This window comes from Streptomyces sp. NPDC003034 (genome assembly GCF_053591375.1).
The window spans coordinates 1-109,342 of the sequence record NZ_JBSFTS010000022.1 but is presented as its reverse complement, the minus strand read 5'-3'; the positions used below and the strand labels follow the sequence as shown (position 1 = coordinate 109,342).

Genomic DNA, 109,342 nt, shown 5'->3' with positions numbered 1-109,342 from the left:
TTGGACGAGGAAGTGGCTGTTGCACGCCGTTTCGAGGCAGTTGCTGTGGTTGCCCGGGGAGGCCTGGGTTCCCCAGGAGCCGCGCCCCCTTGTACTGCCGTGCCAGAGGCCGACGCCGGAAGCCCGGCCGCCGCCGGACCGGGACGGGATCAGCCGAAGACGGGACCCGTGTACTTCTCGCCCGGCCCCTGGCCCGGCTCGTCCGGAACGAGGGAGGCCTCGCGGAAGGCCAGCTGGAGCGACTTCAGGCCGTCCCGCAACGGGGCGGCGTGGAAGGAGCTGATCTCGGTGGCGCTCGCGGTGACCAGGCCGGCGAGGGCCGTGATCAGCTTGCGGGCCTCGTCCAGGTCCTTGTGCTCGGAGTCCGGCTTGTCCAGGCCCAGGTTGACCGCCGCGGCGCTCAGCAGGTGCACGGCCACCGTGGTGATCACCTCGACGGCGGGGACGTCCGCGATGTCGCGGGTCATGGCGTCGTAGTCGGGGGCAGTGTCGTTGGCGGGGGGTGTCGCGTCAGTCATGCCTCACACGATATGCCGTGCGGCGTGCTTGCAACGCGGGTGCTAGTATGTACATCGACCGGCCGGACACCTGTGTGCCCGGCCCACAAGTGGAGGCTCCGATCTCCCACCCGACCACCCTACGGGGCGGCGGGTCACCGGTCAGGCGGTATCCATCGTTCCGTACGGACGATGGAAAGCCGCCCGATGTTGCGCCCCGCGTTCGCATGCGGCGGTGCTCCGGTTGTTTTGGGAGCCCCTGCCTGTGCCCGGCGGGGCTTTTTTGATGTTCCGCCGCGGTCGGTCTGACGGAAATACACGTCAGCGGCTGTCTGCCAGGCAGCCGTGTGGTGCTACCGAGGAGGATCCATCAGCACCGAGCCCCGCATCAACGACCGGATTCGCGTTCCCGAGGTACGGCTTGTCGGTCCCAGCGGCGAGCAGGTCGGCATCGTGCCGCTTGCCAAGGCGCTTGAGCTCGCGCAGGAGTACGACCTCGACCTGGTCGAGGTCGCGGCGTCCGCACGCCCGCCGGTCTGCAAGCTCATGGACTACGGCAAGTTCAAGTACGAGTCGGCCATGAAGGCCCGTGAGGCGCGCAAGAACCAGGCGCACACGGTCATCAAGGAAATGAAGCTCCGGCCGAAGATCGACCCGCACGACTATGACACCAAGAAGGGTCACGTCGTTCGGTTCCTCAAGCAGGGCGACAAGGTCAAGATCACGATCATGTTCCGTGGTCGCGAGCAGTCCCGGCCGGAACTCGGCTACCGACTGCTGCAGCGTCTCGCTTCGGACGTCGAGGACCTCGGGTTCATCGAGTCGAACCCGAAGCAGGACGGCCGAAACATGATCATGGTTCTCGGTCCGCACAAGAAGAAGACCGAGGCGATGGCCGAAGCCCGCGAGGCGCAGGCCGCCCGCAAGGCCGAGCGCCAGGGTGTGTCCGCCACGGACGAGGAGGCTCCTTCCGAGGACGTCGACTCCGAGGTGGAGGACACCGAGCTCGCCGAGGCCGCCTCCGACGAGGCTCCCGCCGCCGAGGCGGACACCGAGGCCTGATTCCAGGCAGCCCGTCCTGGATCACCGATACAACATGACGCTCCCGTGAGCCGGTCCCCGACAGGACCGGCGGGAGCGCCACCGACGAGGAGATACGGCGCTATGCCGAAGAACAAGACGCACAGCGGTTCCAAGAAGCGCTTCAAGATCACCGGCTCTGGCAAGGTGCTCCGCGAGCGTGCCGGCAAGCGCCACCTGCTCGAACACAAGCCGTCGACGCTGACGCGCCGTCTCACCGGCACCGCCGAGATGGCCCCGGGCGACGCCAAGAAGATCAAGAAGCTTCTCGGCAAGTGACGTCCTCCGCTCCCTTCCGGGAGCGGGACGTCGAGACCGGGACCCCGTCGAATTCGGGCCGTGTGAAGACGACCACGGCCCCGCTACAAGGAGTTAAAAAGTGGCACGCGTCAAGCGGGCAGTAAACGCCCACAAGAAGCGCCGGGCGATCCTCGAGGCGGCCTCCGGCTACCGCGGTCAGCGTTCGCGCCTGTACCGCAAGGCCAAGGAGCAGGTCACCCACTCGCTGGTCTACAACTTCAACGACCGCAAGAAGCGCAAGGGCGACTTCCGTCAGCTGTGGATCCAGCGCATCAACGCCGCTGCCCGCCAGAACGGCATGACGTACAACCGCCTCATCCAGGGTCTGAAGGCCGCCAACATCGAGGTGGACCGCAAGATCCTCGCGGAGCTGGCCGTCAACGACGCCAACGCTTTCGCCGCGCTCGTCGAGGTCGCGCAGAAGGCCCTCCCGGCCGACGTCAACGCCCCGAAGGCCGCCGCGTAAGGCTTAGCCGGCCCCGCGCGAGCAGGACCGGCCCCCACGGACCCGCAGGCACTGCGCCTGCGGGTCCGTGTGCTTTCGCCCCGCAACCCGAGAGAGAACCGCTGAGACCATGGGTACCCCCGCCGAGCTGATCTCCCCCCGATCCCCGCGGGTGGCCGCCGCCAGGCGACTGGCGCGGCGCAACTTCCGCACCAAGGAGCGCCGCTTCATCGCCGAGGGGCCGCAGGCGGTCCGTGAGGCGGCCTCGCACCGCGGCGCCGCCGGAGCGACCCTGATCGAGCTGTTCGCGACCGTCGAGGCGGCCGAGCGCCACACCGAGATCGTCGACGCCGCGCTGGCCTCCGGAGCCCGGGTCCACTACGCCTCGGACGAGGTGCTCGCCGAGGTCTCGCAGACGGTCACCCCCCAGGGCCTCGTCGGCGTCTGCCACTTCCTGGACTCCCCCTTCGAGGAGATCCTCAAGGCCGGACCGAAGCTGGTCGCGGTGCTCGCGCACGTCCGCGACCCCGGCAACGCCGGTACCGTGCTGCGCTGCGCGGACGCCGCCGGCGCCGACGCCGTGGTCCTCACGGACGCCTCCGTGGACCTCTACAACCCCAAGTCGGTACGGGCCTCAGTGGGCTCCCTCTTCCACCTCCCGGTCGCCGTCGGCGTCCCGGTCGAGCGGGCCGTCGAGGGACTGCGGGCGGCCGGCGTACGGATCCTCGCCGCGGACGGGGCGGGCGAGGACGACCTGGACGCCGAGCTCGACGCGGGCACCATGGGCGGCCCCTCCGCCTGGGTCTTCGGCAATGAGGCATGGGGCCTGCCGCAGGAGACGCGGGCCCTGGCGGACGCGGTCGTGCGGGTCCCGATCCACGGCAAGGCGGAGAGCCTGAACCTCGCCACGGCCGCCGCGGTGTGCCTGTACGCCTCCGCGCGTGCACAGCGGGCGCCCGGAGGGTGCCGCTCCGTGACCCCCAGCTAGTAATGTGGCGGCCCGGGGGGCCCACTGCGCTACTCGGAGATGTGGGGTACGGGGACATGACCGTCGGTACGAACAGCTCACCGGGGACCGCGGGCGCCGCTGACGCGGCCCAGGAGCGGTGCCGGGACGCCCCCGAAGCCCTCGCGCCCGCCCCCCGCGGCGCCACCGGGCCCGCGCGGTACGCCGTACCGCCGCAGACCGCGCCGCCCGCGCGCGAATCCGGGAGCTCCTCGCCCGAACCCGGGAGCTCCCCGGCCGACCCCGCCCCCGGCGGGGGAGCCGACTGCGGGGTGGATCCCGACGACCTCCCCGACGGGCTCGTCGTCGCCGACGCCACCGGGCACGTCATCTGCTTCAACCGCGCCGCGGCCCGGATGACCGCCACCGATCCCGCGCAGGCCCTCGGTGCCCGCATCGACCGGGCCCTGCCGCTGGAGGACCTCGAAGGCCGCCGCTGGTGGGCGCTGACCGATCCGTACGGGGGCCTGGCCACCCGGCGCGGCCAGCCGGAGCGCAATCTGCTGCTCCCCGGCGGCCGTGAAGTGCTGGTCTCCGCCCGGTACGTGCGCACCCATCCGACCGGCCCGCTGCGCCGCCTCGTCGTCACCCTGCGGGGCACCGAGGCGCGCCGCCGTACCGAGCGCAGCCACGCCGAGCTGATCGCCACCGTCGCCCACGAGCTGCGTTCCCCGCTGACCTCCGTGAAGGGCTTCACCGCGACGCTGCTCGCCAAGTGGGAGCGGTTCACGGACGACCAGAAGCGGCTGATGCTGGAGACCGTCGACGCCGACGCCAACCGCGTCACCCGTCTGATCGCCGAACTCCTGGACATCTCCCGCATCGACTCCGGTCGCCTCGAGGTGCGCCGCCAGCCGATCGACGTCGCGACCGCCGTGGGCCGCCACGTGCAGGCGCTCATCGCCAACGGCCAGGCCCCCGAGCGGTTCCTCGTACGGGTCAGCCGCCCCCTCCCCGACCTGTGGGCCGATCCGGACAAGATCGACCAGATCCTCGGCAACCTCCTCGAAAATGCGGTGCGCCACGGTGACGGAACGGTCACCATCGACGTATCGCCGGATGAGAAGGGAACCGCCGTCACCGTGACCGACGAAGGCCCCGGAATCCCCGAGGAGTCGATGGGCCGCGTCTTCACCCGCTTCTGGCGGGGGAGCAAGCGCGGCGGCACCGGCCTGGGCCTGTACATCGTCAAGGGCATCGTCGAAGCCCACGGCGGCACCATCACGGTCGGCCGGGGCCCCGGCGGGGGCGCCCAGTTCCGATTTATCCTGCCCGTCGCCGCCCCGGCCTATCTCACGCAGTAGCCCTGCGGAGCGTCCCCCAGGCGGCCCACCGGGCCCCTCCACCCCCAGCGACCTTTAGACTCGTCCTTTGGCACCTTTGTGTCCTTGTCCGATCGGGTCGATCGAGTCGTCGGGGACCACCAGCCAGCCATCGGAAGTACGGGAAGAGATGTCGGCACCGAACAAGTCGTACGACCCTGTCGAGGTCGAGGCACTGAAACCGGATGAGATCGAGCGCATGCGGGACGAGGCGCTCGCCGCCTTCGCGTCCGCCGGCGACCTCGACACGCTGCGCGAGGCGAAGACAGCGCACATGGGCGACCGCTCGCCCCTGGCGCTCGCCAACCGCGAGATCGGAGCCCTGCCGCCCCAGGCGAAGGCCGAGGCGGGCAAGCGCGTGGGACAGGCCCGCGGCGCGGTCAACAAGGCCTTCGGGGCCCGCACGGCCGAGCTCGAAGCGGAGCGCGACGAGCGGGTGCTGGTCGAGGAGGCGGTGGACGTCACGCTGCCCTACGACCGCGTCCCCGCCGGCGCCCGCCACCCCCTGACCACGCTGATGGACCGCATCGCGGACATCTTCGTGGCCATGGGGTACGAGGTCGCCGAGGGGCCCGAGGCGGAGGCGGAGTGGTTCAACTTCGACGCCCTCAACTTCACGCCCGACCACCCCGCGCGCCAGATGCAGGACACCTTCTTCGTCCAGGGGCCGGAAGGCACGGACGGCGACGAGTCCGGCGTCGTGTTGCGCACCCACACCTCCCCGGTGCAGGCGCGCTCGATGCTGGAGCGCAAGCCCCCCGTCTACATCGTCTGCCCGGGCCGGGTGTACCGCACCGACGAGCTCGACGCCACGCACACGCCGGTCTTCCACCAGGTCGAGCTGCTCGCCGTGGACGAGGGCCTGACCATGGCGGACCTCAAGGGCACCATGGACCACATGGTCCAGGAGCTCTTCGGCGAGGGCACCACCACGCGGCTGCGCCCGCACTTCTTCCCCTTCACCGAGCCGTCCGCCGAGATGGACATGCAGTGCTACGTCTGCCGCGGCACGTCGGTGGGCAACCCCGACCGCCCGTGCCGTACCTGCTCCAGCGAGGGCTGGATCGAGCTGGGCGGCTGCGGCATGGTCAACCCCAAGGTGCTCACCGCCTGCGGTGTGGACCCCGAGAAGTACAGCGGATTCGCCTTCGGGTTCGGCATCGAACGGATGCTGATGTTCCGCCACAACGTCGAAGACATGCGAGACATGGTCGAGGGTGACGTTCGTTTCACCCGGCCGTTCGGGATGGAGATCTGATGCGGGTCCCGCTTTCCTGGCTGCGGGAGTACGTCGACCTGCCCGCGGGTGAGACCGGTCGTGACGTGGCGGCCAAGCTCGTCGACGCCGGCCTTGAGGTCGAGACCGTCGAACAGCTCGGCGGTGGGCTCAAGGGCCCCCTGGTCGTCGGCAAGGTGCTGACGATCGAGGAGCTTGAGGGCTTCCGCAAGCCGATCCGTTTCTGCACCGTCGACGTCGGCCGGGCCAACGGCACCGGCGAGCCGCAGGAGATCGTCTGCGGCGCCCGGAACTTCGCCGTCGGCGACAAGGTCGTCGTGGTCCTCCCCGGCGCGGTGCTGCCCGGCGACTTCGCGATCGCCTCGCGCAAGACGTACGGCCGGACCTCGCACGGCATGATCTGCTCCGGCGACGAGCTGGGCATGGGCGACGACGGCACGCACGGCATCATCGTGCTGCCGCACGAGTACGAGGTCGGCACCGACGCCATCGAGCTGCTCCAGCTCGTCGACGAGGTCCTCCACATCGACATCACCCCGGACCGCGGCTACTGCATGTCCCTGCGGGGTGTCGCCCGCGAGGCGGCGACCGCCTACGGCCTGCCGCTGCGCGACCCGGCCCTGCTCGACGTGCCCGCGCCGAACTCGTACGGCTACCCGGTCAAGGTCGAGGACCCGGCCGGCTGCGACCGCTTCACCGCCCGCACGGTGACCGGCCTCGACCCCGACGCGCGCTCCCCGATCTGGCTCACGCGCCGCCTGCAGAAGGCGGGCATGCGCCCGGTCTCGCTCGCCGTCGACATCACGAACTACGTGATGCTGGAGCTCGGCCAGCCGCTGCACGCCTACGACCGCTCGCGCATCGACGGCGCCATCGGCGTCCGCCGCGCAGAGCAGGGCGAGAAGTTCACCACCCTGGACGGAGTCAAGCGCACCCTCGACTCCGAGGACCTGGTGATCACCGACAACAGCGGGCCGATCGGCCTCGCCGGTGTCATGGGCGGCGCCAACACCGAGATCGCCGACCCCGTCACCGACCCGGAGACGGGCGCCGTCACCGGCACCCGGGACGTCGTCATCGAGGCCGCGCACTTCGACTCCGTGTCGGTCTCGCGCACCGCCCGCCGCCTCAAGCTCTCCTCCGAGGCCTCCAAGCGCTTCGAGCGGGGCGTCGACCCGCAGGCCGCCGCCGCGGCCGCGCAGCGGACCGTCGACCTGCTCGTGCTGCTCGCGGGCGGCACCGCCGAGGCCGGCGTCACCGAGTTCGCCGCCCCGGGCGCCCCGCGCACCGTCGCGATGAGCGCGGACCACCCGGACCGGGTCGCGGGCATGGAGTACGGCCGCGAGACCGTCGTACGCCGCCTCCAGGAGATCGGCTGCGACGTCTACGGCCAGGACGAGCTCGTCGTCACCGTCCCCTCGTGGCGCCCCGACCTCGCCGAGCCCAACGACCTCGCCGAAGAGGTCATCCGGCTGGAGGGCTACGGCAACCTGCCGTCGACCCTTCCGCAGGTGCCCTCCGGCCGCGGCCTCACCCCCCGCCAGCAGCTGCACCGGCGGGTCGGCCGGGCGCTGGCGGGCGCCGGCTACGTCGAGGCGCTGAGCTACCCCTTCCTCGGCGAGCAGGTCTTCGACCAGCTCCAGCTTCCCGCCGAGGACGAGGCCCGCCGCGTCGTCAAGCTCGTCAACCCGATCTCCGAGGAGGAGCCGGCGCTGCGCACCACGCTGCTGCCCGGCCTGCTCGGCGCGCTGCGCCGCAACGACAGCCGGGGCAGCCACGACCTCGCCCTCTTCGAGACCGGTTCGGTCTTCCGGGCCGCCGAGCAGCCGGGTGTCGCCGTACGGCTGCCCGTCGACCGGCGTCCCACGGACGAGGAGATCGCCACCCTGAACGCGGCCCTGCCCGCGCAGCCGCGGTACGCCGCGGTCGTGCTGGCCGGCGCCCGCGAGCAGGGCGGCTGGTGGGGCAGGGGCCGCCCGGCCGACTGGGCGGACGCGGTCCAGGCCGCCCGCTCACTGGCCGCCGAGGCGGGCGCCGAGCTCGTCGTCCGCCAGGGCCGGTACGGCCCCTGGCACCCGGGCCGCTGCGCCGAGCTCGTCGTCACCGTCGACGGGGTGGAGCAGGTCATCGGCCACGCCGGTGAGCTGCACCCGCGCGTCGTCAAGGCCATGAGCCTGCCCGCCCGCACCAGCGCGATGGAACTCGACCTGGACCGCCTCGCGGCGGCCGGTGGCGAGGCCGTCCAGGCGCCCAGGATCTCCACCTTCCCGGTGGCGACCCAGGACGTCGCGCTGATCGTGGACGCGTCGGTCCCGGCCTCTTCGGTGGAAGCCGCCCTGCGCGAGGGTGCGGGCGAACTCCTCGAAGCGCTGCGGCTGTTCGACGTGTTCACCGGTGAGCAGATCGGCGCGGGCAAGAAGTCCCTGGCGTACGCGCTGCGCTTCCGCGCGGCCGACCGCACGCTGACCGCCGAGGAGTCCACGGCCGCGCGCGACGCGGCGGTGGCGCTGGCGGGCGAGCGGACCGGGGCGGTGCTGCGCGGAGCCTAGCCGCCCTGATGTGAGGCCTGTTGAGGGGCGTATCCGGAACACCGGGTGCGCCCCTCACTCGTTCGGGTGAGAAGGCAGGTGAGCCGGGGTGGGGGGGGGCGCGGTGTGCTCGGCACCGCCCGAACCGCGCGCCGGGGCCGGTGGAGGGGCCCGGCGCGCGTCCGGCTCGGTTCCTGCCGGCCCGGCGACCAACCGGGTGCCGGCGGGAACCGGAGCGCGCCGCCCGCCTGCCATGGAGTGTCGGGCAGACAGCAGAACGGGCGACGCGGTTACGGGTCGTCGCACTGTACGAGGGGGAGCCGACGACCCGGGCTACCTCTTGGCGAGGCCCTTAAGTGAAGCGCCCCCAGGGGGCCGAGCGGCAGAGTGCGCGGCGCATTTATGCGCGTACTGGGTTCACACCCCGTGTGAACCGCGCAGCCGTTAGCCTGAGTCCGAAGACCCCTTGGAGGGGCCCATGCAGCCCAATGTCCTGCTCGACGCCCTCCTGGCCGAGGCGGGCATGTCCCACGCCGGACTCGCCGCGCACGTGAACCAGGCGGGCCGGACCCGCGGACTCGCCCTGCGCTACGAACACACCGCCGTCGCCCGGTGGTTGAAGGGCCAGCGGCCCCGCGGCCAGGTCCCCGACCTGATCTGCGAGGTGATCGGCGGCCGGCTGCGGCGGCCCGTCGGGCTGGACGACATCGGGCTCGGCGTGCCGGACGGGCCCCCGTCCCCGCACGCCTCCCCCCTCAGCGGGTTCGTCGACCGCGCCGCCGCCCTGTGGCGCTCCGACGAGCAGGGCCGGGCCCAGCTGCTCACGGCCGAGGCCGTCGCCGGTACGCCTGCGGTCATCCCGGTCTGGGAGTGGGAGAACCCGCCGGAGGACGCCGACGTCTCGCGGGAGGGGCCGAACCGGATCGGGCCCGAGCACATCGAGCTGCTGCGGGCCGCCCGCGCCCACTACGAGCTGATGTACCGCCGGACCGGCGGGATGGCCACCCGCGCCCGGATCGTGCGGTTCCTGGGCCGCGAGACCGCGCCGATGCTGCGCGGCGGCTACCCGGACGGGCTCGGCCGCCAGTTGCACCGGGCCACCGGGTCCCTGGTGGCGGTGGCGGGGATCTGCGCGTACGACTCCGACGCGCACGGGCTGGCCCAGCGCTACTTCCACCAGGCGCTGCGCCTCGCCAAGGCCAGTGGGGACCGCGGGCTGGGCGCGTATGTGATCGCCCTGATCGTGAACCAGTCGCTGCACCTGCGGGAGTACCGCCAGGCCGTCGCCTTCGCGGAGGCGGCGCTGCGCGCGGCGGGCCGCCACACCACCCCGGCGCTGGCCGCCGACCTGTACGCCATGCAGGCGAAGGCCTATGCCCAACTCGGCGACACCCGCGCCGCCCTGGCCTGCATCCGCCGGGCCGAGGCGGCCGCCGAGCGGATCCGCCCGGGCACCGAACCGGACGAGACGGGGTACGTGCAGCCGGGGCTGGTCAACGTCCAGGTGGCCGAGGCGCTGCTCAGCCTGGGGGACCTCGACGCCGCCCACGAGCAGGCGGCCGCCGCCGTCGGCACCCCCGCGCACGACCGCGGCCGCGTGCACCGGCTGGCGATGCTGTGCGAGATCCAGCTGCGGCAGGGGGAGGCCGACCGGGCCGTCGCGGCGGCGGCGGAAATGGCGGAGCGGGCCAAGGGGATGGAGTCGCTTCGGTTGCGCGACCGGCTCCGGGCGGTCCGCGAACAGCTGCTGACCAGTGGCTGTTCGGGTGCGGAGGACACCGCCCAACTCATCGACGGGGCGCTGCGCGTTCCCCTGTGACGACTTGAACTGCTGCCATGTTGCCACCAATCCGATCGGAAGGTGGCAGAGACGTGCAGTGGATGAATCTGAGTGAGCAGACCGTGTACAAGAACCGTTGGTTCGATGTGAATCTCGCCGATGTGGAACTCCCCGACGGCCGGCGCCTGGACCACTTCGTGATCCGGCTGCGCCCGGTCGCCGTCGCCACCGCCGTCAACGAGGCGAACGAGGTGCTCCTGCTGTGGCGCCACCGCTTCATCACCGACAGCTGGGGGTGGGAGCTGCCCGCCGGGGTGGTCGAGGACGGCGAATGCGTCGAGGCGGCGGCCGCGAGGGAAATGGAGGAGGAGTCGGGCTGGCGGCCCGGCCCGCTGCGCCACCTGATGACCGTCGAGCCGTCCAACGGGCTGACCGACGCGCGCCACCACCTGTACTGGGCGGACGGAGCCACCTACACCGGCCATCCCGAGGACGACTTCGAGTCCTCGCACCGCGCGTGGGTCCCGCTCGCGCGGGTGCCCGACATGATCGCCCGCGGGGAGATCCCGGCCGCCAACATGGCGGCCGGGCTCCTGCTGCTGCACCACCTGCGGCTCGGCTGACCGTCCGGCCGGGCCGCAGGCTCACGCGTGGACCGGCGCACCCTCACGGGCGGACAGGCGGCACGCCGTGGCCGTGAGGCCGGTCCCGGGGTCAGCCGTACGGGTAGAAGCCCGCGCCGGTCTTGCGGCCGAGGCGGCCCGCGTCGACCATCCGCTGGAGCAGCGGGGGAGCCGCGTACAGGGGCTCCTTGTACTCCGCGTACATCGAGTCGGCCACCGAGGCCACCGTGTCCAGGCCGATGAGGTCCGCCAGCTTCAGCGGGCCCATCGGGTGGGCGCAGCCCAGCTCCATGCCGTTGTCGATGTCCTGGCGGCTCGCGATGCCCGACTCGAACATCCGGATCGCGGACAGCAGGTACGGGATGAGGAGCGCGTTCACCACGAAACCGGAACGGTCCTGGGCGCGGATGGCGTGCTTGCCCAGCACGTCGCGCACCAGGGCCTCGGCGCGCTTGACCGTCTCGTCACCCGTGGTCAGCGCCGGGATCAGCTCGACGAGCTGCTGCACCGGGGCCGGGTTGAAGAAGTGGATGCCGATGACCTGGTCGGGCCGCGAGGTCGCGACGGCCAGCTTGACCAGCGGAATCGAGGAGGTGTTGGAGGCCAGGATCGCGTCCTGGCGGGTGACCACCTGGTCGAGGACCTGGAAGATCTCCGTCTTGACCTGCTCGTTCTCGACCACAGCCTCGATGACGAGGTCGCGGTCGGCGAACTCGCCGAGGTCGGTGGTGAAGGTGAGGCGGGCCAGGGTGGCGTCCCGCTCCTCCTCGCTGATCTTGCCGCGTTCGGCGGCCTTCATCAGGGAGTTGTGCAGCCGGGTACGCCCGATCTCCAGGGCCTCGCCGGTGGTCTCGGCGACCTTCACCTCAAGACCGCTGCGGGCGCACACCTCCGCGATGCCCGCGCCCATCTGGCCGCAGCCGACTACGCCGACGCGTGCGATGTCGGTCGGGAGGGTAGAGAGGTCCGTCACATCGTGCCTTTCGCTGCTCATTCATCGCGGGTCCCCCGTGCTTGTCAGTGGTCACTGCATTCCGGCGCCCGCCACGCACCCCGACGTTACCCCCGACCTCGACCCCGGTGAGGGGCCGGGGCGGGCATGCTGGTCCACACAAAGTCATGTCACGCAACGGAACGGAGTCGTCACATGGGGTACATCGGGCGCCGGGGGCTGCTGGCGGGGGCCGCGGCGGCGCTGACCGCGGCGGCGGCGGGCCGGGCCGGCGAGGCGAGCGCGGCCGGCGCGGCCGACGGTCGGGCCGCCCCTCGGGCCGTCCCCGCTGCCGTCCCACCGGCCGGAGGCGGAGCCGCGGGTGCGGGCGGGCCCGGGCCGCAGCCCGGCGCCGGTCCCCTGACCGGCCCTCAGAACCTCCCGGGGCGCCACGCGTTGGCGGCGGACTTCCGCGGGATGTGGATCGCCTCGGTCGCGAATGTGGACTGGCCCTCCCGGACGGGGCTGCCCGCCGGGGAGCAGCGCGCCCAGCTGATCGCCCTCCTCGACACGGCGGTCGCACGCCGCCTGAACGCGGTGATCCTCCAGGTCCGGCCGACCGCCGACGCGATGTGGCCCTCCCGGCTGGAGCCTTGGTCGCAATGGCTGACCGGGGTGCAGGGCCGCGATCCCGGCTGGGACCCGCTGGGCACGGCCGTCGCCGAAGCCCATGCCCGGGGCCTGGAACTGCACGCCTGGTTCAACCCGTACCGGGTGGCCAACCACACCGATCTCCGGCGGCTCGCGGCGGGCCATCCGGCCCGGCGCAATCCCGGCTGGGTGGTCCCGTACGGCGGCAAGCTCTACTACAACCCCGGCCTGCCCGAGGTGCGCCGCTTCGTCCAGGAGGCGATGCTCGACGCCGTCGCCCGCTACCCGGTGGACGCGGTGCACTGGGACGACTACTTCTACCCCTACCCCTCCGAGGGGCAGGAGTTCGACGACGACGCCGCTTACGAGCGCCACGGCGCGGCCTTCGCCTCCCGGGCGGACTGGCGGCGCCACAACACCGACACCCTGGTCCGTGAGATGTCCGCGCGACTGCGGGCGGTCCGCCCGGCCGCGCGGTTCGGAGTCAGTCCGTTCGCGGTCTGGCGCAACGACGACCGCGACCCCCTCGGCTCACCGACGCGGGCGGGCGTCGCCACGTACGACGACCTGTACGCGGACACCCGCAAGTGGGTCAAGGAGGGCTGGATCGACTACATCGCGCCGCAGGCGTACTGGCACATCGGCCACCCGGCCGCCGACTACGCCGCCGTCGTCCCCTGGTGGGCGCGGACCGTCGCGGGCACGGGCGTCGACCTGTACGTCGGGGAGGCGCTGTACCGCTGCGACGCGGACAGCCCCGTCGCGGCCTGGCGCGATCCGGCCGAACTGTCGCGGCACGTGCGCTTCGCCCGGCAGTACCCGGAGGTCCGCGGCCACGCCTACTTCTCCGCGAAGCAGGTGGCCGCGGACCCCAACGGGGCGATGGCGAGGGTCGTCGCCGACCACTACGGCACGCCCGCGCCCCCGCGCTCGGTCATTCCCCGGGACTACGGCACGCCCGCGCCCCCGCGCTGAGTCACTCCTCGGGAGGCTCGGGGTGACGGATCACGCAGTCGGGTCCGGGTGCCATGAGAGCTTCGTGCCCGTCCTGGAAGCGGACCCGGTACGGGGGGTTTCCGTTCTCGCCCAGCACCTGGGTGATCTCGCCCACCTTGTCGTTCTGTCCGACGATCCTGCCGTGCTGCACCAGCTGGTCGCCCTCGGTCGCGCGCATAACTGACCTCCTCGGTGGCGGTCCGATCCGGTCTTTGCAGTTTAGGACGCTTGAGTCCTATTTGACCCGCTGGGTCACGGCGATGCAGACCAGGACCGCGCAGGCGGCCACCGGGGCGGCGGGGGAGAGGTGCTCGCCGAGCAGCGCCACGGACCAGACCAGGGTCAGCAGCGGCTGGGCGAGCTGGAGCTGGCTGGCCCGCGGGGCGCCGATCTCGGCCATCCCGCGGTACCAGACGTACAGGCCCAGGAAGGTCGAGCCGGCGGCCGCCCACACCAGACCGGCCAGCCCCTGGCCGGTGAGGTGCACCGGCTCGTGCGCGAGCCCCACCGCGGAGCCCGCCAGGCTCAGCGGCAGGCACAGCACGAGCGCCCAGCCGATCACCTGCCAGCCCGGCAGGGTGCGCGCGAGCCGCCCGCCCTCGGTGTACCCGGCGGCGCACACCAGCAGGGCGGCGAAGAGGTAGCCGTCACCGGCGGAGAGGCTGCCGCCGCTCTGGGCCGCGGTGAAGCCGAGCACGACCGCGGCCCCGGCGAGGGCCGCGGCCCAGAAGCGCCGCGAAGGGCGGGCCCCGGTGCGCAGCGCCGAGAACGCGGCCGTGGTCAGGGGAAGGAGGCCGACCACGACGGCGGCGTGCGAGGTGGTGGAGGTCCGCAGCGCGAGGGTGGTCAGGAGCGGGTAGCCGACGACCACCCCGGCGGCGACGACCGCGAGGCCCGCCCAGTGCTCGCGGGCCGGCGGCGCGACTCGCAGGGCCAGCAGGAAGGCCCCGGCGATGACAGCCGCGAGGACGCTGCGCAAGCCCACCAGCGACCAGGGGCCGAAACTCTCCAGGCCCCAGACGGTGGAGGGAAAGGTCAGCGAGAAGGCGATGACGCCGAGCGAGGCCAGGACCGTGCCTCGGTTCGTGGCGGGCTCGACCGCTATCGGACCGGCGAGAGTAGCGCTATTGTGTGCTGTCATGTATGAGCGTAGCAGTGTGGCAGAGCTCGCAGCATCCATGAGGTCGGAACTGGACCGCTACTCGATAGGTGGAAAGCTGCCGTCGAGCCGGGCCCTGGTCGAGCGCTACCGGGTCAGCCCCGTCACCGTCTCCCGGGCCCTCGCGCTGCTCGCCGCCGAAGGCCTCGTGGTCACCCGCCCCGGCGCGGGCGCCTTCCGCGCCCGGCCGCGTACGCAGGCCCCCGCGCCCGGTGACACCTCCTGGCAGGAGGTCGCCCTCAGCGCCGAGGGAGCCGGGGAGGTCGTGCCGCGTTCCGTCGACGCCTCCGGAGTGCTGACCTCGCTCACCACGCCCCCGCCCGGTGTGATCGAGCTCAACGGCGGCTACCTCCACCCCTCCGTGCAGCCGGAGCGGGCCATGGCGGCCGCCCTGGCCCGGGCCGGGCGGCGGCCGGGGGCCTGGGGGAGGCCGCCCGTGGAGGGACTGCCCGAGCTGCGGGACTGGTTCGCACGGGAGATCGGCGGCGCGATCGGCGCCGCCGACGTACTGGTGACCGCGGGCGGGCAGAGCGCCCTGGCCACGGCACTGCGGGCGCTCGCCCCGCCCGGGGCGCCGATCCTCGTGGAGTCCCCCACCTACCCTGGCCTGCTGGCCATCGCCCGCGCCTCCGGATGCCGGCCCGTGCCCGTCCCCGTGGACGCCGAGGGGGTCCGGCCGGAACTGCTGGCCGCCGCCTTCGAAGCGACCGGTGCACGGGTCTTCGTATGCCAGCCGCTGTTCCAGAACCCGACCGGCGCCGTGCTGGCACCCGCGCGGCGGGCCGAGGTGCTGCGGATCGCGCGGGCCGCCGGGGCGTTCGTGGTCGAGGACGACTACGCCCGCGCCCTGGCACACGAGGACGCCGGGCCGCTGCCTGCGACGCTGGCCGCCGAGGACGCCGACGGGGTGGTCGTACACGTCCGCTCCCTGACCAAGGTCACCTCGCCCAGCCTACGCGTTGGGGCACTGGCCGCCCGCGGTCCGGTGGTGGACCGGCTGCGGGCCATCCAGGTCGTGGACAGCTTCTTCGTGCCGCGCCCGCTCCAGGAAGCGGCCCTGGAGCTGGTCGGCGCCCCTGCCTGGCCGCGTCACCTGCGGACCGTGGCCGCCGAGCTGCGCCACCGCCGTGAGGTGCTGGCCGGGGCGCTGCGGCGGGAGCTGCCCGTGCTGACCGTGCCGCATGTGCCCTCCGGCGGCTACCAGTTGTGGGCGCGGCCCGCTGACGGGGGCGACGACCTCGCCTTCGCGGCGGCCGCCCTGCGCGCCGGGGTGGCGGTCGCGCCCGGACGTCCGTACTTCTGCGCCGAGCCCCCGGGCCCGTACATCCGCCTCAGCTTCGCCGGGGTGCCGGGCCCGGCCGAGCTGGTGGAGGCGGTCCGGCGGCTGCGGGGCGGCCTGCCCGGCGCCGGGCGCGTGCCCGGCGACGGCCCGTCGAGCGGCCTCGGCGCAGGCGCTTGACCCCGTACGGTGCGTGGTTCACCGTACGGAGCGCTGCTCACCGTACGGAGCGCTGCTCACCAACGCCGCATGCCCGTCCGGCTGCGTCTCGGCCGCACCGGCCTGGGGGTCATCCGGCGGCGGCACCGAAGGGGTTGTCGATGACGTACCGCCACAGTCCGTCCGCGCCGCGCCGGGCCACGTCGGTGGCGGTCCCCTCCAGGTGCACGGGCTCGCCGTCGGGACCCGGGCCGTCGATGGTCCAGTCGACGATCAGCAGCGCGATATCGCCGGCCGTGTAGGTGTGCCGGGGGCGCACCTCGATCGGCAGCCCGAGCGCGAGGAAGTCCAGCGTGGCCGCGGCCAGGGACGCGCCTCTCACCGGGGCGCCGGGCCGCGGCACGAAGACGGCCTCCGGCTCGTACATCCGCTGCACGGCGGCCGGATCTCCGGTGTTGAAGGCGGCGGCGAAGGCGGCCGGGTGTTGCTCCGGGTCGGTGGTCAGGGAAACAGTGGACACATGATCGCGTTCGATGTTCATGGCGGCAGCGAAACCGACGGCGCAGTGACTCACCAAACGGAAAGCCACGGGGGAGGGCCGCCGAGCCCCTCGAGCGCCGTGAGCCCCGCGAGCGACGCGGTGGCCGATGGCGGCTGGGACGCCGAGCTGGTCCCCAGCCGCCGCGGGCGGACGCGGCGGCCCGAGCCCGACTGCCCCGTCGAGCTGGCGCTCGCGGCGGTGGCCGGCCGCTGGACCACGCTGCTGCTGCGGGAGCTGATGCAGGGGCCGCTCTCCTTCGGAGAGTTGGAGGCGCGGCTGCCGGAGATAAGCCCCAAGGTACTGACCGAACGGCTGCGGGCCCTGGAGCGCCGCGGCCTGGCCGTCCGGGAGCGGCTCGCCGGCTTCCCCGTCCGCACCCGGTACCGGCTCACCCCGGCCGGGGCGGGGCTGCGACGGCTGCTGATGGAGCTCTACCGGACCGGGGTGGAGCTGGCGCGGACGGAGGCGCAGGGTGGTGGGCTGCCGTGAACGGCCCTGCCGCTCCCTGCGGGGCCCCACCGTGACGGCAGGGCCCCGGATCTCCGGCGCGGCCCCCGTACGGGGGTGCGGTTCAGCGTTCCGAGAGCTCGGACGGGGCCTCCTGCACCACCCAGCCGTTGCCGTCCGGATCCTCGAACGACATGAACGAGTTCCAGGTCTCGCCCTTCCCGTCCTCCCAGCCCTTCTCGCCGACGTGACGGACGGGCGAGGCGTCCACCCCCCGCTCGACGAGCTCCCGGCGCGCCGCGTCGATGTCGGTGACGCAGACCTGGAGGCCGTGCAGCGTTCCGGGGGCCATCTGCTTCGTGCCGGGCGCCGCGGGCATCCCCTCCAGCAACGCGATGGAACACCGGGAGCCGGGCGGGGTCAGCTGGATGATGCGCATGCCCGGGGCGACCTCGTCGTCCAGGTCCACCTTGAAGCCGACCTTGTCAGCGTAGAACTCCTTGGCACGGTCCAGGTCGGTGACGGGGACCGGGATGACTTCGAGCGTCCAGTTCACGGAGGATCTCCTAGGAAACGGCGGCGGGCGGCGACCCGGCGGAACGGTCGCCGCCGTGCGAAGCAGGGCCCGCACGGGTACGACCGCCCGCACCGGGGCAGGACGGGATCCACCGTCGCCCACGAACGGGTCGGCGCGCACGTCGAAACGCCCTCCTGTGACGGGGCGTTTGACTTGATGGGCGACTCAAGACCGCCCTTCCGGACGCCCCCGGTCTCACGGGCGGGGCGGGCTCACTGAGCGCCCAGCGTCATCCACTGCTCCGGCCTCTCCAACGGGGCGAAGCCGACCTTGGCGTAGACCGCCTGCGCGTCCGCCGTGGCCAGCAGGATGCGACGCAGGCCGTAAGGGGCAAGATGATCGCGCACCGCGGTCACGAGCGCGGTTCCCAGCCCCTTGCCGCGCGCGTCCGGGGCGATGTACACGTCACACAGCCAAGCGAAATCGGCCAGGTCGGTCACGACCCGGGCATAGCCGAGCTGCAGACCGGAGGCCCGCTCGTAGACGCCGAAGTTGAGGGAAGCGGTGATGGCCCGGTCCTGCTTCTCACGGGACCGGCCGCGAGCCCAGTACGCGTCTTCCGACAGCCATCGGTGGACCAGAGCGGGATCCAGCCGTGCGGGATCGGTGGATATCTCATAACCGGCGGGAAGTTCACTCGTCATGGCCGAATCCAAGCAGTTCCGACTCCGCCCTACCGCTTATTTTCAGGACGGGGCGAGGACGCAGAACTCGTGGCCCTCCGGGTCGGCCAGACACGTCCACGGGACGTCGCCCTGGCCCACGTCGAGGTCGGTGGCGCCGAGGGCCCGCAGCCGGGTCACCTCCGCTGCCTTGTCGTCACCGGGGCCCGGCAACAGATCAAGATGGACGCGGTCCGGCACCGTCTTCACGCAGGGCGTGCGCAGGAACTCAAGGTACGGGCCGACCCCCTCGGCGGAGCGCATCACGGCGTGATCGTCGGTCACCTCGTACAGGGTCCAGTCCATCGCCCCGCCCCAGAACCGGCCCATGGCCCGGGGATCGGCGCAGTCGACCACCACCCGGGCGATCGGCCCGGTGTCCCGGTAGACCTCCCGGGGCTCCAGCACGCAGAACTCATTGCCCTCCGGATCCGCGAGGACCGTCCACGGCACGTCGCCCTGGTCCAGCGGAACCACTCCTCCTCGTCCTGGCTCTCACCGCCCAGGGTGACGACAGCCGTGTCCTCAGTCAGGTAGCCGCCGCTCCACTCCACGAAGGAATCCTCCGGGTCGTACCCGAAGGCCTCGACCGGGAGAGAGAAGAGCACATCCCCGTTGGGGTGGTGGTGAAAAGCGACGTCCGCCTGCTCGTGGTCGACGGTCATGAACTGCTGCCCGGAAGGCGCCAGGTCGATCAGGTACCGGTCCGACCACGGGTACGTTGCAAACTCCGGCTCGCTGTCCGCCCCGGCCGCACCCCGGAGAACGACGGCACCGTCCTGGCCCTCACCGACGTTGAGGTAGATGCTGCCGTCCACTGGGTGCATGTGGTGACCGGCGCCGTGCCCGACCGTCTCCAGCTCCCGGCGCGCGAGAACCGCCCCGCTCTCGGCGTCGTGCACGACCCACTGGTCTCGGCCCCCACGACCCGGCGTTGCGTCCGGCCGGTAGACCCACACAGTCCGGCCGTCCAGAGACACCACATCGAAGCGTCGAGGACTACCGGGCGATATGACGCGCTCACTCGGCCCAGGAGGGCGCTCACCCGCCGACTGAAGCGCTCCGTCCAACACATCGACTGAGACAGGTCGGCGAGATCTTTGCATAAAACTGCGCTGGTGCGTATAGTCATGCCATCGATGAGGAGGGTCCCATGGTGGTACGTGTAGCGGTAGCCGGAGCGAGTGGGTATGCGGGCGGGGAAGTGCTGCGTCTGCTGCTCGCGCACCCCGGGGTGGAGATCGGCGCGCTCACCGGGCACTCCAACGCCGGGCAGCCCTTCGGTCCCCTGCAGCCGCACCTCGTGCCGCTCGCCGGGCGGACCCTGGAGGCGACCACGCCCGAGGTCCTGGCCGGCCATGACGTCGTCTTCCTCGCGCTGCCGCACGGCCAGTCCGCCGCCGTCGCCGCGCAGCTCGGCGAGGACGTCCTCGTCGTGGACATGGGCGCCGACCACCGGCTCAAGGACTCCGCCGACTGGGACCGCTTCTACGGCGCCCCGCACGCCGGGACCTGGCCCTACGGGCTTCCCGAGCTACCGGGCGGCCGCACCGCGCTCGCCGGGTCGAAGCGCATCGCGGTCCCCGGCTGCTACCCCACAGCCGTCTCGCTCGCTCTCTTCCCCGCCTACGCGTCGCGGCTCGCCGAGCCCGAGGCCGTGATCGTCGCCGCCACCGGCACCTCCGGCGCCGGCAAGGCGCTCAAGCCGCATCTGCTCGGCTCCGAGGTGATGGGCTCCATGAGCCCGTACGGCGTCGGCGGCGGGCACCGGCACATCCCCGAGATGATCCAGAACCTCAGCCCGCTCGCGGGCCGGCGGGTCTCCGTCTCCTTCACGCCGACCCTCGCCCCCATGGCCCGCGGCATCCTCGCCACCTGCTCGGCCAAGGCGCTCCCCGGCACCACCGCCGAGTCGGTCCGGGCCGCGTACGAGAAGGCGTACGCCGACGAGCCCTTCGTCCACCTGCTCCCCGAGGGCCAGTGGCCGGCGACGGCGTCCGTCTACGGTTCCAACGCCGCGCAGATCCAGGTCGCCTACGACGAGGCCGCGCAGCGGATCATCGCCATCAGCGTCATCGACAACCTGACCAAGGGCACCGCCGGCGGCGCGGTGCAGAGCATGAACATCGCCCTCGGGCTCCCCGAACAGCTCGGGCTTTCCACGATCGGAGTCGCACCGTGAGCGTCACGGCAGCACAGGGATTCACGGCGGCGGGCATCGCCGCCGGGATCAAGGCGAACGGCAACCCCGACCTGGCCCTCGTGGTCAACAACGGGCCGCGTCTGGCCGCCGCGGGCGTCTTCACCTCCAACCGCGTCAAGGCCGCGCCCGTCCACTGGTCCCAGCAGGTCCTGCGGGGCGGCACGGTCAGCGCGGTCGTCCTGAACTCCGGCGGCGCCAACGCCTGCACCGGCCCCAAGGGCTTCCAGGACACCCACGCCACCGCCGAGAAGGCCGCCGCGGTCCTGAACCAGCGCGGGAACGGCGAGGAGTACGGCGCCGGGGAGATCGCGGTCGCGTCCACCGGCCTGATCGGCGTCCTGCTGCCCATGGACAAGCTGCTGCCGGGCATCGAGACCGCCGCGGCCGCCCTGTCGGCGGACGGCGGCGAGGCCGCCGCCGTCGCGATCAAGACCACCGACACCGTGCACAAGACGGCCGTCGCCACCCGCGGCGGCTGGACCGTCGGCGGCATGGCCAAGGGCGCCGGCATGCTCGCCCCCGGCCTGGCCACCATGCTCGTCGTCCTCACCACCGACGCCGACCTGGACAGCGCCACCCTCGACCGGGCGCTGCGCTCCGCCACCCGCACCACCTTCGACCGGATCGACTCCGACGGCTGCATGTCCACCAACGACACGGTGCTGCTGCTGGCCTCCGGTGCCTCGGGCGAGGTGCCGGCGTACGAGGAGTTCGCGCAGGCCGTACGGACCGTCTGCGACGACCTCGCCCGCCAGCTGATCGGTGACGCGGAGGGCGCCAGCAAGGACATCCGCATCGAGGTCATCGGCGCGGCGAGCGAGGACGACGCGGTCGAGGTCGGCCGGTCCATCGCCCGCAACAACCTGCTCAAATGCGCCATCCACGGCGAGGACCCGAACTGGGGCCGGGTGCTCTCCGCCATCGGCACCACCCGGGCCGCGTTCGACCCGGACCGGCTGAACGTAGCCATCAACGGTGTCTGGGTGTGCAAGAACGGCTCGGTCGGCGAGGACCGCGACCTGGTCTCGATGAAGGACCGGGAGGTCCGCATCACCGCCGACCTGGCCACCGGCGGGGAGTCGGCCGTCATCTGGGCCAACGACCTGACCGCCGAGTACGTCCACGAGAACAGCGCGTACTCGTCATGAGCGCCGACAAGGCCGGACAGCCCGGCACCACCGGTGGCACCGCCCGCAAGCACACCGCGCTGCCCAAGGCGCAGATCCTCATCGAGGCCCTGCCCTGGCTCACCCGCCACAACGGCAAGGTCGTCGTCATCAAGTTCGGCGGCAACGCCATGATCGACGAGGACCTCAAGGCGGCCTTCGCGCAGGACGTCGTCTTCCTGCGGCAGGCAGGTCTGAAGCCGGTCGTGGTGCACGGCGGCGGGCCGCAGATCAACGCGCAGCTCGACAAGCAGGGCCTGGTCAGCGAGTTCAAGGCGGGCCTGCGCGTCACGACCCCGCAGGCCATGGACGTCGTACGGATGGTCCTGGCGGGCCAGGTCCAGCGCGAACTGGTGGGGCTGCTCAACCAGCACGGGCCGCTCGCCGTCGGCATGACGGGCGAGGACGCCCACACCATCACCGCGACCAAGCACACCCCCGAGATCGACGGCGAGCTCGTGGACATCGGGCGGGTCGGCGAGATCACCGCCATCGACACGGGGGCGATCGAGGCGCTGCTGGCGGACGGCCGGATCCCGGTCATCTCCTCCATCGCGCGCAGCGCCGACGACCACCACGTGTACAACGTGAACGCCGACACGGCGGCCGCGGCGCTCGCCGCCGCGCTCGGCGCCGAGACGCTGATGGTCCTCACCGACGTCGAGGGGCTGTACGCGGACTGGCCCGACAGCGACGAGGTCATCAGCCGGCTCACCGTCAGTGAGCTGGAGAAGCTGCTGCCCGACCTGTCCAGCGGCATGGTGCCCAAGATGCAGGGCTGCCTGCACGCGGTGCGCGGCGGTGTGAGCACCGCCCGCGTGATCGACGGGCGCGTGCAGCACTCGATCCTGCTGGAGATCTTCACCGACGAGGGAATCGGGACGATGGTCGTGCCCGACGAGCGGCAAGGGGGAGCGGCATGACGACGGCCACCGGCAAGCAGACGGCCACCGGCAACCAGACGGGCGCCGACAACGAGACGGTCACCGGCAATCAGACGCGCACCGACAACGAGACGACGGCCACCGGCAACCGGAAGTACGCCGCCCGCTGGCAGGCGGCGCTGACCAACAACTACGGGACCCCCGCACTGGCCCTCGTGCGCGGCGAGGGCGCCCAGGTCTGGGACGCAGACGGCAAGCAGTACACCGACTTCGTCGGCGGGATCGCGGTCAACGCGCTCGGTCACGCCCATCCGGCGATCGTCGCGGCCGTGACCGGACAGATCTCGACCCTCGGCCACGTCTCGAACCTCTACGCCTCCGAGCCCGTCCTCGCGCTCGGGGAGCGGCTGCTCCAGCTCTTCGGCCGTCCCGGCAAGGTTTTCTTCTGCAACTCCGGCGCCGAGGCCGTCGAAGGCGCGTTCAAGATCGGCCGGCTGACCGGGCGGACCCACATGGTCGCCACCGAGGGCGGCTTCCACGGCCGGACCATGGGCGCCCTCGCGCTCACCGGCCAGCCGGCGAAGCAGACCCCCTTCCTGCCGCTGCCGGGTGAGGTCACGCACGTCCCCTTCGGTGACATCGAGGCCCTGCGGGCCGCGGTGACCACGCAGACCGCGCTGCTGGTCGTGGAGCCGATCCAGGGTGAGAACGGCGTCGTGGTACCTCCCGCCGGATATCTGAAGGCGGCCCGCGAGATCACCCGGGCCACCGGTACCCTGCTCGTCCTCGACGAGGTGCAGACCGGTGTGGGGCGGTGCGGCCAGTGGTTCGAGCACCAGGCCCACCTGGGCGTGGAGCCCGATCTCGTCACGCTCGCGAAGGGTCTGGGCGGAGGTCTGCCGCTCGGCGCCGTCGTCGCCTTCGGGGCCGCGGCGGACCTGCTCCAGCCCGGCCAGCACGGCACGACCTTCGGCGGCAACCCGGTCGCCTGCGCCGCCGGCCTCGCCGTCATCGACACGATCGCCGCCGAGGGACTGCTCGACCGGGTCAAGGCGCGCGGCGAGCGGCTGCGCTCCGGAATCGAGGCCTCCGGGCATGCGCTCGTCTCCCATGTCCGTGGGGCGGGCCTTCTGCTGGGTATCGTGCTGACCGAGCCGCTCGCACCCCAGGTGCAGCGGGCGGCTCAGGAAGCCGGCTTCCTGGTCAACGCGCCCGCCCCCGACGTCGTACGGCTCATGCCTCCGTACGTCCTCTCCGAGGCCGAGGCGGACGCGTTCCTCCGGGCCCTGCCCGGCATCCTCGACGCAGCCCACGGGGATGGATCCGCAGAATGAGACGACGATGAGCCAGGCGCAGGACAACGAGCACGGCGGCCAGGCCGTCCCCCAGACCCGTACCGCGCGCCACCGCCGGATCGTGGACATCCTCAACCGGCAGCCGGTCCGCTCCCAGAGCCAGCTGGCCAAGCTGCTCGCCGACGACGGGCTGAGCGTCACCCAGGCGACCCTCAGCCGGGACCTGGACGAGCTGGGCGCGGTGAAGATCCGCAATACCGGTGGCGAGCTGATCTACGCGGTGCCCAGCGAGGGCGGCTTCCGCACCCCCCAGGCGCCGCTCGGCGAGTCCGCGAAGGAGGAGCGCATGCGGCGCCTCTCCGGGGAGCTGCTGATCTCTGCGGAGGCCTCCGCGAACCTGGTGGTCCTGCGCACCCCGCCCGGTGCGGCGCAGTTCCTCGCCTCGGCGATCGACCAGGCCGAGCTCCAGGAGATCCTCGGCACGATCGCCGGCGACGACACCCTGATGCTGATCAGCCGCGACCCGGCGGGCGGCCAGGCCCTGGCCGACCACCTGCTGCGCCTGGCGCAGAAGGAGACCTGAGCCCGCCCATCAGCCGTGTGAACGCTGCTGACCGGACAGGGCCCAGGCCCTGTCCGGGCGATCTCCGCGGGTCCGCGCTGCCTGTCACGGCGCCTCCCTGCGTTGTCGGAGCGCGCGAGTACGGCCACGTACGAGCTGCGCCCCTCCGCCTTGCGATGCACCGCACCAGACGACGCGGCCTGATCCACGAAGACCGCCCGGACAGAACCTAGTACCGCGTGACGGCCAGGGCCCCGGATTCGGTGCCGATCGCGATGTGCGGGCGGCGCCGGGGGTTCGCCCAGCGCAGGATCTCCCGCATCGCCCGCTCCGGTACAGATACGCAGCCGGCCGTCGCCCCCTTGCCGTTGACGTGCAGGAAGATCCCCGCGCCGCGGCCGTGTACGGGCCGCGCGTAGTTGAAGCCGATGACCAGCGCGTGGGCGTACTGGGACGCGTAGGTCACCAGGTGCTCGGCCTCGCCCGGCGCGCAGTCCGCCGGCAGCGGCTCCACCCAGCGGTTGTAGCTGCCCGAGGCGTTGTCCTGGCACCACCACGAGCCGCCGGTCACCCGCCGGTAGCCGTACGCCGTCCCGGCCGGCGCCCGCCGGATCCCGAAGGCGTACGGGAGGTCGTACAGGCCCGTCGGGGTCGTACTGGTGCCCTGCGCACGGGTCGCTCCCTCCGTCAGGCCGTTCGCCCCGAAGCGGGCCGCCGCGCTCCCGGCCTCGTACCAGCGCCCCGCCCGCCGGTCCCACCAGGTCACCCGCCCGGTCGTGGACCCGGGGGCGGGCGCGACGGCGGTGATCAGCTGGCTGCCGCCACCGGTATCGGCGAGCCGGGCGGGCAGCGGGGGAGAGGGGTGGACGCCTTGCGGCAGCAGGACGGTGACGATCAGTGAGCCGGTGACCAGAGCGATGCGCAGCACAGGTCGGACGGTACGGGGCGCGAGGGGCGGCGGCGGTGCGGGCAGGCCGACGCGGACCCGTCCGAGGTGTTTGCTTCGCCCGGCCGGGGGAGCGCTACCGGGCATCGATTGACGAAACATACGGAGCAATGCATAGTTATGCCTGCGTCCGATCGATCCCCCGCGGTACCGGCCTCCGCGTCGCCTCCGCGCCGGGGAGGCCGTCGCGCATCCGAAGCCATGCAGTCCTTGAGGAGCAGTAGCTGTGAGCAGCAACAAGAGTGACGTCCGGCTCTGGGGCGGCCGCTTCGCCGACGGTCCCGCCGAGGCCCTCGCGAAGCTGTCCGCGTCGGTCCACTTCGACTGGCGGCTGGCCCCGTACGACATCGCGGGGTCCCGCGCCCACGCACGGGTGCTCCACAAGGCGGGGCTGCTCACGGCCGAGGAGCACGACCGCATGACCGCCGGCCTCGACCAGCTCGAAGCGGACGTGGCGGACGGCTCCTTCACCGGCACCATCGCCGACGAGGACGTGCACACGGCGCTGGAGCGCGGCCTGCTGGAGCGGCTCGGCGCCGATCTCGGCGGCAAGCTGCGGGCCGGCCGGTCCCGCAACGACCAGGTGGCCACGCTGTTCCGGATGTACCTGCGCGACCACGCCCGGATCATCGGCGCTCTGATCGCCGATCTCCAGGACGCGCTGGTCGGCCTCGCAGAGACCCACGCGGACGTGGCCATGCCGGGCCGCACGCACCTCCAGCACGCGCAGCCGGTGCTCTTCGCCCACCACGTACTGGCCCACGTACAGGCGCTGTCGCGGGACGCGGAGCGGCTGCGGCAGTGGGACACCCGGACCGCGGTCTCCCCGTACGGCTCGGGCGCGCTGGCCGGTTCCTCGCTGGGCCTGGACCCGGAGGCGGTCGCCGCCGACCTGGGCTTCGAACGCGGCTCGGTCGGCAACTCCATCGACGGCACGGCCTCGCGTGACTTCGTCGCCGAGTTCGCCTTCATCACCGCGATGATCGGGATCAACCTGTCCCGGATCGCGGAGGAGATCATCATCTGGAACACGAAGGAGTTCTCCTTCGTGACCCTGCACGACGCCTTCTCGACCGGTTCTTCGATCATGCCGCAGAAGAAGAACCCGGACATCGCGGAGCTGGCGCGCGGCAAGTCCGGCCGCCTCATCGGCAACCTCACGGGCCTGCTCGCGACCCTCAAGGCGCTGCCCCTGGCCTACAACCGGGACCTCCAGGAGGACAAGGAGCCGGTCTTCGACTCCTGCGACACCCTGGAGGTGCTGCTGCCGGCCTTCACCGGCATGATGGCGACCCTCACGGTCAACCGGGAGCGGATGGAGGAGCTGGCTCCGGCCGGGTTCTCCCTCGCCACGGACATCGCGGAGTGGCTGGTCAAGCAGGGCGTTCCGTTCCGGGTCGCGCACGAGGTCGCCGGCGAGTGCGTCAAGGTCTGCGAGAGCGAGGGCATCGAGCTCGACCAGCTGACCGACGCGCAGTTCGCGAAGATCTCGGAGCACCTGACCCCCGAGGTCCGCACCGTGCTCAACGTCAAGGGCGCGCTCGCCTCGCGGAGCGGCCGCGGCGGCACCGCACCGTCGGCGGTCGCGGTCCAGCTGACGGAGCTCAAGGCGGACCTGGTCATCCAGCACGCTTGGGCGGCCCACAAGCAGTAACGCCTAACGCATAAGGCATAACGCTTAACGCACGACGCCCGAAGGGGCGGCCGGAGCCCCCGCTCCGGCCGCCCCTTCGTCGTTCCCCCCCCGTACTCAGAGGGCGCGACGAGACCCCGAATGAGACAGCAACGTCTCATTCGGGGTATGGTTGTCTCATGGTAATGGATCGTGACCAGGTGCTCCGTGATGCGGCCGCCCTGCTCTCCCGCAAGTCGACCGCGACGATGGACGAGGTCGCCCGGTCTGCCGGGATTGGGCGGGCGACCCTGCACCGGCACTTCGCCGGGCGCGACGCTCTCGTACGGGCGCTGGAAGAGATGGGGATCCGCGAGTTCGAGGCGGCGTTCGACAAGGCCCGCCTGGGCGAGGGCACGGCCGTCGAAGCGCTCAGGCGCCTCGTCGCCCAGGCCGAGCCCAACGCGCCGCTGCTCGCCTTCCTCGTCACCGAGAACCAGCTCTTCGAGGGCGACCAGGTCAACGAAGGATGGGCCCGGCTCGACGCCCGCGTCAGCGCCCTCTTCCGGCGCGGCCAGGAAGAGGGCGACATCCGGATCGACCTGAGCCCCGCCTGGCTCACCGAGGCCCTCTACGGCCTCATCGGCGCCTGCGCCTGGTCCGTCATGGACGGCCGGGTCGCCGCCAAGGACTTTCAGTACATGATCACCGAGCTGCTGCTGGGTGGCGCAAGACGGAGTGTGAAGTGATGAGCCGTACCGAACAGCCGAGCCGGCCGAAGGGGACGGAGGGCAGGAGTCCCGGGCGCTGGCTCGCGCTCTCCGTGCTGGTCCTGGCCGTCCTGCTGGTCGCGGTGGACGCCACCGTACTCGGCCTCGCGACGCCCTCCCTCAGCGAGGACCTCAAGCCGTCCGGCACCCAGCTGCTGTGGATCGGCGACATCTACTCCTTCGTCATCGCCGGCCTGCTCGTCTCCATGGGCTCCCTCGGCGACCGCATCGGCCGCAAGAAGCTGCTCCTGGTCGGCGCCACCGCCTTCGGCGCCGTCTCGGTCCTGAACGCCTACGCGACCAGCCCCGAGATGATGATCGTCGCCCGGGCCCTGCTCGGCGTGGCCGGCGCGACCCTCATGCCGTCCACCCTCGCGCTGATCCGGAACATCTTCCACGACCCGAGGGAGCGCAGCCTCGCCATCGGCATCTGGGGCGCCACCGCCTCCGCCGGCGCGGCCGTCGGCCCGGTCGTCGGCGGAGCCCTGCTCCAGCACTTCTACTGGGGTTCGGTCTTCCTCATCAACCTCCCCGTGATGGCCGTACTGGTCCTCGTCGGCATCAAGCTGCTGCCGGAGTCCAAGAACCCGGTCTCCGGCCCCTGGGACCTGCTCAGCGTCGGCCTCTCCCTCGTGGGCGTCATCGGCGTGGTCTACGCCGTCAAGGAACTCGCCACCCACGGCCTGTCCTGGGAGGCCTGGACCGCGGCCGTCCTGGGCGCGGGCGCGCTGTACACCTTCGTACGCCGCCAGTTCACGCTGCCCGCTCCGCTGCTCGACATGCGGCTCTTCAAGCACCGCGGCTTCTCCGGCGCCGTCCTCGCCGACCTGCTGACGGTCTTCGGCCTCTCCGGGCTGGTCTTCTTCCTCTCCCAGTTCCTCCAGCTCGTCCAGGGCCGCCAGCCGCTGGAGGCGGGCCTCGCCGAACTGCCCGCCGCCATCGGCGCGGTGGCCACCGGTCTGGTCGCGGGCAAGTACGCCCGCAAGTACTCCGTACGCTCCCTCGTCGCCGGCGGCCTCGCCGCCATCGGCCTGGCCCTGGCCACCCTCACCGTGATCCACAAGGAGAGCGGCTACCCGCTGCTCGGCGCCGCGCTGCTCGTCGTCGGCCTCGGCGCCGGCTTCTCCTTCACCGTCACCGCCGACGTCATCCTCTCCAGCGTGCCCAAGGAGCAGGCCGGTTCGGCCTCCGCCGTCTCCGAGACGGCGTACGAACTCGGCGCCGCCCTCGGCATCGCCCTGCTCGGCTCCATCGTCACCGGCGTCTACCAGGGCTTCGCCGCCCCGGCCGCGGTGCCCGCGCCCGTGAAGGAGGCCGCGCACGAATCACTGGGCGGGGCCGTCGAGGCGGCCAAGACGCTGGATCCGCACACCGCCGCGCAGATGGTGGGCGCCGCCCAGGAGGCCTTCGTGGACGGGCTGCGGCTCGCCTCGGGGGTCGGCGCGGCCGTGCTGCTGGCCACCGCCGTCGCCGCCTGGTACCTGCTGAAGGGACAGCGGCTCCAGGACGGGATCGAGCACTGACGCCGTGACAAAGGCCGGTGTCCCGCACGTAGTTGACAGTACGATCATGTGCGGGACACCATCCGGGCGATGGAGTTCACCGATCTGACCCCGGCGGAACGCCGTGTATGGGAGGCCTTCCCGCACGGCTACGGTGTCGACTTCCGGCAGGGCCGTGACGAGGACCCGGCGGACGGCGCCTCGTGGGGCCCCGAGCGGACCGTCCGCGCCGACGTGCTCCGAGCCCTCCTGGTCAACAGCCCCACCGTGCCCGGCCAGGTCGCCGGTCTCAAGATCAAGGGCGCCAAGATCACCGGCAGGCTCGACCTGAAGTACGCCGCCATCGAGGCCCCGATGCGGATGCGAGCCTGCTGGTTCGAACACAAACCGGGCCTGTACGGGGCCCGGTTGCGCGCCCTCGTCCTGACCGAGTCCTTCCTGCCGGGCCTGACCGCCGCCACCCTGCGCGTCGAGGTGGTGCTCCGGATGACGTGCTGCCGTATCACCGGGCCGGTCCGCCTCGCCGGAGCGCAGATATCCGGCGGCCTCTTCCTCCAGGACGCGGTCCTCGGGAACCCGGACCGCGCCGCCGACACGGCCCAGGAACCGCCGCTCCAGCTCAACCACGCCACCCTCGGCACCGACGTCATCGCCTTCGGACTGACCGTGCACGGACAGACACGCCTCAACGGGGCCACCGTCGGCGGCCAGATCAACCTCGACGACGCCCGCCTCCTCGCTCCCGAAGGCACCGCCCTGCACGCGGAGACCCTCAGCGTCGGCACCGACCTGCGGGCGATGCGGCTGGAGGCCCGGGGCCGGATCAACCTCACCGGCTCCCGTATCCCCGGCCAGCTCAACCTGGCCTACGCCCGGCTCGTCAACCCCGGCGGAGTCGCCCTGCGCGCCTCCAGCTCGGTGATCGGCGAGGTGTGGCTGCGCTCCTGCGAGCGGCTCCAGGGCACGGTGAACCTGCGGCGCTCGCAGTTCGACCTGCTGCACGTGCCGCCCGAGACCTGGCCCGACCGCATCCGCATCGACGGACTGACCTACCGCACCCTCGCCCCCCACCTGCCCGCCGAGGAGCGGCTGCCGGCGCTGGAGCGAGAGGAGTCCGGCTACCTCCCGTACGCCTACGAGCAGCTCGCCGCGGCCTACCGTACGGCGGGCGACGAGGCGGCCGCCCGGACCGTACAGCTCGCCAAGCTGCGCCGGCACCGGCGGACCCTGCCCCGGCACACGCGCCCGTGGGGGCTGCTCCAGGACGCCACCGTGGGCTACGGCTTCCGGCCGCTGCGCGCCGCGGGCTGGCTGGCGGCGCTGCTGCTGACCGGGACGATCGCCTTCGGGATCCGTCCGCCGCGCCCCCTCAAGGCGGGGGAGGCGCCGGACTTCAACCCGCTCTTCTACACGCTCGACCTGATGCTGCCGATCATCGGCTTCGGCCAGGAGGCGGCCTTCGCGCCGAGCGGCTGGTACCAGTGGCTGTCGTACCTGCTGATCGTGACCGGATGGATCCTCGCCACCACGACGGCGGCGGGTGTCAGCCGGTCACTGCGTCGACAGTGACCGGCTGACACCCGCCGCTGCGGGGCGCGGCCGTGAGGACTACGCCGCTTCCTTGGCCTTGGTGGCGTACATGTCGACGTACTCCTGGCCCGACAGCCGCATGACCTCGGCCATCACCGAGTCGGTGACGGCGCGCAGCACGTAGCGGTCGCGGTCCATGCCGTCGTAACGGGAGAACTCCATCGGCTCGCCGAAGCGGACGGTGACCCGGCCCGGGCGCGGCATGCCGGCGCCGCCCGGCTGGAGCTTGTCGGTGCCGATCATGGCGAACGGCACCACCGGGGCGCCGGTCATCAGGGTCAGGCGGGCGATGCCGGTGCGGCCCCGGTAGAGCCGGCCGTCGGGGGAGCGGGTGCCCTCCGGGTAGATGCCGAAGATCTTGCCCTCTTCGAGGATCCGGCGGCCGGTCATCAGGGCCGCGACCCCGCCGTTGGCGCCGTCCCGGTCGACGGGGATCATGCCGGAGCCGGTGAAGAACCAGGCCATCAGGCGGCCCTTGAACCCCTTGCCCGTCACGTACTCGTCCTTGCCGATGAAGTGGACCGTGCGGTCGCACACCAGCGGCAGGATCATGGAGTCGATGAAGGTGAGGTGGTTGCCCGCCAAAATCACCGGACCGGACCCCGGGATGTTCTCGATGCCCTCCACGCGGGTGCGGAACATCAGGCGCATGACGGGTCCGACAGTGGCTTTGATGAGCGCAGTACGGAACAACGTGGGCCCTCCGGCATCGAAAAGCGGCTCGCGCACCCACCACACGGCGGTAGTGCAGGTGAGGACGATACTCGCGGGTCAGGTCGGAGCGCACATCGGGTTCACACATCGAAACGCAGTGTTGACACGCGTTTGCGCCATGTTCGGCCCGTCCCCACCTCCCGGACACCGCCCGCTGCCTACGATCGCCGGGCCGATCACGGGCCGCGGACGCCGGGACAGCAGAGATCCCGGGTGCCCGGGCCCGTTCAGAACGAGGAGTGGCATTGATGACACAGGGTGGCGCAGCGCGGCGCACGGTTCTCGGAGCAGCCGTGCTCGCGGCGGGCGGAGCCGTGGCGGGACTCTCGGCGGGACCCGCCGCCGCGTCGGTCCCCGACGCCGGCCATGGCGACGGCCACGGCGGCGGGTACCGGGACCTCCCCTTCCCCACGGTGGTCGGCCACCGCGGCGCCAGCGGATACCGGCCCGAGCACACCCTCGGCTCCTACCAACTCGCCCTGGACATGGGCGCCGACGTCATCGAGCAGGACCTGGTGCCCACCAAGGACGGCCACCTCGTCTGCCGGCACGAGAACGAGATCGGCGGCACCACCGACGTCGCCGAGCACCCCGAGTTCGCCGCCCGGCACACCACCAAGTCCGTCGACGGAGTCCCGGTCACCGGCTGGTTCACCGAGGACTTCACCCTCGCCGAGCTGAAGACGCTGCGGGCGAAGGAACGTATCCCCGCCCTGCGCCCCCGCAACACGCTCTACGACGGCCGGTGGGCGGTGCCGACCTTCGAAGAGGTGCTGCGCTGGGCCGACCGCGAGGGCAAGCGGCGCGGCAAGCGGGTCTGGCTGCACGTCGAGACCAAGCACCCCAGCTACTTCCGCGCCCTCGGCCTCGGCCTGGAGGAGCCCCTCGCCAAGCTGCTGCGCCGCCACCGGCGCGACGGCCGCGACGCGGCCCTCTTCCTCCAGTCCTTCGAGCCCTCCAGCATGCAGCGGCTCGCCCGGCTGGTCTCCGTGCCGCGGGTGGTCCTGCTCTCCGACGCCGACACCCGCCCCTGGGACTTCGAGCTGGCCAAGGACCCGCGCACGGTCGCGGACCTGGTCAAGCCGGAGGGCCTGAAGTGGATCGCGGGCTTCGCCCAGGGCATCGGCCCGACCCTCAACCTCGTCATCCCGCGTGACGCGGCGGGCCGCCTCGGCACGCCCACCACCCTGGTGAAGGACGCCCACGCGCGCGGGCTGGTGCTGCACCCCTACACCGCGCGCAACGAGAACAGCTTCCTGCCGGCCGAGTACCGCAAGGGCACGGACCCGGCCGTGTACGGCGATGTGTTCGGCGCCCTGCGGACCTATTTCGAGCAGGGCATCGACGGGATCTTCAGCGACAACCCGGACACGGCACTGCTCGCCGCGGAGGCCTTCCGCCCCGGCCGGCGCCCCGTCAACCGCTGACCGGAGCTTCTCGTACGAGTGGGCCGGGCCCGGCGGGGAAACCGCCGGGCCCGGCCTTCGCGTCCCGCCCGGCATGGACCTGCTGAAGGACCCCGACCTCCTGAACCGACTCGGCCCGCTGCTCTCCGCCGAGGCCGCCGCCGAGGCGCCGGGCGCCGGAATGGACGCGGCCGACCTGGAACAAGCCGTCTGGGTGAGGCTGCTGGAACGCGACCGCCACGCCCTCGATTCCCCTGATCCCTCTGATTCCGCCGGTGCCTCCGGTGCCGGCGACGCCTCCGGCCCCGCCGACCCGGCGGAACCGGCCCGCTGGCTGCGCCGGGCGGTACGCGCCGAGGCCCGCATCGCCCGGCGCCGCGCACGACGCGAGCTCGCCTACGACGCCGGGGCGCCGACGGACGCGGGCAGCGAGCCGGAGGACGCCCTGCTGCACGGGGAGCGGAACCGGGTCCTGCGTTCGGCGGTCGCCCGACTGCCCGGACGCTGTCCCGAGCTCATGAAGGCACTTCTTTCGCCAAGAGACCTCACCTACCGTGAAATCGCAGGAGAGTTGGGTATCTCACAAGGAAGTTTAGGGCCCGTCCGTTCCCGATGCCTGGGATGTCTGCGCAGAATGCTGGCTGCAGAGGTTGCGGCTCCTGGCCCATGGGGAAAGGAGCGGTAGACCAACGGGCTACCAGGTGAGCGGAAGGCATACGCAGATGGGCATGAGCGTGACCATTTCGGCGGCGGCTGCCGAGGACGCTGAGCAGATCTTCAAACTCCAGTACCTGGCCTTCCAGCGCGAGGCCGAGCTCTACGGCAACTACCGCATCCAGCCGCTCACCCAGTCCCTGGACTCGCTGAAGGCGGAGCTCGCGGCGGACACCGTACTCGTGGCCCGGCTCGGCGACGAGATCGTCGGCACCGTGCGCGGCAGCGTGGACGAGGACGGCACCGGCAAGATCGCCAAGCTCTGCGTCCACCCGCGCCTGCAGGGTCACGGCCTCGGGGCCCGACTGCTGCGCGCCGTCGAGGAGGCCCTCGCCGGCGACGGCGCCACGACCCGCTTCCGCCTGCACACCGGGCACAAGAGCGAATCGAACCTGCGGCTCTACCGCAAGGCGGGCTACATCACGGTCGGTGGCCGCACCGCATGCGACGGCGTGCGGCTGGTGGTCCTGGAGAAGGAGACCAAGGACCCCGCACCCACGGACTTCGCGGTCAGCGCGTAGTTCCGGCCGCGGCCCAGGCCCCGGATCCGGCCCCGGATCCGGATCCGGCCACGGGGGTCAGCGGTTCCTGCGCAGCCAGAGCATCCCGGTGACCGGCAGGATCACCGGGATGAACAGGTAGCCCATCCCGAACCGCGACCACACGGTCGCGTCCGGAAACGCCTCGGGCCTCAGCACGGTCCAGGTGCCCACGACCAGTACCCCGGCCAGCTCGGCGGCGCAGCACACCAGCGCCGCCTTCCGGGCCGTCTCCCCGCCGCGCACCAGCGAGTACGTGATGAAGGCGTAGGCCAGCGCGGCCGCCGCCGACAGCGAGTACGCCAGCGGGGCCCGGTCGTACTCGGTGGAGATCTGGTAGGCCGAGCGGGAGACGGCGCCGACCACCATCACCCCGTACAGCCACACCAGCAGCAGTCCGGGCCCGGACACCAGCCGCTTGCGCCCGGCGGGGGTGGAGGTCGTATCAGGCACCGGGGGTTCCCCAGATGTCGTAGAGGCGTACTTCGAGGACGGCGAGGACGACCGCGCTCGCGGCGACCGTCACCGAACCCCACTTGGTGCGCTCGGTGAGCGAGAGCAGCCCGGCGGCGGGGACCGCGGCGAAGGCGCCCAGCAGGTACGCGACGAAGATCACCGCGCCTTCGTCGGGCTTCTCACCCGCGGCCAGTTTGACCAGTCCGGTCACCAGCTGGGCCAGGACCAGCACGGTCACCACGGCCATGCCGATGAAGTGCCAGTCCTTGGTCGACTGGTCCCGCCAGGCGGCATGTCCGCACCAGGCGGCGAGGGCGAGTGCGGCCACGCCGATGGCGACCGTCAGGGCGTCGAGCATGCAGCGAGGGTATTACGCGCCGAAAGACCCGATGCGCGCACCCCACCCGCCCACGGGCGGCGGCCCCCGCCCGGTGTGTGGTCTTGACTACAAGGGACCACGGGCGGGCCACCAGGCGCCCCCGGCCGAGCCGGGCGGGGAGGCGGCGGGCCGTTGATTTCCGTCCACTAGGTGACCGGTATCCGTCCGCTATGCGGACAGTTTTGATCGGTCACGGGATGGATCTGCTTTACTTGGGCCCATGACCACGACGAGCAGCCGCACCCTTGCGACCGAGGCGACGATGACGCCCGGTGCTCGTCGCATGTGTCGAATGTGCGCCTTCTGAGGGCCCCTTCCTGAGCCTCGCGCCCCGAAGCGAGACCGGCCGAGCCCGTCCGCCACCAGCTGTTCACCAGCGCGGACGCCCCTCGCCCCCGCACGCGCCAGCGCCGTCGATCCGTGATGGCCCGGCCCGTACCGCGTCCCCAGATGTTTGCCCCGTGCCCGGCACCTGCTTCGCCGTGCACTCGACAGCGACGGAAATCCTGTGATCACCACAACGGGCCTCACGAAGGTCTACCAGTCCCGTGGCCGTGAGGTCACCGCCCTGGACGGCGTCGATCTCCACGTCCGCGAGGGCGAGGTCTACGGAGTCATCGGCCAGAGCGGCGCCGGCAAGTCCTCCCTGATCCGCTGCGTGAACCTGCTGGAGCGCCCCACCACCGGCACCGTGCGCGTCGACGGCACCGACCTCACCGCGCTCGCGGGCCGCGGCCGCCGCGCCGGCAAGGAACTGCGGGAGGCCCGCAGCCGCATCGGCATGGTCTTCCAGCACTTCAACCTGCTGTCCTCGCGCACCGTCCAGGGCAATGTCGAACTGCCCCTGGAGATCCTCGGCGTCCGCGGCCGCGAGCGCTCCCGCAAGGCGCTGGAACTGCTCGACCTCGTGGGCCTCGCCGACAAGGCCAAGGCCTACCCCACCCAGCTCTCCGGCGGCCAGAAGCAGCGCGTCGGCATCGCCCGCGCCCTGGCCGGCGACCCCAAGGTCCTGCTGTCGGACGAGGCCACCAGCGCCCTCGACCCCGAGACCACCCGCTCCATCCTCCAGCTGCTGCGCGACCTCAACCAGCAGCTCGGCCTGACCGTGCTGCTCATCACGCACGAGATGGACGTGGTCAAGTCGGTCTGCGACTCGGCCGCCCTCATGAAGAACGGCCGGATCATCGAGTCCGGCACGGTCGCCGAGCTGCTCGCCACCCCCGGCTCCGAGCTCGCCGGTGAACTCTTCCCCGTCACGGGCGCCGCCACCGGCCCCGACCGCACGGTGGTCGACGTCACCTTCCACGGCGACGCCGCCGCCCAGCCGGTCATCTCGCAGCTCTCGCGGACGTACAACATCGACATCTCCATCCTCGGCGCGGCGATGGACACCGTCTCCGGGCGGCAGATCGGGCGGATGCGGATGGAGCTGCCGGGCCGCTACGAGGACAACGTCGTACCCGTGGGCTTCCTGCGCGAGCAGGGCCTCCAGGTCGACCTCGTCGACGCCGACTTCGACCCCGACCCCCGCACCGGCGGGGACGCCGACGCGGAACTCGCCGCACTGGTCAAGGATGGTGCCAAGTGACCTGGTCCGAGATGCATCCCCTGCTCACCCAGGGCACCTACGACACTCTCTACATGGTGCTGTGGTCCACGCTGGTGACCGTCCTCGGCGGACTGCCCCTCGGCATCCTGCTGGTCCTCACCGACCAGGGCGGCCTCCTGCGGAACCGGCCGCTCAACAAGGTCCTCGGCGTGATCGTGAACATCGGCCGTTCGCTGCCGTTCATCATCCTGCTGATCTTCCTGATCCCCGTCACCACCGCGGTCGTCGGTACCTTCATCGGCCCCACCGCCATGATCGTCCCGCTCTCCATCGGTGCCATCCCCTTCTTCGCCCGCCTGGTCGAGACCGCCGTCCGCGAGGTGGACCACGGCCTGATCGAGGCCGTCGAGTCCATGGGCGGAGGCATCCCCACCCTGGTCGGCAAGGTGCTCCTCCCGCAGGCGCTGCCGTCCCTCGTCGCCGGCGTGACCACCACCGTCATCACCCTGGTCGGCTACTCCGCCATGGCGGGCGCCGTCGGCGGCGAAGGGCTCGGCTCCAAGGCCATCACCTACGGCTTCCAGCGCTTCGAGACCGGCTTCATGGTCGCCACCGTCGTCGTCCTGATCGCCATCGTCACGGTGATCCAGCTGCTGGGCGACGGCGTGGTCCGCCTGCTCGCCCGCCGCGGCCGGACCGGCTGACCGCCTGACCGCCCTGACCCGGACCGCCTGACCGCCCTGACCGCGGCGGCCACGGGCGCGGAACCAGACTTTCCCCTTCAGAGAGCCCGCACTTGTCGTGCTCGGGCCACCACCACCCGCAAGTCCTCGGTACTTGCAGCAAGAAAGGCACTCTTCGTGCGTAAGAACATCAAGCTCACCGCTCTGGCCACCACCGCTTCGGCGCTCGCCCTCGCCCTCACCGCCTGCGGCAGCTCCTCGGACCCGTCCTCCACCCAGGCGGACGGCGGCAAGAACGACGAGAGCAAGCCGCTCGTCATCGCCGCCTCCCCGAGCCCGCACGCCGACATCCTGAACTTCGTCAAGGACGAGCTGGCGGCGGGCGCGGGCCTCAAACTGGAGGTCAAGGAGTTCACGGACTACGTCCTGCCGAACACCGCCACCGAGCAGGGTCAGGTCACCGGCAACTACTTCCAGCACAAGCCGTACCTCGACGACTTCAACAAGAAGAACGGCACGCACATCGTGCCCGTCGCGGACGTCCACCTGGAACCCCTCGGCCTCTACTCCAAGAAGGTCAAGGCCCTCTCCGACATCAAGGCCGGCCACACCATCGCCGTCCCCAACGACACCACCAACGAGGGCCGCGCACTCCAGCTGCTCGCCGCGAACAACCTGATCACCCTCAAGGAAGGTGTCGGCACCAGCGCCAAGCTGTCCGACATCACCGACAAGAAGGGCCTGGAGTTCAAGGAGCTGGAGGCCGCCACGGTCCCGCGCGCCCTCAGCGACGTGGACGCCGCCGTCATCAACGGCAACTACGCCATCGAGGCCGGCCTCGCGCCCGCCAAGGACGCGCTGGCCCTGGAGAAGGCCGAGGGCAACCCGTACGCCAACTTCCTCGCGGTCAAGGACGGCAACCAGAACGACCCGCGGATCCAGAAGCTGGCCAAGCTGCTCAACTCCGACCAGGTCAAGAAGTTCATCGAGGAGAAGTACCAGGGCTCGGTCACCCCGGCCTTCACCACCCCTGCCTCCTGAGCCACCGGCCTCCCCCCGGAGGCCCTTCCGGCCCCGCGCGCCGCACCTCGGCGCGCGGGGCCGAGCTCTGCCCGCTCCCGGGCAACCCGGCCCTGCACATCCCCCGGCCCATGCTGCATGCTGTGGCCTACGGCCCGCACAAACGGTCCCGCACCGCCGTCGTAAGGCATCACGGTCGTAACGCAACACGGTCGCACGACGGCCGCACCACGGTCTCAGGCATGGAGCTGCGCATGACTACCACCTTCCCGGACGTCACCATCAGCACGGACCGGCTGGTGCTGCGCCCCTTCGAGGAAGACGACGTCACCGCGCTCACCGAGATGATGAACGACGAGCACGTCACCGCCTGGACCTCCGTGCCGCACCCCTACACCCGCGCCGACGCGCACGGCTGGGCCACCCTGCACTCCCACGCCGAGCGCACCGAGGGCCGCGGCATCGTCTTCGCCGTCACCGAGTTCCTCACCCAGCGCCTGGTCGGCATCGTCCACCTCCAGAACACCAACTGGCGCACCCGCGCCACCGAAGTCGGTTACGTCACCGCCCCCTGGGCCCGCGGTGAGGGATACGCCAGCGAATCCGTCCTCGCCGTCGCCGAATGGCTCTTCCGCGACCAGCGTTTCGAACGGCTGGAACTGCGCACCCCCGCCGACAACACCGCCTCCCAGCAGGTAGCCCAGAAGATCGGCTGCATCAGCGAGGGCGTGCTCCGCAACGCGTGGATAGTGCGCACCCAGACGGCCGACGGCACCTGGACCGACACCCGTACCGACCTCATCGTCTGGAGCCTGGTCCCCGAGGACCTCGAAGACGGCGATGGCTACGGCGGCTACGGCGGCTACGAGGACAAGGACGGCTACGGTTACGGCATCGGGCAGCGGGCCGACGCCAACGGGTACGCCGTCGGAGCCGACTGGAACTGATCGCTCCCACCGTCCCCCCACCGCGATGACCAGGTAGTCTCACCGTGCCCGACCCTCTCGACGAAGCTTCGCCCGCCCCCACCCCAGGAGACTGACGACGATGGCCGACCGGGTCACGGTGATCGGCTGGGACGGCTCGCCCCTGACCGCGGCCGCCCGGTCCGCGCTCTCCGCCGCCACGCTGGTGGCCGGAGCCGCGCACCATCTCGCGCTTCCCGAGGTCCCGCCCTCCGCCGAACGCGTCCGCCTCGGCAGCCTCGGCCTCGCCGCCCGCCACATCGCCGCCCACCGCGGCTCCGCCGTCGTCTTCGCCGACGGCGACCCGGGCTTCTTCGGCGTCGTACGCACCCTGCGCGCCCCGGAACACGGCCTGGAGGTGGAGGTCGTCCCGGCCGTCTCCTCCGTCGCCGCCGCCTTCGCCCGGGCCGGCATGCCCTGGGACGACGCCCAGGTCGTCGTCGCACACCCGCGCACCCTGCGCCGCGCCGTGAACGTCTGCCGGGCCCACGCCAAGGTCGCCGTCCTCACCTCCCCCGGCGCCGGCCCCGCCGAACTCGCGCTGCTCCTCGGCCCGGTCCACCGCACCTTCGTCATCTGCGAGGAACTGGGCACCGACAAGGAGCAGGTCACCGTCCTCACCTCGGACAAGGCCGCCGACCACAGCTGGCGCGACCCGAACGTCGTCATCGTCATCGGCGGCGCCGGCGCCGGCCAGGCCCCGGCCGCCGAACCGGGCTGGCTGCTCGGCCAGGGCCCGGCCCAGGGGGCCGCACGCGGCTGGGCGAGGCCGCAGGCCGACGTAGGAGAAGGGCAGACCGCGCAGCTGCGGGCCGCGCAGCTCGCCCGGCTCGGCCCGCGCATCGGCGACCTCGTCTGGGACATCGGGGCCGGCTCCGGCGCCCTCGCCGTGGACGCCGCGGCCTTCGGCGCCGCCGTCATCGCGGTCGACGCCGACCCGCAGGCCTGCGAGCGCGTAACCGCCGCCGCACGCAACCGGGGCGTACAAGTCCAGGTCGTCGCCGGGCGGGCGCCGCACGTACTGGAAGACCTTCCCGAACCCGACGTCGTCCGCGTCGGCGGCGGGGGCCCCGAGGTCGTCGCGGCCGTCGCATCCCGCCGCCCCGAACGGATCGTCAGCCACGCCTCCACGCGCGACGAAGCGGAGGCCGTCGGCCGCGCGCTCACCGAACACGGCTACGCGGTCGAATGCGCGCTGCTCCAGTCCGTGGGCCTCGACACCCGCACTTGGACGGAACAGGACCGCTCCGTCGTCTTCCTGTTGGCCGCCGGACGCCCTGTGCCCCGCTGAGGGGGAGGCCGGGGTAGGCTGGCCGATCGTCGTACTGCCCAGGACGATTCGGGCGGCGGCGCCGCCCGGACGCGCGACGTGGCGCAGTACACAGCGGACCGTGGCGGTTATGGCCGCCACGATGGCGAACGGGCGCGACAATGCTTACTGGTTGTCGCGCAGGCGTACGTGAGGCTTACGTGCCGCACGACGACCCCGCTCGTTGGTCACGTGGGCGCCGGGCGATCGTAGAGGCAACACCGATGGGCGAGGGGTACGCATGACTGACACCGGCCAGGTCCCGGGCGAGGGACTCCCGGACAGTGCGGGCATGGTGGATCAGCAGGCCGTCCCCGCTCCGGTCCAGCCGCAGCCGGCCGGTCCGGGCGGCTACGCCTTCCAGGACCTCGTGGACGACCCGGCCGGGCCCGAGGACGAAGAGCTGCTGCTGATGCCGAGCGGCCAAGGCGCGTGGAGCGACCCGCAGATCGTCCCGCCGGCGCCCGCCTTCCCCGTCGACCCCTCCTACGGCGACTCGTCCTACGGCGGCGCTTCGTACGGCGACGCCTCCCAGCCGCCGGTCTACGCAGAGCCCGCCCACGCGCAGCCTTCGTACGCCGAACAGCCCGCGTACCCCGGTTTCACGCAGCCCTCCTTCCCCGACACCACGTACAGCGCGGGCGCGCACGAGGCGGGCGGCCGGGACTCCGGCGCGCTCGACCTCGGCGGCCTGGTGGTCCCGCCGCAGATGGCGCCGGCCGCGCCCGTGACCCCGGCCCGGCGCCCCCTGCACATGGGTCCGCCCGTACCGGAGGGCACCGGCGGAGTCGTACGGTCGCTCGCGGACCGCGGCCCGGCCGCGGCCCCCGCCCCCGCAGCCCCGTCGATGGCCGCTCCGGCCGCGCCGGTTGCGGTCCGCCAGGCCGGTCCGCCGACCACCGGGCCGGAGTACCTGGACGTCCCCCGCGCCGAGGCCGCGGCCGCCCCCGCGCAGCAGCCGGGCGAGATCCCGCCGCAGGCCGGAGCGCCGTGGGCGCCGGAGCCGGTGGCTGTCCCCGAGGCCGCGGTCGAGCAGCCCGGGGAGCCGGCCGCCGAGGCCCCCGAGGCTGCCGAGGTCCCGCAGCCCGAGCCGGTGGCCGAGCCGGTGGCCGCGCCGGAGCCGGTAGCCCCGGCCGTCGCCGCCGAACCTGAGCTGCAGCCGGCGGATGCCGTAGAGGCCCCGGCCGAGCCGGTGGCGGAAGCCGCCCCCGTTGAGCCGGAGATCACGGAGGCCCCGGAGGCGCAGGCGCCGCCCGCCCCCGAGGAAACGGTGGCTGAGGCCCCGCAGCCCGAGCCCGAGCCTGCCGCCGCGCCGGATCTCGTACCGGCCGCGCCCGAAACCCCGGCGGAGCCGGCCCCCGCACAGGCCGCCGAAGCCGCGTCGGCGGAGCCGGTCCCCGCCGAGCCGGCCGCGCCCGAACCCGCCGCGGTGCAGGCGGAGGTTGAGCCCGCCGTAGCCGAAGCCGAGCCCGCCCCGGCCGCGGTGGAGGCCGAGCCGGCCGCCGCCGAAGCCGCCCCGGCCGCGGTGGAGGCCGAGCCCTCCGCTGCCGAACCCGCCCCCGCGCAGCCCGCCGAAGCCGAAGCCGCCCCGGCCGCTCCCGTCGCCGCCGACGCTGAACCGTCCGACGCCGCCGATGCTGAGCCCCCCGCCGCCGAGGTCGCCCCGGCCGCCGATGCCGAAGCCGCGCCCGCCGCGCTCCAAGCAGCCGACGCCGTGCCGGCCGCCGCCGCAGCCGAGCCCGCCGCGGCGCAGCCGCCGGTCGCCGAAGCGGAGCCCACCCCGGCCGAGCCCGCCGCAGGCGACCCGGCTCCGGGCTACGACGACGCCGAGCGCGAGGCCGTCCTGCGCGTCATGCGCGAGCGCCGGGACATCCGCAAGGGCTTCCGTACCGACCCGATCCCGCACGAGGTGCTCCTGCGCGTCCTGGAGGCCGCCCACACCGCGCCCAGCGTCGGCCACTCCCAGCCCTGGGACTTCGTCGTCATCCGCTCGGCCGAGACCCGCCGCACGATGCACGAGCTCGCCCAGCGCCAGCGCGAGGCCTACGCGAAATCGCTGCCCAAGGGCCGGGCGAAGCAGTTCAAGGAACTCAAGATCGAGGCCATCCTCGACACCCCGGTGAACATCGTCGTCACCGCCGACCCCACCCGTGGCGGCCGCCACACCCTCGGCCGGCACACCCAGCCGCAGATGGCCCCGTACTCCTCGGCGCTCGCCGTCGAGAACCTCTGGCTCGCCGCCCGCGCCGAAGGCCTCGGCGTCGGCTGGGTCAGCTTCTTCGACGAGCGCGAGATGGTCCGCGAGCTCGGCCTGCCGGAGCACCTGGAGGTCGTCGCCTACCTGTGCGTCGGCTACGTGGACGAGTTCCCGGAGGAGCCCGAGCTGGCCCAGGCCGGCTGGTCCCAGCGCCGGCCGCTGGCCTGGGTCGTGCACGAGGAGACGTACGGCCGCCGGGCGCTGCCCGGCGAGGAGCCGCACGACCTGCTCTCGGAGACGGTCGCCAGCATCCGTCCGCTCGACGCGAAGGCGCTCGGCGAGGCGTGGGAGCGGCAGAAGCGCATGACCAAGCCCGCCGGGGCCCTCGGCATGCTCGAAATCATCTCGGCGCAGCTGTCGGGCCTCTCCCGGGTCTGCCCGCCGCCGATCCCCGAACCCGCCGCCGTCGCCATCTTCGCCGGTGACCACGGGGTGCACGCCCAGGGCGTCACACCGTGGCCGCAGGAGGTCACCACGCAGATGGTGGCCAACTTCCTGGGCGGCGGGGCGGTCTGCAACGCCTTCGCCAACCAGGTCGGTGCCGAGGTCTGCGTGATCGACGTGGGCGTGGCCGGGGACCTCCCCGCCACCCCGGGCCTGCTCCCGCGCAAGGTCCGCCCCGGCACGGCGGACCTGTCCGTGGGCCCCGCGATGACGCGCGAGGAAGCGGTCGCGGCGATCGAGGTGGGCATCGAAACGGCCCGTGATCTGATCGCTGCGGGCAACAAGGCCCTGCTCACCGGTGAGATGGGCATCGCGAACACCACGGTGTCCGCGGCGCTGATCTCCGTCTTCACCGGAGTGGACCCGGCGGAGGTCACCGGACGCGGCACGGGCATCAACGACGAGACCCACGCCCGCAAGGTCGAGGTCGTGCGCCGCGCTCTGGAGTTGCACCAGCCGGACCCGGCGGACCCGGTCGGCGTACTCGCCGCGATCGGCGGCCTGGAGCACGCGGCGATCGTCGGCCTCCTCCTCGGCGGGGCCTCGCTGCGCACCCCGGTGATCCTGGACGGCGTCAGCGCCGGAGCGGCCGCCCTGGTGGCCCGGGCCATCGCCCCCGAGTCCCTGTCGGCCTGCATCGCGGGCCACCGCAGCGCGGAACCGGGCCATGTCGCGGCGCTGAACAAGCTCGGCCTGCGCCCCCTCGTGGACCTGGACCTCCGCCTCGGCGAGGGCACGGGCGCCCTCCTGGCCCTCCCCCTGGTCCAGAGCGCGGCCCGCGCGATGCACGAGGTAGCCACCTTCGACTCGGCGGGAGTCACAGAAAAATAGCCCCCCGGCGCCGGGGACGGTGACTGCCCGGGCCGGGCAGCGCCGCCGCCTTCCGGGGGCTGAGCGGCGAGATCTTCCAGCCCCGCCGGCGTTTGAGGCGCAGGGCGCCGCGGCGGCTACCCCGGTGGTCGGGTCCCGCGCCTCCCCCCGGCCGGGCCGCCGCCTTCCGGGCCGGAGCCGAGAGATCTTCCAGCCTCGCCGGCGATTGAGGCGTCGGGACCGGGAGGTGGCCCCGGCGGCCGGGTCCCCTACGGGCAGTCGCCGCCCGGCACCTCCTCGCCCCGTCCGGGGAGCCGCCGCCTTCCGAGAGGCTGAGCGGCGAGATCTTCCAGCCCCACCGGCGTTTGAGGCGCGGGGACCGGGGCGGTGACCCCGGCGGGGAACCGCCGCCCCGCGCGGACCCGCGGCCCCCCGGGTCGTATCGTGGACCCGGACACGGAAACCGCACGTCAACCCAGCCGCTCCAGCGTCGCAGCGGCCCCCCTCGCCGCACCAGGAGCCGCAACCGCCATGGCCGACACCCCCGCCTACCCCGTAGGACTCCGCCTGGCCGGCCGCCGTGTCGTCGTGATCGGCGGAGGCCAGGTCGCCCAGCGCCGACTGCCCGCGCTCATCGCGGCCGGCGCCGACGTCCTGCTGATCTCTCCCTCCGCCACCCCCTCCGTGGACGCCATGGCGGAGACCGGCGAGATCCGCTGGGAGCGCCGCCGCTACCAGGACGGCGACCTGGCCGGAGCCTGGTACGCGCTGATCGCCACCCAGAACCGCGAGGACAACGAGCGTGCCTCGGCCGAGGCCGAGCGCGAGCGGGTCTGGTGCGTGCGCGCCGACGACGCCTCCGCCGCCACCGCCTGGACCCCCGCGACGGGCCGCAGCGAGGGCGTGACCGTCGCCGTGCTCACGGGCAACGATCCGCGCCGCTCCGCCGCCGTCCGTGACGCCATCGTGGAAGGCCTGCGCGAGGGAACCCTCACCGCGCCGGCCCACCGCCGCGCCCACACCCCCGGTGTCTCCCTCGTCGGCGGCGGCCCCGGCGACCCCGACCTGATCACCGTCCGCGGCCGTCGCCTCCTCGCCGAGGCCGATGTCGTCATCGCCGACCGGCTGGGCCCCCGCGACCTGCTGGACGAGCTGCCGCCGCACGTCGAGGTCATCGACGCCGCGAAGATCCCGTACGGCCGGTTCATGGCCCAGGAGGCCATCAACAACGCGCTGATCGAGCACGCCAAGGCCGGAAAGGCCGTGGTCCGGCTCAAGGGCGGGGACCCGTACGTCTTCGGCCGCGGCATGGAAGAGCTCCAGGCCCTCGCCGAGGCGGGCATCCCGTGCACGGTCGTCCCCGGCATCTCCAGCTCGATCTCCGTGCCCGGCGCCGTCGGCATCCCGGTCACCCACCGGGGCGTGGCCCACGAGTTCACCGTCGTCAGCGGTCACGTCGGCCCCGACGACCCGCGTTCGCTCGTGGACTGGGCCTCTCTCGCCAAGCTCACCGGAACTCTGGTGATCCTCATGGGCGTCGACAAGATCGGCTCGATCGCCGACGCCCTGGTCCGCCACGGCCGTTCGCCGGACACCCCGGTCGCCGTCGTCCAGGAGGGCACCACCGCCGCCCAGCGCCGCGTGGACGCCACGCTCGCCACGGTCGGCGAGACGGTCCGCGCGCACGAAGTCCGCCCGCCCGCGGTCATCGTCATCGGCGAGGTCGTCAGGGTCAACGCGGCACCCCGCACGACCGGCGTCTGAAACACCGGCGGCCGACAAGGCCGTTGGCACCCGTTGACACCCGTTGGCACCACACCCAGGACAAGGCAGTATCACCCCGTGGCCGATCTCATCACCGTCGAAGACCCGGACGACCCGCGCCTGCGCGACTACACGGGTCTGACCGACGTGGAGCTGCGGCGCCGCCGCGAGCCCGCGGAGGGGCTGTTCATCGCCGAGGGCGAGAAGGTCATCAGACGCGCCAAGGACGCCGGGTACGAGATGCGCTCGATGCTGCTCTCCGCGAAGTGGGTCGACGTCATGCGCGACGTCATCGAGGAACTCCCGGCGCCGGTCTACGCCGTGAGCCCGGAGCTCGCCGAGCGCGTCACCGGCTACCACGTGCACCGCGGCGCCCTCGCCTCCATGCAGCGCAAGCCGCTGCCGACGGCCGAGGAACTCCTCGCGTCCACGCGCCGCGTGGTCATCATGGAGGCGGTCAACGACCACACCAACATCGGCGCCATCTTCCGCAGCGCCGCCGCCCTCGGCATGGACGCGGTGCTGCTGTCGCCGGACTGCGCGGACCCGCTCTACCGCCGCTCGGTGAAAGTTTCCATGGGCGCGGTGTTCTCCGTCCCGTACGCCCGGCTGGACGCCTGGCCCAAGGGCCTGGACTCCGTCCGCGAGGCGGGCTTCAAGCTGCTCGCCCTGACCCCGCACCAGAAGGCCTCGCCGATCGACGTGGCGGCGCCGCACTCCCTGGAACGGGTCGCCCTGATGCTCGGAGCCGAGGGTGACGGCCTGTCGACGCAAGCACTGGTCGCGGCCGACGAGTGGGTACGGATCCCCATGGCGCACGGCGTCGACTCGCTGAACGTGGGCGCGGCCGCCGCGGTCGCCTTCTACGCGGTGGCGCAGAACCGCGAAGCCGGCTAGGGCCCGTCGCCCGGCCGTTCTCGCAGGCCCGCCGCGGACCGCGGCGCGCCTACAGCTTCTGGGCCGCCGCGATGCCCAGGGCCACGATCAGGGTCACCACGACGAAGACGATCAGCCGCTGCCGCATCAGCTTCGGGTCCGGCCGGGAGGGACGGCGGCCCGCGCCCGTCGTGCGCGGGGCCGGGCGGCCGCCCGAGCGGCCCGCCGTCGACCGGGACGACGAGGGGCCGCCCGGATTCCGCGCGGACGAGGGGCGCGATTGCGGGCCGCTCCGGGGCCGGGGCGTGCTGCCGCCCGTACGGCGCTCCGTACGCTGGCCCGCGTACAGGTCGGTCTGCTCGGCCCGGTCGGCCTGCCGCTCGGAGCGCTGCGCCGGCGGGCGGCCGTCCGAGAGGCCCTGGGCCTCGCGCGCCGCGATCTCCTTGAGCCGCATGGACAGCTGGAGCGTGCTCGGCCGGTCCTCGGGATCCTTGGCCAGGCAGGCCTCCACGAGGGGTGCGAGCGCGTCCGGGACCCCGTGGAGCTGGGCCTCCTCGTGCACGACGCGGTAGAGCATGACCTCGGAACTGCCGTGCCCGAAGGGCGAGTCGGCGGTCGCGGCGTACGCCAGGGTGGCGCCGAGGGCGAAGACGTCCGTGGCGGGGGTGACGGCGGCGCCGCGCACCTGCTCGGGCGCGAGGAAGCCGGGGGAGCCGACGGCCGTCCCCACATGGGTCAGCGTGCTGGCCCCGGTGGCCCAGGCGATCCCGAAGTCGATGATGCGGGGGCCCTTGGGGGACAGCAGGATGTTCGAGGGCTTGAGGTCCCGGTGGACGACGCCCGCTTCGTGCACGGCGACCAGCCCCTCGGAGAGCGCGGCGCCGATGGCGGCGATCTGCGAGGCCGTCAGGGGACCTTCCTCGGTCACCTTGTCGTGCAGGGAGGGGCCGGGGACGTACTGGGTGGCGAACCAGGGCCGCTCGGCCTCCAGGTCCGCCGCGACCAGCCGTGCCGTGCACCCGCCGCGGATCCGCCGGGCCGCGGACACCTCGCGGGCGAACCGCGAGCGGAACTCCTGGTCCTCGGCCAGATCCGGCCGGATGACCTTGAGCGCGACGCGCTGGCCGCGCCGGTCCGACCCCAGATAGACCACGCCCATACCGCCGGCGCCGAGGCGCCGGTGCAGTCTGAACGAGCCGACGACACGCGGGTCCTCGCGCCGGAGCCGCATCATCGCCATGTCCACCCCGCTGACCGGTCGTCCTGTTGACGTGCCACAGCTTACGGACCATCCGCCGCGCGCGCTCAGAGGCCGCGCCCTCGTCACGGGATTCGATCGTCTGTGCGCCACCGCCCACTTGAGGGTGTTTCAGTGGTATCGACCGATGGCCACGGCGCGGCAACTGCCAGTGTCAAGCGCCTTTGGCACCAAGGGGATTGGAGGGCGCAGGGGGGCGGCCGCCCGGCGTGACGCGCCCGCGCGACGACCCCAGCCGAATCGATCTTGCAGACAGGCTCGCCCGCGGACACGCGTCGACGGGGAGTGACGGAAGTGAGCGAAGTCACTACCCTCCGGTCATCCCCTCCGGGCAGACCCCGACGGCGGGGGAGCGGTCTCCACCCAGAGGAGTACACGTACGTGCCCTCCTCATCCTCCCGGAGGCCTGCCAATGGGTACGAAGGCATGAGGCCAGGCGCCTTGCGGCCGCCTAGTGTTGAGGACAAGCGGCGGGTGGTGCACTCGTCCCCCGAGGTCAGAAGCCCGCCGCTGCCAGACGACAGGGAGAGGGCCATGGCGGACTTCGCACGGCAGGGACGCAAGGCATTCGCGTTCAACGGCCATGAGTCCGGTACGCGACACCCGCTGGTGGCCGCGGCCATGGTCCTTCCCCTGGCCGCCGTCCTGCTCTTCCTCTTCGGAGGATTCGAGCAGGTGGCGGCGCAGGCGTCGTCCGTGGGCTCGATGCTGGGGCGCTGAGCGGCGCCCCAGGTCCGGGAGAGCGGCCCGGGCCGGGACATCGGCCTGTCGACCCCGTGGGGACGGGGGAGCGACGGACGGCAGGGAAGGGGTGCTGCCCGTACGACTGGAGAGTCGTACGGGCAGCACCCTTTTCTCATGCCGTCCTGGTGCCTTCTCCTGCTGCCTTGCCCCGGGGGGAACGCGGAAGCCCCGGCCGTCGAAACGGCCGGGGCTTGCGGGTGGTGCGCGATACTGGGATTGAACCAGTGACCTCTTCCGTGTCAGGGAAGCGCTCTCCCGCTGAGCTAATCGCGCGGGCTCCACGGCGCGACGGCCGCAGGTCTGGCAGGTACTGCGTGCGCGATACTGGGATTGAACCAGTGACCTCTTCCGTGTCAGGGAAGCGCTCTCCCGCTGAGCTAATCGCGCGGGGATCCTTGCGGACCAGTGGACGATACTGGGATTGAACCAGTGACCTCTTCCGTGTCAGGGAAGCGCTCTCCCGCTGAGCTAATCGTCCTTGGAGGTGGAGACGGGATTTGAACCCGTGTAGACGGCTTTGCAGGCCGTTGCCTCGCCTCTCGGCCACTCCACCATGGAGCCGTGGGGATTCTCGGGAAGATCCCCCACTTCGAGCGGACGACGAGACTCGAACTCGCGACATCCACCTTGGCAAGGTGGTGCTCTACCAACTGAGCTACGTCCGCAGGTCACCGTGCTCGCTCCGGGGTTTTGCCCCTTCGCTCCCTGGCGACGTGTTGAACTCTAGCGGATTCCCCGGCCAGCTCAAAAACACGTTTCCGCAGCGTGCTGCCGCTCGATCACCCTCGGTCACCTGCCCGTCACCTCACCGGCGGCCCGGCGTCACCGGCCATAGACTCGCAGCCGTGCACGACCTGCCTCCCCTGGCCCGCTTCGGCGGCCTGCTCGCGACCGACCTCCGAGACGTCACCAGTGATCCCGCCGCCCTTGACTCCACCGGTTTCTGGGCGGTGACCGCGGACTTCGAAGGGCGGCTCGTCTGCGCGCGCTTCGGGGACATACGCCCCGACCCCGTCCCGGCGCCCCTCCCCGGGGCCTGGCGGGGTCCCGGCGCCGACGCCTGGTCCTCCTCGCTCGACCGCGTCGCGTACACCGCCGGCGTACGCCGCATCCGCGAGCACATAGCGGCCGGCGAGGTCTACCAGGCCAATCTGTGCCGCGTGATGTCCGCGCCGCTGCCCGACCCGGACGGCGCGGATGTCGACGCGCTCACCGCACTGCTCGCGCGCGGCAATCCGGCGCCCTATGCAGGAACGATTCGGCTTCCCGCCCACGGCGTCGAGATCGCCACCGCCTCCCCCGAGCTGTACCTGCGCCGCTCCGGCGGGCAGGTCGAGTCCGGCCCCATCAAGGGCACCGGCCGCACCGCAGCCGACCTGCTGCCCAAGGACCACGCCGAGAACGTCATGATCGTGGACCTCGTACGCAACGACCTCGGCCGGGTCTGCGCCACCGGCTCCGTCACCGTCCCCGAGCTGTGCGCCGTCGAGGAGCACCCCGGCCTGGTCCACCTGGTCTCCACCGTCAGCGGAGAACTCGCCGAAGGCGCCGGCTGGCCCGAGCTGCTCGCCGCCACGTTCCCGCCCGGCTCCGTCACAGGCGCGCCCAAGTCCTCCGCCCTGCGGATCATCGAGGCCCTGGAGACCGCCCCCCGCGGCCCCTATTGCGGCGGCATCGGCTGGGTCGACGCCGACCGGGGCGCCGCCGAGCTGGCCGTCGGCATCCGCACCTTCTGGATCGACCGCGCGGCCCCCGGCGGCCCCCGCCTGCTCTTCGGCACCGGCGCCGGCATCACCTGGGGCTCCGACCCCGACCGCGAATGGGCCGAGACCGAACTGAAGGCCGCCCGCCTGCTGAGGGTAGCGTCGGGGGCCCACGAGGTGACCGGTACCCGTGGGACGACCGGAAGGACCGTACGGTGAGGATCTGGCTCGACGGAGCGCTGCGGGACGCGGACAGCGCGCGGGTATCCGTTTTCGACCACGGGCTGACCGTGGGCGACGGCGTCTTCGAGACGCTCAAAGTGGAGCGCGGCGAGCTTTTCGCGCCCACCCGCCACCTGGAGCGGCTGACCCGCTCGGCCCGGGGCCTCGGCCTGCCGGACCCCGACCTGGACGAGGTACGGGCGGCCTGCGCGGCCGTCCTCGCGGAGCGGGAGGTGGCGCTCGGGCGGCTGCGCATCACCTACACGGGGGGTGTCTCCCCGCTCGGCTCCGACCGCGGCGAGGCCGGACCGACCCTGATCGTCGCCGTCGGGGAGACCACCCGCCGCCCGGACACGACCGCCGTCGTCACCGTCCCCTGGGTCCGCAACGAGCGCAGCGCCGTGGCCGGCCTGAAGACGACCTCGTACGCCGAGAACGTCGTCGCGCTCGCCGCCGCCCACCGGGCCGGGGCCTCCGAGGCGCTCTTCGCCAACACCACCGGGCGGCTCTGCGAGGGCACCGGCTCGAACGTGTTCGTCGTCCTCGACGGGGAACTGCACACCCCGCCCGTGGCCTCCGGCTGCCTCGCGGGGATCACCCGGGCGCTCGTCGTCGCATGGTCGGGCGCCAAGGAGACCGACCTGCCCTTCGAGGCGCTGGAACGGGCCGAAGAGGTCTTCCTGACCTCCTCCCTGCGCGATGTGCAGGCCGTCCACCGGATCGACGGCCGGGAGCTCGCCGCCACCCCGGGCCCGGTCACCGCAGAGGCGATGCGGACCTTCGCCGCACGCGCCGCCGACGACCTGGACCCCTGAGCCCAGTACGGCGACGGGGGCTGTCGCGGGGGCCGCGGGGCGGGTAGAACTCGGTTGATGACCACAACCCTGCGGCCGTCCGGGCCGCTTCAGCAGAGCACCGGCGGGGCGCGCTCACGCCCGTACGAGATCCGGGTCAACAGCAGGCGCGTCGGCGCCCTGCTGATCGCCACCGACACCCCGTTCGGACCGACGGTCGGGGAGATCCGCGACCTCGCCGTGGACGAGCCCGACCGGCGGCGCGGCAGGGCCACCGTGGCCGCGCTCGCCGCCGAGGAGGTGCTGCGCGGCTGGGGCTGCCGCCGGGTCCGCGCCTCGGTACCGGCCGGTTCGGCGGGCGGCCTGCGCATGGCCGAGGCCCTCGGGTACACCGAATACAGCCGCAACATGGCCAAGGAGCTCCCGGCGGAGCCGCCCGCCCTCTCCGAGGGGGTGACCGGCCGTCCCATGACGGAGGCCGAGTACGAGGTCTGGTTCGCCGAGGCGCTCCGCGGCTACGCGCAGGACCTCGCCAGCCGCGGCATGCCGCAGGAGGCCGCGCACGCCAAGTCGGTGGCCGATCACGAAGCCAAGCTGCCCCGCGGCCTGGCCAGCCCCGGAACCACCCTCTGCGTCCTGGAGGCGGCCGGTACGCCCGTCGGGCACGTGTGGACCGCGCCGGGCGGGGAGGGCGCGTACGTCTTCGACGTCGGGGTGAAGCCCGGTCACCGCGGCCGGGGATACGGCCGCGCCCTGATGCTGCTGGCGGAGCGCACGGCCCTCGCCGAGGGGTACCGGGTGCTGGGACTCCAGGTCTTCGCGGGCAACACCCCGGCCTTGCGGCTCTACGAGTCCCTCGGCTACCGGACGACGAACCTCAACTACGCCAAGGACCTGCTCTAGGGCGTGTCTTTCGGATCTTGCCGGGCCCGCGCTGCCCGGCACCGCACCTCGCTGCGTTGTCGGGGCTTCCAGGTACGTCCAGTACGAGGCAAGCTCCTCCGCCTTGCGATGCACGGCGCCGGACAACGCGGGCTCGGCCGACACGATCCGAAAGACACGCCCTAGCCGCGGTCCTCGTCCTCGTCCTCTTCCCGGTCCCGGTACTCGGCGGAGGCCAGCAGGCGGTCGGCGATCTCCTCGATGCGGGCGCGCAGCCCTTCCTGGCTCTTGCCGCCGTCGAGGCGCTCGCCGCCGATCACGTACGTCGGCGTGCCCGTCACACCGATGGCCTTGCCCTCGGCCTGGTCGGCGTCGACGATCAGGATGTGCCGCCCGTCGATCAGGGCGGTGTCGAACTCCTCGACGTCGAGGCCGAGTTCCCGCGCCACGTCCAGCAGCACCGGCTCGCCCCGCTCGCCCAGCTCCGCGGCACGCGCGAGCACGGCCTCCGTGTACGGCCAGCCCTGCCCCTGCTCCACCGCCTCCTCGGCGGCCTGCGCCGCGGCGAAGGAGTGCTTGTGCTTCTCCAGCGGGAAGTGGCGCAGCCGGATGTCCAGCCGGCCGCCGTAGCGGGCGCGCAGGGCGCGCACGTCGTCCAGGGCGCTGTGGCAGTCCGGGCACTGCAGTTCGCACCAGACGTCGAGGATCACGGAATCGGTCATACGGACAGTCTCCCAGCACCGTGCGGCCCGCACTGACCGGGACCTGGGGAGTAGGCGGGACCCGGAGATCTCCCGGAGATCCGTGGCGGCGCGGCCCCGGACCTGGCCCGTACGGCGACGGCCGGTGCAGGATGGAGAGGGACAGACCGCCCAGCCATGGAGGACCGCATGCTTGCCGAGACCATATGCTCCGCGGTGTCCGCGGCGGGCCTGGGCATCGCCGCGCTGACCGCTTTCCGCAGGCGCTTCCTGACCGCCGCGCGCATCGCGGCGTACGCGCTGGTGCCGGTCGCCCTGGTGATGACGGGCCTGGTGCAGTGGGTGTCCGGAATCGTTTTCAACCCGACCGTCTGGGCCGGCTTCGGGCTCCTGGCGCTGGCCTGGCTGCTCCTCGTCACGACCCGCGCCGTCGAGCGCCGGCGGCTGCGGAGGGCGGGCGAGCCGCAGAGCCCCTCCAGGGCCGCCAAGGGCGCCCCGGCCCGCGAGGCCGTCGCCCCGACCTCTTCGACCCCGTCCCTCGGCGCCGGCGCCGGCGCCGGCCCACGGCCGGCCGCGTCCGGGAAGCCCGGGTCCGCGGCGGCCGACGAGGACTTCTCCGACATCGAGGCCATCCTCAAGAAGCACGGCATCTGAGCCGGTCCACGAGATCGGGGGAACCATCACCCGTACGGTGGCGTGTTGACGGTCCAACAGCGGCGCGCTGCGCGATCATCGCCCCGACATGCTCGACACCTCGCACCATGATCCGTCGGGTCCCGCGCCGGTCCCCGCTCCCGTCGCCGAGGAGCCGCGCGGGTGCCTCTTCGCGCTCTCCCAGCCACCCCTGATGATCTTCCTCGGCGTGATCGGCTCCCTCTTACTGCTTGCCGCCGTGCACGATCTCTTCGTGCTGTGACACGCCGGGTCCGTGCCCGGAGAGGCCGCCGGGCACGTCCGCCGAGCCCGCCGCTCCCGCGTCGGCTTCCTTGCGCCGGGCCCGGTACGCCGCCACGTGCAGCCGGTTCCCGCAGGTCCGGCTGTCGCAGTAGCGCCGCGAGCGGTTGCGGGAGAGGTCGACGAAGGCGCGCCGGCAGTCAGGTGCCTCGCAGCGGCGCAGCCGCTCCTCTTCGCCGGAGACCACGATGAAGGCCAGCGCCATGCCGCCGTCCGCCGCCAGGTGGTCGCCCACCGACGCCCCCGGAGCGAAGTAGTGCACGTGCCAGTCGTAGCCGTCGTGGTCGGTCAGCTGCGGGGTGGTGCCGGCGGTCGCGACCAGCTCGTTGATCAGCGTGGCCGCCGCCCGGGGGTTCGGCGCCGCGAACACCTGGGCGAACTTCGCCCGCACCGTCCGGACCCCGGCCAGGTCGCGGGCGCCGAGCTCACCGACGTCGCTGATCGCGTACTCGTGGACGAAGGCCCGCAGCGCGCCGATGTCCGCCAGCCCGTCGGGCTGGTCCGCCTCGGCCGCGGTGTTCACCAGCGCGACGACGACGTCGAGCGCGCGACGGGTGTCGTGGGGGATCTGCACGGGGTCTCCCTCAAGGGCCGGGCCTGCGACGACGGGCCGGTACCGCCGTTGGTGGCCGACTCTAGCGGGTCCCCCGGGGGGTGGCCCCGTGGATCAGGCGGGGCCCGCCGGACGCTCCGTGCGACGCCTCCACGCGCACCGGCGCCGTCCTCGCGGATGGCTTCCGCGAGAACAGCGCCGGCATGGACGTATGGGATTGTGCGGCCCGCACCGTCGCCCCGAGTCGGACGGTGTCGAGCGGCTGAGGGCCTGGCTCAGGATTCGGCCAGGATGTGGGAGAGCTCCTTGTCGAGGTCGAAGTGCCGGTGTTCGGTCCCGGGTGGGACCGCGGCGTCCGTCCGCTTGAGGAACGACTCAAGTGCTCGGGCGGGTGCTTCGAGCAGTGCTTCTCCCTCCGGGGAGCTCAGGGCGATGCAGACGACGCCCTGACCGTGGCTGCGGGACGGCCAGACGCGGACGTCGCCGGTACCGGTGGGCCGGTGGAGGCCCTCTGCGAGGAGGTCGCGGGCGAATACCCATTCGACCGTCTCCTCGGCGCCGGTGTGGAAGGTGGCGTGCACGGCGTAGGGATCGGCCGTGTCATACCGCAGGCCCGCGGGAACAGGCAGTGAGGACTCGCTCGACACAACGAGGCGCAGGTGCAGCTCGCAGCTGACCGTGGTGTTCATAAGCGCCAGGGCCTTTCGCTCAGTGTGCGCTCGGGGATTCGCACGTCGGCGAAATCGACATGCCACCTACGGTGCCGTTGTAAACCCCTCTGACCGTTTTGCGGACCTCTGGGTCCCTCGTACGGCGGATCCAAACCACCATTCACGTGTGCTGCGGCTCCGCTTCCGGCTCGGGTAGATTCGACCCCATGAATACGGGGAGTGACCGCGGGCCCGAGTCCGCAGCCGATGAGTCCACCGCAGCCGACGAGTCCACCAAGGAAGCCACAGCGCCGGCGGCGCACGTATCGAAAGCGCCCGAGTTCATCAAGTCCCGGCGGACCCTGCACCTCAGCTGGCAGGTCGGCGTCTTCGTCGTCGGGCTCGCCGTCATCGGCGCCGGCGTGGCGATGCTGGTGCTGCCCGGGCCGGGATGGGTCGCGATCTTCGCCGGCCTGGCGATCTGGGCCACGGAATTCGCGTGGGCCCACTTCGTGCTGCGCTGGACCAAGCGCAAGGTCACCGAGGCCGCGCAGAAGGCGCTCGACCCCAAGGTGCGCCGCCGCAACCTCATCCTGACCACCGTGGGTCTGGTCGTCGCGGCCGCGCTGATCGGCTTCTACCTCTGGAAGTACGGCCTCGTGCTGCCGTGGAACCTCAAGGACCAGTGACCGGCCGCGGAGGGGCCCGGGGGCTGGTCGAGGAGCACCGCTGACATGCGGTAACGTTTGCGGTGCGTCCGGGCGATTAGCTCAGTGGGAGAGCACTTCGTTCACACCGAAGGGGTCACTGGTTCGAACCCAGTATCGCCCACCCGGACCAAAGGCCCGGAGACTTCACCGTCTCCGGGCCTTCGGCGTTACCGGAGCCGGCCGAGCGCGTCCCGCAGGCGCCGGGCGTCGCGCAGCCGCTTCTCGTACGTCGCCCCCACCGCCAGCAGCAGCAGGCCCGCCAGCGCCGGCGGCAGCCAGCGCGGGAGCGCGCCCGCGACCTGTACCACGTACGGGGCCAGCTCGTGCAGTGCCACCGCTGCCAGCACGGCGCCGCCCAGCAGGAGCGGGGCCCGCAGCCGCCGGTTGGCGCCCGCCAGGGTCACCCCAAGCGCGGCCAGACCCAGCAGCAGCGGCCGCAGCCAATGCGCGTCGCCCCAGGCGGCCAGCAGGCTCGGCAGCAGGGTCGCCGCCAGGCCGGGGCCGTACGCCGTCCAGGACGAGGCCCGCTCGTCCCGGCGGCGCCGCAGCAGACCCACCGCGAGGGCGGGCACCGTCACCGGCAGGGTGTACGCCTCCGGCTCCGCGACCCCGGCCGAGGCGAGCCGCACCCAGCTCGCCGCCACGAACAGCGCCCCCGCCGCCCAGCCCAGCACGCGCCGGTCCGCACGCACCGCCGCCCCCGCGCAGACCACCCCGGCCAGCGACAGGACCAGCGCCAGCACGAGCGCGTCCCGGCAGGCCAGAGCCACCGCAAGCACCACGGCCGCCGCCGCCGCGCCCTCCGCGGGGACGCGGACGCCGCCCAGCCGGGGCCCCGCCGCGGCCACCGCCGCGGGGACGGCCAGCACCGGGAGCGCCCACCACACCACCGGCCACTGCGCGGCCGCGCCGGCCGCCACCAGCACACCGGTGGCGTAACCGACGGCGCCGACGGCCGCCCCGGAGCGGGCCCAGTGGAGCGCGCCCCTGTACGCCGCTGTCACCGCGCAGCCGACGCCCAGCAGGCCCCAGACGAGGAAGGTGGCCGCCCGGCCGTCCAGGGCGGCCACGGACACGTTGGCGGCCCCCAGCAGCGCGCACACCGCCGCCGCGATCGCGGCGCCGCCCGCCGCGGACCGCAGGGCGAGCGCCCCGGCGGCCGCCGTCACCGCCAGCTGCGCGGCGAACACCGCCGCCACCGGCAGGCCGAGCAGCAGCGGCGCCGTGAACAGACCCGACCAGGCCAGCACCACCGCCACCACGCCGGGCTCCGGCCGCGACAGCCCCCGGCCCAGCCAGTGGGCCGCGCCCGCCGTGATCAGCAGGATGACCACCGCCGCTGCCCCCGGCCCGTCGGCATCCGGCAGCGGGGTCGTCGCCGCCCACACCTCGGCCAGCACCCGTACGCGCCCCAGCAGCGCTGGCGCCGCCGCCGAGCAGGCCGCCACGGCTGCCAGGACGGCCACCACCGCTCCGGCCCGTGCCAGCCCGCGCCGGACCGCCGCCGGGAACGCGGCCGCCCGTACCGCCGCCAGCAGCGGCAGCGCGAGCAGCAGGTGGACCACCAGCACCCAGCCCGATTCCGCCCAGCTCGGCTGCGCCGTCGGACCGGTCAGCGCCGGCCGCGCCACACCGCCGAGCGCCGTCACCCAGGCGAGTCCGCCCGCCAGCGCGGCGGCCGAGGCGCGCGGCTCACGCCGGGCCACCGCCACACCGAGCGCCGCGCCCGCCAGCAGCAGCGCCGCCGGTGCCAGGGCCCGCGCGGCCGAAGCCGCCGCCCACACCTCGGCCACCCCGGTCAGCAGCGCCCCCGCGCCCAGCAGCGCCCCGGGCACGGCGGCCATCCGCACCCGCAGGGCGAGGGCCGCGTCGAGCGCGGCCGTGGCGAGCAGCGCCCAGCCGAGGTCCAAGGGGCCCGCCTGCGCGGCGAGCGCCGCCAGCGGCAGCGGCAACTGCGCCGCCAGGACCGCCGCGGGGACCGGGAGGGCCAGCTTCGGCAGCCCCAGCCCGTACCCGGCCCACACCACGGCCAGCACCGCGGCGGCCCCCGCCACATAGCCGAGACCGTCCGCGTCCGGCATGCCCGTCACCCGCAGGGCGTACGCGTCCAGCACCGTCAGCAGCAGCCCCACCGCCGCCACCGACTCCGCCGTCGACCTCAGCCCGCGGCGCAGCAGCGCCGCGGGCGCGGCCAGCGCCGCCGCCGTCACCACGGCCAGCACCACCGAGCGCCCGGCGATCCCGAGGGACCCCCAACTCACCAGCGTGAAGGCCAGCGCGGCCACCGCCAGCAGCACCGCGCCAAGCACGAGCAGTACGTTCTGCGCGCTCGGCGCCGAGGCGTCCTTCACCGGCCGGGGAGGCACCCCGGCGGCGGCCCGGCCGGCGGCAAGCGCCCCGGGCTGGTGCAGCGCGCGCAGCAGCCAGTCGCGGCGGGACAGCAAGTACAGCCGCCGGGAGTCGAGTTGAGCCAGTTCGCGGTCGATGAGCGCCAGCTCCTCGGCCGGCGGCAGGGTCGTGTTCATAGTGCGGAGTGTGGCGGCCGTCACGCCATCAGGCATGGGCGCGCGTACTCAGATCCGCGCTGAGTACGCACGGAATGCGGGAACCGGGCGTGCCCGCGGCCGCCCCGGGCAGACTGGCTCCATGGACCGCAGCCCCTGGGACCGATGGAGCCGCTACCGCTTCCGCAGCGTGTGGGACCTCGACGCCCCGCCGTCGGCCGTGTACGCCGTCCTGGAACAGGGCGAGGAGTACCCGCGCTGGTGGCCCCAGATCCGCCGGACCGAACCGGCCGGCGACCGCGCCGGCGGAGCGGTCGTCCGCTCCGTGCTGCCGTACGCGCTGCGCGTCACCGCCACCGAGCTCCTGCGCGACCCCCGGCGGGGCGTACTCGAAATGGCCCTCCACGGAGACCTCGACGGCTGGGCGCGGTGGACCGTACGGCCCCGCGGTGGAGCGGACGGCCGGCGGACCCGTGTGCTGTACGAGCAGGAGGTGGAGGTGCGCCGGCCGCTGATGCGGTTGCTCTCGCTGCCCGGGCGGCCGGTGTTCCGGCTCAACCACAGTCTGATGATGCGGGCCGGGCGACGGGGCCTCGCGGCGCATCTGGCGGCCGGCCCGAGGGCGGTTTGAACCAGCCCCGGGCCTTCTGTATTGTTCAGTGCGTTCCCGGGCGATTAGCTCAGCGGGAGAGCACTTCGTTCACACCGAAGGGGTCACTGGTTCGATCCCAGTATCGCCCACCGGGACAGGCCGGTCCGTCTGATGACGGACCGGCCTTCCGCATGTGGGGGCGGAGCACCGGGCGCCCGGTGTCCTACGCCGCCGTCGACAGGTCGGGCCGCAGCGGCCAGTGCGGATCCACCGGCTCCGGCGTCCCCTGGCGCGCGAACCACGCCTGCAAACCCCGCGCCTGCGCCGCGTGCCACACCTGCTGGAGCGTGTGCAGTTCGGCCGGTGTCAGCCGCTCCAGCCGCCCCGCGAACCGGCGCCCCACGGCCCGCACCAGCTCCAGCGAGGCCAGCGCGTCCGCCCCCGCGTCGTGCGCGGCCTCCAGCTCGATCCCGTAGTGCGCGCACAGGTCGGTCAGCGTCCGGCGCCCCTTGCGGTAGCGGTCCAAGTGCTTGTCCAGCACCCGCGGATCCAGCACCGTCAGCGGCCGGTTGTCCAGATAGCGCGCCAGCGAAGACGCTCGGTGCCGGCGCAACTCCCGGTCCAGCAGCGTCAGATCGAACGGAGCGTTCATCACCACCACCGGCCGGCCCGCCACCTGCTGCTCGCCGAGCGCCCGGGCTATCTCCTCCACCACCGGCGCCGGCCAGCGGCCGTGGTGCTGGAGGTGCTCATCGGTGAGACCGTGCACCTCCGTGGCACCCGGGGGGACCGGAATGCCTGGATTGACCAGCCAGCGGGTGGAGCGGACACGGCCGCCCGCGCACTCCTGCACGACGAGCGCGGCGGATACGATCCGGTCCTGCTCGACGTCCACCCCGGTCGTCTCGGTGTCGAATGCGGCCAGCGGGCCCTCGTACCAGCGTGTCATGGCGAACTCCTCGTCCCCGGCGGACAGATGGGGCCGCACCCGGAACACGCGGCCCCTGCCCGAATCGGTGATACCCGGGCCGTTTGCCCCGTACGCCGTTTGCGGGATCCCCGGTACGGAGACAACTTCCGCAGGGGCCCGCACACATGACCGGTCATCAACCGCCCATACCGTGACGGCGCGTCATCCCCTGACACCCACTCACCCACCCACCCACGGCAGAGCCCGGAAGGCATGGGGAGCCGGCCATGGCGCTCGCGCAGCCCGAACCGGGCGGGGTGCTGGCGGGGCAGATCGATCCGCGGACCGGTACGCCGGACGGTGAGCGGACCGGACCGCTGCGCGGCGCACTCGCCACCACCGCCTGCATGGAGACCCTTCAAGTGGGATACCTGCACGCCGTCGCCGCCGCGGCCGGCTGCTCGCTCTCCCAGCCCTTCCCGGACAACGGCATCGACTGGCACGTCAGCCACGGGGCGCCCGAGCACCTCGTGGACGACGAGGTCACCGTCAAGGTGCAGTTGAAGGCCACCTACCAGATACCGCCCGTACCGGCCGGACCCACCTTCGCCTTCACCCTCGACAACGAGCACCTCGTCAAACTGGCCCGCACCCCGGTCGCCGTCCACAAGATCCTCGTCGTCATGCTCGTCCCGCGCGAGCGCGACGACTGGCTGGCCGCCGGGCACGACCGGCTCGATCTGCGGCACTGCTGCTACTGGACCAACCTCGCCGGACATCCCGTGACCGGCCGGCGCCGGACCACCGTACGGATCCCCACCACGCGGATCTTCGACGACCGGGCGCTGTGCGAGATCATGACCCGGGTCGGGTCGGGAGGGACACCCTGATGCACTGGCACTCACCGAATCTCGAACCGCTGCCGTCCCCGGAGCAGGGGGAGCGCGGGGGGTCCGCGCCATCCGCCCGGTACGGGGAAGGCGGCGAACGGGGGGCGTACGGGAACGGCGTGAGCGCACAGGATCCGCATGCCGTCACCCCCGATCCCGCGCAGGTCGACCCGCTCGTGCTGGGCGCGCTGCTGCGCCGGCACGGCTGGCTGCGCCGGGGCGGGCCGCCCGGCCGGTACGGGCGCTGGACACCGCCCGCCACCCACCCTGGGGGCAGCGGCGGCACCAGCCTCCTCGTCCCCGAGTCCCGGGCCTTCCCCGACTGCGCGGACCTGCTGGAGGAGGCGCTGACCGCCCTCTCGCGCAGCGCACTCCCCTCGGCGCGGGAGGTGCTCTACGGCCTGAGCGTGCCCAGCGACGAGATCCGCTGGGACCGGGCGATCCCCGAGGGGCCGTACGGGCTCCGGGGCGAGGCCGCGTGGACGGTGCAGGAGCAGCTGCGCTCGGCGGCCAGGCAGCTCCTGCTGGCCGGGGCGCTGGCGGACCGGGCCCGGGCCGGGTACTACGGCGCCCGCTACCGCGCACAGGCCGAAGGCTCCCTCGACGGGGTCCTGGTCGGCCCGTCACCCGGCGGCCGGCGGCTCACCGCGTACGTCCCCGTCGGCGGGGGACGGGGCACCGTGACCCGGCTCCACCACGCACTGCACGCCGCCCGGGAAGCCGTGGACTACCGGCGGGCCACCGGCGGCATGGAGGCCTTCGACGCCGCGGTGCGGGCCGGGGTCAGCCGGGAGCTCGCCGACGCACTGATCGCGCTGGTCCGGGGCTCCGAGGGGGCCCGCGTCTCGCTCGCCTGGGCGCCGGCGGCGGGGGTCCCGGCGGGGTGCGCGGCCCGGCCGGAGCCGGTGGAGTTCTCCCCCGGGGACCTGCCGGTGCTCCGCGAGGCGGCGGCCCGCTACACCCGGGCCGAGCCGGCCGTCCCGGTCCGGATCGTGGGCGCGGTGGTACGGATGCGCCGCTCGGCCCCGGGGAGCGGGGGCAGGGTCCGGCTGCGGGTGCTCGCGGGGGCGGAGGTCCCGTACGTCCGCGCCGCGCTGGACGAGGAGGCGTACCGGGTGGCGGGCCACGCGCACCTGGTGGGACTGCCGATCCGGCTCACCGGCCGGCTCCAGCGGCGCGGCGGCTTCCGGCGCTTGACGGATGCCGCGGAGGTGACGCCGGTGCCGCTGGACGAGGTCGAGCGCGACCGCCTGATGAAGTCCCTGGAGGACGCCTTCGATCCCGCGGACATGCTGCCGTCGGACGACTGACCGCGGGGCACGGCTCGCCGGACCGCCGCGCCTCAAACGCCGGCGGGGCCGGAGTCGTCCGGCGGGGCCGCAAGGGCCGGGCCGGTACGGAAGGAGGCCATCCGCAGGCCCGGGGCCGGGGAGAAGTCCGCGCCGCGGAGGAAACCAAGGCGTTCGTACAGGCTCACCGCGGGCGCGTTGGCGGCGCCGGTCGTGACCTCGACAGTGCGGCCGGGGAAGCACTCGGTCAGCGCATGGCGCACCAGCAGGGACGCGATGCCCCGGCGGAACCAGCTGGGGTCCACGCAGAGCCGGTCGATGCTGACGACGCCGTCCGCCGCTTCCTCCTCCGCCTCCTCCCAGGCGAGGAAGCCCGCGATCTCCCCGTCCTCGGCGACGGCCCCGAGCCAGCTCAACGGCCGCGCCCGCATCCGCGCGAGGCTCTCGCGGAGCGCGGGAATGCCGTCGAAGCCGATCAGCTCGGCCTCCACCGCGTACGCGGACCGCCCGATCCGGTGCACGGCGCTCGCGGTGGCGTCGTCGGTCAGGTCCAGCGGACGGACGTGCGTGCTCGGCATGCGGCCCAGGTTAGCGACGGCGACGCCACCGGCCGGGCTTCGGGGTGGGGCGGGGACACTCCGGGGCGTCCCCGCAGGCCGAGCGAACCCACCGCCGGGCGACGGGCCGGTTCGGCTCAGGGTTCGCGAGCCGAGGAGACGCCCCGGAGGGGCTCCGCCCCACGGGTCGCCTGCTCCCGCGCACCCGGGCGGGCACAGCCGCACCCCGGCCGGGCACAGCCGCGCCAGGTCCCCGGCCGGGCCGCGGGACGCGGACCGGGCGGGCCCGCGTCGTAACCGTTTAGCGGCGCGGCCACTCCGCTCGGTACGATTCAGGCGCGCAGTGTTCGCTCGCGCACCCCCTCAGTCAGGAGAGACCGGTGTCAGACGTCCGTGTGATCATCCAACGCGATTCCGAGCGGGACGAGCGCGTGGTGGCCACGGGCACTACGGCGGCCGAGCTGTTCGCCGGTGAGCGCACCGTCATCGCCGCGCGCGTCGCGGGCGAGCTCAAGGACCTCAGCTACGAGGTGCGGGACGGCGAGAGCGTCGAGCCGGTGGAGATCTCCTCCGAGGACGGCCTGAACATCCTGCGCCACTCCACCGCGCACGTCATGGCGCAGGCCGTGCAGGAGCTCTTCCCCGAGGCCAAGCTGGGCATCGGCCCGCCGGTCCAGAACGGCTTCTACTACGACTTCGACGTCGCCAAGCCCTTCACCCCCGAGGACCTCAAGGTCATCGAGAAGAAGATGCAGGAGATCCAGAAGAGGGGCCAGCGCTTCTCCCGTCGCGTGGTCACCGACGAGGCGGCCCGCGAGGAGCTCGCGGACGAGCCGTACAAGTTGGAGCTCATCGGCATCAAGGGCGCCGCGTCCACCGACGACGGGGCGAACGTCGAGGTGGGCGCCGGCGAGCTGACCATCTACGACAACCTGGACGCGAAGACCGGCGAGCCGTGCTGGAAGGACCTCTGCCGAGGCCCCCACCTGCCGACCACCCGCAACATCCCGGCGTTCAAGCTCATGCGCAACGCGGCCGCCTACTGGCGCGGCAGCGAGAAGAATCCGATGCTCCAGCGCATCTACGGCACAGCCTGGCCGTCGAAGGAGGAGCTGAAGGCCCACCTCGACTTCCTCGCCGAGGCCGAGAAGCGCGACCACCGCAAGCTCGGCAGCGAGCTGGACCTCTTCTCCATCCCGGACGAGATCGGCTCCGGCCTCGCCGTCTTCCACCCGCGCGGCGGCATCATCCGCCGGACCATGGAGGACTACTCGCGCCGCCGGCACGAGGAGGAGGGCTACGAGTTCGTCTACTCCCCGCACGCCACCAAGGGCGCCCTCTTCGAGAAGAGCGGCCACCTGGACTGGTACGCGGAGGGCATGTACCCCCCCATGCAGCTCGACGGTGGTACCGACTACTACCTCAAGCCCATGAACTGCCCGATGCACAACCTGATCTTCGACGCACGCGGCCGCAGCTACCGCGAACTCCCCTTGAGGTTGTTCGAGTTCGGCACGGTCTACCGCTACGAGAAGTCGGGCGTCGTGCACGGCCTGACCCGCGCCCGCGGCTTCACCCAGGACGACGCGCACATCTACTGCACCCGTGAGCAGATGGCGGAGGAGCTCGACCGCACCCTCACCTTCGTGCTGAACCTGCTGCGCGACTACGGTCTGACCGACTTCTACCTGGAGCTGTCGACCAAGGACCCGGAGAAGTTCGTCGGGTCGGACGAGGTCTGGGAAGAGGCCACCGCGGTCCTCCAGCAGGTCGCCGAGAAGCAGGGCCTGCCGCTGACCCCCGACCCGGGCGGCGCGGCCTTCTACGGTCCGAAGATCTCGGTGCAGGCGCGGGACGCCATCGGCCGTACCTGGCAGATGTCGACCGTGCAGCTCGACTTCAACCTGCCGGAGCGCTTCGACCTGGAGTACACCGCCGCGGACGGTTCGCGCCAGCGGCCGGTCATGATCCACCGCGCGCTGTTCGGTTCGATCGAGCGGTTCTTCGCCGTGCTGCTGGAGCACTACGCGGGCGCCATGCCGCCGTGGCTGGCCCCCGTCCAGGCGGTCGGCATCCCGATCGGCGACGGGCACGTGGAGTACCTCCAGGAGTTCGCCGCCGAGGCGAAGAAGAAGGGCCTGCGGGTCGAGGTGGACGCCTCCTCCGACCGGATGCAGAAGAAGATCAGGACCCAGCAGAAGCTCAAGGTCCCGTTCATGATCATCGTCGGCGACGAGGACATGGCCGCGGGCACGGTCTCGTTCCGCTACCGCGACGGTTCGCAGGAGAACGGCGTTCCCCGTGACGAGGCGCTGGCCAAGCTGGCCAAGGTCGTCGCGGACCGCGTCCAGGTCTGACCGGGGCGCGGCCGCTGCGGTCAGGCGGCACCGGAGCGGCTCCGTGCCGTTCCACGGCAGGTCCCTACGGCCGGGCCCCCGGAAGGTGATCACTTTCCGGGGGCCTTCCTCGTCCGCGCAGGCAAGGTCATATGCTTGCCGCCATGACGACTGAGCCGGAGCAGCAGATCGGTGTGGGCACGCAGGACGCGTTCCAGCGTCTGTGGACGCCCCACCGGATGGCCTACATCCAGGGGGAGAACAAGCCGACCGGTCCGGAGGCCGGCGACGGCTGCCCCTTCTGCGGGATTCCGGAGATGTCGGACGAGGACGGGCTCGTCGTGGCCCGGGGCCGGCACGTGTACGCGGTGCTGAATCTGTACCCGTACAACGGCGGCCACCTCATGGTGGTCCCCTACCGGCACGTCGCCGACTACACCGAGCTCGACGCCGCGGAGACCGCCGAGCTCGCGGACCTGACCAAGCGCGCCATGTTCGCGCTGCGCAAGGCGTCGGGCGCGCACGGGTTCAACATCGGGATGAACCAGGGCGCGGCCGCCGGGGCCGGCATCGCCGCCCATCTGCACCAGCACGTCGTACCCCGCTGGGGCGGGGACACGAACTTCATGCCCATCGTCGGGCACACCCGCATCCTGCCCCAACTCCTCGCGGACACGCGGCAGATGCTCGCCGACGCCTGGCCGGTCGACTGATCAGGCGTCGTACACGTCCGCCTTGCGCGGCGCCGGTTCCTGGATGACGCCGCTCATGATCGAGGAGCGGTTGGTGAAGCGCTCGGTGTCGACGCCGTTCTCCTCCAGGACCCTGAAGGTGGCGGCGTGCACCGCCCGCAGGACCGGCGTCACGGTGCGCAGCGCGTCATCGGCCATGAACCGGTGGCGCCACATCGGGCCCGCCCAGACGTGCCGGACGCCGAAGGGCTCCGGCAGGACCAGCTTGCCGCCGAGGTGGTCCAGGAGCGGCGGGTACCAGGTCAGGGGGGCCCGGACGGCGAGGCGTACGACCTCCTTGGCGTCCACCAGCGGCAGCTTGCGCTCAACGGTCTCCCAGAAGCGGATGCTCTTGGGCACCTCCACCACCGGCTGCACGGGTTTCGTCGTGAACAGCCCGTGTACGGGTCCCAGGGCGTGCGCGGTGACGTCGACGCGCAGGGTCTTGTAGAGCACCGTGACGGTGACCAGCATGCTGATGACGAGCTGGCCGTCCCAGAGCGGGTACTGGATGCCCAGGTAGTGCCGGTTCCCGGCGCTGAACTGCTGCTCGTTGCAGATCCGGGTGATCTCGTGCGGCTTGATCAGGAAGGTGTCGATGTTCTCGCCGGTGGGGCGGGCCACCTCGGCGGCTCCTTCGCCGACCGGGGTGACGATCCAGTGCTGGATGGCGGCGGGCGGGAAACCACCGGTGTGCAGGGGGCCGCGTTCCAGCTTGCGGAGCTCCGCGTCGACCGCCCGTATGACGTCCCAGCTGCGGAAGGGGTGGATGTCGGCGCCCTCGGTCCGCGGCGTGAGCTCCTCGGCCATCTGCCAGCTGCCCCAGCGGGTGCCCATGCCGAGTATGCCCTTGGGGCCGGCGTAGAAGACGGAGTTGCTGCGGTTCTCCGCGGTGAGTTTGGCGAGCTGGTGGCGCAGGTCCTCGCGGGCCTTCTCGTCGGGGTTGCCGGGCACGGCCTCCGGGATCTTGGCCGGGACGCCGCCGCCGGAGAGCAGCCCGTCCCAGCGGGAGCGCAGGTCGGCGGCGGTGGCCTCGCACAGCCGGCGGGCGAGGAGCCAGCCCAGGGCCGGGGCGACGATCATGGCGCGCAGGTACAGGCCCAGGAATCCGGTGAAGGGCAGCCGGAACATCAGGACCGCGATCACGAGGGCGACGCCGACCAGGAGCGCGGTGCCGATCCAGGAACCGCGAGCGCCCCTCTTGTCGGAGGACAGGCTCTGGCGGAGCTGGAACAGGCCCAGCCACAGCAGGAGTCCGGGCAGGAACAGCACGCCGCACACCAGCATGATCAGGCGGAGCTTGCGGTCGCGCTCCTTGCGGATGCGGGAGGCGGACAGGCAGTGTTCGACGACGGTCTGGGGGTCGGCGCCGAAGGACTGGATGAGCGGTTTGCGGGCGGCTGCCAGTGTCCGGACCTCGACGGCGCGGCAGAAGGCCTCGCCGAGGTTGGCTCGGAAGAGCGAGATCTTCGGGGGCTTCACCGTGGCGGGGTGGTGCTCGCTGGTGGCCTTCAGCAGGGCGTCCAGGTCGGTGTCCCGCCCGGCGTCGCGGTACGCGGCGGAGGCGAGGGCGTTGGTCGCCGCGGTCTGCCCCCCGCCGCCCTGGAGAGGAATCTGCGCCCCGGGCCTGAAGTCGAATCCGTCATCCGCCACCGCTGCCCCCATCGCTGTGCGTCGTGCGTTCGTGCTCTTGTACGCCGATGAGCCTATCGGCGCGCTACGCCCCGTGGTCATGGGACAGGGAAATGCCGCCCACCGCAACCGCGTTGGGTGGGCGGCGTGCGTAGGCCTGTCGTCAAAGTCCCTCCTGGCCCGGCTACTTTGGCGACAGGACCCGGGCCTACGTCAATCAGCTTCCCTTCTCGGACTGTTCTCGCACCTTGGCCGCGATCTGGGGCGGCATGGGCTCGTGGCGGACGTAGGCCCGGGCGAAACGGCCCGTTCCGTGGGAGACGGAGCGCAGCTCGACGGCGTAGCGGCCGAGTTCGATCTCGGGGATCTCGGCGCGCACCCGGGTGCGCCCGGGGGCGGCCTGTTCGGTGCCGACGACGCGGCCGCGGCGGCCGGCGAGATCGTTCATCACGGGACCCACGTACTCGTCGGGGACGACGACGGCGAGTTCGGCGACGGGTTCGAGGAGGTCGATGCGGGCGTCCGAGGCGGCTTCGCGCAGGGCGAGGGCGCCGGCTGTCTGGAAGGCGGCGTCGGAGGAGTCCACCGAGTGCGCCTTCCCGTCGAGGAGGGTGACGCGGACGTCGACCAGCGGGTAGCCGGCGGCGACTCCGCGGGCGGCCTGGGCGCGTACGCCCTTCTCGACGGACGGGATGAACTGGCGGGGCACGGCGCCCCCGACGACCTTGTCGACGAACTCGATGCCGCTGCCGGGCGCCAGCGGTTCGACCTCGATCTCGCAGATGGCGAACTGGCCGTGGCCGCCGGACTGTTTGACGTGGCGGCCGCGGCCGGCGGCCTTGGTGCCGAAGGTCTCGCGCAGGCTGACCCGGTGCGGTACCGGGTCGACCTGGACGCCGTAGCGGGTGCGCAGGCGTTCCAGGGCCACGTCCTGGTGGGCCTCGCCGAGGCACCACAGGACGAGCTGGCGGGTGTGCTGGTTCTGCTCCAGCCGCATGGTGGGGTCCTCGGCAACGAGCCGGGCCAGGCCCTGGGAGAGCTTGTCCTCGTCGGCCTTGCTGTGGGCCTCGATGGCGAGGGGCAGCAGCGGCTCCGGCATGCTCCAGGGCTCCATGAGGAGCGGATCCTCCTTGGCGGAGAGGGTGTCGCCGGTCTCGGCGCGGCTGAGTCTGGCCACGCAGGCCAGGTCACCGGCGATGCACCGGTCGAGGGTGCGCTGCTGTTTGCCGAAGGGGGCGGTGAGGGCGCCGATCCGTTCGTCCACGTCGTGGTCCTCGTGGCCCCGGTCCGCGAGCCCGTGGCCGGACACGTGAACGGTCTCCTCGGGGCGCAGGCTGCCGGAGAAGACGCGGACGAGGGAGACGCGGCCCACGTACGGGTCGGAGGACGTCTTGACGACCTCCGCGACGAGCGGGCCGTCCGGATCGCAGGTGACGGCGGGGCGCGGGGAGCCGTCGGGCGCGGTGACGGGGACGGGGGCCCGCTCCAGGGGGGTGGGGAAGCCGCCGGTGATCAGTTCGAGGAGTTCCAGGGTGCCCAGGCCCTGGCGGGCGCCCTCCGCGGCGGGGGCGGCCATCAGTACGGGGTGGAAGGTGCCGCGGGCGACGGCGCGCTCCAGGTCGTCGACAAGGGTCTTCATGTCGATGTCCTCGCCGCCGAGGTAGCGGTCCATGAGCCCCTCGTCCTCGCTCTCGGCGATGATGCCCTCGATGAGGCGGGAGCGGGCGTCGGCGATGAGGGTGAGCTCGGCGGGGTCCGGGTCGCGCTCGGTGCGCTGCCCCGAGGTGTACTCGTAGACGCGCTGGGAGAGCAGGCCCAGGAGGCCGGTGACGGGGGAGTGCCCGTCGGGCCCGGCGGGCCCGTACAGGGGCACGTAGAGCGGGATCACGGCGTCGGGGTCGTCGGCGCCGAAGATCTCGCCGCAGACTTCTGTCATCTGAGCGTAGTCGGCGCGGGCGGCCTCCAGGTGCGTGACGACGATGGCGCGGGGCATGCCGACGGCCTCGCACTCGTCCCAGACCATGCGGGTGGCTCCGTCGATGCCGTCGGAGGCCGAGACGACGAAGAGAGCCGCGTCCGCGGCGCGCAGACCGGCTCTGAGTTCTCCGACGAAGTCGGCGTATCCGGGGGTGTCCAACAGGTTGATCTTGATGCCGTCCCAGGCGACGGGGACGAGCGAGAGCTGGACGGAGCGCTGGCGCCGGTGCTCGATCTCGTCGTAGTCGGAGAGGGTGGCGCCGTCCTCGACCCGGCCGGCCCGGTTGACCGCTCCGGCGGTCAGGGCCAGGGCTTCGACCAGCGTGGTCTTGCCGGAACCGCTGTGGCCGACCAGCACGACGTTCCGTACGGAGGACGGTCGGTCGGCCGTCAGTGCCCTGCCGGCGGCCCCGGCTTGGTGTGATGTGGCTCCCATGATGCTCGTGCCTCCCGGTGGTGGAGGTTTCCTTGGAAGCGGGAAACGGGGTTCTTCGAGCTTTGCACCGGTGTCACACCACGTCCATACGTCGGACCGGGGGCCGCCCCGGCGGCGGCCAGGACCGGCCCGCGGGGCGCAGAACGTCCCACGCGGCACCGAACCGGTGGGTGCGCGGCGCCCGGGACGCGGCGCGCTGGCTACGATGGGCCAGCCGGTGGCCGTGGTGGCCGTGCGGCCCAGCGACCCTCCGGGAAGGCCATGCTGAACAAGTACGCGCGTGCATTCTTCACGCGTGTTCTCACGCCATTCGCCGCTTTTCTGCTCCGGCGGGGGGTGAGCCCGGACGCCGTCACCCTGATCGGCACGGCCGGAGTGGTCGCGGGAGCGCTGGTCTTCTTCCCCCGGGGAGAGTTCTTCTGGGGCACGATCACCATCACCCTGTTCGTCTTCTCGGACCTCGTGGACGGGAACATGGCCCGCCAGGCCGGCGTCTCCAGCCGGTGGGGGGCCTTCCTCGACTCCACGCTCGACCGGGTGGCCGACGCGGCGATCTTCGGCGGCCTCGCGCTCTGGTACGCGGGCTCCGGGAACGACAACGCGCTGTGCGCGGTCGCGATCTTCTGCCTGGCCAGCGGCCAGGTGGTCTCGTACACGAAGGCGCGCGGCGAGTCGATCGGGCTTCCGGTCGCCGTCAACGGGCTCGTCGAACGGGCCGAGCGGCTGGTGATCTCGCTGGTCGCGGCCGGTCTGTCCGGGCTGGAGACCTTCGGGGTGCCGTCCTGGATCGGGGTGCTGCTGCCCGTCGCGCTGTGGATCGTGGCGGCGGGCTCGCTGGTCACGCTGATCCAGCGGGTGGTCACCGTACGCCGTGAGGCCGCCGAGGCCGACGCGGCCGCCGCCGAGGGAGGCGCGGCCTGATGGGCGCCGCACGGGACAAGCTGGTCGACGGTCTGTACGGGCTCGGCTGGGCCGGGGTGAAGAAGCTGCCCGAGCCGGCCGCGGTGGCCCTCGGGCGCCGGATCGCGGACTTCGCGTGGAAGCGCCGCGGCAAGAGCGTGCTGCGGCTGGAGTCGAATCTGGCCCGGGTGGTGCCCGACGCCGGGCCGCAGCGGCTGCGCGAGCTGTCGCGGGCGGGCATGCGCTCGTACATGCGGTACTGGATGGAATCCTTCCGCCTGCCGGCCATGGACCCGGAGCGGTTCGGCACGGACGTCGAGATGAAGGACGAGCACATCCTGCGCGAGGCGCTCGCCTCCGGGCGGGGCGTCGTCGTCGCCCTGCCGCACCTGGCGAACTGGGACCTCGGCGGGGCCTGGGCCACCGGCCACATCGGCGTCCCGTTCACCACGGTCGCCGAGCGGCTCAAGCCCGAGAGCCTCTACGACCGCTTCGTGGCCTACCGCGAGAGCCTGGGCATGGAGGTGCTGCCGCACACCGGCGGCGCCGCCTTCGGGACCCTCGCCCGCCGGCTCCGCTCCGGCGGCCTGGTCTGCCTGGTCGCGGACCGGGACCTGTCGGCCTCCGGCGTCGAGGTGGACTTCTTCGGCGCCACCGCGCGCATGCCGGCGGGGCCGGCGCTGCTGGCGCAGCACACGGGCGCGGTGCTGCTCCCGGCGACCCTGTACTACGGGGCCACGCCCAAGTTGTACGGCCGGATCCACCCCGAGGTGCCGGTGCCCGGGACCGGGACGCGGACCGAGAAGACCTCCGCCATGACGCAGGCGATGGCCGACGTCTTCGCGCAGGGCATCGCGGAGCACCCGGAGGACTGGCACATGCTGCAGCGGCTGTGGCTGGACGACCTGGAGGAGCGCCCGTAGTGAAGATCGGCATCGTGTGCCCGTACTCGTGGGACGTCCCGGGCGGCGTCCAGTTCCACATCAGGGACCTGGCGGAACACCTGATCCGCCTCGGCCACCAGGTGTCGGTCCTGGCCCCGGCGGACGACGAGACCCCGCTGCCGCCGTACGTGGTCTCGGCGGGACGGGCGGTGCCGGTGCCCTACAACGGGTCGGTGGCCCGGCTGAACTTCGGCTTCCTGTCGGCGGCCCGCGTACGGCGCTGGCTGCACGACGGCACCTTCGACGTGATCCACATCCACGAGCCGGCCTCGCCCTCGCTGGGGCTGCTGTCCTGCTGGGCGGCGCAGGGTCCCATCGTGGCCACGTTCCACACCTCGAACCCGCGTTCGCGGGCGATGATCGCGGCGTACCCGATCCTCCAGCCGGCGCTGGAGAAGATCAGCGCGCGGATCGCGGTCAGCGAGTACGCCCGGCGCACGCTGGTCGAGCACCTGGGCGGGGACGCGGTGGTGATCCCGAACGGCGTCGACGTGGACTTCTTCGCCTCCGCCGAACCGAAGGCCGAGTGGGCCGGCCAGACCCTGGGCTTCATCGGCCGCATCGACGAACCGCGCAAGGGCCTGCCCGTGCTGATGGCGGCCTTCCCGAAGATCGTGGAGGCCTGCCCGGGCGTACGGCTGCTGGTCGCCGGCCGCGGTGACGAGCAGGAGGCGGTGGCCTCGCTGCCCGCGGAGCTCCGCCCGCGGGTCGAGTTCCTCGGCATGGTCTCCGACGAGGACAAGGCGCGGCTGCTGCGCAGCGTCGACGTGTACGTAGCTCCGAACACCGGCGGCGAGAGCTTCGGCATCATCCTCGTCGAGGCCCTGTCGGCGGGCGCGGCGGTCCTGGCCTCCGACCTGGACGCCTTCGCGCAGGTCCTGGACCAGGGCAGCGCGGGCGAGCTCTTCACGAACGAGGACGCCGACGCCCTGGCGTCGGGCGCCATCGCCCTGCTGCGCGACCCGGCCCGCCGCAAGGCCCTGAGCACCCGCGGCTCGGCCCACGTCCGCCGCTTCGACTGGTCCACGGTCGGAGCGGACATCCTGGCGGTCTACGAAACGGTGACGGACGGCGCCGCGGCGGTGGCCGCCGACGAGCGCGTCCCGCTCCGCACCCGCCTGGGCTTCTCCCGGGACTCCTCGGCCTGAGGCGGCTCACCCCGCGCCGGTGGCCACCCGGCCGGCGCGGGGCGCCGTACGCGGTGATCCGGCCGCAGCGGAGGAGGCCCCCGGGGGCCGGGGCGCGCAGGGGGTGCGTCCCAGCGGGTAGTGTCGCCGCCCGTGATCGAAACCCTTGTCTGGATCGCCCTGGCTCTCGGTGTCATCGGGGTCTACCTCAGCTGGACCGCCGGCCGGCTCGACCGGCTGCACGCGCGGATCGACGCCGCGCGCGCCGCCCTGGACGCGCAGCTGGTGCGGCGGGCGTCCGTGGTGCTGGAGGTGGCCACCTCGGGGGTGCTCGACCCCGCGTCGTCCCTGGTGCTGTACGAGGCCGCGCACGCCGCCCGGCAGGCCGAGGAGGAGCAGCGGGAGGTCGCCGAGAGCGAGCTGAGCCAGGCCCTGCGGGCCGTCTTCGCCGACGCCCACCCGGTCGAGGTGCTCAAGGCAGCCCCGGGCGGGGCGGAGGCCACCGAGGACCTGGCGGCGGCGGTGCGCCGGGTGCCCATGGCGCGGCGCTTCCACAATGACTCCGTACGGGCCGCCCGCGCCCTGCGCGAGCACCGCAAGGTGCGCTGGTTCCGGCTGGCGGGGCACGCGCCCTTCCCGCTCGCCTTCGAGATGGACGACGAGCCGCCGGTGGATCTTGCCGATCGGCCCGTCTGAGGCCGCCGGGGGACTCGTACGCACCACACCGGCGCGGCCGGGGAGCCACCCGCTCCATATTGGCCCTTGCAGTGGACTGGTCGGCGGGGGTTTCCTCTGTCGGGTACCACCTGCACGACCCGGTACCACCGAGTACCCGTCTTCCTTTCGAGTGAGGTCAATCCGTGAGCACGCTTTCCTCCACCCCGCAGTCCGAGTCCTCGGCGATCGGCACCTCGCGCGTCAAGCGCGGCATGGCCGAGCAGCTCAAGGGCGGCGTGATCATGGACGTGGTCAACGCCGAGCAGGCGAAGATCGCCGAAGACGCCGGCGCCGTGGCCGTCATGGCCCTGGAGCGGGTCCCGGCCGACATCCGCAAGGACGGCGGGGTCGCCCGCATGTCCGACCCCAACATGATCGAAGAGATCATCGAGGCCGTCTCGATCCCCGTCATGGCCAAGTCCCGCATCGGGCACTTCGTCGAGGCCCAGGTCCTGCAGTCCCTCGGCGTCGACTACATCGACGAGTCCGAGGTCCTGACCCCGGCCGACGAGGTCAACCACTCCGACAAGTGGGCGTTCACCACCCCCTTCGTCTGCGGCGCCACCAACCTGGGTGAGGCCCTGCGCCGCATCGCCGAGGGCGCGGCCATGATCCGCTCCAAGGGCGAGGCCGGCACCGGCAACGTCGTGGAGGCCGTCCGCCACCTGCGCCAGATCAAGAACGAGATCGCCCGCCTGCGCGGCTACGACAACAACGAGCTGTTCGCCGCCGCCAAGGAGCTGCGCGCGCCGTACGAGCTGGTCAAGGAGGTCGCCGAGCTCGGCAAGCTCCCGGTCGTGCTGTTCTCCGCCGGTGGCGTCGCCACCCCGGCCGACGCCGCGCTGATGCGCCAGCTCGGTGCCGAGGGCGTCTTCGTCGGCTCCGGCATCTTCAAGTCGGGCGACCCGGCCAAGCGCGCCGCCGCCATCGTGAAGGCCACCACCTTCTACGACGACCCGAAGATCATCGCGGACGCCTCCCGCAACCTGGGCGAGGCCATGGTCGGCATCAACTGCGACACCCTGCCCGAGTCCGAGCGCTACGCCAACCGCGGCTGGTAGCCCGTCATGACCAACACCCCCGGCACCCCTGTCATCGGGGTCCTGGCCCTGCAGGGCGACGTACGGGAGCACCTGATCGCCCTGGCCGCGGCGGACGCCGTGGCCAGGCCGGTCCGGCGTCCCGAGGAGCTCGCCGGGGTCGACGCCCTGGTGGTCCCCGGCGGCGAGTCCACGACGATGTCGAAGCTCGCCGTGCTGTTCGGCATGCTGGAGCCGCTGCGCGAGCGCGTACGGGCCGGCATGCCGGTGTACGGCACCTGCGCCGGCATGATCATGCTCGCCGACAAGCTGCTCGAAGGCCGTGAGGACCAGGAGACGCTGGGCGGCATCGACATGATCGTCCGCCGCAACGCCTTCGGCCGCCAGAACGAGTCCTTCGAGGCGAAGATCGACTTCGCGGGCATAGCGGGCGGCCCGGTCGAGGGCGTCTTCATCCGGGCCCCGTGGGTCGAGTCCGTCGGCGCGGGCGCCGAGGTGCTCGCCACGTACGACGGCCACACGGTCGCCGTGCGGCAGGGCAACGTCCTGGCCACCTCGTTCCACCCCGAACTGACCGGCGACGACCGCGTTCACGCGTACTTCGTCGACATGGTGCGCGCGGGGCTGTAATCAGGTCCCGGTAGGATCGGTGGCGAACACTGTTGGTGACGCGAAGGAGACAGGCGGATGTCCGGCCACTCTAAATGGGCTACGACGAAGCACAAGAAGGCCGTGATCGATGCCAAGCGCGGCAAGCTCTTCGCGAAGCTGATCAAGAACATCGAGGTCGCGGCCCGTACCGGTGGCGCCGACCTGGACGGCAACCCGACGCTGTTCGACGCCGTTCAGAAGGCCAAGAAGCAGTCCGTCCCGAACAAGAACATCGACTCCGCGCTCAAGCGCGGAGCGGGTCTTGAGGCCGGTGGCGCCGACTACGAGACCATCATGTACGAGGGCTACGGCCCGAACGGCGTCGCGGTACTCATCGAGTGCCTCACCGACAACCGCAACCGCGCCGCGTCCGACGTGCGGGTCGCCATGACCCGCAACGGCGGCTCCATGGCCGACCCGGGCTCGGTCTCCTACCTGTTCAACCGCAAGGGCGTCATCGTGCTGCCCAAGGGCGAGCTGTCCGAGGACGACGTCCTCGACGCCGTGCTGGAGGCCGGTGCGGAAGAGGTCAACGACCTGGGTGACAGCTTCGAGATCCTCAGCGAGGCCACGGACCTGGTGGCGGTCCGCACGGCCCTCCAGGAGGCCGGCATCGACTACGACTCGGCCGACTCCAACTTCGTCCCGACCATGCAGGTGGAGCTGGACGAAGAGGGCGCGCGCAAGATCTTCAAGCTGATCGACGCCCTGGAGGACAGCGACGACGTGCAGAACGTCTTCGCCAACTTCGACGTGTCGGACGAGGTCATGGAGAAGGTCGACGCCTGAGCGGGCGCCACGGCCGTCACGGCCGCGACGGCTTTCACGGCGGGCCGACGGGACACACCCCGTCGGCCCGCCGTCGCTTTGTGCGCGATGTCAGTGGTGCCGGATAGCCTGACGGCGTCATAGGGGTGTTCGCCTGTTCGGACGCGGCCGCCGACCGGCCGCTGGCCTGGCGGCGGTCCGGCGACGGCCGGGAGACGGCCGCGGCGTTCAGCCCGGTCCGCGAGGGCGGCGCCGGTTCCGGCGCGAAGGGGGTGGGTGGGCGTGCGCGTTCTCGGTGTGGACCCGGGGCTGACGCGGTGCGGTGTCGGCGTGGTCGAGGGAGTCGCCGGCCGTCCCCTGACCATGCTCGCGGTGGGGGTCGTACGGACGCCCGCCGATGCCGAGCTGGGCCGCCGGCTCGTCGCCGTCGAGCAGGGCATCGAGGAATGGCTGGACCGCCACCGGCCCGAAGTCGTCGCCGTGGAGCGGGTCTTCAGCCAGCACAATGTCAGCACCGTGATGGGCACCGCCCAGGCCAGCGCCGTCGCCATGCTCTGCGCGGCACGCCGCGGCATACCGGTCGCCCTGCACACCCCGAGCGAGGTCAAGGCCGCCGTCACCGGCAGCGGCCGGGCCGACAAGGCACAGGTCGGGGCCATGGTCACCCGGCTGCTGCGGCTGTCCGAGCCGCCCCGGCCCGCCGACGCCGCCGACGCCCTCGCCCTCGCCATCTGCCACATCTGGCGGGCCCCCGCCCAGAACCGCCTCCAGCAGGCGGTCGCCCTGCACGCCTCGAAAGGCCGTACCCGATGATCGCCTTCGTCAGCGGCCCGGTCGCCGCGCTCGCCCCCACCCTCGCCGTCATCGAGGTCGGGGGAGTGGGCATGGCCGTCCAGTGCACGCCGGCCACCATCGCGAGCCTGCGGACCGGCGAGCAGGCGAAGCTCGCGACCTCGCTCGTCGTCCGGGAGGACTCCCTGACCCTCTACGGCTTCGCCGACGACGACGAGCGGCAGGTCTTCGAGCTGCTGCAGACCGCGAGCGGGGTCGGGCCGAGGCTCGCGCAGGCCATGCTGGGCGTGCACCGGCCGGACGCGCTGCGGCTGGCGGTGTCCACGGGCGACGAGAAGGCGCTGATGGCGGTGCCGGGCATCGGCAAGAAGGGCGCCCAGAAGCTGCTGCTGGAGCTGAAGGGGAAGCTGGGGGCTCCGCTGGGCGCCGGCGGGCTGGTGGGGGCCCAGCGGGCCGTGACGACCGGCCCCGCGCCGTGGACCGAGCAGCTCCAGGCCGCGCTGATCGGGCTCGGCTACGCGTCCCGGGAGGCCGATGAGGCCGTTTCGGCGGTCACCCCGCAGGCCGAGGCGGCCATCGCCGCCGGGGGCTCGGCGCCCGTACCGCAGCTGCTGAGGGCGGCCCTCCAGACCCTGAACCGGTCCCGGTGACCCCGCGCCAGCTCGCCGGCTGCCGGGACATGGCCCGGAACCCCGCACCGGACTGCTCGCCGGCCGCGCCGGCCGGCAGCCCGCCGCCTGCGGCGGCGGGGGCGGGGGCGGGGGCGGGGGCGAGAGATCACCGTACGAACCGAGAAGGCAGACTGACACCGTGAACTGGGACGACGAGAGCACCGCCGAGGACGAGGCCCGCATCGTCGCCGCCGCGGCGGACGGGGAGGACACAGCCGTCGAGGCGGCGCTGCGGCCCAAGGACCTCGGGGAGTTCGTCGGTCAGGAAAAGGTCCGCCAGCAGCTGGACCTCGTCCTCAAGGCGGCCCGCCAGCGGGGGGCCACCGCCGACCACGTCCTGCTGTCCGGTGCGCCCGGCCTCGGCAAGACCACCCTGTCGATGATCATCGCGGCCGAGATGGGCGCGCCGATCCGCATCACCTCCGGCCCCGCCATCCAGCACGCCGGTGACCTCGCGGCCGTCCTCTCCTCCCTCCAGGAGGGGGAGGTCCTCTTCCTCGACGAGATCCACCGCATGTCCCGGCCCGCCGAGGAGATGCTGTACATGGCCATGGAGGACTTCCGCGTCGACGTGATCGTCGGCAAGGGCCCCGGGGCCACCGCGATCCCCCTGGAGCTGCCACCCTTCACCCTGGTCGGGGCCACCACCCGGGCCGGACTGCTGCCACCGCCCCTGCGTGACCGCTTCGGCTTCACCGGGCACATGGAGTTCTACGCCCCCGAGGAGCTGGAGCGGGTCCTGCACCGCTCCGCCCGCCTCCTCGACGTGGAGATCGACACCGCCGGAGCCGCCGAGATCGCCGGGCGTTCGCGCGGCACCCCGCGCATCGCCAACCGGCTGCTGCGCCGCGTGCGCGACTACGCCCAGGTCAAGGTGGACGGCGTGATCAACCGCGAGGTGGCCCGTACCGCGCTCCAGGTCTACGAGGTGGACGCACGCGGGCTCGACCGGCTGGACCGGGCCGTACTGGAGGCGCTGCTCAAGCTGTTCGGCGGCGGGCCGGTCGGGCTGTCGACCCTGGCCGTGGCCGTCGGCGAGGAGCGGGAGACCGTGGAAGAGGTCGCGGAGCCGTTCCTGGTCCGTGAGGGACTGCTCGCGCGTACCCCGAGGGGGCGGGTGGCCACGCCCGCCGCATGGGCCCACCTGGGGCTCGTACCGCCGCGGTCCGGCGGGAGTGGATCAAGCGGACAAGCGGGCCTCTTCCGAGCCTGACGGCGCGGAGGTTCGCGCCCTCAGGAACCGCGGTGCCATGCTGGGCGTTGTTCCATCGGTGCGGACTCGCCTAGACTCCGCCGATGCCGACCCTTCAGGTTGGTATGCCCACCCCCCGTAGAAGAAGGCCGTCTCCCAATACGGTCGTGCGAAGGATCTCCGTCCCGTGAATCTCGTGACACTCCTCCCGTTCATCGTGCTCATCGGGGCGATGTTCCTGATGACCCGTTCCGCGAAGAAGAAGCAGCAGGCGGCCGCGCAGATGCGCGACCAGATGACGCCCGGTACGGGCGTCCGCACCATCGGCGGCATGTACGCCACGGTGAAGGAGATCGGCGATGACACCGTCACCCTTGAGGTGGCCCCCGGCGTCCACGCGGTCTACGCGAAGAACTCCATCGGCGCGGTGCTGGAGGACGCGGAGTACAACCGCATCGTCCACGGCATCAGCGACGAGCCCGCCGACGAGACCCCGGTCGTCCCGGACGACGCGTCCTCGCTGATCGAGGCCCCGAAGACGGACCTCGCCAAGGACTCCGACACGGACGCGGCGCCCAAGCTCGACCTCGGCAAGAAGGACGAGCCCGAGGCCGGCAAGTCCGACGGCAAGACCGACGGCAAGACCGACGGCGAGGCCGGCGCGAAGTAGCGCGCGGCCGGGGGCCGCGAAGGCGCCCACCGGCGGCCGCCGCGGTCCCCGTCAGTGACACTTCTGCGGGGGGCAGGGGTCCCCACCACACATTCGTGGCCGTCCGCGCGCTGACCCGGCGCGGGACGGTTGGACAGGGAGAAACGACAAGGTGGCAGCACCGAAGAAGGGCCGGCGGCCCACGGGGGCTCAGGGGAGGCCGGGGCGTGCCCTGGCGGTCATCCTGATCGCGATGGTGGCGCTCACCGCGGGGATGTTCCTCTCCAAGCAGACGACTCCCCGGCTGGGCATCGACCTCGCCGGCGGTACGAGCATCACGCTCAAGGCCAAGAGCGAGCCCGGCAAGCCGGACGCGATCAACGAGACCAACATGAACACGGCGGTCGGCATCATCGAGCGCCGCGTCAACGGTCTCGGCGTGTCGGAGGCCGAGGTCCAGACGCAGGGCCGCGACCACATCATCGTGAACATCCCCAAGGGGACGAACGAGCAGCAGGCCCGCGAGCAGGTCGGTACCACCGCCCAGCTGTACTTCCGCCCGGTCATCGCCTTCGCGGACGGCGCCCCCGTCGCCCCCGAGGGCAGCCAGAGCCCGAGCCCCTCGGCGAGCGGCTCCGGCGCACCGAAGGCCGAGGACGGCAACAAGTCCAGTCCGTCGGCCACCCCGTCGTCCAGCGCCACTTCCCAGGGCCGTGCGCTCAGTGAGGCCCTCAAGGCCCCGAACGCCCCCACTCCCTCGCCCTCGGCGAGCGAGTCGAAGAAGGCAGACGACAACAAGGCTCCGGCCCCTTCCCCGACGCCGTCGGGCGACGAGGCCGCCGCCGCGGACCTGCAGGCGAAGTTCGCCGCGCTGGACTGCAACGACGAGGCGCAGCGCGCCGCCGCCGGCAAGGGCGCCAAGCCCGAGGAGCCGATGATCGCCTGCGGCAAGCGCGGCGACACCTGGGGCAAGTGGGTCCTGGGCCCGGCCCAGGTCAACGGCCAGGACGTGAAGGAAGCCAAGGGAGTCATCGACCCCCAGCGCGGCATCTGGATCGTCACGATGCAGTTCACCGACAAGGGCGCCGACAAGTTCGCCAAGATCACCGGTGAGCTGGCCACCAAGCAGATGCCGCAGAACCAGTTCGCCATCGTGCTCGACGGCGAGGTCATCTCCGACCCGTCCGTGAGCCAGGCGCTGACCGGCGGCAACGCCGAGATCACCGGCGGCTTCACCCAGCAGTCCGCCCAGGACCTGGGCAACATGCTCTCCTACGGCGCCCTGCCGCTCTCCTTCAGCGAGGACAGCGTCACCACCGTCACCGCCGCGCTCGGCGGCGAGCAGCTGAAGGCCGGCCTGATCGCCGGCGCCATCGGCCTGATCCTCGTGGTCATCTACCTGCTGGTGTACTACCGCGGACTGGCGTTCATCGCCATCGTCAGCCTCCTGGTGTCCGCGATCCTCACCTACACGATCATGGCCCTGCTCGGAAAGGGCATCGGCTTCGCGCTGAACCTGCCCGCCGTGTGCGGTGCGATCGTGGCCATCGGTATCACCGCGGACTCCTTCATCGTGTACTTCGAACGCATCCGCGACGAGATCCGCGAGGGCCGCACCCTGCGTCCGGCCGTCGAGCGCGCCTGGCCGCGCGCCCGGCGCACCATCATGGTCTCCGACTTCGTGTCGTTCCTGGCGGCCGCGGTGCTGTTCATCGTCACGGTCGGCAAGGTGCAGGGCTTCGCCTTCACGCTGGGTCTGACTACCCTGCTCGACGTGGTCGTGGTGTTCCTCTTCACCAAGCCCGTCATGACGCTGTTCGCGCGTACGAAGTTCTTCTCCAGCGGCCACCCCTGGTCCGGGCTGGACCCGAAGCGGCTCGGCGCCAAGCCGCCGCTGCGCCGGGCCCGTCGTACCGGCGCCGTCCCCGCCCCCGTCGACGTAAAGGAGGCGTGAGAGATGTCGAAGCTGGGAGATCTCGGCGCCAAGCTGTACCGCGGTGAGGTCGGCTACGACTTCGTCGGCAAGCGCTTCGTCTGGTACGGCGTTTCCATCCTGATCACCATCACGGCGATCGTCGCCCTGGCCGTCCAGGGCCTCAACATGGGCATCGAGTTCAAGGGCGGTGCCGTCTTCACCACCCCGAAGACGGCCGTCTCCGTCGCCAAGGTGACGGAGCGCGCGGAGGAGGCCTCCGGCCACGACGCGATCGTCCAGGAGCTCGGCACCGGCGGCATGCGGATCCAGATCTCCGGCCTGGACACCGACTCCGCGACCGGCGTGAAGAAGCAGCTCGCCACCGACCTCAAGGTCACCGAGGCCGACATCAACGCGGACCTGGTCGGCCCCAGCTGGGGATCCCAGATCGCGAACAAGGCCTGGACGGGCCTGGGCATCTTCATGATCCTCGTGGTGATCTACCTCGCCATCGCCTTCGAGTGGCGGATGGCCGTCGCCGCGCTGATCGCGCTGATCCATGACCTCACCATCACCGTCGGCATCTACTCGCTCGTCGGCTTCGAGGTCACTCCGGGTACGGTCATCGGCCTGCTGACCATCCTCGGCTACTCCCTCTACGACACCGTCGTCGTCTTCGACGGTCTGAAGGAGGGCTCGAAGGACATCGCCAAGCAGACCCGCTACACGTACGCCGAGATCGCCAACCGCAGCATCAACGGCACCCTGGTCCGCTCGATCAACACCACGGTCGTGGCGCTGCTCCCGGTCGGGGCCCTGCTGTTCATCGGCGGCGGCTTCCTGGGCGCGGGCATGCTGAACGACATCTCGCTGTCGCTGTTCGTCGGCCTCGCGGCCGGTGCGTACTCCTCGATCTTCATCGCGACCCCGCTGGTCGTGGACCTCAAGGAGCGCGAGCCGGCGATGAAGGCGCTGAAGAAGCGGGTGCTCGCGAAGCGGGCGGCCGCGGCGGCGAAGGGCGGATCCGGGGAAGAGGGCTACGAGTCCTCCTCCGACGGCGACGACGAACCGCAGGCACTGGCGCAGGGCCGGGCAGGGCGGCGCCGGTGACCACCCTCCCGTCCGACGTGCACGAGCTGCTGCTCGGCCGGATCAAGGACGTACCGGACTATCCGAAGCCGGGCGTGATGTTCAAGGACATCACGCCGCTGCTGGCCGACCCCAAGGCCTTCGCCGCGCTGACCGACGCGCTGGTGGAGCTGGCCGGGCGGTACGGCGCCACGAAGATCGTCGGACTGGAGGCCCGCGGGTTCATCCTGGCGGCTCCCGTGGCCGTCCGGGCCGGCATCGGCTTCGTACCGGTGCGCAAGGCGGGCAAGCTGCCGGGGGCGACCCTCGGACAGGTCTACGACCTGGAGTACGGCACCGCCGAGATCGAGGTCCACGCCGAGGACCTGAAGGCGGGTGACCGGGTCATGGTCATCGACGACGTACTGGCGACCGGCGGCACGGCGGAGGCCTCGCTCCAGCTGATCCGGCGCGCCGGAGCGGAGGTCGCGGGAGTGGCGGTCCTGATGGAGCTGTCGTTCCTGCCGGGGCGCCTGCGGCTGGCCGGTGCGCTGGCGGGGGCTCCGTTGGACGCCCTGATCGTGGTCTGACGTTCCGCTCCGAAGCGGCGGGTACCGGGTCTCCCGGTGCCCGCCGCTTCCGCGTGCGCCGCCCGCCCGGCCGCCGCATCGGGCGCCTCCGCGGGCCGCGCGCCATGGACGGGGCCACGGGGAACGGCGCGCGGGAACCCTCGCTACCATGGGTTATCCGGACCTGACCGGGGCACCGGATCCTCCCCCGGACTCCGTCCGGGGGACCCCCAGAGGAGCGCTCTTGCCAGACGAGGTCCAGCCCATCTCCGCCGCGCAGCCCGACCCGAAGGCCGAGCACGCCGAGCAGGCCGCGGCGCCCGCCGCCACGCCCCCGCCGGCTCCGCCGGTCAAGCCCGCGCCGGCGAAGTCGGCCGGGTCCTCGAACCGCGTACGGGCCCGTCTCGCGCGCCTCGGCGGCCAGCGCACCAACGCGTACAACCCGGTGCTTGAGCCCCTGCTCCGCATAGTCCGCAGCAACGACCCGAAGATCGAGACGGCGACCCTGCGCCAGCTCGAACAGGCCTACCAGGTCGCCGAGCGCTGGCACCGCGGTCAGAAGCGCAAGAGCGGCGACCCGTACATCACCCACCCGCTCGCGGTGACCACCATCCTCGCCGAGCTCGGCATGGACCCGGCCACGCTCATGGCCGGTCTGCTGCACGACACCGTCGAGGACACCGAGTACGGGCTGGAGGACCTGCGCCGCGACTTCGGCGACGCGGTGGCCCTGCTCGTCGACGGCGTCACCAAGCTCGACCGGGTCAAGTTCGGCGAGGCCGCGCAGGCCGAGACCGTACGCAAGATGGTCGTGGCCATGGCCAAGGACCCGCGCGTCCTGGTCATCAAGCTCGCCGACCGGCTGCACAACATGCGCACCATGCGCTACCTCAAGCGGGAGAAGCAGGAGAAGAAGGCCCGCGAGACGCTGGAGATCTATGCCCCGCTGGCGCACCGGCTGGGCATGAACACCATCAAGTGGGAACTCGAAGACCTCGCCTTCGCGATCCTCTATCCGAAGATGTACGACGAGATCGTGCGCCTGGTGGCCGAGAGGGCGCCCAAGCGCGACGAGTACCTCGCGGTCGTCACCGACGAGGTCCAGGCGGACCTGCGGGCCGCCCGGATCAAGGCCACCGTCACCGGCCGGCCCAAGCACTACTACAGCGTCTACCAGAAGATGATCGTCCGCGGCCGCGACTTCGCGGAGATCTACGACCTGGTGGGCATCCGCGTCCTCGTCGACACCGTCCGCGACTGCTACGCGGCCCTCGGCACGGTGCACGCGCGATGGAATCCGGTCCCCGGCCGGTTCAAGGACTACATCGCGATGCCCAAGTTCAACATGTACCAGTCGCTGCACACCACGGTCATCGGACCCAGCGGCAAGCCGGTCGAGCTGCAGATCCGCACCTTCGACATGCACCGCCGCGCCGAGTACGGCATCGCGGCGCACTGGAAGTACAAGCAGCAGACCGTCGCCGGCACCTCCAAGGTCCGCACCGACGTCCCGCAGGCCGCCAAGGGCACCGCCGGCCAGGACACGGTCAACGACATGGCCTGGCTGCGCCAGCTGCTCGACTGGCAGAAGGAGACCGAGGACCCCGGCGAGTTCCTGGACTCCCTGCGCTTCGACCTCTCGCGCAACGAGGTCTTCGTCTTCACGCCGAAGGGCGACGTGATAGCGCTGCCCGCGGGCGCCACGCCCGTGGACTTCGCGTACGCGGTGCACACCGAGGTCGGCCACCGGACGATAGGGGCCAGGGTCAACGGCCGCCTCGTCCCGCTGGAGTCCACGCTCGACAACGGCGACCTGGTGGAGGTCTTCACCTCCAAGGCCGAGGGCGCCGGCCCGTCCCGCGACTGGCTGGGCTTCGTCAAGTCCCCCCGGGCCCGCAACAAGATCCGCGCGTGGTTCTCCAAGGAGCGCCGCGACGAGGCCATCGAACACGGCAAGGACGCCATCGCGCGGGCCATGCGCAAGCAGAACCTGCCCATCCAGCGCATCCTGACCGGCGACTCCCTCGTCACCCTCGCCCACGAGATGCGCTACCCCGACATCTCCTCGCTGTACGCGGCGATCGGCGAGGGCCACGTGGCCGCGCAGGGCGTCGTACAGAAGCTGGTGCAGGCCCTCGGCGGCGAGGACGCGGCCAACGAGGACATCGAGGAGAGCATCCCCGCCGCGCGCGGGCGCAAGCGGCGCACCAACGCCGACCCGGGCGTGGTCGTCAAGGGCGTCGACGACGTGTGGGTCAAGCTGGCCCGCTGCTGCACCCCGGTGCCGGGCGACCCGATCATCGGGTTCGTCACGCGGGGCAGCGGCGTATCGGTCCACCGCGCGGACTGCGTCAACGTCGACTCGCTGTCCCAGCAGCCCGAGCGGATGCTGGCCGTCGAGTGGGCGCCCACCCAGTCCTCGGTCTTCCTCGTCGCGATCCAGGTCGAGGCACTGGACCGGTCGCGGCTGCTGTCCGACGTCACCCGGGTCCTGTCGGACCAGCACGTGAACATCCTCTCGGCGGCCGTGCAGACCTCCCGCGACCGGGTGGCCACCTCGCGGTTCACCTTCGAGATGGGCGACCCGAAGCACCTGGGGCACGTCCTGAAGGCGGTGCGCGGCGTGGAGGGCGTCTACGACGTCTACCGCGTGACCTCGGCCAAGCGCCCGTAGGCACGTCAACAAGAAAGGCGGCCCCGGTACGCATCGCGCGTACCGGGGCCGCCCTTTTCGTGAAGGCCGCCTGAGCCATCCATTGAGCAGCTCCCACGGACAGCGACCACCTCCGCGAGAGAGGCGCCGGTTCAGGGGCGCAGAGCAGCGTCAGCCGCCGAACTCCTCCAGGCCCTTCAGCGCCTGGTCCAGCAGGGCCTGACGGCCCTCCAGCTCCCGGGCCAGCTTGTCGGCCTTCGCGTTGTTGCCCGCAGCGCGCGCCGCGTCGACCTGACCGCGGAGCTTGTCGACCGCCGCCTGGAGCTGACCGGTGAGACCGGCCGCCCGCGCCCGGGCCTCCGGGTTCGTACGCCGCCACTCGCCCTCTTCGGCCTCCTGGATCGCCCGCTCCACCGCGTGCATCCGGCCCTCGACCTTCGGACGGTCGTCCCTCGGCACGTGGCCGATGGCCTCCCAGCGCTCGTTGAGGGAGCGGAAGGCCGCGCGGGCCGCCTTCAGGTCCGTCACCGGGACGAGCTTCTCGGCCTCGTCGGCCAGCTCCTCCTTCAGCTTCAGGTTCTCCGTCTGCTCGGCGTCCCGCTCCGCGAAGACCTCGCTGCGCGCCGCGAAGAACACGTCCTGGGCACCGCGGAAACGGTTCCACAGCTCGTCCTCGGCCTCGCGCTGCGCCCGGCCCGCCGCCTTCCAGTCCGCCATCAGCTCGCGGTAGCGGGCGGCCGTCGGACCCCAGTCCGTCGACTTGGAGAGCGCCTCGGCCTCCGCGACCAGCTTCTCCTTGACCTTGCGGGCGTCCTCGCGCTGTGCGTCCAGCGAGGCGAAGTGCGCCTTGCGGCGCTTGGAGAAGGCGGAGCGGGCGTGCGAGAAGCGGTGCCACAGCTCGTCGTCCGACTTGCGGTCCAGGCGCGGCAGGCCCTTCCAGATGTCGACCAGCGCCCGCAGCCGCTCACCGGCGCTGCGCCACTGGTCGCTCTGCGCCAGCTGCTCGGCCTCGACGACCAGCGCCTCCTTGGCCGCCCGGGCCTCGTCCGCCTGCTTGGCCTTCTGCGCCTTGCGCTCCTCGCGCCGGGACTCCACGGTCGCGACCAGCTTGTCCAGCCGGACGCGCAGGGCGTCGAGGTCGCCCACGGCGTGGTGCTCGTCCACCTGCGTGCGCAGGTGGTCGATCGCCGTCTGCGCGTCCTTGGCGGACAGGTCGGTGGTCCGCACCCGCTTTTCGAGGAGGCCGATCTCGACCACCAAGCCCTCGTACTTGCGCTCGAAATAGGCCAGGGCCTCCTCAGGGGTGCCCGCCTGCCACGAGCCGACGACCTTCTCGCCGTCGGCAGTACGCACGTACACGGTGCCCGTCTCGTCGACTCGGCCCCACGGGTCGCTGCTCACAGCGCCTCCTCCACCTGATGCCTGTGCGGGGTCGCCCCCTGGGCATCGTCCACAGTTTCCTGGGGCGGGCCGCGCCCGCCCTCCACAACGCCAACATAGGCGACCGCCGGGCCGGCTGTCCGCATCCCGCACGACGGAATATCGGCGTACGGGGGCGGGCCGGCCGGGCTCCCGGGCCGCCGCGGGCCGTCAGTCCTTGGTGACGGTGCCCTTCTGGATCTTCACTTCGGTCTTCGGCGGCCCGTCCTGGCCGCCGTCGGCCGTCCCGGCCTTGGCGACCTCGTCCAGGACCTTCAGGCCGGCCGGGTCGATCTTGCCGAAGGGGGTGTACCCGGGAGCCAGCGGGCTGTCCTTGTAGACCAGGAAGAACTGGCTGCCGCCGGTACCGGGCTGCCCGGTGTTGGCCATGGCCACGGTGCCCGCCGGGTACGTCACCTGACCCTGCCCGTTCGGCTTGCCGAGGGAGTCCAGGTTCTCGTCCGGGATGGTGTAACCGGGGCCGCCCATGCCGGTTCCCTCGGGGTCGCCGCACTGGAGGACGAAGATCCCGCCGGTGGTCAGCCGGTGGCACTTCGTGTTGTCGAAGTACCCCTTGTCGGCGAGGGACTTGAAGGAGTTCACGGTCTGCGGCGTCTTCGCGGCGTCCATCGCGACCGTGATGTCGCCCGCGCTGGTCTTCAGCGCGAAGGTGTACTTCGCCGTCTGGTCGATCGCCATCTCCGGCGAAGGCGACTGCTTCGGCGTCGGCGAGGCGGACGGATTCGCCGAGGGGTCCGCCGCCGTGTCCTTCTCGTCCTTGTCGAAGACGCCGCCCACGACCAGGCCGACCAGTGTGGCGACCACCACGGCCACCGCCGCCCCGATCACGGCCATGCGTCTGCGCGCCTTCTGCCGGGCCTCGGCGCGGCGCTTCTGCTGGCGCTCGTACTTCTCTCTGGCGAGCTGTCGCCGCCGCTGATCGCTCGTGGCCACCGGGTCGTCTCCTTGTACGTGTCTGGTACTGCTGTCCGGGCTGGGATAGGCCGTACCGTATCTGGGTTCGCTGTGTAATGATCCGCGCCGGTAGGCTCTGAGCAGCAGCATTCCGATCTGCAGCCTCCCCGCCGACGACGATTGAGGACGAACGTGCTGATTGCCGGGTTCCCCGCCGGGGCCTGGGGGACCAACTGTTACGTGGTCGCCCCCGCCGCCGGTGAGGAGTGCGTCATCATCGACCCGGGCCACCAGGCCGCCCAGGGTGTCGAGGAGACGCTGCGGAAGCATCGCCTCAAGCCCGTCGCGGTCGTGCTGACCCACGGCCACCTCGATCATGTGGCCTCCGTGGTCCCGGTGTGCGGAGCACACGACGTACCGGCCTGGATCCATCCCGAGGACCGCTACATGATGAGCGACCCGGAGAAGGCCCTCGGCATGTCCATCGGAATGCCGCTCATGGGCGAGCTGACCGTGGGGGAGCCGGACGACGTCCGCGAGCTGACCGACGGCAGCCTCCTGAAGCTGGCCGGGATGGACTTCTCGGTGGCGCACGCGCCCGGTCATACCAAGGGGTCGGTGACCTTCAGGATGCCCGAGCTGGCCGACGTACCGCCGGTCTTCTTCTCGGGCGACCTGCTCTTCGCCGGCTCCATCGGACGCACCGACCTGCCCGGCGGTTCCCACGCCGAGATCCTGCGGTCGCTGGCCCGCGTGTGCCTGCCGCTGGACGACTCCACCGTGGTGCTGTCCGGCCACGGCCCCCAGACCACCATCGGCCGCGAGCGCGCGACCAACCCGTATCTGCGAGAAGTGGCCGCGGGCCGCCCGGACACCCGTGACGGCGCCGCCGCTCCACGACGAGGAATGTGACGAGAGATTCCGTGAGTACTTTCCAGGCCCCCAAGGGCACGTACGACCTGCTGCCGCCCCGGTCCGCGACCTTCCTCGCGGTCCGCGAGGCGATCGCCGGGCCGCTGAGGAACTCCGGCTACGGATATGTCGAGACCCCGGGCTTCGAGAACGTCGAGCTGTTCTCCCGCGGCGTCGGCGAGTCCACCGACATCGTCACCAAGGAGATGTACACCCTCACGACCAAGGGGGGTGACCAGCTGGCACTGCGTCCCGAGGGCACCGCCTCCGTGCTGCGCGCCGCACTGCAGGGCAATCTGCACAAGCTCGGCCTGCTCCCGGTCAAGCTCTGGTACTCCGGTTCCTACTACCGCTACGAGCGGGCGCAGGCGGGCCGCTACCGCCACTTCTCGCAGGTCGGCGCGGAGGCGATCGGCGCCGAGGACCCGGCGCTGGACGCCGAGCTGATCATCCTGGCCGACCAGGCGTACCGCTCGCTGGGCCTGCGCCACTTCCGGATCCTGCTGAACTCGCTGGGTGACAAGGAGTGCCGCCCCTTGTACCGGGAGGCGCTGCAGGGCTTCCTGCGCGATCTGGACCTGGACGAGGACACCGTCCGCCGCGCCGAGATCAACCCGCTGCGGGTGCTCGACGACAAGCGGGCCGACGTACAGAAGCAGCTGGTCGGCGCCCCGATGCTGCGGGACTACCTGTGCGACGCGTGCAAGGCGTACCACGAGGAGGTGCGCTCGCTGATCACGGCCGCGGGGGTGGCCTTCGAGGACGACGAGAAGCTGGTGCGCGGCCTGGACTACTACACCCGGACCACCTTCGAATTCGTCCACGACGGTCTGGGATCCCAGTCCGCGGTGGGCGGCGGCGGCCGCTACGACGGCCTGTCCGAGATGATCGGCGGACCGGCGCTGCCGTCGGTGGGCTGGGCGCTGGGAGTGGACCGTACGGTGCTGGCGCTCGAAGCCGAGGGGGTCGAGCTGGACCTTCCGGCGGCGACGTCGGTGTTCGCGGTGGCGCTGGGCGAGGAGGCCCGGCGGGTGCTGTTCGGGAAGGTCACGGAGCTGCGCCGGGCCGGGATCGCCGCGGACTTCTCGTACGGGGGCAAGGGCCTCAAGGGTGCGATGAAGGACGCGAACCGGTCGGGTGCGCGCTTCGCGGTCGTCGCGGGCGAGCGGGACCTGGCCGAGGGCCTGGTGCAGCTCAAGGACATGGAGTCCGGGGAGCAGACCGCGGTGCCTGTGGCCGGGCTGGTCGACGCGGTCCGGGCGAAGCTGGCCTGACGGCCGCCGCCCGCGGGGCGGGTCGGACAGTCGCGCCGGTGTGCGGCTGCCCGTCCCGCCCTTCGTCGTGTGCGCGCCGTCGTGCGGCGGGGTCCTTATGCCCATCGAACGGCCGGAACACAGACCGGTACGGCACAATGGCCGGTGCTTGGACTTACCTTGCAGGCCTGGCCTTACGGCCGTGGACGGGATGGCGGAGCGGGCGGTATGACGATGCGAGGCACGGAGCAGGACACCGCCCCCAGGACCGTCGGAGCCGGCCGGGCCCTGGCGCTGCTGCTGGTGATCACCGGTGCCGCGGGGCTGCTGGCCGCCTGGGTGATCACGATCGACAAGTTCAAGCTGCTGGAGGACCCGGACTTCACACCCGGCTGCAGCCTGAACCCGGTCGTGTCCTGCGGCAACATCATGACGAGCGACCAGGCGTCCGTCTTCGGCTTCCCCAACCCGATGCTCGGACTGGTCGCCTACGGGATCGTCGTCGCGGTCGGCATGAGCCTGCTGGCCGGGGCCCGCTTCCGCCACTGGTATTGGCTGACGCTGAACGCGGGCACCCTCTTCGGCGTCGTCTTCTGCGCCTGGCTCACCTACCAGTCGCTGTACAACATCAACGCGCTCTGCCTGTGGTGCTGCCTGGCCTGGGTCGCCACGATCCTCATGTTCTGGTACGTCACCGCGCACAACGTGCGCGAGGGCATGCTGCCGGCCCCCGGCTGGCTGCGGTCATTCTTCGACGAGTTCGCCTGGGTCCTGCCCGTGCTGCACATCGGGATCATCGGGATGCTGATCCTGACCCGCTGGTGGGACTTCTGGACCTCCTGAGCGTGCGGTGGACGGGCCGGCCCTGAGCCGCCCACCGGGCGCGTCGGTGTTGTCAGTGGGCTCGCATAGGCTTCCGGTGTGGAACCAGACCTGTTCACCGCCGCTGCCGAGGCCCGCCAGGAGAAAGACCCCGCGAGCTCTCCGCTCGCCGTCCGGATGCGCCCCCGCACCCTGGACGAGGTCGTCGGCCAGCAGCACCTGCTGAAGCGCGGATCACCGCTGCGGCGGCTGGTCGAGGAAGGGGCCGGGGGTCCCGCCGGTGCCTCGTCGGTGATCCTCTGGGGGCCGCCCGGCACCGGAAAGACGACCCTTGCCTATGTCGTCAGCCAGGCCACGCAGAAGCGGTTCGTCGAGCTGTCCGCCATCACGGCGGGAGTCAAAGAGGTACGCGCGGTCATCGAGGGCGCCCGGCGGGCGGCGGGTGGATACGGCAAGGAGACCGTCCTCTTCCTGGACGAGATCCACCGCTTCAGCAAGGCGCAGCAGGACTCGCTCCTCCCGGCCGTCGAGAACCGCTGGGTGACCCTGATCGCGGCGACCACGGAGAATCCGTACTTCTCGATCATCTCGCCGCTGCTCTCGCGTTCGCTGCTGCTGACGCTGGAACCGCTGACCGACGAGGACCTGAGCGCGCTGATGCGGCGGGCGCTGACCGAGGAACGGGGCCTGGGCGGGGCGGTGTCCCTGCCGGCGGACGCGGAGGCACACCTGCTGCGCATCGCGGGCGGCGACGCCCGGCGGGCGCTGACGGCGCTGGAGGCGGGGGCCGGCTCCGCCCTCGCCAAGGGCGAGCAGGAGATCACCCTCCAGACGGTGGAGGAGGCGATCGACCGCGCGGCGGTCAAGTACGACCGGGACGGCGACCAGCACTACGACGTGGCCAGCGCTCTGATCAAGTCGATCCGCGGCTCCGACGTGGACGCCGCGCTGCACTACCTGGCGCGGATGATCGAGGCGGGGGAGGACCCCCGCTTCATCGCGCGCCGCCTGATGATCTCGGCGAGCGAGGACATCGGACTGGCCGACCCGACGGCGCTGCCGATCGCGGTGGCCGCGGCCCAGGCGGTCGCGATGATCGGCTTCCCGGAGGCCGCGCTGACCCTGAGCCACGCCACCATCGCGCTGGCGCTGGCCCCGAAGTCGAACACCGCGACGACCGCGATCGGGGCGGCGCTGGCGGACGTACGGGCGGGGCTGGCGGGCACGGTCCCGCCGCACCTGCGGGACGGGCACTACAAGGGAGCGGCGAAGCTCGGGCACGCGCAGGGGTACGTGTACCCGCACGATGTGCCCGGAGGCATCGCCGCGCAGCAGTACGCGCCGGACGAGATCCATGGCAAGCGGTACTACGAGCCGACGCGGTACGGGGCGGAAGCGCGGTATGCGGATGTGGTGGAGAAGGTCCGCGAGCGGCTCCGCGGCGGGCCCTGACCCGCGGCGGGCACCGGCTCCGGCTCCACTCGGGCCTCCGGCTCCGGCTCCGGCTCAAGCTCTGGTTCCGCTCGGGCCCCGGCCCCGGCCCCGGCATGCCGGTGTCCCCGCCCGGGGTGCCCTCAGCGGTTCGGCCGGCCCGCCGCCGAGAAGAGGGTGTGCATCGCCCGGCGCAGGCCGCAGATGTCCGCCACCGGCTCGGGGAAGTCGAAGCGTGCGTCGAAGGAGCCGGCGGCCCCGCCCGTGAAGCGGACGCGCAGGCCGAGCCGGTCCAGGGAGAGCGGGACGGCGGTCATGCCGTCGGCCTCCCGGGGACCGAGCAGTCCGCACAGCTCGGCGATCCGGTCGCCGTGGGCGCTGTGCAGGTGCTGGAGCAGCTCCGTCTCGTGCGCCACCATCGGGTCCGGCTCGGCCCCGGCCAGGTCTTCGGGGTCCACGTGCTCGGCGCCCCACAGGTCGTCCACCGAGATCTCGCCGACCTCCAGGCGCAGCAGCATCCACGCCGGTCGTCCGTACGGGTCCTCGGCGATGCCCAGCAGCTCACCCACCGGATGGCGCTCCGCGAGCAGCGCCGCACAGGCCGCGCGGTCGGATCCGCGCACCGGCGTCAGCCATCCGGCCAGCCAGGCGCGGCCTCGGATACGATGGGGCACGGACACCGGCGCCACGTCCGTGATCTCGATCACGGCGGTGAGGTCGTCGTCCTGGGCGTGAGCGGCTGCCCTGGCGGCCGCGGATTCCCCGGAAACAAGGAGAATCACGTCCCCGTCCGGGGTGACGGTCCGAGCGGCCGGCATCCCTACCCCGAACTCCTCGGGCTCACGGTTGTCGCGAGCACCCGGGAGCGTGAGGGATACTGAGGCGTTGGACTCTACGAGGGTTCGTACGCGTTCGGCTCCGGTGAGCTGCCGAACGCCTTCCCTGGGACGCGGCTGACCTTGCTTATCGTCGTCGAAAGCAGATTCCGTTTCGTTGGAATCTGAACTTCGACGCGCACTGGGCAGGGGGATCCCATGTGGTCGAGACATTACGTCCTCCTCGCTAAGGTAAGCCTCACCTAACTTACATGGAGGTAGGTTCCACGTGAACCAGAAGCGACCCAAGGTCAAGAAGTCGCGTGCCCTCGGCATTGCGCTGACCCCGAAGGCCGTCAAGTACTTCGAGGCCCGCCCCTACCCGCCGGGCGAGCACGGCCGTGGCCGCAAGCAGAACTCGGACTACAAGGTTCGTCTGCTGGAGAAGCAGCGTCTGCGCGCTCAGTACGACATCTCTGAGCGTCAGATGGCCCGCGCGTACGACCGCGCCAAGAAGGCCGAAGGCAAGACGGGCGAGGCGCTCGTCGTCGAGCTCGAGCGTCGTCTCGACGCCCTGGTGCTGCGTTCGGGCATCGCCCGGACCATCTACCAGGCCCGCCAGATGGTCGTTCACGGCCACATCGAGGTCAACGGTGGCAAGGTCGACAAGCCGTCGTTCCGTGTCCGCCCGGACGACGTCGTGACCGTGCGCGAGCGCAGCCGCGAGAAGGTTCCGTTCCAGGTCGCCCGTGAGGGTGGCTACGCAGGCGAGGGCGAGACCCCGCGCTACCTGCAGGTCAACCTGAAGGCCCTGGCCTTCCGCCTGGACCGCGACCCGAACCGCAAGGAAATCCCGGTCATCTGCGACGAGCAGCTCGTCGTCGAGTACTACGCCCGCTGATTGACGGGGCACCTCCCCGGCGTCGAGCCGGGGGAGTGCCCCATGGGCTGGCCGGCCCGCCGTCCCCTTCGGGGGCGGCGGGTTTTCCGCTTTCCGGGCGCATGAACCGCCCCTGTACGGACGCCCTGGCTCACGGGCACCCGGTCGGGCGGTGGTGCTACGGCTGCTCCCGGCCCGCCTTCGCGCCGCGCGGTGCCCGGGGCCCCGGCAGCCCCGCCCGGTTCGCCGGCCGCCCCCCGGCCGGAGCGGCCTCCTCCGGCTCACCGGCCGAGCACTGGGCGCGCAGGACCAGGGACTCCCGGCTCAGCTCCCGACCCTCGGCGGCGTGCGCCGCGTAGCGCTCGGCGCCCAGCAGCTCGCCCGCCTTTTCCTGGCACATCAGGCGCGGGGCGTTGAAGTACCCGGAGCCGAACAACTGCAGCCCCACCCCCTCCCACATCGGCTCCGCCGCGCCCTGGAGCACCGCCGCCTCGGCCGGATCGCCCTCCGCGACCGTGACCAGGGCCAGCAGTTCGAGCGCCAGCACCAGGCCGACCAGATCGTTGAAGGTGTGGTTGACCGCCACGCACTCGGTCAGCAACCGCCGCGCCTCCCGCGTGCGCCCCGCGTCCAGGGCCGCGTAGGCGAGGACATACAGGGCGTACGCCTTCGTCCAGAGCTCGCCGCGCTCCTCGCAGATGTCCCGGACCTCCTCGCACAGCGAGACCGCGCCCGCCAGGTCGCCCTCGAAGGCCAGTGCCATCGCCAGCTCCACCTGGCACATCAGCACATTGCTGTTCAGCTCCCCGGCCGCCCGGTACCGCTCCAGCGCCGAACCCAGCAGCTCCCGCGCCCGCGCCATGTCGTCCGAGACCAGCGCCAGACACCCGAGCCGGTGCACCGCGTACGCGGCCGCCACCGCGTTCCCCGTGCGCGCCGCCCCGTCGCGACACTCGTACAGGGCGCTCATCGAGGCCACCGCGTCGCCCTGCAGGGCCGCCACGTAGCCGAGCACCCACAGCGCCTTCAGCCGGAAGCTGCCGTACACCGACTCCGACTCCGCGTCCCCGGCTCCCCGGCCGGGCTCCAGGGTCCGGCCCAGCCAGTGCCGTCCTTCCGTCAGGCGCCCGCAGCCCGCCCAGTAGAACCACAGCGTGCCCGCCAGGTACTGGCCGAGGTGGAGCTCGTCCGGCTCGTCGAGGCAGCACTCCAGCGCGAGCCGCAGATTCGGCAGCTCGGCCTCCACCAGCGCCGCGACCTCGTACTGGCGGGGGCTGAACCAGTCGAGCTCGCACCAGGTCGCCAGCCCCATGTACCAGTCGCGGTGCCGCCGCCGCAGCCGCCCCGCGTCCCCCAGCTGCTCCAGCCAGCCCGCGCCGTACAGCCGTACGGTCTCCAGCATCCGGTAGCGGACACCGGCCGGCGTCTCCTCGCGGACCAGCAGGGACTGCGCCAGCAGCTCTCCGACCAGGTCCAGCACGTTCTCCACCGGCAGGTCCGGACCCGCGCACACGTATTCGACGGCGTCGAGGTCGAACGTTCCGGCGAAGACGGACAGCCGGGCCCACAGCAGCCGCTCCTCGGGCGTGCACAGTTCGTGGCTCCACCCGATGGCCGTGCGCAGCGCCCGGTGCCGGGGGAGCGAGCCCCGAGCGCCGCCCGTCAGCAGGGCGAAGCGGTCCTCCAGCCGGGCCAGGACCTGCGCCGGGGACAGCACGCGCAAGCGGGCGGCCGCCAGCTCCAGGGCGAGCGGCAGCCCGTCGAGCCGGGCGCACAGCTCGGTCAGCTCCGAGCGGTTCGCCCCGGTGACCGCGAAGTCCGGGTCGCCCGCGGCGGCGCGCTCGGCCAGCAGGGCCAGCGCCTCTTCCGGGGCGGGCGGCCCCAGGGGGAAGGTCCGCTCCCCGTCCAGGCCGAGCGGGCGCCGGCCCGCCGCGAGCACGCGCAGGCCGGGGGAGCGGCGCAGCAGCTCCCGTACCAGAGCGGCGGTCTCGTCGACGAGCTGCTCGAAGCCGTCCAGGACCAGGAGCAGCCGCCGCTCGGCCAGGTGCTCGGCCAGGACGGACCGGGGCGGGCGCGTGGTGTGGTCGGTCAGCCCGAGGGACTGGGCGAGCGTGAACTCCAGCAGTGCCGGATCCCGTACGGTCGCCAGTTCGGCCAGCCACACCCCGTCGCAGTAGCGTTCCTGCGCCGCCGTGGCCGCCGCGGACTCTTCCGCGCCCGCCGCGGACCCTTCCGCGCAAGCCGTGGCCTCTCCCGCGAGCGTCCACGCCGCCGCGAGCGCGAGCCGGGACTTGCCCACCCCTCCCACGCCGGTCACCGTGACCAGCCGCGAGGACTCCAGCAGCCGCCCTAGCCCGGCGAGCTCGCCACCCCGCCCGACGAACCGGTTCAGTTCCGAGGGAAGATTGCCCCAGGTCCTGTTTCGAAGGGGTCTCTGTCGCATGGGACACGGAGGGTACTCGTCCGGATGCGCCCCGTACAAGGCGAGCCTCCGGCCCCCGAATTCGGGTACGGCCGGGGATCTCCGGCGCGATAGGGTCGTAGGGCGAATCCTCCCAGCAGTTCAGTACAGACAGAGAGCGGTGTGACGTGTCCGGTGGAGAGGTGGCCGGGATCCTCGTGGCCGTCTTCTGGGCCATCCTGGTCTCCTTCCTCGCGGTGGTGCTGGCGAGACTGGCCCAGGTGCTCAAGGCGACCACCAAACTGGTGGCCGAGGTAACCGACCAGGCCGTCCCGCTGCTGGCCGATGCCTCCACCACCGTCCGCTCCGCGCGCACCCAGCTCGACCGGGTCGACGCCATCGCGAGCGACGTCCAGGAGGTCACCTCGAACGCCTCCGCGCTGTCGTCCACCGTGGCCTCCGCTTTCGGGGGGCCGCTGGTCAAGGTCGCGGCCTTCGGCTACGGCGTCCGCAAGGCGCTCGGCCGAACGGACGAGGTTCCGCAGAAGACGTCCCGGCGTACCGTGATCGTCGGCCGTACGGTGCCGACGGCCCGGCGCCGGAAGCAGAAGGGCTGACCGCCGATGTTCCGCCGAGCCTTCTGGTTCACCGCCGGCGCAGCCGCCGGCGTGTGGGCCACCACCAAGGTCAACCGTCAGCTGAAGAAGCTGACCCCGGAGAGCCTCGCCGCCCAGGCCGCGGACAAGGCCGTGGAGGCGGGCCACCGCCTCAAGGACTTCGCGCTCGACGTCAGGGCGGGAATGACGCAGCGCGAGGACGAGCTGAAAGACGCACTGGGGCTGGGCCCCCGGAGCGACGCCGAGGACGCGGCCCGGCCCGACAACGTCACCGCCCTTCCCGGGGCACGGCGCCTGCGCGCCATCGAGAACGACAAGACCACCCCCCGACCGAAGTTTTCGTACAACCGGAATGAGGACCACTGATGGAGTCGGCTGAAATCCGCCGCCGCTGGCTGAGCTTCTTCGAGGAGCGCGGTCACGCCGTTGTCCCTTCGGCGTCGCTCATCGCGGACGACCCGACTCTGCTGCTGGTCAACGCGGGCATGGTGCCCTTCAAGCCGTACTTCCTCGGTGAGGCCAAGCCCCCGGCCCCCCGCGCCACCAGCGTGCAGAAGTGCGTGCGTACGCCGGACATCGAAGAGGTGGGCAAGACCACCCGCCACGGCACGTTCTTCCAGATGTGCGGCAACTTCTCCTTCGGCGATTACTTCAAGGAAGGCGCCATCAGCTACGCCTGGGAGCTGCTGACCACCCCCGTGGCGGACGGCGGCTACGGCCTGGAGCCGGAGAAGCTCTGGATCACCGTCTACCTGGACGACGACGAGGCCGAGCAGATCTGGCGCGAGAAGATCGGCGTCCCCGCCGAGCGCATCCAGCGCCTGGGCAAGAAGGACAACTTCTGGTCCATGGGCGTCCCCGGCCCCTGCGGCCCGTGTTCCGAGATCAACTACGACCGCGGCCCCGAGTTCGGCGTCGAGGGCGGCCCGGCCGTCAACGACGAGCGGTACGTGGAGATCTGGAACCTGGTCTTCATGCAGTACGAGCGCGGCGCCGGCGACGGGAAGGAAGACTTCCCCATCCTCGGCGACCTGCCGTCGAAGAACATCGACACGGGTCTGGGTCTCGAACGTCTCGCCATGATCCTGCAGGGCGTGCAGAACATGTACGAGACCGACACCCTGCGCGTGGTCATGGACAAGGCCACCGAGCTGACCGGGGTCCGATATGGCGGGTCCCCCGGCAACAAGGACAGCGACGTGGCCATGCGGGTGGTCGCCGACCACATCCGCACCTCCGTCATGCTCATCGGCGACGGGGTCACCCCGGGCAACGAGGGCCGCGGTTACGTGCTGCGCCGCATCATGCGCCGCGCCATCCGCAACATGCGCCTCATGGGCGCCACCGGCCCGGTCGTCCAGGACCTCGTCGACGTCGTGATCAACACGATGGGGCAGCAGTACCCGGAGCTCATCACCGACCGCAAGCGCATCGAGACCGTCGCACTCGCCGAGGAGGCCCGCTTCCTCAAGACGCTGAACGCCGGCTCCAACGTCCTCGACGGCGCCGTCAGCGAGACCAAGGCCGCCGGCGGCACGGTCCTCTCCGGCGACAAGGCGTTCCTGCTCCACGACACCTGGGGCTTCCCGATCGACCTCACGCTGGAGATCGCCTCCGAGCAGGGCCTGTCGGTGGACGAGTCCGGCTTCCGGCGCCTGATGCAGGAGCAGCGGGACAAGGCCAAGGCCGACGCCAAGGCCAAGAAGACCGGCCACGCCGATGTCGCCTCGTACCGCGAGATCGCGGACCGCGCCGGCGCCACCGAGTTCACCGGCTACGCCACCACGCAGGGCGAATCCGTCATCGTCGGCCTGCTGGTCAACGGTGTCTCCGCGCCCGCCGCCTCCGAGGGCGACGAGGTCGAGGTCGTCCTGGACCGCACCCCCTTCTACGCCGAGGGTGGCGGCCAGCTCGCCGACCAGGGCCGCATCAAGCTCGACTCGGGCGCCGTCATCGAGGTCCGCGACGTGCAGCAGCCGGTCCCCGGTGTCTCCGTGCACAAGGGCTCCGTGCAGGTCGGCGAGGTCACCGTGGGCGCCTCCGCCTACGCCGCCATCGACGTCAGGCGGCGCCGGGCCATCGCCCGCGCCCACTCGGCCACGCACCTGACGCACCAGGCACTGCGCGACGCCCTGGGCCCGACGGCGGCGCAGGCCGGTTCGGAGAACTCGCCGGGCCGCTTCCGCTTCGACTTCGGTTCGCCGAACGCCGTACCCGGCGGAGTCCTCACGGACGTAGAGCAGAAGATCAACGAGGTCCTCTCGCGTGAGCTGGACGTCACCGCCGAGATCATGAGCATCGAAGAGGCGAAGAAGCAGGGCGCCATCGCCGAGTTCGGCGAGAAGTACGGCGAGCGCGTGCGCGTCGTGACGATCGGCGACTTCTCCAAGGAGCTGTGCGGCGGCACGCACGTCGGCAACACGGCCCAGCTGGGCCTGGTCAAGCTGCTCGGCGAGTCCTCCATCGGCTCCGGCGTGCGCCGGGTCGAGGCCCTCGTGGGCGTGGACGCGTACAACTTCCTGGCCAAGGAGCACACGGTCGTCGCGCAGCTCCAGGAGCTGGTCAAGGGCCGCCCCGAGGAGCTGCCGGAGAAGATCTCCGCCATGCTCGGCAAGCTGAAGGACGCCGAGAAGGAGATCGAGAAGTTCCGGGCCGAGAAGGTCCTGCAGGCCGCCGCCGGCCTCGCCGAGAACGCCCAGGACATCCGCGGGGTCGCCCTCGTCGTCGGCCAGGTGCCGGACGGCACCGGCGCCGACGACCTGCGCAGGCTGGTCCTCGACGTCCGGGGCCGGCTGCAACAGATGACAGGCGCGGGCGGCCGGCCGGCCGTCGTGGCGCTCTTCACCGTGGCGGGCGGCCGTCCGCTGACGGTCATCGCCACCAACGAGGCGGCCCGCGAGCGCGGCCTCAAGGCGGGCGACCTGGTGCGCGCGGCCGCCAAGACCCTCGGCGGCGGCGGTGGCGGCAAGCCGGACGTGGCCCAGGGCGGCGGACAGAACGCGGCCGCCGTCCCGGAGGCCATCAGCGCCGTCGAGCGTCTCGTCGTAGAGACGGTCTGACGATGAGCCTGCGCCGCGGCCGCCGCCTCGCGATCGACGTCGGTGACGCCCGGATCGGGGTCGCCTCGTGCGACCCCGACGGGGTGCTCGCCACACCGGTCGAAACCGTGCCGGGACGTGATGTCCCGGCGGCCCACCGGCGGCTGCGGCAGCTCGTCGAGGAGTACGAGCCCCTGGAGGTCGTGGTCGGCCTGCCCCGCTCGCTCAGCGGGCGGGAGGGCCCGGCCGCGGCCAAGTGCCGCGCCTTCGCCATGGAACTCGCCAAGGGCATCAAGCCGGTCACGGTCCGGCTGGTGGACGAGCGGATGACCACGGTCACCGCCGCCCAGGGCCTGCGGGCCTCCGGGCGGAACGCCAAGAAGGGGCGGTCGGTCATCGACCAGGCGGCCGCTGTGGTGATCCTTCAGAACGTTCTTGAGACCGAACGGGTATCAGGTAATCCGCCTGGTGAGTGCGTCGAAGTGGTTGTCTGATCGCGATACGGTAACGTTCCGCGCGATGAGACGGCATTCGAACAGCCGTCGCCCACCACCACAGAGGCGGAACCGGGTGCCGCGGTAGAAGGAATGCCGTGGTCTTCGTCTCGCGGCTCTAGGGGACCGATGACTGAGTATGGCCGGGGCCGTGGCTCCGAACCGTGGCACCCCGAGGACCCCCTGTACGGGGACCAGGGGTGGACCGGGCACCAGACCCAGCAGGGCCAGGTGCCGTACAGCGGTGACCCGCAGCAGCAGTACGCGCAGGAGCCGCAGTACCAGCAGCAGTACCCGGAGCAGCAGCACTACCCGCAGGGCTTCCAGCAGCCGCAGTACGACGCGCAGCAGCAGTACTCCGAGCAGCCGCAGTACGACGCGGCGCAGCAGCAGTACTCCGAGCAGCTCCAGTACGCCGAGCAGCAGGGCTATGCCCAGCAGCATCAGCAACACCAGCACCAGCAGCAGCACGTCGAGCCGCAGCAGCCGGTGTACGACGGCCAGGGCTGGGACACCGGCCAGGAGCAGTACGGGGCCGCGCTGACGGCCGATCCCCACCTCGGCGCGGAACCGTACGCCCAGCAGACCGTCGGCGCTTACCCCGGGGAGAGCCCGGACCTGTACACCACGGCCGACGCCTATCCGCCCCCGCGCCCCCCGGGCCGCCGCCACCTGGAGCCGGAACCGGGCGAGCAGGGGCAGGACACCGACGTGGAAACCGAGGACGGGGACCGGGACGACGACGGCAAGCAGCCGGCCGGCGGCGGCCGCCGCTCCGGCCGTTCGAAGGGCGGCAAGCCCAAGCAGCGCAGCGGCGCCGCCTGCCTGATCACGAGCCTCGTCATCGTGGGCGTGCTCGGCGGTGGAGGCTACTACGGCTACACCTACCTCAAGGACAGATTCGCCACGGCCGAGGACTACGCGGGCGAGGGCACCGGCGAGACGGTCGACGTCGAGATCCCCAAGGGTGCCTCCCTGATCCAGATGGGCAACATCCTCAAGAAGCACGGCGTCGTCGCGAGCGTGGAGGCGTTCACCAGCGCGGCCGCCGCCAACTCCAAGGGCAAGTCCATCCAGGCGGGCGTCTACCCGCTCAAGAAGAAGATGTCGGCCGCGGCCGCCGTCGCCTTCATGACCGACCCCTCGAAGCTGAACGTGATCACCGTCCCCGAGGGCAAGCGCAACGTCGAGGTCTACGAGGCGATCGACAAGAAGCTCGGCCAGCAGACGGGCACCACGCAGGAGATCGCGAAGCGCGAGGCCAAGAACCTCGGCCTGCCGGCCTGGGCGGGCAACAACCAGAAGATCATGGACCCGCTCGAAGGGTTCCTGTACCCGGCGCGCTACGACCTCAGCAAGGACAGCACGCCGGAGTCCGTACTCCGGCAGATGGTCAAGAACGCGAACGAGAAGTACGCGGCGCTGGGCATCGAGGCCAAGGCCAAGGAGCTCGGCCTGGAGAACCCGCTCCAGGTGGTCACGGTCGCGAGCCTCATCAACGCCGAGGGCATGAACCACGACGACTTCCGGAAGATGTCGGAGGTCATCTACAACCGCCTGGAGAAGACCAACGACGTCACCAACCAGAAGCTCGAATTCGACTCGACGATCAACTACCTCAAGGGCACGAGCGACATCAACGTCTCCGTCCGGGAGGCCAGGACCCTCGACCACGCCTACAACACCTACTTCTACAAGGGCCTCCCGCCGGGTCCGATCGGCAACCCCGGCGACGACGCCCTGAACGCCACGCTCAACCCCGACCAGGGCGGCTGGATGTTCTTCGTGTCAGTCGACGGAAACAAGACCACCTTCACCCAGTCGTATGACGAACACGTCAAACTGGTCGATGAGTTCAACGCTCGGCAGAAGCAGAAAAACGGCGGGTAGGTAGGTAGGACATGTCACGCACAAGGGCCGCGGTGCTGGGTTCGCCCATCGAGCACTCCCTCTCACCGGTGCTGCACCGCGCCGCCTACCGGGAGCTCGGCCTTCACGACTGGTCGTACGACCGGTTCGAGACCGACGAGGCCGCGCTCCCCGGTTTCATCGCGGGCCTCGGCCCCGAGTGGGCCGGGCTGTCGCTGACCATGCCGCTCAAGCGGGCCGTCATCCCGCTGCTCGACGGCATCAGCGACACCGCCGCCTCGGTGGAGGCGGTCAACACGGTCGTCCTCACCGAGGACGGCCGCCGCGTCGGGGACAACACCGACATCCCCGGCATCGTCGCCGCCCTCCACGAGCGCGGCATCGAAAAGGTGCCCTTCGCGGCCATCCTGGGCGCCGGAGCCACCGCATCCTCGGCGCTCGCCGCGCTCTCGCGGATCTGCTCCGGCGAGGTGACGGCGTACGTCCGCTCGCGCGCCCGGGCCGACGAGATGCGGCAGTGGGGCGAGCGCCTCGGGGTGCCCGTGCGCACGGCCGACTGGCAGGACGCGGCCCAGGCGCTGGGCGCGCCGCTGGTGATCGCCACCACCCCCGCCGGGACCACGGACGCGTTGGCCACGGCCGTCCCCGAAGATCCCGGCACCCTCTTCGACGTCCTGTACGACCCCTGGCCCACCGCCATCGCCGCGGCCTGGTCCCGGCAGGGCGGCAAGGTCATCGGCGGCCTGGACCTGCTCGTCCACCAGGCGGTGCTCCAGGTCGAGCAGATGACCGGGTGCCCCACCGCTCCGCTCGCCGCCATGCGGGCGGCCGGTGAAGCGGCGCTGCTGGCCCGCCACTGAGAAGCAGCCGGGCGCACCTGATGCTTTCCCGGGGCTGATCTTGCCCCGCCGCCCGGTCGCCACCACTGTGGGGGACGGGTGCGACGCCGTCCGACAGTTGGACCGGGAGCGGCGCACCGGCCCGGACGTGGGAGGATCGGGTTTGGCGGGTCCGGGCCGCGCACCCGATCGCGCCGTCGCTGTACCAGGCGCGAGCATGAGGAGCATCGTTGAGCAGGTTGCGTTGGCTGACCGCCGGGGAGTCGCACGGACCGGCGCTGGTAGCGACGCTGGAGGGGCTTCCCGCCGGCGTCCCGGTCACCACCGGGCTGGTGGCCGAGCACCTGGCCCGGCGCCGGCTCGGCTACGGCCGAGGTGCCCGGATGAAGTTCGAGCAGGACGAGATCACTTTCCTCGGCGGCGTCCGCCACGGGCTGTCGCTGGGATCCCCGGTCGCCGTCATGATCGGCAACACCGAGTGGCCGAAGTGGGAGAAGGTCATGTCGGCCGATCCCGTCGACCCTTCGGAGCTGAAGGAGACCGGCCGGAACGCGCCGCTGACCCGCCCGCGGCCCGGCCACGCCGACCTCGCCGGCATGCAGAAGTACGGCTTCGACGAGGCCCGGCCGATCCTGGAGCGCGCCAGCGCCCGGGAGACCGCCGCCCGCGTCGCCCTCGGCGCGATCGCCCGGTCCTTCCTCAAGGAGGCCGCGGGCATCGAGATCGTCTCGCACGTGGTGGAACTGGCGGCGGCCAAGGCCCCGTACGGGGTCCACCCGACCCCCGCCGACGTCGACAGGCTCGACGCCGACCCCGTGCGCTGCCTCGACGCCGACGCCAGCAAGGCGATGGTCGCGGAGATCGACCAGGCCCACAAGGACGGCGACACCCTCGGCGGCGTCGTGGAGGTCCTCGCCTACGGGGTCCCCGTCGGGCTCGGCTCGCACGTCCACTGGGACCGCCGGCTGGACGCACGCCTGGCCGCCGCCCTCATGGGCATCCAGGCCATCAAGGGCGTCGAGGTCGGCGACGGCTTCGACCTCGCCCGCGTGCCCGGCTCCAAGGCGCACGACGAGATCGTCTCCACCCCCGAGGGGCTCAAGCGGACCACCGGCCGCTCCGGCGGCACCGAGGGCGGGCTGACCACCGGCGAGCTGCTGCGCGTACGGGCCGCCATGAAGCCCATCGCGACCGTGCCGCGTGCCCTGGCCACCGTCGACGTCTCCACCGGTGAGGCGACCGTGGCCCACCACCAGCGCTCCGACGTGTGCGCCGTGCCGGCCGCGGGCATCGTGGCCGAGGCCATGGTCGCGCTCGTGCTGGCCGACGCGGTCGTGGAGAAGTTCGGCGGCGACTCCGTCCCCGAGACCCGGCGCAACGTCCAGTCGTACCTCGCACACCTGCAGATCCGGTGACCGGCGGACCACTGGTCGTCCTCGTCGGCCCCATGGGGTCCGGAAAGTCCACGGTGGGCGGCCTGCTCGCCGAGCGGCTCGGCGTCCCCTACCGGGACACGGACGCCGACATCGTTGCCGCCCAGGGCCGGGAGATCTCCGACCTGTTCATCGACGAGGGCGAGCCGTACTTCCGCGAGCTGGAGCGGCAGGCGGTCGCGGCCGCCGTCGCCGAGCACACCGGAGTCCTCGCCCTCGGCGGCGGCGCCGTCCTCGACGCCGGCACCCGCGACCTGCTGACCGGTCTGCCCGTCGCCTATCTCTCGATGGACGTCGAGGAAGCCGTACGGCGCGTCGGCCTCGGCGCCGCGCGCCCGCTGCTCGCCGTCAATCCGCGCCGCCAGTGGCGCGAGCTGATGGACGCCCGGCGCCCCCTGTACACCGAAGTCGCGCGCGTCGTGGTGGCCACCGACGACCGCACCCCCGAAGAGGTCGCCCAGGCGGTCCTCGACGCTCTGGAGTTGAAGGACGTATGACAGACCAGGTGACGCGGATCCACGTCGGCGGCAGCGCCGGCCACGACCCGTACGAGGTGCTGGTCGGCCGGCAGCTGCTCGGCGAACTGGGCACGCTGATCGGCACCAAGGCCCGGCGGGTCGCCGTCATCCACCCCGAGGCGCTGGCCTCGACGGGTGAGGCGCTGCGCGACGACCTGGCCGAGCAGGGCTACGAGGCGGTCGCCATCCAGGTGCCGAACGCCGAGGAGGCCAAGACGGCCGAGGTGGCCGCGTACTGCTGGAAGGCGCTCGGGCAGTCCGGGTTCACCCGTACCGACGTGATCGTCGGCGTGGGCGGCGGCTCCACCACCGACCTTGCGGGCTTCGTCGCGGCCACCTGGCTGCGCGGGGTGCGCTGGATCGCCGTACCGACCACCGTCCTGGCGATGGTGGACGCGGCGGTCGGCGGCAAGACCGGCATCAACACCGCCGAGGGCAAGAACCTGGTGGGCGCCTTCCACCCGCCGGCCGGGGTGCTCTGCGACCTGGCGGCGCTGGACTCGCTGCCCGTCAACGACTACGTCAGCGGCCTCGCCGAGGTCATCAAGGCCGGATTCATCTCCGACCCGGTGATCCTCGACCTGATCGAGGAGGACCCGCAGGCGGCCCGCACGCCCAGCGGTCCGCACACCGCCGAACTGATCGTGCGCTCCATCCGGGTCAAGGCCGATGTCGTCTCCAGCGACCTCAAGGAAGCCGGACTGCGCGAGATCCTCAACTACGGCCACACGCTCGCGCACGCCATCGAGAAGAACGAGCGCTACAAGTGGCGCCACGGCGCGGCCGTGTCGGTCGGCATGGTCTTCGCCGCCGAGCTCGGCCGGCTCGCGGGCCGGCTGGACGATGCGACGGCCGACCGGCACAAGGCGGTGCTCGCCTCGGTGGGGCTGCCGCTGACCTACCGCGGTGACCAGTGGCCCAAGCTGCTGGAGACGATGAGGGTCGACAAGAAGTCCCGCGGCGACCTGCTGCGCTTCATCGTCCTGGACGGGCTGGGCAAGCCGACCGTCCTGGAAGGCCCGGACCCGGCCGTGCTCGTGGCCGCGTACGGAGAGGTCTCCGCCTGAGCCGCTGCCGGGCCGGACGCTGAGCCCGGCCCGGCCCGGCCCGGCCCGCCGCCCGGCCCCGGCTCCTGAGCCGCCGGGCGGCGCCGGGCTGAGGTCCGCCTCACGGGGCTGGTGGACGGCCGGGCCCCCAGGGTCATATAACGTTCTCGCATCAGTGGCCGGAACGGACGGAGTGGCAGCGGATGCAGCACGGAGTGGGGGGCGGGAGCGCGGGCTGGGGACAGTCCGGACAGCACCCGGCGACGCCCCCGCAGCCACCGATACCCCCGGCGCAGGGCTGGGCGGGGACGCCCCAGCCCTTCACGTCCCCCATGCCGCAGGGATCGGAGGCCACCGGCCACATCCCGCTGCCGCCCGCGGCGGCGGGTACGGGCGGCGCCACCCTCGCCGTGCTGCTCATCGGGCCGGCGGGCGCGGGCAAGACCACGGTGGCCCGGCACTGGGCCGGCACCCGGCCGGTGCCGACGGCCCACGTGAGCCTGGACGACGTCCGGGAGTGGGTGTGCTCGGGCTTCGCCGACCCGCAGTCGGGCTGGAACGAGCACTCCGAGGCCCAGTACCGCCTGGCCCGCCGCACCTGCGGCTTCGCCGCCCGCAACTTCCTGGCGAACGGCATCTCCTGCATCCTCGACGACGCGGTCTTCCCCGACCGGCCGGTGGTGGGGCTGGGCGGCTGGAAGCGGCACGTGGGCCCCGCGCTGCTGCCGGTGGTCCTGCTGCCGGGCCTAGAGATCGTCCTGGAACGCAACGCCGCCCGCTCCGGCAACCGCCGGCTCTCGGACGAGGAAGTCGCGCGGATCCACGGCCGGATGGCCGGGTGGTACGGCTCCGGCCTGCCGATCATCGACAACTCGCAGCTCGACGTGGAGGGCACGGCGCGTGCCCTTGACGAGGTGCTCGCCCGGGCCATCGCGGCTCCTGCGGCCTGGTAGTCCTCGCCCGGTCCGGTACCGGGCGGCCGTGCGAGCCCCGTCCGGCCCCGCTCGCCGGGCCGGATCCGCGCCGCGCTCGTAGGCTCGAAGACATGTCAGACGTGTACGCCGCCCGCCGGAGCCTGCTTCGCGACCGCTGTGCCGCCGCGGGGAACGCCGCCGCACTGGTCACGCGTCCGGCGAACGTCCGCTATCTCTCCGGCGCCTCCCCGCTCGATGCCGTACTGCTGGTCGGACCGGCCGAGGACGTGCTCTTGTGCGCCGGAGTTCCCACCGGCGAGGCGGACGAGGGACGGCTCGACCCGCGGCTCCGACTCTGCGTACTGCCGAGCCCCGGCGGCGACCCGGCCGTGGCGGCGGCCGACATGGCCGCGGCCGCGAGCGCCGACTCCCTCGCGGTGGAGGAGCACCACCTCACCGTGGGCCGGCACCGGGCCCTGCGCTCGGTCGCCCCCCGCCTGCGCCTGGCCGATCTCGGCACCGCCGTGGAGCAGCAGCGGCTCGTCAAGGACGAGGAGGAGATCGCCTGCCTGCGGATCGCCGCCGAGATCGCCGACCAGGCCCTCGGCGAGCTGCTCGAATCGATCCTCGTCGGGCGTACGGAGCGGCACCTCGCGCTGGAGCTGGAGCGCCGGCTCGTCGACCACGGCGCGGACGGACCCGCCTTCCCGACCTCCGTCGGCACCGGCCCGCACTCCGGCCGCTCCCGGCACCGGCCCTCCGACCGCCGGGTGGAGGAGGGGGACTTCCTGTCCGTGTGCCTCGGCGCGAACTACCGCGGCTACCGGTGCGAGATCGGCCGCACCTTCGTGATCGGCACCACCCCGGCGGACTGGCAGATCGAGCTGTACGACCTCGTCTTCGCCGCCCAGCGGGCCGGACGCGAGGCGCTGCTGCCCGGGGCCGCCTACCGCGACGTCGACCGTGCCGCACGCTCCGTACTGGACTCCGCAGGCCATGGGGAATCCGTCGCTCCGTGGACCGGACACGGTGTCGGTCTCGAAATCGACGAGGACCCGCAGCTTGCACCTACCGCAATGGGTAAACTGGACGCTTGCGTGCCGGTCACCGTCGAACCGGGGGTTCACCTCCCTGGCCGGGGCGGCGTCCGGATCGATGACACGCTCGTCGTACGCCCCGAGGCGGACGGCGGTCCCGAGCTACTCACCATTACGACCAAGGAGCTGCTCGCGCTCTAGCCCGCTGCCGGGCCGTGCGCGCATCCGTGGTCTTCCAGTGCAGGAGATTCCGCAACCGTGGCTTCCACGAACGACCTCAAGAACGGCATGGTGCTCAAGCTCGACGGTGACCAGCTCTGGTCCGTCGTCGAGTTCCAGCACGTCAAGCCCGGCAAGGGCCCGGCCTTCGTGCGCACCAAGCTCAAGCACGTGCTCTCCGGCAAGGTCGTCGACAAGACCTTCAACGCCGGCACGAAGGTCGAGACGGCCACCATCGACCGCCGTGACATGCAGTTCTCGTACATGGACGGCGACTACTTCGTCTTCATGGACATGAGCACCTACGACCAGCTCATGGTCGACCGCAAGGCCGTCGGCGACGCCGCCAACTTCATGGTCGAGGGCTTCACCGCCTCCGTCGCCCAGCACGAGGGCGAGGTGCTCTACGTCGAGCTGCCGGCCGCCGTCGAGCTCACGATCGAGCACACCGACCCGGGTGTCCAGGGCGACCGCTCCACCGGCGGCACGAAGCCGGCCAAGCTGGAGACCGGGTACGAGATCCAGGTCCCGCTCTTCGTCACCACCGGCGAGAAGGTCAAGGTCGACACCCGCACCAGCGCCTACCTCGGCCGGGTGAGCAGCTAACCGTGGCTGCCCGGAGCAACGCGCGCAAGCGCGCCTTCCAGATCATGTTCGAGGCCGACCAGCGCGGCGTGCCCGTGCGCGAGGTCCTCGCGGACTGGATCCGCCACGCGCGGTCGGACGACCGGCAGCCGCCGGTCAGCGCCTTCACGATGGATCTCGTCGAGGGATACGCCGACAAGGTGAACCGCATCGACGACCTGATCATCACCTACGCCGTGGACTGGGAGCTCGACCGCATGCCGGTCGTGGACCGCAACATCCTGCGGCTCGGTGCGTACGAGCTGATCTGGGTGGACGACACCCCGGACGCCGTGGCGATCGACGAGGCCGTCCAGCTGGCCAAGGAGTTCTCGACGGACGAGTCCCCCTCGTTCGTGAACGGGCTGCTGGCCCGTTTCAAGGACCTCAAGCCGAGCCTGCGCCGAAGCGAGAGCTGACACCGCACGCGGCGCGCCGGCGCCGCGCCGTACGGAAGGGCCCGCAGCATGCGCGCGGCGGGGCCGTCCCTATGCCGCCCAGCCGCCCCCAACGGAAGAGGGGCGGGGAGG

General features: G+C 72.2%; 100 protein-coding genes, 7 tRNA genes and 3 pseudogenes. 79 read left to right on the top strand and 31 right to left on the bottom strand.

What is annotated here, in order from left to right; all coding sequences use genetic code 11:
- Window positions 1–149: 149 nt before the first annotated feature.
- The gene (locus ACWDX7_RS21635; RefSeq protein ID WP_451490686.1) at window positions 150–518 is read right to left on the bottom strand and encodes a DUF1844 domain-containing protein; all 369 of its coding nucleotides are present in this window, start codon (window positions 516–518) and stop codon (window positions 150–152) included.
- Between the two features lie 324 nt (window positions 519–842).
- Between ACWDX7_RS21635 and infC the strand changes: the two genes are divergently transcribed.
- From infC to ACWDX7_RS21590, 9 genes are all read left to right on the top strand, one after another.
- Complete coding sequence (infC, locus tag ACWDX7_RS21630) at window positions 843–1,559, top strand: translation initiation factor IF-3 (protein WP_451490685.1); 717 nt, start codon at window positions 843–845, stop codon at window positions 1,557–1,559.
- 102 nt (window positions 1,560–1,661) lie between these two features.
- Window positions 1,662–1,856 (top strand): 50S ribosomal protein L35, encoded by a 195-nt coding sequence (rpmI, locus tag ACWDX7_RS21625; RefSeq protein ID WP_214938272.1) that lies wholly within the window; start codon window positions 1,662–1,664, stop codon window positions 1,854–1,856.
- Between the two features lie 100 nt (window positions 1,857–1,956).
- Window positions 1,957–2,343: a 50S ribosomal protein L20 gene (gene rplT, locus ACWDX7_RS21620; protein WP_007263143.1), complete on the top strand. Its 387-nt coding sequence runs from the start codon at window positions 1,957–1,959 to the stop codon at window positions 2,341–2,343.
- 109 nt (window positions 2,344–2,452) lie between these two features.
- On the top strand, window positions 2,453–3,310 hold the full coding sequence (locus tag ACWDX7_RS21615) for a TrmH family RNA methyltransferase (protein ID WP_451490684.1): 858 nt from the start codon (window positions 2,453–2,455) through the stop codon (window positions 3,308–3,310).
- Window positions 3,311–3,366: 56 nt separating this feature from the next.
- Window positions 3,367–4,632 (top strand): ATP-binding protein, encoded by a 1,266-nt coding sequence (locus ACWDX7_RS21610; RefSeq protein ID WP_451490683.1) that lies wholly within the window; start codon window positions 3,367–3,369, stop codon window positions 4,630–4,632.
- A 148-nt stretch (window positions 4,633–4,780) separates the two neighbouring features.
- On the top strand, window positions 4,781–5,908 hold the full coding sequence (gene pheS / locus ACWDX7_RS21605; protein ID WP_451490682.1) for a phenylalanine--tRNA ligase subunit alpha: 1,128 nt from the start codon (window positions 4,781–4,783) through the stop codon (window positions 5,906–5,908).
- On the top strand, window positions 5,908–8,436 hold the full coding sequence (gene pheT, locus ACWDX7_RS21600) for a phenylalanine--tRNA ligase subunit beta (protein ID WP_451490681.1): 2,529 nt from the start codon (window positions 5,908–5,910) through the stop codon (window positions 8,434–8,436). The genes pheS and pheT overlap by 1 nt, the downstream gene beginning before the upstream one ends.
- 457 nt (window positions 8,437–8,893) lie before the next feature.
- Window positions 8,894–10,234: a transcriptional regulator gene (locus ACWDX7_RS21595; protein WP_451490680.1), complete on the top strand. Its 1,341-nt coding sequence runs from the start codon at window positions 8,894–8,896 to the stop codon at window positions 10,232–10,234.
- Window positions 10,235–10,296: 62 nt separating this feature from the next.
- On the top strand, window positions 10,297–10,818 hold the full coding sequence (locus ACWDX7_RS21590; RefSeq protein WP_451490735.1) for an NUDIX hydrolase: 522 nt from the start codon (window positions 10,297–10,299) through the stop codon (window positions 10,816–10,818).
- Window positions 10,819–10,909: 91 nt separating this feature from the next.
- On the opposite strand, the gene ACWDX7_RS21585 is transcribed toward ACWDX7_RS21590, so the two are convergent.
- Window positions 10,910–11,812 (bottom strand): 3-hydroxybutyryl-CoA dehydrogenase, encoded by a 903-nt coding sequence (locus ACWDX7_RS21585; protein WP_451490679.1) that lies wholly within the window; start codon window positions 11,810–11,812, stop codon window positions 10,910–10,912.
- 153 nt (window positions 11,813–11,965) lie between these two features.
- Between ACWDX7_RS21585 and ACWDX7_RS21580 the strand changes: the two genes are divergently transcribed.
- Window positions 11,966–13,375 carry a glycoside hydrolase family 10 protein gene (locus ACWDX7_RS21580; protein WP_451490678.1) on the top strand — a complete coding sequence of 470 codons (1,410 nt, stop codon included), beginning with the start codon at window positions 11,966–11,968 and terminating at the stop codon, window positions 13,373–13,375.
- Between the two features lies 1 nt (window position 13,376).
- Here ACWDX7_RS21580 and ACWDX7_RS21575 read toward each other — a convergent pair whose 3' ends face one another.
- Both ACWDX7_RS21575 and ACWDX7_RS21570 read right to left on the bottom strand, forming a co-directional pair.
- The gene (locus ACWDX7_RS21575) at window positions 13,377–13,574 is read right to left on the bottom strand and encodes a DUF1918 domain-containing protein (RefSeq protein WP_451490677.1); all 198 of its coding nucleotides are present in this window, start codon (window positions 13,572–13,574) and stop codon (window positions 13,377–13,379) included.
- Window positions 13,575–13,631: 57 nt separating this feature from the next.
- Entirely contained in the window at window positions 13,632–14,537 is a 906-nt protein-coding gene (locus tag ACWDX7_RS21570) for a DMT family transporter (RefSeq protein ID WP_451490676.1), read from the bottom strand.
- Here ACWDX7_RS21570 and ACWDX7_RS21565 point away from each other — a divergent pair.
- The gene (locus ACWDX7_RS21565) at window positions 14,536–16,014 is read left to right on the top strand and encodes an aminotransferase-like domain-containing protein (protein ID WP_451490675.1); all 1,479 of its coding nucleotides are present in this window, start codon (window positions 14,536–14,538) and stop codon (window positions 16,012–16,014) included. The two genes, ACWDX7_RS21570 and ACWDX7_RS21565, sit on opposite strands and share 2 nt — an antisense overlap.
- Before the next feature lie 109 nt (window positions 16,015–16,123).
- Here the strand turns inward: ACWDX7_RS21565 and ACWDX7_RS21560 are convergent, their stop codons facing one another.
- Complete coding sequence (locus ACWDX7_RS21560) at window positions 16,124–16,534, bottom strand: YybH family protein (RefSeq protein ID WP_451490674.1); 411 nt, start codon at window positions 16,532–16,534, stop codon at window positions 16,124–16,126.
- Window positions 16,535–16,612: 78 nt separating this feature from the next.
- On the opposite strand from ACWDX7_RS21560, the gene ACWDX7_RS21555 reads away from it, so the two are divergent.
- A complete protein-coding gene (locus tag ACWDX7_RS21555) occupies window positions 16,613–17,023 on the top strand; it encodes a winged helix-turn-helix transcriptional regulator (RefSeq protein ID WP_451490673.1) in 411 nt (136 codons plus the stop codon).
- 82 nt (window positions 17,024–17,105) lie between these two features.
- Here ACWDX7_RS21555 and ACWDX7_RS21550 read toward each other — a convergent pair whose 3' ends face one another.
- The 4 genes and pseudogenes from ACWDX7_RS21550 to ACWDX7_RS21535 form a co-directional block, all read right to left on the bottom strand.
- Complete coding sequence (locus ACWDX7_RS21550; RefSeq protein ID WP_451490672.1) at window positions 17,106–17,537, bottom strand: VOC family protein; 432 nt, start codon at window positions 17,535–17,537, stop codon at window positions 17,106–17,108.
- A gap of 233 nt (window positions 17,538–17,770) precedes the next feature.
- Window positions 17,771–18,202: a GNAT family N-acetyltransferase gene (locus tag ACWDX7_RS21545; RefSeq protein WP_451490671.1), complete on the bottom strand. Its 432-nt coding sequence runs from the start codon at window positions 18,200–18,202 to the stop codon at window positions 17,771–17,773.
- A gap of 42 nt (window positions 18,203–18,244) precedes the next feature.
- Window positions 18,245–18,685 (bottom strand): annotated as a pseudogene (locus ACWDX7_RS21540) (VOC family protein); the annotation flags it as partial.
- A pseudogene (locus tag ACWDX7_RS21535) lies at window positions 18,684–19,200 on the bottom strand (hypothetical protein); the annotation flags it as partial. The pseudogenes ACWDX7_RS21540 and ACWDX7_RS21535, both read right to left, overlap by 2 nt.
- Window positions 19,201–19,373: 173 nt before the next feature.
- Here ACWDX7_RS21535 and argC point away from each other — a divergent pair.
- Genes argC through ACWDX7_RS21510 form a run of 5 tightly spaced genes read left to right on the top strand, consistent with a single transcriptional unit; the run spans window position 19,374 to window position 24,351 of the window.
- Window positions 19,374–20,402: an N-acetyl-gamma-glutamyl-phosphate reductase gene (argC, locus tag ACWDX7_RS21530; protein ID WP_451490670.1), complete on the top strand. Its 1,029-nt coding sequence runs from the start codon at window positions 19,374–19,376 to the stop codon at window positions 20,400–20,402.
- Window positions 20,399–21,571, top strand: a complete 1,173-nt coding sequence (argJ, locus tag ACWDX7_RS21525) for a bifunctional glutamate N-acetyltransferase/amino-acid acetyltransferase ArgJ (RefSeq protein ID WP_451490669.1) — start codon at window positions 20,399–20,401, stop codon at window positions 21,569–21,571. Before argC ends, argJ begins: the two co-directional genes overlap by 4 nt.
- A complete protein-coding gene (argB, locus tag ACWDX7_RS21520; RefSeq protein WP_451490668.1) occupies window positions 21,568–22,512 on the top strand; it encodes an acetylglutamate kinase in 945 nt (314 codons plus the stop codon). The genes argJ and argB overlap by 4 nt, the downstream gene beginning before the upstream one ends.
- Complete coding sequence (locus ACWDX7_RS21515; protein ID WP_451490667.1) at window positions 22,509–23,807, top strand: acetylornithine transaminase; 1,299 nt, start codon at window positions 22,509–22,511, stop codon at window positions 23,805–23,807. Before argB ends, ACWDX7_RS21515 begins: the two co-directional genes overlap by 4 nt.
- Window positions 23,808–23,814: 7 nt before the next feature.
- On the top strand, window positions 23,815–24,351 hold the full coding sequence (locus ACWDX7_RS21510) for an arginine repressor (protein ID WP_451490666.1): 537 nt from the start codon (window positions 23,815–23,817) through the stop codon (window positions 24,349–24,351).
- Between the two features lie 208 nt (window positions 24,352–24,559).
- Here ACWDX7_RS21510 and ACWDX7_RS21505 read toward each other — a convergent pair whose 3' ends face one another.
- Window positions 24,560–25,255 (bottom strand): L,D-transpeptidase family protein, encoded by a 696-nt coding sequence (locus tag ACWDX7_RS21505; RefSeq protein ID WP_451490734.1) that lies wholly within the window; start codon window positions 25,253–25,255, stop codon window positions 24,560–24,562.
- A 247-nt stretch (window positions 25,256–25,502) separates the two neighbouring features.
- Here ACWDX7_RS21505 and argH point away from each other — a divergent pair, with 247 nt between their 5' ends.
- The 4 genes from argH (at window position 25,503) to ACWDX7_RS21485 (ending at window position 30,729) form a co-directional block, all read left to right on the top strand.
- Window positions 25,503–26,930: an argininosuccinate lyase gene (argH, locus tag ACWDX7_RS21500; protein ID WP_451490665.1), complete on the top strand. Its 1,428-nt coding sequence runs from the start codon at window positions 25,503–25,505 to the stop codon at window positions 26,928–26,930.
- Window positions 26,931–27,088: 158 nt separating this feature from the next.
- Window positions 27,089–27,637, top strand: a complete 549-nt coding sequence (locus ACWDX7_RS21495) for a TetR/AcrR family transcriptional regulator (protein ID WP_451490664.1) — start codon at window positions 27,089–27,091, stop codon at window positions 27,635–27,637.
- On the top strand, window positions 27,637–29,181 hold the full coding sequence (locus tag ACWDX7_RS21490) for an MFS transporter (protein ID WP_451490663.1): 1,545 nt from the start codon (window positions 27,637–27,639) through the stop codon (window positions 29,179–29,181). The genes ACWDX7_RS21495 and ACWDX7_RS21490 overlap by 1 nt, the downstream gene beginning before the upstream one ends.
- A 69-nt stretch (window positions 29,182–29,250) precedes the next feature.
- Complete coding sequence (locus ACWDX7_RS21485) at window positions 29,251–30,729, top strand: membrane-associated oxidoreductase (protein ID WP_451490733.1); 1,479 nt, start codon at window positions 29,251–29,253, stop codon at window positions 30,727–30,729.
- Window positions 30,730–30,768: 39 nt separating this feature from the next.
- On the opposite strand, the gene ACWDX7_RS21480 is transcribed toward ACWDX7_RS21485, so the two are convergent.
- Entirely contained in the window at window positions 30,769–31,401 is a 633-nt protein-coding gene (locus ACWDX7_RS21480) for a lysophospholipid acyltransferase family protein (RefSeq protein ID WP_451490662.1), read from the bottom strand.
- A gap of 311 nt (window positions 31,402–31,712) precedes the next feature.
- Between ACWDX7_RS21480 and ACWDX7_RS21475 the strand changes: the two genes are divergently transcribed.
- The 3 genes from ACWDX7_RS21475 to ACWDX7_RS21465 all read left to right on the top strand — a co-directional run bounded on the left by ACWDX7_RS21475 (window position 31,713) and on the right by ACWDX7_RS21465 (window position 34,105).
- The gene (locus tag ACWDX7_RS21475) at window positions 31,713–32,891 is read left to right on the top strand and encodes a glycerophosphodiester phosphodiesterase (RefSeq protein ID WP_451490661.1); all 1,179 of its coding nucleotides are present in this window, start codon (window positions 31,713–31,715) and stop codon (window positions 32,889–32,891) included.
- Window positions 32,892–32,964: 73 nt separating this feature from the next.
- Window positions 32,965–33,555, top strand: coding sequence for an RNA polymerase sigma factor (locus ACWDX7_RS21470; protein ID WP_451490660.1), 591 nt, complete (start codon window positions 32,965–32,967; stop codon window positions 33,553–33,555).
- Window positions 33,556–33,592: 37 nt separating this feature from the next.
- Window positions 33,593–34,105 (top strand): GNAT family N-acetyltransferase, encoded by a 513-nt coding sequence (locus ACWDX7_RS21465; protein ID WP_451490659.1) that lies wholly within the window; start codon window positions 33,593–33,595, stop codon window positions 34,103–34,105.
- 57 nt (window positions 34,106–34,162) lie between these two features.
- Here the strand turns inward: ACWDX7_RS21465 and ACWDX7_RS21460 are convergent, their stop codons facing one another.
- Both ACWDX7_RS21460 and ACWDX7_RS21455 read right to left on the bottom strand, forming a co-directional pair.
- Window positions 34,163–34,576 (bottom strand): hypothetical protein, encoded by a 414-nt coding sequence (locus ACWDX7_RS21460; RefSeq protein WP_451490658.1) that lies wholly within the window; start codon window positions 34,574–34,576, stop codon window positions 34,163–34,165.
- Window positions 34,569–34,937: a hypothetical protein gene (locus ACWDX7_RS21455; RefSeq protein ID WP_451490657.1), complete on the bottom strand. Its 369-nt coding sequence runs from the start codon at window positions 34,935–34,937 to the stop codon at window positions 34,569–34,571. Before ACWDX7_RS21455 ends, ACWDX7_RS21460 begins: the two co-directional genes overlap by 8 nt.
- Window positions 34,938–35,466: 529 nt before the next feature.
- Here ACWDX7_RS21455 and ACWDX7_RS21450 point away from each other — a divergent pair.
- The 8 genes from ACWDX7_RS21450 to ACWDX7_RS21415 all read left to right on the top strand — a co-directional run bounded on the left by ACWDX7_RS21450 (window position 35,467) and on the right by ACWDX7_RS21415 (window position 46,656).
- Window positions 35,467–36,546, top strand: a complete 1,080-nt coding sequence (locus tag ACWDX7_RS21450; protein ID WP_451490656.1) for a methionine ABC transporter ATP-binding protein — start codon at window positions 35,467–35,469, stop codon at window positions 36,544–36,546.
- Complete coding sequence (locus ACWDX7_RS21445; protein WP_451490655.1) at window positions 36,543–37,211, top strand: methionine ABC transporter permease; 669 nt, start codon at window positions 36,543–36,545, stop codon at window positions 37,209–37,211. Before ACWDX7_RS21450 ends, ACWDX7_RS21445 begins: the two co-directional genes overlap by 4 nt.
- A 156-nt stretch (window positions 37,212–37,367) precedes the next feature.
- Entirely contained in the window at window positions 37,368–38,231 is an 864-nt protein-coding gene (locus ACWDX7_RS21440; RefSeq protein ID WP_451490654.1) for a MetQ/NlpA family ABC transporter substrate-binding protein, read from the top strand.
- Between the two features lie 233 nt (window positions 38,232–38,464).
- On the top strand, window positions 38,465–39,157 hold the full coding sequence (locus ACWDX7_RS21435; protein ID WP_451490653.1) for a GNAT family N-acetyltransferase: 693 nt from the start codon (window positions 38,465–38,467) through the stop codon (window positions 39,155–39,157).
- Window positions 39,158–39,257: 100 nt separating this feature from the next.
- Window positions 39,258–40,466, top strand: a complete 1,209-nt coding sequence (gene cbiE, locus ACWDX7_RS21430) for a precorrin-6y C5,15-methyltransferase (decarboxylating) subunit CbiE (protein ID WP_451490652.1) — start codon at window positions 39,258–39,260, stop codon at window positions 40,464–40,466.
- Window positions 40,467–40,725: 259 nt separating this feature from the next.
- Window positions 40,726–44,016 (top strand): nicotinate-nucleotide--dimethylbenzimidazole phosphoribosyltransferase, encoded by a 3,291-nt coding sequence (gene cobT / locus ACWDX7_RS21425; RefSeq protein WP_451490651.1) that lies wholly within the window; start codon window positions 40,726–40,728, stop codon window positions 44,014–44,016.
- Window positions 44,017–44,526: 510 nt separating this feature from the next.
- Window positions 44,527–45,759, top strand: a complete 1,233-nt coding sequence (cobA, locus tag ACWDX7_RS21420) for a uroporphyrinogen-III C-methyltransferase (RefSeq protein WP_451490650.1) — start codon at window positions 44,527–44,529, stop codon at window positions 45,757–45,759.
- A 78-nt stretch (window positions 45,760–45,837) separates the two neighbouring features.
- A complete protein-coding gene (locus ACWDX7_RS21415) occupies window positions 45,838–46,656 on the top strand; it encodes a TrmH family RNA methyltransferase (protein WP_451490649.1) in 819 nt (272 codons plus the stop codon).
- 49 nt (window positions 46,657–46,705) lie between these two features.
- Here the strand turns inward: ACWDX7_RS21415 and ACWDX7_RS21410 are convergent, their stop codons facing one another.
- Window positions 46,706–47,875, bottom strand: a complete 1,170-nt coding sequence (locus tag ACWDX7_RS21410; RefSeq protein ID WP_451490648.1) for a serine/threonine-protein kinase — start codon at window positions 47,873–47,875, stop codon at window positions 46,706–46,708.
- A gap of 552 nt (window positions 47,876–48,427) precedes the next feature.
- Between ACWDX7_RS21410 and ACWDX7_RS21405 the strand changes: the two genes are divergently transcribed.
- Complete coding sequence (locus ACWDX7_RS21405; protein ID WP_451490647.1) at window positions 48,428–48,613, top strand: hypothetical protein; 186 nt, start codon at window positions 48,428–48,430, stop codon at window positions 48,611–48,613.
- 222 nt (window positions 48,614–48,835) lie between these two features.
- On the opposite strand, the gene ACWDX7_RS21400 is transcribed toward ACWDX7_RS21405, so the two are convergent.
- The 5 genes from ACWDX7_RS21400 to ACWDX7_RS21380 all read right to left on the bottom strand — a co-directional run bounded on the left by ACWDX7_RS21400 (window position 48,836) and on the right by ACWDX7_RS21380 (window position 49,302).
- A tRNA-Val gene (locus ACWDX7_RS21400) sits at window positions 48,836–48,910 on the bottom strand.
- Between the two features lie 42 nt (window positions 48,911–48,952).
- Window positions 48,953–49,024: transfer RNA gene (locus tag ACWDX7_RS21395), tRNA-Val, on the bottom strand.
- Between the two features lie 19 nt (window positions 49,025–49,043).
- A tRNA-Val gene (locus ACWDX7_RS21390) sits at window positions 49,044–49,115 on the bottom strand.
- Window position 49,116: 1 nt separating this feature from the next.
- A tRNA-Cys gene (locus ACWDX7_RS21385) sits at window positions 49,117–49,190 on the bottom strand.
- Window positions 49,191–49,229: 39 nt separating this feature from the next.
- Window positions 49,230–49,302: transfer RNA gene (locus tag ACWDX7_RS21380), tRNA-Gly, on the bottom strand.
- A gap of 180 nt (window positions 49,303–49,482) precedes the next feature.
- Here ACWDX7_RS21380 and ACWDX7_RS21375 point away from each other — a divergent pair.
- Genes ACWDX7_RS21375 through ACWDX7_RS21365 form a run of 3 tightly spaced genes read left to right on the top strand, consistent with a single transcriptional unit; the run spans window position 49,483 to window position 52,259 of the window.
- Window positions 49,483–50,559 carry a chorismate-binding protein gene (locus tag ACWDX7_RS21375; protein ID WP_451490646.1) on the top strand — a complete coding sequence of 359 codons (1,077 nt, stop codon included), beginning with the start codon at window positions 49,483–49,485 and terminating at the stop codon, window positions 50,557–50,559.
- The gene (locus tag ACWDX7_RS21370) at window positions 50,556–51,377 is read left to right on the top strand and encodes an aminotransferase class IV (RefSeq protein WP_451490645.1); all 822 of its coding nucleotides are present in this window, start codon (window positions 50,556–50,558) and stop codon (window positions 51,375–51,377) included. The genes ACWDX7_RS21375 and ACWDX7_RS21370 overlap by 4 nt, the downstream gene beginning before the upstream one ends.
- Window positions 51,378–51,434: 57 nt before the next feature.
- A complete protein-coding gene (locus ACWDX7_RS21365; RefSeq protein WP_451490644.1) occupies window positions 51,435–52,259 on the top strand; it encodes a GNAT family N-acetyltransferase in 825 nt (274 codons plus the stop codon).
- A 161-nt stretch (window positions 52,260–52,420) separates the two neighbouring features.
- On the opposite strand, the gene ACWDX7_RS21360 is transcribed toward ACWDX7_RS21365, so the two are convergent.
- Window positions 52,421–52,960, bottom strand: coding sequence for a DsbA family protein (locus tag ACWDX7_RS21360; protein ID WP_451490643.1), 540 nt, complete (start codon window positions 52,958–52,960; stop codon window positions 52,421–52,423).
- A 168-nt stretch (window positions 52,961–53,128) separates the two neighbouring features.
- On the opposite strand from ACWDX7_RS21360, the gene ACWDX7_RS21355 reads away from it, so the two are divergent.
- Entirely contained in the window at window positions 53,129–53,593 is a 465-nt protein-coding gene (locus ACWDX7_RS21355; protein ID WP_451490642.1) for a hypothetical protein, read from the top strand.
- An 88-nt stretch (window positions 53,594–53,681) separates the two neighbouring features.
- Window positions 53,682–53,855 carry a hypothetical protein gene (locus tag ACWDX7_RS21350; RefSeq protein WP_451490641.1) on the top strand — a complete coding sequence of 58 codons (174 nt, stop codon included), beginning with the start codon at window positions 53,682–53,684 and terminating at the stop codon, window positions 53,853–53,855.
- Window positions 53,856–53,912: 57 nt separating this feature from the next.
- Here the strand turns inward: ACWDX7_RS21350 and ACWDX7_RS21345 are convergent.
- Both ACWDX7_RS21345 and ACWDX7_RS21340 read right to left on the bottom strand, forming a co-directional pair.
- Window positions 53,913–54,467: pseudogene (locus ACWDX7_RS21345) on the bottom strand (CGNR zinc finger domain-containing protein); the annotation flags it as partial.
- Window positions 54,468–54,721: 254 nt separating this feature from the next.
- Entirely contained in the window at window positions 54,722–55,135 is a 414-nt protein-coding gene (locus ACWDX7_RS21340; protein ID WP_030011909.1) for an SsgA family sporulation/cell division regulator, read from the bottom strand.
- Between the two features lie 188 nt (window positions 55,136–55,323).
- Between ACWDX7_RS21340 and ACWDX7_RS21335 the strand changes: the two genes are divergently transcribed.
- Window positions 55,324–55,785: a TIGR02611 family protein gene (locus ACWDX7_RS21335; RefSeq protein WP_451490640.1), complete on the top strand. Its 462-nt coding sequence runs from the start codon at window positions 55,324–55,326 to the stop codon at window positions 55,783–55,785.
- 70 nt (window positions 55,786–55,855) lie between these two features.
- A tRNA-Val gene (locus ACWDX7_RS21330) sits at window positions 55,856–55,927 on the top strand.
- 46 nt (window positions 55,928–55,973) lie between these two features.
- Here ACWDX7_RS21330 and ACWDX7_RS21325 read toward each other — a convergent pair.
- On the bottom strand, window positions 55,974–58,331 hold the full coding sequence (locus ACWDX7_RS21325; protein WP_451490639.1) for an SCO7613 C-terminal domain-containing membrane protein: 2,358 nt from the start codon (window positions 58,329–58,331) through the stop codon (window positions 55,974–55,976).
- A gap of 121 nt (window positions 58,332–58,452) precedes the next feature.
- On the opposite strand from ACWDX7_RS21325, the gene ACWDX7_RS21320 reads away from it, so the two are divergent.
- Together ACWDX7_RS21320 and ACWDX7_RS21315 are read left to right on the top strand one after the other, a co-directional pair.
- Complete coding sequence (locus ACWDX7_RS21320) at window positions 58,453–58,941, top strand: SRPBCC family protein (protein WP_451490638.1); 489 nt, start codon at window positions 58,453–58,455, stop codon at window positions 58,939–58,941.
- A gap of 38 nt (window positions 58,942–58,979) precedes the next feature.
- Window positions 58,980–59,051: transfer RNA gene (locus ACWDX7_RS21315), tRNA-Val, on the top strand.
- 74 nt (window positions 59,052–59,125) lie between these two features.
- Here ACWDX7_RS21315 and ACWDX7_RS21310 read toward each other — a convergent pair.
- Window positions 59,126–59,851, bottom strand: a complete 726-nt coding sequence (locus ACWDX7_RS21310; protein WP_451490637.1) for an exonuclease domain-containing protein — start codon at window positions 59,849–59,851, stop codon at window positions 59,126–59,128.
- Between the two features lie 248 nt (window positions 59,852–60,099).
- On the opposite strand from ACWDX7_RS21310, the gene ACWDX7_RS21305 reads away from it, so the two are divergent.
- Window positions 60,100–60,702 carry a DUF4365 domain-containing protein gene (locus ACWDX7_RS21305; protein ID WP_451490636.1) on the top strand — a complete coding sequence of 201 codons (603 nt, stop codon included), beginning with the start codon at window positions 60,100–60,102 and terminating at the stop codon, window positions 60,700–60,702.
- A 119-nt stretch (window positions 60,703–60,821) separates the two neighbouring features.
- On the top strand, window positions 60,822–62,012 hold the full coding sequence (locus ACWDX7_RS21300; RefSeq protein ID WP_451490635.1) for a hypothetical protein: 1,191 nt from the start codon (window positions 60,822–60,824) through the stop codon (window positions 62,010–62,012).
- A gap of 32 nt (window positions 62,013–62,044) precedes the next feature.
- Here the strand turns inward: ACWDX7_RS21300 and ACWDX7_RS21295 are convergent, their stop codons facing one another.
- Window positions 62,045–62,569, bottom strand: a complete 525-nt coding sequence (locus ACWDX7_RS21295) for a GNAT family N-acetyltransferase (RefSeq protein ID WP_451490634.1) — start codon at window positions 62,567–62,569, stop codon at window positions 62,045–62,047.
- Between the two features lie 359 nt (window positions 62,570–62,928).
- Here ACWDX7_RS21295 and thrS point away from each other — a divergent pair, with 359 nt between their 5' ends.
- Complete coding sequence (gene thrS, locus ACWDX7_RS21290) at window positions 62,929–64,905, top strand: threonine--tRNA ligase (protein ID WP_451490633.1); 1,977 nt, start codon at window positions 62,929–62,931, stop codon at window positions 64,903–64,905.
- 131 nt (window positions 64,906–65,036) lie between these two features.
- On the top strand, window positions 65,037–65,597 hold the full coding sequence (locus ACWDX7_RS21285) for an HIT family protein (RefSeq protein WP_451490632.1): 561 nt from the start codon (window positions 65,037–65,039) through the stop codon (window positions 65,595–65,597).
- Here the strand turns inward: ACWDX7_RS21285 and ACWDX7_RS21280 are convergent, their stop codons facing one another.
- Both ACWDX7_RS21280 and ACWDX7_RS21275 read right to left on the bottom strand, forming a co-directional pair.
- Window positions 65,598–67,268 (bottom strand): hypothetical protein, encoded by a 1,671-nt coding sequence (locus tag ACWDX7_RS21280; RefSeq protein ID WP_451490631.1) that lies wholly within the window; start codon window positions 67,266–67,268, stop codon window positions 65,598–65,600.
- A 196-nt stretch (window positions 67,269–67,464) separates the two neighbouring features.
- Window positions 67,465–69,660 carry an elongation factor G-like protein EF-G2 gene (locus ACWDX7_RS21275; protein ID WP_451490630.1) on the bottom strand — a complete coding sequence of 732 codons (2,196 nt, stop codon included), beginning with the start codon at window positions 69,658–69,660 and terminating at the stop codon, window positions 67,465–67,467.
- A 261-nt stretch (window positions 69,661–69,921) separates the two neighbouring features.
- Here ACWDX7_RS21275 and pgsA point away from each other — a divergent pair, with 261 nt between their 5' ends.
- The 15 genes from pgsA (at window position 69,922) to ACWDX7_RS21200 (ending at window position 85,337) form a co-directional block, all read left to right on the top strand.
- Entirely contained in the window at window positions 69,922–70,581 is a 660-nt protein-coding gene (gene pgsA / locus ACWDX7_RS21270) for a phosphatidylinositol phosphate synthase (protein WP_451490629.1), read from the top strand.
- Window positions 70,581–71,483 (top strand): phosphatidylinositol mannoside acyltransferase, encoded by a 903-nt coding sequence (locus ACWDX7_RS21265; RefSeq protein WP_451490628.1) that lies wholly within the window; start codon window positions 70,581–70,583, stop codon window positions 71,481–71,483. Before pgsA ends, ACWDX7_RS21265 begins: the two co-directional genes overlap by 1 nt.
- Window positions 71,483–72,652 (top strand): glycosyltransferase family 4 protein, encoded by a 1,170-nt coding sequence (locus ACWDX7_RS21260; RefSeq protein WP_451490627.1) that lies wholly within the window; start codon window positions 71,483–71,485, stop codon window positions 72,650–72,652. The genes ACWDX7_RS21265 and ACWDX7_RS21260 overlap by 1 nt, the downstream gene beginning before the upstream one ends.
- Window positions 72,653–72,784: 132 nt before the next feature.
- On the top strand, window positions 72,785–73,327 hold the full coding sequence (locus tag ACWDX7_RS21255) for a hypothetical protein (protein WP_451490626.1): 543 nt from the start codon (window positions 72,785–72,787) through the stop codon (window positions 73,325–73,327).
- A gap of 164 nt (window positions 73,328–73,491) precedes the next feature.
- Complete coding sequence (gene pdxS, locus ACWDX7_RS21250; RefSeq protein ID WP_451490625.1) at window positions 73,492–74,409, top strand: pyridoxal 5'-phosphate synthase lyase subunit PdxS; 918 nt, start codon at window positions 73,492–73,494, stop codon at window positions 74,407–74,409.
- Window positions 74,410–74,415: 6 nt separating this feature from the next.
- On the top strand, window positions 74,416–75,018 hold the full coding sequence (gene pdxT, locus ACWDX7_RS21245; RefSeq protein WP_451490624.1) for a pyridoxal 5'-phosphate synthase glutaminase subunit PdxT: 603 nt from the start codon (window positions 74,416–74,418) through the stop codon (window positions 75,016–75,018).
- A 57-nt stretch (window positions 75,019–75,075) separates the two neighbouring features.
- On the top strand, window positions 75,076–75,828 hold the full coding sequence (locus tag ACWDX7_RS21240) for a YebC/PmpR family DNA-binding transcriptional regulator (RefSeq protein WP_451490623.1): 753 nt from the start codon (window positions 75,076–75,078) through the stop codon (window positions 75,826–75,828).
- A 261-nt stretch (window positions 75,829–76,089) separates the two neighbouring features.
- Window positions 76,090–76,620, top strand: a complete 531-nt coding sequence (gene ruvC, locus ACWDX7_RS21235; protein ID WP_451490622.1) for a crossover junction endodeoxyribonuclease RuvC — start codon at window positions 76,090–76,092, stop codon at window positions 76,618–76,620.
- Complete coding sequence (gene ruvA / locus ACWDX7_RS21230; protein WP_451490621.1) at window positions 76,617–77,249, top strand: Holliday junction branch migration protein RuvA; 633 nt, start codon at window positions 76,617–76,619, stop codon at window positions 77,247–77,249. The genes ruvC and ruvA overlap by 4 nt, the downstream gene beginning before the upstream one ends.
- Window positions 77,250–77,409: 160 nt before the next feature.
- On the top strand, window positions 77,410–78,483 hold the full coding sequence (ruvB, locus tag ACWDX7_RS21225; RefSeq protein ID WP_451490620.1) for a Holliday junction branch migration DNA helicase RuvB: 1,074 nt from the start codon (window positions 77,410–77,412) through the stop codon (window positions 78,481–78,483).
- Window positions 78,484–78,649: 166 nt separating this feature from the next.
- Window positions 78,650–79,132: a preprotein translocase subunit YajC gene (gene yajC, locus ACWDX7_RS21220; protein WP_451490619.1), complete on the top strand. Its 483-nt coding sequence runs from the start codon at window positions 78,650–78,652 to the stop codon at window positions 79,130–79,132.
- Window positions 79,133–79,283: 151 nt separating this feature from the next.
- Window positions 79,284–81,065: a protein translocase subunit SecD gene (gene secD / locus ACWDX7_RS21215; protein ID WP_451490618.1), complete on the top strand. Its 1,782-nt coding sequence runs from the start codon at window positions 79,284–79,286 to the stop codon at window positions 81,063–81,065.
- 3 nt (window positions 81,066–81,068) lie between these two features.
- On the top strand, window positions 81,069–82,136 hold the full coding sequence (gene secF / locus ACWDX7_RS21210; RefSeq protein ID WP_451490617.1) for a protein translocase subunit SecF: 1,068 nt from the start codon (window positions 81,069–81,071) through the stop codon (window positions 82,134–82,136).
- Window positions 82,133–82,684: an adenine phosphoribosyltransferase gene (locus tag ACWDX7_RS21205; RefSeq protein ID WP_451490616.1), complete on the top strand. Its 552-nt coding sequence runs from the start codon at window positions 82,133–82,135 to the stop codon at window positions 82,682–82,684. Before secF ends, ACWDX7_RS21205 begins: the two co-directional genes overlap by 4 nt.
- 223 nt (window positions 82,685–82,907) lie before the next feature.
- On the top strand, window positions 82,908–85,337 hold the full coding sequence (locus tag ACWDX7_RS21200) for a RelA/SpoT family protein (protein ID WP_451490615.1): 2,430 nt from the start codon (window positions 82,908–82,910) through the stop codon (window positions 85,335–85,337).
- A 150-nt stretch (window positions 85,338–85,487) separates the two neighbouring features.
- Here the strand turns inward: ACWDX7_RS21200 and ACWDX7_RS21195 are convergent, their stop codons facing one another.
- Both ACWDX7_RS21195 and ACWDX7_RS21190 read right to left on the bottom strand, forming a co-directional pair.
- Window positions 85,488–86,717 carry a DUF349 domain-containing protein gene (locus ACWDX7_RS21195; RefSeq protein WP_451490614.1) on the bottom strand — a complete coding sequence of 410 codons (1,230 nt, stop codon included), beginning with the start codon at window positions 86,715–86,717 and terminating at the stop codon, window positions 85,488–85,490.
- 189 nt (window positions 86,718–86,906) lie between these two features.
- Entirely contained in the window at window positions 86,907–87,689 is a 783-nt protein-coding gene (locus ACWDX7_RS21190; RefSeq protein WP_451490613.1) for a peptidylprolyl isomerase, read from the bottom strand.
- A gap of 153 nt (window positions 87,690–87,842) precedes the next feature.
- On the opposite strand from ACWDX7_RS21190, the gene ACWDX7_RS21185 reads away from it, so the two are divergent.
- From ACWDX7_RS21185 to ACWDX7_RS21170, 4 genes are all read left to right on the top strand, one after another.
- Window positions 87,843–88,562: an MBL fold metallo-hydrolase gene (locus tag ACWDX7_RS21185; RefSeq protein WP_451490612.1), complete on the top strand. Its 720-nt coding sequence runs from the start codon at window positions 87,843–87,845 to the stop codon at window positions 88,560–88,562.
- Window positions 88,563–88,573: 11 nt separating this feature from the next.
- Window positions 88,574–89,836: a histidine--tRNA ligase gene (gene hisS / locus ACWDX7_RS21180; protein WP_451490611.1), complete on the top strand. Its 1,263-nt coding sequence runs from the start codon at window positions 88,574–88,576 to the stop codon at window positions 89,834–89,836.
- Between the two features lie 207 nt (window positions 89,837–90,043).
- Window positions 90,044–90,658: a vitamin K epoxide reductase family protein gene (locus ACWDX7_RS21175; RefSeq protein WP_451490610.1), complete on the top strand. Its 615-nt coding sequence runs from the start codon at window positions 90,044–90,046 to the stop codon at window positions 90,656–90,658.
- A gap of 78 nt (window positions 90,659–90,736) precedes the next feature.
- Window positions 90,737–92,089 (top strand): replication-associated recombination protein A, encoded by a 1,353-nt coding sequence (locus ACWDX7_RS21170; protein ID WP_451490609.1) that lies wholly within the window; start codon window positions 90,737–90,739, stop codon window positions 92,087–92,089.
- 122 nt (window positions 92,090–92,211) lie between these two features.
- On the opposite strand, the gene ACWDX7_RS21165 is transcribed toward ACWDX7_RS21170, so the two are convergent.
- Entirely contained in the window at window positions 92,212–93,117 is a 906-nt protein-coding gene (locus tag ACWDX7_RS21165) for a DUF2470 domain-containing protein (protein WP_451490608.1), read from the bottom strand.
- Window positions 93,118–93,172: 55 nt separating this feature from the next.
- Here ACWDX7_RS21165 and rpsD point away from each other — a divergent pair, with 55 nt between their 5' ends.
- Window positions 93,173–93,784 (top strand): 30S ribosomal protein S4, encoded by a 612-nt coding sequence (rpsD, locus tag ACWDX7_RS21160; protein ID WP_150520470.1) that lies wholly within the window; start codon window positions 93,173–93,175, stop codon window positions 93,782–93,784.
- A 157-nt stretch (window positions 93,785–93,941) separates the two neighbouring features.
- On the opposite strand, the gene ACWDX7_RS21155 is transcribed toward rpsD, so the two are convergent.
- Window positions 93,942–96,206, bottom strand: a complete 2,265-nt coding sequence (locus tag ACWDX7_RS21155; RefSeq protein ID WP_451490607.1) for an ATP-binding protein — start codon at window positions 96,204–96,206, stop codon at window positions 93,942–93,944.
- A gap of 146 nt (window positions 96,207–96,352) precedes the next feature.
- Here ACWDX7_RS21155 and ACWDX7_RS21150 point away from each other — a divergent pair, with 146 nt between their 5' ends.
- The 13 genes from ACWDX7_RS21150 to nusB all read left to right on the top strand — a co-directional run bounded on the left by ACWDX7_RS21150 (window position 96,353) and on the right by nusB (window position 109,231).
- Window positions 96,353–96,781, top strand: a complete 429-nt coding sequence (locus ACWDX7_RS21150; RefSeq protein ID WP_451490606.1) for a DUF948 domain-containing protein — start codon at window positions 96,353–96,355, stop codon at window positions 96,779–96,781.
- Window positions 96,782–96,787: 6 nt separating this feature from the next.
- Window positions 96,788–97,147, top strand: coding sequence for a DUF6167 family protein (locus ACWDX7_RS21145; protein ID WP_451490605.1), 360 nt, complete (start codon window positions 96,788–96,790; stop codon window positions 97,145–97,147).
- Window positions 97,147–99,840: an alanine--tRNA ligase gene (gene alaS, locus ACWDX7_RS21140; RefSeq protein ID WP_451490604.1), complete on the top strand. Its 2,694-nt coding sequence runs from the start codon at window positions 97,147–97,149 to the stop codon at window positions 99,838–99,840. The genes ACWDX7_RS21145 and alaS overlap by 1 nt, the downstream gene beginning before the upstream one ends.
- 2 nt (window positions 99,841–99,842) lie before the next feature.
- Window positions 99,843–100,313, top strand: a complete 471-nt coding sequence (gene ruvX / locus ACWDX7_RS21135) for a Holliday junction resolvase RuvX (RefSeq protein ID WP_451490603.1) — start codon at window positions 99,843–99,845, stop codon at window positions 100,311–100,313.
- A gap of 129 nt (window positions 100,314–100,442) precedes the next feature.
- Window positions 100,443–102,203, top strand: a complete 1,761-nt coding sequence (gene mltG / locus ACWDX7_RS21130) for an endolytic transglycosylase MltG (protein WP_451490602.1) — start codon at window positions 100,443–100,445, stop codon at window positions 102,201–102,203.
- A gap of 11 nt (window positions 102,204–102,214) precedes the next feature.
- Window positions 102,215–103,042, top strand: coding sequence for a shikimate dehydrogenase (locus ACWDX7_RS21125; protein ID WP_451490601.1), 828 nt, complete (start codon window positions 102,215–102,217; stop codon window positions 103,040–103,042).
- Between the two features lie 209 nt (window positions 103,043–103,251).
- Window positions 103,252–104,436, top strand: a complete 1,185-nt coding sequence (gene aroC, locus ACWDX7_RS21120) for a chorismate synthase (protein WP_451490600.1) — start codon at window positions 103,252–103,254, stop codon at window positions 104,434–104,436.
- Window positions 104,433–104,951: a shikimate kinase gene (locus ACWDX7_RS21115; protein ID WP_451490599.1), complete on the top strand. Its 519-nt coding sequence runs from the start codon at window positions 104,433–104,435 to the stop codon at window positions 104,949–104,951. Before aroC ends, ACWDX7_RS21115 begins: the two co-directional genes overlap by 4 nt.
- Complete coding sequence (gene aroB / locus ACWDX7_RS21110) at window positions 104,948–106,039, top strand: 3-dehydroquinate synthase (protein WP_451490598.1); 1,092 nt, start codon at window positions 104,948–104,950, stop codon at window positions 106,037–106,039. The genes ACWDX7_RS21115 and aroB overlap by 4 nt, the downstream gene beginning before the upstream one ends.
- Window positions 106,040–106,221: 182 nt before the next feature.
- Window positions 106,222–106,971 (top strand): AAA family ATPase, encoded by a 750-nt coding sequence (locus tag ACWDX7_RS21105; protein WP_451490597.1) that lies wholly within the window; start codon window positions 106,222–106,224, stop codon window positions 106,969–106,971.
- Between the two features lie 92 nt (window positions 106,972–107,063).
- On the top strand, window positions 107,064–108,170 hold the full coding sequence (locus ACWDX7_RS21100) for a M24 family metallopeptidase (protein ID WP_451490596.1): 1,107 nt from the start codon (window positions 107,064–107,066) through the stop codon (window positions 108,168–108,170).
- Between the two features lie 57 nt (window positions 108,171–108,227).
- Window positions 108,228–108,794 carry an elongation factor P gene (efp, locus tag ACWDX7_RS21095; RefSeq protein WP_451490595.1) on the top strand — a complete coding sequence of 189 codons (567 nt, stop codon included), beginning with the start codon at window positions 108,228–108,230 and terminating at the stop codon, window positions 108,792–108,794.
- A 2-nt stretch (window positions 108,795–108,796) separates the two neighbouring features.
- Window positions 108,797–109,231 (top strand): transcription antitermination factor NusB, encoded by a 435-nt coding sequence (gene nusB, locus ACWDX7_RS21090; protein ID WP_451490594.1) that lies wholly within the window; start codon window positions 108,797–108,799, stop codon window positions 109,229–109,231.
- The last annotated feature ends 111 nt before the right edge of the window (window positions 109,232–109,342 follow it).

Bases quoted from the DNA above. Each gene is read 5' to 3' on its own strand.
- ACWDX7_RS21585 (WP_451490679.1), bottom strand. From the start codon at position 11,812: ATGAGCAGCGAAAGGCACGATGTGACGGACCTCTCTACCCTCCCGACC.
- ruvX (WP_451490603.1), top strand. From the start codon at position 99,843: ATGAGCCTGCGCCGCGGCCGCCGCCTCGCGATCGACGTCGGTGACGCC.
- ACWDX7_RS21515 (WP_451490667.1), top strand. From the start codon at position 22,509: ATGACGACGGCCACCGGCAAGCAGACGGCCACCGGCAACCAGACGGGC.
- secF (WP_451490617.1), top strand. From the start codon at position 81,069: ATGTCGAAGCTGGGAGATCTCGGCGCCAAGCTGTACCGCGGTGAGGTC.
- ACWDX7_RS21145 (WP_451490605.1), top strand. From the start codon at position 96,788: ATGTTCCGCCGAGCCTTCTGGTTCACCGCCGGCGCAGCCGCCGGCGTG.
- ACWDX7_RS21565 (WP_451490675.1), top strand. From the start codon at position 14,536: ATGTATGAGCGTAGCAGTGTGGCAGAGCTCGCAGCATCCATGAGGTCG.
- ACWDX7_RS21570 (WP_451490676.1), bottom strand. From the start codon at position 14,537: ATGACAGCACACAATAGCGCTACTCTCGCCGGTCCGATAGCGGTCGAG.
- argC (WP_451490670.1), top strand. From the start codon at position 19,374: ATGGTGGTACGTGTAGCGGTAGCCGGAGCGAGTGGGTATGCGGGCGGG.
- ACWDX7_RS21355 (WP_451490642.1), top strand. From the start codon at position 53,129: ATGCTTGCCGAGACCATATGCTCCGCGGTGTCCGCGGCGGGCCTGGGC.
- ACWDX7_RS21275 (WP_451490630.1), bottom strand. From the start codon at position 69,660: ATGGGAGCCACATCACACCAAGCCGGGGCCGCCGGCAGGGCACTGACG.
- ACWDX7_RS21595 (WP_451490680.1), top strand. From the start codon at position 8,894: ATGCAGCCCAATGTCCTGCTCGACGCCCTCCTGGCCGAGGCGGGCATG.
- ACWDX7_RS21635 (WP_451490686.1), bottom strand. From the start codon at position 518: ATGACTGACGCGACACCCCCCGCCAACGACACTGCCCCCGACTACGAC.
- cobA (WP_451490650.1), top strand. From the start codon at position 44,527: ATGGCCGACACCCCCGCCTACCCCGTAGGACTCCGCCTGGCCGGCCGC.
- ACWDX7_RS21305 (WP_451490636.1), top strand. From the start codon at position 60,100: ATGGCGCTCGCGCAGCCCGAACCGGGCGGGGTGCTGGCGGGGCAGATC.
- ACWDX7_RS21475 (WP_451490661.1), top strand. From the start codon at position 31,713: ATGACACAGGGTGGCGCAGCGCGGCGCACGGTTCTCGGAGCAGCCGTG.
- ACWDX7_RS21360 (WP_451490643.1), bottom strand. From the start codon at position 52,960: ATGACCGATTCCGTGATCCTCGACGTCTGGTGCGAACTGCAGTGCCCG.
- ACWDX7_RS21610 (WP_451490683.1), top strand. From the start codon at position 3,367: ATGACCGTCGGTACGAACAGCTCACCGGGGACCGCGGGCGCCGCTGAC.
- ACWDX7_RS21410 (WP_451490648.1), bottom strand. From the start codon at position 47,875: ATGGCGATGATGCGGCTCCGGCGCGAGGACCCGCGTGTCGTCGGCTCG.
- ACWDX7_RS21285 (WP_451490632.1), top strand. From the start codon at position 65,037: ATGCTTGCCGCCATGACGACTGAGCCGGAGCAGCAGATCGGTGTGGGC.
- ACWDX7_RS21545 (WP_451490671.1), bottom strand. From the start codon at position 18,202: ATGACGAGTGAACTTCCCGCCGGTTATGAGATATCCACCGATCCCGCA.
- ACWDX7_RS21105 (WP_451490597.1), top strand. From the start codon at position 106,222: ATGCAGCACGGAGTGGGGGGCGGGAGCGCGGGCTGGGGACAGTCCGGA.
- ACWDX7_RS21265 (WP_451490628.1), top strand. From the start codon at position 70,581: ATGGGCGCCGCACGGGACAAGCTGGTCGACGGTCTGTACGGGCTCGGC.
- ACWDX7_RS21320 (WP_451490638.1), top strand. From the start codon at position 58,453: ATGGACCGCAGCCCCTGGGACCGATGGAGCCGCTACCGCTTCCGCAGC.
- ACWDX7_RS21615 (WP_451490684.1), top strand. From the start codon at position 2,453: ATGGGTACCCCCGCCGAGCTGATCTCCCCCCGATCCCCGCGGGTGGCC.
- ACWDX7_RS21590 (WP_451490735.1), top strand. From the start codon at position 10,297: ATGAATCTGAGTGAGCAGACCGTGTACAAGAACCGTTGGTTCGATGTG.
- pdxT (WP_451490624.1), top strand. From the start codon at position 74,416: ATGACCAACACCCCCGGCACCCCTGTCATCGGGGTCCTGGCCCTGCAG.
- ACWDX7_RS21455 (WP_451490657.1), bottom strand. From the start codon at position 34,937: ATGCTCGACGCCCTGACGGTCGCCATCGGCGTGGCCGCACTCGCCCTC.
- ACWDX7_RS21325 (WP_451490639.1), bottom strand. From the start codon at position 58,331: ATGAACACGACCCTGCCGCCGGCCGAGGAGCTGGCGCTCATCGACCGC.
- alaS (WP_451490604.1), top strand. From the start codon at position 97,147: ATGGAGTCGGCTGAAATCCGCCGCCGCTGGCTGAGCTTCTTCGAGGAG.
- ACWDX7_RS21335 (WP_451490640.1), top strand. From the start codon at position 55,324: ATGAATACGGGGAGTGACCGCGGGCCCGAGTCCGCAGCCGATGAGTCC.
- ACWDX7_RS21405 (WP_451490647.1), top strand. From the start codon at position 48,428: ATGGCGGACTTCGCACGGCAGGGACGCAAGGCATTCGCGTTCAACGGC.
- ACWDX7_RS21310 (WP_451490637.1), bottom strand. From the start codon at position 59,851: ATGACACGCTGGTACGAGGGCCCGCTGGCCGCATTCGACACCGAGACG.
- ACWDX7_RS21295 (WP_451490634.1), bottom strand. From the start codon at position 62,569: ATGCCGAGCACGCACGTCCGTCCGCTGGACCTGACCGACGACGCCACC.
- pgsA (WP_451490629.1), top strand. From the start codon at position 69,922: ATGCTGAACAAGTACGCGCGTGCATTCTTCACGCGTGTTCTCACGCCA.
- ACWDX7_RS21580 (WP_451490678.1), top strand. From the start codon at position 11,966: ATGGGGTACATCGGGCGCCGGGGGCTGCTGGCGGGGGCCGCGGCGGCG.
- ACWDX7_RS21365 (WP_451490644.1), top strand. From the start codon at position 51,435: ATGACCACAACCCTGCGGCCGTCCGGGCCGCTTCAGCAGAGCACCGGC.
- mltG (WP_451490602.1), top strand. From the start codon at position 100,443: ATGACTGAGTATGGCCGGGGCCGTGGCTCCGAACCGTGGCACCCCGAG.
- pheS (WP_451490682.1), top strand. From the start codon at position 4,781: ATGTCGGCACCGAACAAGTCGTACGACCCTGTCGAGGTCGAGGCACTG.
- ACWDX7_RS21340 (WP_030011909.1), bottom strand. From the start codon at position 55,135: ATGAACACCACGGTCAGCTGCGAGCTGCACCTGCGCCTCGTTGTGTCG.
- pheT (WP_451490681.1), top strand. From the start codon at position 5,908: ATGCGGGTCCCGCTTTCCTGGCTGCGGGAGTACGTCGACCTGCCCGCG.
- ACWDX7_RS21465 (WP_451490659.1), top strand. From the start codon at position 33,593: ATGGGCATGAGCGTGACCATTTCGGCGGCGGCTGCCGAGGACGCTGAG.
- ACWDX7_RS21165 (WP_451490608.1), bottom strand. From the start codon at position 93,117: ATGTCTCGACCACATGGGATCCCCCTGCCCAGTGCGCGTCGAAGTTCA.
- ACWDX7_RS21155 (WP_451490607.1), bottom strand. From the start codon at position 96,206: ATGCGACAGAGACCCCTTCGAAACAGGACCTGGGGCAATCTTCCCTCG.
- ACWDX7_RS21510 (WP_451490666.1), top strand. From the start codon at position 23,815: ATGAGCCAGGCGCAGGACAACGAGCACGGCGGCCAGGCCGTCCCCCAG.
- argB (WP_451490668.1), top strand. From the start codon at position 21,568: ATGAGCGCCGACAAGGCCGGACAGCCCGGCACCACCGGTGGCACCGCC.
- ACWDX7_RS21435 (WP_451490653.1), top strand. From the start codon at position 38,465: ATGACTACCACCTTCCCGGACGTCACCATCAGCACGGACCGGCTGGTG.
- ACWDX7_RS21240 (WP_451490623.1), top strand. From the start codon at position 75,076: ATGTCCGGCCACTCTAAATGGGCTACGACGAAGCACAAGAAGGCCGTG.
- ACWDX7_RS21125 (WP_451490601.1), top strand. From the start codon at position 102,215: ATGTCACGCACAAGGGCCGCGGTGCTGGGTTCGCCCATCGAGCACTCC.
- cobT (WP_451490651.1), top strand. From the start codon at position 40,726: ATGACTGACACCGGCCAGGTCCCGGGCGAGGGACTCCCGGACAGTGCG.
- ACWDX7_RS21480 (WP_451490662.1), bottom strand. From the start codon at position 31,401: ATGCGCCTGATGTTCCGCACCCGCGTGGAGGGCATCGAGAACATCCCG.
- ACWDX7_RS21470 (WP_451490660.1), top strand. From the start codon at position 32,965: ATGGACCTGCTGAAGGACCCCGACCTCCTGAACCGACTCGGCCCGCTG.
- aroB (WP_451490598.1), top strand. From the start codon at position 104,948: ATGACAGACCAGGTGACGCGGATCCACGTCGGCGGCAGCGCCGGCCAC.
- cbiE (WP_451490652.1), top strand. From the start codon at position 39,258: ATGGCCGACCGGGTCACGGTGATCGGCTGGGACGGCTCGCCCCTGACC.
- ACWDX7_RS21175 (WP_451490610.1), top strand. From the start codon at position 90,044: ATGACGATGCGAGGCACGGAGCAGGACACCGCCCCCAGGACCGTCGGA.
- ruvA (WP_451490621.1), top strand. From the start codon at position 76,617: ATGATCGCCTTCGTCAGCGGCCCGGTCGCCGCGCTCGCCCCCACCCTC.
- ACWDX7_RS21350 (WP_451490641.1), top strand. From the start codon at position 53,682: ATGCTCGACACCTCGCACCATGATCCGTCGGGTCCCGCGCCGGTCCCC.
- ACWDX7_RS21485 (WP_451490733.1), top strand. From the start codon at position 29,251: ATGGAGTTCACCGATCTGACCCCGGCGGAACGCCGTGTATGGGAGGCC.
- ACWDX7_RS21495 (WP_451490664.1), top strand. From the start codon at position 27,089: ATGGTAATGGATCGTGACCAGGTGCTCCGTGATGCGGCCGCCCTGCTC.
- ACWDX7_RS21560 (WP_451490674.1), bottom strand. From the start codon at position 16,534: ATGAACATCGAACGCGATCATGTGTCCACTGTTTCCCTGACCACCGAC.
- ACWDX7_RS21100 (WP_451490596.1), top strand. From the start codon at position 107,064: ATGTCAGACGTGTACGCCGCCCGCCGGAGCCTGCTTCGCGACCGCTGT.
- rpmI (WP_214938272.1), top strand. From the start codon at position 1,662: ATGCCGAAGAACAAGACGCACAGCGGTTCCAAGAAGCGCTTCAAGATC.
- ACWDX7_RS21575 (WP_451490677.1), bottom strand. From the start codon at position 13,574: ATGCGCGCGACCGAGGGCGACCAGCTGGTGCAGCACGGCAGGATCGTC.
- ACWDX7_RS21490 (WP_451490663.1), top strand. From the start codon at position 27,637: ATGAGCCGTACCGAACAGCCGAGCCGGCCGAAGGGGACGGAGGGCAGG.